Here is a 115343-nt window from a genome sequence, read left to right on the forward strand (position 1 = left end):
TCAGGTTATTAAAATAACTTTTCAACAGCTCTTGTTACTGCTAACTTAATGTGTTCATACGTTAAGCCGCCTTGTATATATGCTTCATATGGGGGTCTAATTGGACCATCCGCTGATAATTCAATTGAAGAACCTTGAATAAAAGTACCCGCAGCCATAATGACATCATCTTCATAACCTGGCATATAAGATGGTTCAGGACTAAAATGTGCGTTAATCGGGGAAGCTGCTTGAATACTTTGACAAAATTGAATCATCTGTTCCTTCGTATCAAAAGTGACCGTTTGAATCAAATCTGTTCTAGGCACATCAAATCTTGGTGAAGTGTGCATATTCATTTTTTCTAATAATAAACTCGTAAATAATGCACCTTTCAAACTTTGACTAACCACATGAGGCGCTAAGAAAAAGCCTTGATACATTTCTTGCAATGAATATAGAGAGGCACCGGCTTCTTTACCAATTCCTGGCGCGGTTAAACGGTATCCACATCTTTCTACCAATGTATCATTGCCTACGATATAACCACCAATTTTAGCTAAACCTCCACCTGGGTTTTTAATTAATGAACCTGCCATTAAATCAGCACCACATTCTATAGGTTCCCGTTCTTCAACAAATTCACCATAACAATTGTCTACAAAAATTATGATTTCAGGGTATTTGGCTTTTATTTTTTGAATCGCATTTTCTATGTTTGTTAAATCTATGGATGGTCGTTGATCATAACCTTTCGACCTCTGAATAGCAATAACCTTAGTTTGCGATGATATTTTAGACAATACCTTATCAATATCAATTTCACCATGCTTTAAGTCAACCTTATTATATAGTACCCCGTGTTCTTTTAAACTTTCTATACCATTACCATTAATACCTATCACTTCTAATAACGTATCGTAAGGATCTCCAGTGATATACAATAACTCATCCCCATATTTTAAAGTACTTTGTAATGCAATCGTAATCGCATGCGTGCCAGAAATAATTTGCGGACGTACTAATGCATCTTCTGCCTTAAATGCATGTGCATAAACCGCTTCTAAATGATCTCGACCTATATCATCATAACCATACCCCGTTGTACCCAGTAAGTCGCTTTCAGCTACTTTAACAGCATGGAATGCATCTAACACTTTTTCTTGATTGATATAAGCGATTTCTTCTATTTTTTTAAAATATGGTTCTAGCTTTGCTTCTGTTTCTGCTATTAATTGCTTCGTATTTTTCATCGTAATTCTTCTTCCTATTCTTTTTTAAAACCTTTTACAGTATATGTTGCATCTGTTTCATTAAATTTGATTTCAGTGACAAGTGTATGCTGTTTTAAAAAATATAATCTATCGGCATCAGCACTTGGAACATTTTCTTCATAAGTAGTCAAAGCAGATTTTACTTGCTCAATAAGTAATTGTTTCACTTTTTCTTCATCTGCTTCATTTTTACTTGAAACAAATATTGATGGTAAGTTAGTAGTTGGGACAGTACCTTCATGTAAATCTTTTTTATTAAAAATAATAGCTTGTGGAATATGCCCCATATCTAAATCACCTATGATTTGATTAACTGTATCATACTGAACACGATATTCAGGATGACTCGCATCTACGACATGTAACAATAAATCTGCACCTTTCGCTTCTTCTAATGTAGATTTAAACGCAGCGATAAGTGTAGTTGGTAGTTTTTGAATAAAACCAACCGTATCAGATATGATTAAATTAAATCCATCATTAATTTGAATTTGTCTTGTCTTAGGATCTAACGTAGCAAAAAGCAAATTCTTCTCATAGGTAGCTTCATTAGCTAATGCATTAAACCAAGATGATTTACCAGCGTTTGTATAACCAATTAGTGCTACTTGAAACACATTATTTTGTTCACGTTTATTACGATAACGCTCACGATGTTCAACCACTGTTTCTAATTGATGTTTTATTTCATTCATGCGTATTCTAATATGACGACGGTCCATTTCTAATTTAGTTTCCCCAGGACCTCTCGTTCCAATGCCTCCACCTAATCTTGATAAACTACGCCCATGACCTTGGAGTCTTGGTAATAAATAATCTAATTGCGCTAGTTCTACTTGTAACTTACCTTCTTTACTTCGTGCTCGAAGTGCAAAAATTTCTAAAATCAGTTGCGTTCTGTCGATAATTTTAACATTCAAATTACCATTTAATGTTTTTGACTGTGCTGTTGTCAATTCATCGTTAGCAACTACTACATCTATTTCGTTCATTTCTACATAGGCTTTAATTTCTTCTAATTTACCTTTTCCAACGTAATATTTATTATCAAAATGTTGTCTGTTCTGAGTAAATTCAGCTTGTACATTTAATTGGCATGTTTCAGACAATGAAGCTAATTCTTCCATTGTTGATTCAAAATCAAACACTTCATCGGTTTGAGCTTGTACGCCAACTAAAATTGCTGATTCTAATTCCTTTTTAGTCGTATGTGTTTGTTGGCTCATAACATGCACCTCTTTCAAAGTTTTCTTTGCTATTTTATCATAGTGTTTATATAAAGACTATCTTCTCAAATTATGTTAAATTATTAATAAGAGGTGACGCTATATGACTATATACGATATAGAAGTTCAAAAATCAAATGGTGAAACATACAAATTAGAAGAATATAAAAACAAAGTATTGCTAATTGTTAATACTGCTAGTGAATGTGGTTTCACACCACAATTTGAAGGATTACAACATTTATACGACAACTATAAAGACCAAGGATTTGTTGTACTAGGTTTTCCATGTAATCAATTTGGAGGTCAAGAGCCAGGCACTGGTGAAGAAGCTACTCAAAACTGTAAAATCAATTATGGCGTATCTTTTCCAATGCATGAAAAGATTGATGTCAAAGGAGAAAATCAACACCCATTATATCAATTCCTAACAGAACAACAAAATGGATTTTTCAATGAAAAAATCAAATGGAATTTCACTAAATTTTTAATTGATAGAGAAGGTAAAGTAACCAATCGTTACGCACCACAAAAAAAACCAAGTCAAATTGAAGCAGATATTGAAGCGCTATTATAAATAATAAGAAAGCTACACTTGATAATTTATATCAAAGTATAGCTTCAGAACGTAGACAAACCCTGCGCAAATTAATGCGTAGGGTTTGTCTATTTTTATTTATATAGTTGTTTTTGATAGCTATTTCAAATATTTTCTCAAGTATTTGTTCAAATAATTCTGTATCATGAAAACGACTTGTATAATTTTTACTAAAATAACTGAATCTATTGATGGTTTACCATTATCAAGACAATATTTGTCTTTGACAAGTTCATATACAAAATTCAAATCTAATATCGCATTAACTTTACGTAATCAATGATTATTAAGGACTCATTCAGAGATAGAAATCATTTCATATTGAGCTCTTATATCAATTGATTTATTCATCATCATAAACACCACCATTGCTTAATTTACATACATTATAATATTGGCAGTGATGTATGCCGACTCCTGCGGGAATAGCACTAGCCGAAGACTACAGGCTAAGGCAGTGCCCGCAGAAAGTGTGCATAAAAAACTGCCAACAAAGTCAGAAACTTTGTCGACAGTCTGAAGCTACCTGATAATTTATATCAAAGTGGTGCTTTTTCATTTAAAGTATGCAAAATAAATTGTTTTTTAATATTATACTTCTTCTACTGCATCATCAAGCGTGAATGTACTGATAGCATGTTTATAAATAAGATGTTGCTTTCCTTGTGTTAATAAACAAACTAAATTGTCATCATAATTTTCAATAATGCCCTTCATTTGAAAACCGTTTACTAAAAATACGATAACTTTTGTTTGATCAGCCTTAAATTGTCCTAGGAATTTATCTTGGATGTTTTCTGTTGTATTCATGTTATGTTCTCCTTTTCTTTATTTGGACTGAAACTTCATCTAACATCAATGAAAGTGACATTTTCTCTCTATCTAACCATACTACGTCGAGCTTGTTTTTGAACCAAGTCATTTGTCTTTTAGCATAATTTCTAGAATGCTTTTTCAATTTATTTGTTGCTTCGGCTAGACTAGCCTCATTTTTAATTACAGGTAACATCTCTTTATATCCGATAGCTTGCATACTTTGACAAGTTTCAAAACCATCTTCAACGAGTTGTTTCACTTCATTTAGTAATCCGCGTTCCAACATTATATCTACACGTTTATTAATTCTTTGATATAAAGTTTCGCGTGACATTTCTATCCCTATTAATAATGTATCATAATTTTCTGTATATTGTTGGTTTTTCTTGCGCGAACTTAAAAGTTTTTTTGTTTTTAAATAATATTCAATAGCTCTTCGAACTCTTTTTCGGTTATTTGGATGTATATTATCAGCTGAAACTTTGTCTATAGACGCTAAATAGTCATGCATTGCTTCATTTGTTAATGAATCTAGTTCTTTTAGCGCATGATCGACCTTAATTTGTTGTGCTTCAGATATCGTTTCATCCTCGAAGGCATAATTATAGATTAATGATTGGATGTACAAACCTGTGCCACCAACTATGATAGGCACATGATTTCTATCCGTGATTTCATTAATTAAATTTTGAGCTCTATTTTTAAAATCATATGCAGAAAAAGTTTCATCCGGTTCCAAAATATCTATCATATGATGAGGTATATCAGCCATCTCTTCTTGTTTTATTTTTGCTGTTCCAATATCCATATATTTATATACTTGCATGGAATCTCCACTAATTATTTCACCATTAAATTTTTTAGCCAATTCAATGCTTAATTCTGTTTTACCAACAGCTGTTGGACCAACTAATGCAATTATGAATGGTTTATCGCTCTGCACTTATATCAACTCTCTCTATGCCTTATCTGCTCTGTTATATTTTTTTAAAATTTGTCTTTCTATCCAATCGTACATATGTTGCCATGTAGTCGTCGCATCTTTTTCAAATAACACTTCATGTCTTTTACTTTTGTATAAATGTACTGTGATATGTTGAATATTACCTTTTTTATATAATTTCCCTAAATGTCTAATCCCTTTGCCATAATTACCTATCGCATCATCTTTTCCAGAAATAAGTAAAATGGGTAGGTCTGATTTCATTGTTTTTATATTTTTTAATTTACTTGTCTGTAACATATATTTTACTGTTTCAAAAATCAATTGATTTGAAACTAAAAATCCAGTATAAGGGTCTTTTTCAAATTTTTCTACTTTTTGTTCATCGCTGGATAACCAATCACTTTCCGATTTATTATTTTTTATATTTTTATTAAAGGTTTTATACATTATTTGGTTTAACCATTTTAAACGTCGTCTTTTTCCAGTTATTAAAGTGATAAGTTTTAAAATTAATTGTACGAGTTTACCTAGATATTTAGGGTACTGCATAGTTCCTGATAAAATCATACCTTGCGCAACATCAGGATATTTTTGTGTGAAAATTCTAGCGATAATAGAACCCATAGAATGCCCTAATATAATATATGGCGTATGCACAGAATCAGAATACAACGTCTGTGCAATTTCAAAAGTATCATCAGCTACTTGCTCCATACTATCAATGTGACCACGTTCGTATGATTCTATATCTATACCATGCCCTCTATGGTTGTGTCGCAGTACGTCATATCCTTGTTGATTTAATGATTCAACAAGCGCATCATATCTATCCATATGTTCCGCCATGCCATGAAGTAAGTGAATAACACCAATCGTATCTTTTTTCGCCTTATTCAATTTCACTTCTAAAGTTGTCCCATCTGCAACAGTGATTTTAAACTCATTTCCACTCATGTTTTACCCCCAAATCACGTTTCGTTTCATTCATCATACATTATACAATATACCTTCAAACTGCACTGTTTTCAAATACAATGCTATTAAGCTTTATTACATTTTACAACGCTATTATTAGTAAAATTAAATGCATTATATCTTTAAAAACTAACTAAGTAAAAAAACTGTGTCGCTTTATATATATCAGATATAAAAACCCCCTCCAAAGCCTACATTTTTTTAATGTCTACTTTGAAGGGGAGAAATTATTATTCATAGTTTGAATCTACTCATTCATATACATGAGCATTCAATGATAGATTCATACAATATTTAAATTTATTCTTTAACTGCAGGTTGATTATTACCCGTTTGTGCTTCATCAATTGCAGTTTGAAGTTCTTTTGTAAACAAGTCTTTTTGAACATCTGTGTAGCCAAGTAATTCAGCCATTACATCAATCACTTGATCTTTATAATTTAGAACATCATCTATTTTGAAATAAAGTTTACCAGTACGACGAATAAAGAAATCTGTTGGACGATGAACCATTTCGTTTTGAATAGAATAAATCAATTCTGTATAAATATCTAATGGTAAACCAGATTCTTGATATTGTGCTGTTTGAGCAATTTTGAATAATTCTTCTACATTCGAACCATATTTCGTTGCAAAATGACGTGCTGTTGCATCATCTATTTGATAAGCTTTAGCATCTTCAACTTTTTTATCAATAAAGTTATCAAAGTTTGCACTGCCACCAACATCTCCACCAGAAATTGGTAAGTGTTTTGTAGCACATTTATCAAATTTCAAACCGTACTCAGATTTTAAGCGTTTAGATAATAAGTCCACAATTTCTAATGCCATATGGCGATAACCAGTTAATTTACCACCAGCAATCGTGAGTAAACCAGACTTACCTTCCCACACTTCATCTTTACGAGAAATTTCTGAAGGATCTTTACCTTCTTCTAAAATCAATGGTCTCACGCCAGCCCATGATGATTCAATGTCTTCATCAGCTACATTTACATCTGGGAACATATAGTTGATTGCGTCGATTAAATAATCTCTATCTTCTTGTGTTGCTAATGGTGATGTTTTATCGTTATCGTAAAACGTATCTGTTGTACCTACATATGCTTTGCCTTCACGAGGAATCGCAAAAATCATACGTCCATCTTTTTCAGTATCAAAGTATACTGCTTGTCCTAATGGGAATTTCGATTGATCTATAACAATATGAACACCTTTTGTTAAGCGCAGTTGTTTGTTATTACGTGCATAATCGCCACTGCGCACTTCATCTACCCATGGGCCACTTGCATTGATTACTTTTTTAGCCTTAATTGGGTAAGTTTCACCAGTAATTTGGTCTTCGGCATGAATACCATTCACCTTTTCATTTGAATCATATGTGAAATGTACTGATTTCGTGTGGTTAATTACTGTTGCGCCTTTTTCAGCAGCACGTTTCATAACTTCAATTGTTAAACGCGCATCGTCAGTACGATATTCGACGTAAGATCCGCCGCCTTTTAAGCCTGATTTTTTAACAAGTGGCTCTTTCGCCAATGTTTCTTTAGCATTTAACATTGTTTTACGTTCTGATTTTTTTACGCCTGCTAGTCTGTCATACATTGTTAAACCAATAGCTGTGGTGAATTTACCCATTGAACCACCTTTATGCATTGGCAATAACATACGCTCTGGTGTCGTTACATGAGGGCCATTTTCATATACAATCGCACGTTCACGACCAGTTTCTGCTACAACGCCCACTTGCAATTGTTTCAAGTAACGTAAACCACCATGAACTAATTTTGTTGAACGTGAACTTGTACCTTGTGCAAAGTCTTGCATTTCTACTAACGCGACCTTCATACCTCTTTGTGTTGCATCTAATGCAATACCTGCACCAGTAATACCTCCACCGATAATGACAACGTCAAAAGTATCATTTTTTAAATCTTTCTTAATCTGTTCTCTTTTCAAAGTTGATAAACTCATAAAATCTAGCGCCTCCTAGTAGTAATAAAAAAAGAGAGACCTACCCCATACATATATAATTGTACGAACAGTGTCTCTCAATTCTCATCTCGATAATATTAACTTACCCTTATTATAGCATAAGAAACTTAGATAAGTCTAATTCTTTATTCATCGTCTAACTTAAAGACTTGCGTTGCTTCTACAGCTTTTTTCCAGCCTTTATATAATTTATTTCTTTCTTTTTCTTCCATATCTGGATTAAATTCTTTTTCTAGTTTCCAACGGTTAGCAATTTCATCTTTATTATCCCAGAAACCTACAGCTAAACCAGCTAAATAAGCAGCACCTAAAGCTGTTGTTTCATTAATTTCTGGACGTTCAACACTCACGTTTAATAAATCAGATTGGAATTGCATAATAAAGTTATTTTTAACAGCACCACCGTCAACACGCAGGTTATTCACTGTAATATCAGAATCTTTTTCCATTGCTTCAAGTACATCACGCGTTTGATAACACAGTGATTCTAATGTAGCACGGATAAAGTGTTCTTTTTCAGTACCACGCGTTAAACCAAAGATTGCTCCACGTGCATCTGCATCCCAATATGGTGTTCCTAAACCTACGAATGCAGGCACAACGTAAACACCTTCTGTAGATTCTACACGTTCTGCGTAATTTTCTGATTGTGGTGCAGAATTAATCATTCTTAATCCATCTCGTAACCATTGAATAGCTGAACCCGAAACAAAGATAGAACCTTCAAGTGCATAATTAACTTTTCCATCTAGTCCATAAGCGATTGTTGTTAACAAACCACTTTTAGATGCTACAGCTTCTTCACCTGTATTCATCAGCATAAAGCCACCTGTACCGTAAGTGTTTTTTACATCTCCACGTTCAAAACAAGCTTGACCAAATAATGCTGCTTGTTGATCACCTGCAATACCAGCAATTGGTATTTCTTGTCCAAAGAAATGATAATCAATGGTATTTGCATAAACTTCACTAGACTCTTTAACTTCAGGTAACATAGTGTTTGGAATTTCTAATATATCCAATAATTCTTGATCCCATTCTAAATCATGGATATTATAAATCAATGTACGGCTTGCATTTGTATAATCTGTAATATGTGCTTTGCCACCAGATAATTTCCACACTAGCCATGAATCAATTGTGCCGAATAATAAATCTCCATTATCAGCTTTTTCTCTTGCACCTTCTACATTATCAAGAATCCATTTAACTTTTGTACCTGCGAAATACGGATCTAATAAGAGACCTGTTTTTTCTCTGAATTTATCTTCTAAACCTTGTTCTTTTAATTCTTGACAGATGCCTTGTGTTTGACGTGATTGCCAAACAATTGCATGATATACCGGTCTAGATGTTTTCTTATCCCACACTACCGTAGTTTCACGTTGGTTTGTAATACCAATACCAGCAATTTGATCTGCACCAACATTTTCTTTATTTAAAACTTCAGCCATAACAGCTAAAACAGATGTCCAAATTTCATTAGCATCATGTTCTACCCAGCCTGATTTTGGAAAATATTGTTTGAATTCACGTTGTGCAACGCCTTTGATTTTTCCGTCTTGATCAAACAAAATTGCTCTAGAACTCGTAGTGCCTTGGTCGATTGACAAAATATATTTTTCCATAATTATTAGCTCCCTCTTCTAATGTTCATAACACGAATTACATATGTAATTCACATTGATATACATACTTTTCTGTACCCTTTTTTTATTAGTTCACTCAACTAATAATTTTATATTAATCCAATGATAATAATATCTAGTTATATTTTAACGTAAATACAAATAAATTAAACGTAATTAATATATCGATTCAATACCTTTAGCATTTTTCGCTTTATTTAATACGACACCTAAAATAAGTGTGATGATTAATAATACGATTGCAACCACTGACATTGTATCAAATGCACCTTTATAAAATAGTCTATAAATCACTGCACCAATCATACCACCAGTCACAGGTCCTAACACTGGTACAATTGCATAGGACCAATTAGAATCGCCTTTGCCAGAGATTGGTAGAATTGCATGTGCAATACGCGGACCTAAATCACGCGCTGGGTTAATTGCATAACCTGTTGGACCACCTAGACTCAAACCAATTGCAACGATTAAACTACCGACAATTAATGGATTTAGTCCATCAGCAATTTTATTCATACCGATGAATAAAAGACCCATTGTTAAAATAGCTGTGCCAATAATTTCACTCATAAAGTTTGCAAAATAGTTCTTAATGGCAGGAGCTGTAGAAAATACAGCTAATTTTGTACCTTGATCTTCTGTTGCTTTCCATTGAGCTAAATACATTAGCCAAACTAATGCACCACCGACAATACCACCAAGGATTTGACAGATGATATAACCGGGTACCATAGACCAATTAATCGCGCCATCCATTGCAAACGCTAAAGTCACTGCAGGATTTAAATGCGCACCCGATATATTCCCTACCGCGTACACTCCCATAGTAACTGCTAATCCCCAACCTGTAGCAATAACGATCCAATCTGCGCCATTCCCATTACTTCTTTTTAAGTTGACGTTTGCAACAACGCCTCCCCCAAATAGTACAAGTATTGCTGTTCCCAAAAATTCAGCAAAATATACACTCATAAAGACTCCTCCTAAAATAAGACAGGGAGATCCCTACAATTATATCCAGTTGTGAACCACCGGTTTAATTACTGTAGAAATCTCCCATCTCTGTTCTAAATATTAACTTGAGTTTACCTTACACCGTTGTTGTAAGCGTTGTCAAATGTTTTTGTAGAAAAGTTGTCACAACTTAAGTGGATACTACACTGTTTTCAGCGATACTAAACTGACCGGTTAATGGATCAATTTGTGCCATCAACCCATAAGGAATCGCATGTTTTGGTTCATTGTGACCAAATGATAAATTATAAAAAACAACCATTTTAGGATTATTGCATTTTTTTATTATTTTAAATATTTCTCTTTTATAATTTTCATAATATACATTGTTAAATGGCTTGCCAAAAATCATGCCATTCAGACGATTTAAAATACCATGCTTTAGCAATTGCTCTAAATATTCAGCAAACATTTCCGGTGTCGGTGTGTCTTCCGATGTTTCTAAAAATAATATTGCCCCATTAAAAGCCTCAATTTCAGGAAATATTGAAGTATGACGTAAGTCAACAAAAGTTTCTAGATTCCCGCCTAAAAGATGGCCGCTTACTTTGTTATTACCATTTAATATTTCGTATCCATTTTGGACTATTTCAGGTCTACACCTGTTTTTATTTTTTATATCCCACTTTAATCCGTATGGTCGTATATAAAATGCTGGTTCTATTGTTCCAATTTTATTTGTATTAAACCAACAGTTGTTAATATTCTCTACAGTATATGTATCCATTGCAATATTTTCTGCAAAATCAGTAAGTAATGCCTGCCCATAAAAACTAACTATCCCCATTTTATAAAACATCAAATGTACTGTAGTTGTATCTGAATAACCACTGAATATTTTAGGATTTGTTGCAATTGCTTGGAAATCTACATAAGGTAAAATACGTATCGCATCTTCTCCGCCAATACAACTAATAATAGCTTTAACTTCTTGATCTTTTACTGCTTCATTTAAATCTTTAGCTCTACATTCTGGATGATTGTGAATAAACGCTACACCTTTTAAGGCATTTGGCATTACTTTGACTTTTAAGCCAAATTCATTTTCCAAACGTTGAATGCCTTGTCGCGTTCGCCATAACATATTACTTTCACCTGCTAAACCAGAAGAAAGAGACACAATTGCTACTGTGTCTCCTACTTTCAATTGCTTTGGTTTTATCATTATCAACAACTCCCTATACTCGTTCATGGCGATCGTTCGCAAATATATTGATGATATCAAAATACTTAACTTTTATTGTTTTAGTTATATCATCTGATTAGATTACCATAACGATCGATCACTAGTTGTAATATATTTTGCACCATTTGAAACTGCAATGTCTACTTCTTCTTTACTGTTAATGAGTCCGCCAGCAATTACAGCAGTATTCGTTTCTTCGTTAATGATACGTATGGCTTTTGTAGCAATACCCGGTAAAACTTCCACAAAATCTGGTTCTACACGCTTAATCAATTCAATACTTCTAGATAATGCATGGCTATCTAATACAAATACTCTGAACACAGTTGTTGTATTTAATGATTTTGCTTTGTTAATTACTTTTGTCTTGGTTGAAACGATGCCTTTAGGATGATAATTTTGAATAATGTATTCACACGCGAATTCATCATGGCTCATACCTTTGATTAAATCGATATGCATGTATGTTTCAATATTATTCTTGTTTAATAGACCCATGATACTTTTAACATGACCAATATGCGCATCTAACATGACACATTCCTTATAATCTGTCATCGTTAATTTTTCTAAATCTTTCATTGAGCGAACTGCAGGTAAAATATGCGGTTTCAACATGAATTCCTCCTTAGACAATACGTTTAAATAGACGTTCTAATTCATAATTTGAAAAATTAATAATAATGGGTCTTCCATGCGGACAGGTGAATGGATCTTCAGTCTCTCTCAACTGATTGACTAAATCTGCCATTTCATTATTTTTTAGATAGTGGTTAGCCTTAATTGATTTTTTACAACTCATCATAATCGCAGCTTCTTCACGAATTTTTCTAACGTCGACTTTTTTATGTTCTAATACATATTCAATCATATCTTTGATGATTTCTTCTGCTTCTTCTTTCGGAAACCAAACAGGATAGCTATCTACAATATAATCATGTCCACCAAATGGTTCTAAATGCACGCCTACCTTATCTAATTCATCTTTATACTGATTAATAATCATTAATTCATCTTTTGAGAAATGGAAAGTTAACGGGATTAATAAATTTTGACTTTCATTTACAACATCACCAATTTTTTCTCTGAAATATTCATACTTTATTCTTTCTTGAGCTGCGTGTTGGTCAATCATAAACATACCATTTTCATTTTGAGCGATAATATAGGTACCGTGGACTTGTCCAACAATTTCCATGTAGGGTATTCGACGAGTTGGTGAAGCACTCACGCGACCTTTAATATCCTCATCACTATTATCTTCAACTGAGACTTCATTATCAGTAGAATCACTATTTGTTGTTTCAAAATCATAAAGTAGTTCATTTTGTATTTTCTTATAATCATTTTGTGATTCTTGAATACGATTTTGTTCACCATCGTGTTGATTTATATAAGATGCTTCATTTTCTACACTTGTGTCATTTTCATTATGCATGTTTGAATCAGCTGTTTGCTCAATATTTTGCTCAAAGTTATTTTGTTGTTGACGTTTTTCAAAATCCATTTTCTGTTGCTCAAATTGGTTTAATACCTTGTTTTTCTTCGTCATTTTATCCATATCATTTTGAGGAATTAAAATGCGATCTTTAAAAGCTTCACGAATTTTGTTAACGATTAATTCAAAAAGCTGGTCTTCTTTTGATAATCTTACCTCTAATTTAGTTGGATGGACATTGACATCTACCAATATCGGATCCATTTCAATATTGATATAACATATTGGGTAACGACCAACCATTAATAAAGTATGATAACCTTCTAAAATCGCTTTATTTAACAAGAAATTCTTAATATATCTCCCGTTAATAAAGATAGAAATATAATGCTTATTACTTCTAGAATGTTCAGGTTTCGCAAAATAAGCATCTAAATGATAATCACTTGTATCCCCTGTAACATGTACTAAGTCTTTAGCAACTTTCATACCATAAATTTCAGCCATCACTTCATTTGTTCTACCAGATCCATTTGTTTTTATAATTGTTTTACCATCAGACACAAGCGAAATACGTATATCAGGATGACTCATGGCCATACGATTTACTATATCTGTTATCTTACCTAGTTCGGTATATAGACTCTTAATATATTTTAATCGTGCTGGCGTATTATAAAATAGTGACTCCACTAAAATATCTGTGCCTCTTTTTGCTTTAGCTGGTTTTCGATTTAAAACCTCACCATTTTCCACATAAATTTCTTGGCCTTCTTGATTATCTGTGCATGTTTTCAATGTTACCTTAGAAACTGATGAAATACTAGCTAATGCCTCTCCACGAAAGCCTAATGTACGAATATGGAACAGATCATCATCTGCATCCAATTTGCTTGTTGCGTGACGATGGAATACTAAATCTAAATCATCGATTTCAATACCAGTACCGTTGTCAACAACACGTATAGAAGCGACGCCTGATTGTTCAACCTCTATATTTATTTCTGTTGCTTGTGCATCAATTGCATTTTCTAATAGTTCTTTCACAACTGATCCAGGTCTTTCCACTACTTCACCAGCTGCTATTTTATTTGCTAAAGATGTCTGTAATTCTTTTATTTTACCCATTGAATGACCTCACCTCTACTTTAACTGATTCTGTAATTCACTAAGTTTTACTAGGGCTTCTATCGGTGTCATATTCGATAAATTTAATTGCTTAATTTCATTCTCTATTTCACTTTGTGTTGCTGGATAATCAAACAAATCAAAAGCTGCTTGTTCAAATTGGTAGCTGTTATGTCCTTGTTTGTCATCGCTATAGTTGTAATCATTTTCTGCTACTATTGGTTTTTCTAAAGATTGTGCTTCCACACCTGTTTTAATAACATTGACTTTTTCATTTGTCGTTTGTTCTTGATTATTATTTTGTTCAAATGCATCTAGAATTACTTGTGCGCGTGAGATAACTGCTTCTGGTAAATGTGCTAACTTCGCTACTTGGATACCATAGCTATCATCGACAGCTCCATCTTTAACTTTATGTAAGAAGATAAGCTCACCATTGTATTCATTTGCTGCAACATGAACATTTTTCAACGAAGATAACGACTGATCTAAAGTTGTTAATTCGTGGTAATGTGTAGAGAATAATGTCTTGGCATGAGAAGTATGTGCAACGAATTCAATCATAGCTTGTGCCAAAGCCAATCCATCATAAGTAGAGGTACCTCTACCTATTTCATCAAAAATAATTAAACTATCTTCTGTAGCATTAGCAAGTGCTTTTTGTGCTTCCAACATCTCAACCATAAATGTACTTTTACCAGAAACTAAATCATCTGCAGCTCCAATTCTTGTAAATATTTGATCAAAAACTGGTAATACAGCTGCTTCACAAGGTACGTATGCGCCCATTTGTGCCATAATACTTATGATTGCAACTTGTCTCATATAAGTAGATTTCCCTGACATATTAGGTCCTGTGATTAAATAAATAAACGTATCTTGATCTAGTTTACAATCATTTGGCACATAGTCGTTGTGATCCATGACACGTTCTACAACTGGATGCCTTGAATTTGTTAATTTAAGTGTTTTGTCTTCACTAAATGCAGGTCTTGCATAATTGTATTTTTGAGCTATTTCTGCAAAACTTTGTAAACAATCCAATTCAGAAATAATTTTCGCTTGTTTTTGCAAGCGCTCTGTATACGTTTTTATTTGCTCTCTCAATTGCACAAATAATTGATATTCTAATTCAATCGCTTTATCTTCAGCACCTAAAATAATATCTTCTTTTTCTTTTAATTCATCCGTAATAAATCGTTCTGCATTTGATAAAGTTTGTTTACGATGATAACCATATGCAGAAGGATCAAAACCTTGCAAGTTGGCTCTTGTAATTTCGATAAAATATCCAAAGACTTTGTTAAAACTAATCTTCAGTGATTTAATACCAGTGCGTTGACGTTCCTTTGTCTGCAGTTCAGCTAACCAAGATTTACCATTCTTCGATGCTTCTAAATACTCATCAAGCTCCTGATTAAATCCTTTTTTGAATAATCCACCTTCTTTAACAGAGATGGGTGGTTCTTCTTTCAAACTATTTTCTAATAATGTTAACAATTCATCTAAAGGTTCAAGTGCTTTAAATTGTTCAGTGGTTTCTGTATCTAAACCATCTAATAATTGTTTAATATTGGGTATCTCAGAAATTGAATGTTTTAACTGAATTAAATCTCTAGCATTTACATTTCCATAACTTACACGGCCGACTAAACGCTCGATATCATATACTTGATTAAGATGTTCTCTCAAAGTGTCTCTCTCTATAAAAAAGTCAATAAATTGCTCAACTGTATCTAGTCGAGATTCAATTTGGTTTTTATGGATTAACGGTCTATCAATCCATTGTTTTAATCTTCTTGCCCCCATAGGCGTTTTAGTTTCATCCATCAACCATAGCAATGTTCCTTTTTTACTTTTTAGGCGTATGCTTTCTGTCAATTCTAAATTACGTTTTGCATAAAAGTCCATTTTCATAAAATCTACTGCTTCATATTTTACAACAGTTTCTATATGAGAAAGATCTCGTTTTTGCGTATGGAAAATATAATCAAGTAATAACTGAGTCGCATTATATAAAGATTGATCATTACTTGTATTAACTGCATATTCTGCATTTGATATTTCATTCAATACTGTAATTGTTTCAGTTGTCAAACTAATTTGACGTTTTAATTCCTCATCTATATGCGCATTTACCACGATTTCATTTGGATTAATTGTTGTTATTTCATTAATTAATGTAGCTTGATCGTTAAAAGATGTTACTTTAAGTTCTCCTGTAGACACATCACAATAACTTAGTGCATAACAATCATTTATTTGTACAAAGCTCAAAATATAATTGTTTTGTTTTTCATCTACGCCGCCTTGATCCATAACCGTACCTGGCGTAACGATTCTAACTACCTCACGTTTTACCATTCCTTTTGTTTGTCTAGGGTCTTCCATTTGCTCGCAAATAGCAACTTTATATCCATTATTAATTAATGTTTCGATATAGCCATCTGCTGAATGGTAAGGTACACCACACATAGGAATGGGATTTTCTTTTTTAGCATCTCGTTTCGTTAATGTTATTTCTAGAACTCTAGATGCTTCTTTCGCATCTTCAAAAAACATTTCATAAAAATCGCCTAATCTAAAAAATAGTAAACAATCTTGATATTGTGATTTTATTTTTAAATACTGCTGCATCATTGGCGTTTGGTTAGTCATTTAATCTTTCACAATCCTTCTATTAGTTTCTCACTATAATTTAAAATACATTAAATAAATCATTACTTATGTATGGTAAATCATTAAATCAGATGACTTCTCAATTGTTCATCTGATTGATATTTATGCTTTATATCAGGAATTTTACCACTATATCGTTTTGTACTCTCAAACCATTTTCCTGAGATTTTATTGTCCATTTAACTCTTAAATTTTAACATAACTTTAGTTTTTACGCTTATGCTTACAGGGTATGATTGATATAAAAACTTCATTAATTCGCTTATTGATAAATAATATTTATAAAATAAAAAAGATTAAGTTTCATTTGAACATACAAATAGTTAATTACAAACCTACATTATAATTAATTCTTTTATATGTTAAAAGTAATGAAACTTAACCTTTTCATATTTACATATTTATAAGAAGCGTTTTAAAATACCTTTTCTTTTCATAACCATTAAAATGATGTAACTAATCATTGCACCAATCACACTTGATGCAATAAAAGCTATCATTAAAGGCTTTACAGCAAAGTTAGTAAAGCCTAATAACCAAGCTAATGGTATGCACATGATACTACCAATGATACCTGTACCTATAACTTCACCTACTGCTGCCATAAAAATATGTTTTCGATAATAGTAAAAACCACTTGCTAATAATACGCCAACCATACTTCCAGGAAATGCAAAGAAACTACCGGTGCCAAATAGCATTCTTAACAACGAAGATATAAACGCTTGTGCCAAACCAAACCAAGGTCCCACAATTACCGCGCATATAACATTGATTAAATGTTGAATAGGTGCCGCTTTAATAGGCCCTAAAGGTATAACAACAATGCTACTTAACACTACATTAATAGCAATCAATATCGCAGTCAGTGTTAATTTTCTTGTTTTCATATTGTTCATTTCCTTTCTACAAGTGGATTACGTATTAATCTTTATCTTGTTGAATTTCATTTAAACGGTTTGACATCGTACTGACCATCATTTGCAATAAGTCATTCGCTTCTGCTTGTGATTCTCTAAATTCTTCAACAATAGGTATAACATTGATATTTTGCTCAATATCTTGAATTTTATCTTCAGATTGACGTAATGCCTGATGTTTACCATAATTTTGTAAATTAACAGACTGTTTCTGTGTTTTTTTCAAGTCTTTCATGCGTGTCTCAATATTTTTATTATGATGAATTTGCTGTTCAATCGCTTGATATTCTTTGACAGTGTCTAATGATTGAATACGTTGGCTGAGTTTATCTGCTTCAGCTAATATTTCATCTTTTTCATACATTATTGTGTCACCACTGCTTTTTCACTAGCTCCTAAAAATGTACCATTTAACGAAAATTGTTTTGCTTCATCAACTTTTACATCAACAATTTTTCCGATCATTTCTTTAGGCGCCTTAAAGTTAACAAGTTTATTTTTATTTGTATAACCCGCGAGTACAGTATCGTCTTTCTTACTAGCGCCTTCACATAGAACTTGAACCGTTTGTCCTTCATATTGTGTCATAGCTTGTTCAGAATAATAAGCTACTTTTTTATTTAACTGTTGTAGTCTAGCCTTTTTTTCCTCTAAAGGCACGTTATCTTTCATTTTAGCCGCTGGTGTGCCATCTCTTTGTGAATAGATATACGTATATGCATGTTCAAATGCTACTTCATCGTAAAGCGTTAATGTTTCTTCAAATTGTTCTGCTGTTTCGTTTGGATAACCAACAATAATATCTGTTGTTAAAGCAACGTCAGGTATTTTAGACTTAATACGATTTACTAAATCTAAATAACTTTCTCTTGTATATTTACGTCCCATAATTTTTAGTACAGCATTATTTCCTGATTGTACAGGCAAATGAACATGCGGCACTATGTTCCCACCATTAGCAATCACTTCTATCATACGATCAGTAAAATCCCATGGGTGACTCGTAGTGAAACGTACCCTCGGAATATCTATTTTCGAAATATCTTCAAGTAAATCACCAAGTCCATATTCCAATCCATCAATATCTTTGCCATATGAATTAACGTTTTGACCTAATAATGTAACTTCTTGATATCCTTGACGTGCTAAATCTCTAACTTCATCAATAATATCTTGTGGCCTTCTACTCCGCTCTTTTCCTCGTGTAAATGGCACAATACAGTATGTACAGAATTTGTCACAACCATACATGATATTTACCCATGCTTTTATATTGCCTTTTCTGACCTTAGGTAAATTTTCAATTACATCGCCTTCTTTAGACCAAACTTCCACTACCATTGCTTTCGATAGATAAGCTTCTTCAAGTATTTCAGGCAATCTGTGTATATTATGAGTACCGAAAATCATATCCACGTTTTGATAAGATTTTAATATTTTATTAACGACTGATTCTTCTTGCGACATACAACCACAAACACCAATGACCGTTTCAGGTTTTTCTTTTTTTAAGTGTTTTAAATTGCCAATCTCACTAAACACTTTATTTTCTGCATTTTCACGAATTGCACAAGTATTAATTAATATAACATCCGCTTCATTTATCTCTTCCGTTGCTTGATAACCTAAAGCACTTAAAATACCTGCCATGACTTCTGTATCATGCGCATTCATTTGACAACCATATGTTTTTATTAAAAATGTCTTCCCTTTACCCATATCACGATATTTTTCATCTATTTGAAAATCTCGATTATAATGTATTTCTTCTTTACCACGTTTACGTGCTTCTTTTAAACTTGGTGGTTGGTATACATGCTCAAAATACTTACTATAATCTTTTGTCTTCTTATCGCGTTCGGCCAACACATCTATAGAAGTTTGCTTTCTTTGTTCTTCATTCACGCTAACAAAACCCTTTCTATATCATAAAAACTAAGAACAAACGCTTTAAAATAGATTCTATCTCGCTGTTTAACAATCGAGTCGTTCAAAGTTCTATAACTTTATCTATAATCATTATTTCATTATATTAAATTTAGCACTAAAGTGCAAAAGTCATATACAATAATCAACTTTGATTTAAAAATTTATATAACAAAAACTCCTTTTACTTATATATATATTGGTCGATAACAGAAATATGTAGTTAAATCATCGTGAAAAATCGAATTATCTTTAAGTGTACCTCTTACTATTATAATATTTTCATATAAAACTATCCTTGGCTTTACCCACAAAAAATAAGGTACTTCCGTATTATTTAGTAAATTTAACTAAATTAACGATGTACCTTAAATAGTTAACAATTTAATTTTATCTTTATAACATCAATAGCCAGTATCTAACTAACATGACAATCACTTAGATTTCATCGTATTTTCCAGTTAATGTTTCAATAGTGATACCTTCAGGGACATGATAAAATTTCACTTGACTGATGGTACTCGGTATTTCTAGTTCTACCATTCGCTCATTAAGCTTTTGAATCAATATTAAGCATTCATTCATTTCACCTTGCACAGTTGTTTCTAGTGGTCCAACGCGATATTCTAAACCAGAATCATCTATCACTTTAATTGCTTCATCTACGTATGGTATAACGTCTTCACCATTAGTAGTTTTTGGAATAATTTGTACGCTCATTAAAGTATCATTCATACTTATTCAACCCCTTAAATTTTACTTATCTTCAGTTTACCAAAACATTAACCTAAGGTATAGAATTCTAAAGCTTTGTTTATCGATAGGTTTCATCTATAAGATCCATCATCATATTTTTAGCAACATTCCTTCCATTCGCAGCAGCATCAATTAATTGACTAACAAAGTTATCTTTAACCACTCTAGCTACATACAACCTATTAATATTGTTTATTCCATAAAATGTCGATTAGATTTTTCCTTGTTTATCCAGGTGTAGCTCTATATTATTTAAAGAAATCGAATTCGGTGTCAAACATCATTTGTGTAAATGCACTTCCTATTTGTATATCACTACTATCTTCAAATTCCATTCCTTTTATTTATACATATATTAAAGATTTTTAATATCTATAATAAATTTAAAATAATGTATAGAAATAGTTTATCATTTCCTATTTCTATACTATAAATTCATTTACTTGTTCTATTTTTATCTAAACTTGTTAATTTTTTTTGTTTCAATGTTGTTATCAATGTTGTTTCAGCATCTTCCATTATAGCTTCAATGGGGCAACCTTCATCGTGATTAAAGGAGTCTTCTAATAGACTTTGCTTCCCATCAATTGTAATTATAACATCATAAATAGATACTGAATCCCAACCATTTTTTAATTGATACCCACCTTTAGCACCACTACTAGCAGAAATGATATTGCTTTTTACTAAACGTGTCAGTACTTTTGATAAGTAAGTTGTAGAAACACTTAAAACTGATGCTAAATCTTGTACTGGAATCTTTTTTTGGTCCCCTTGGTTATTAATCATAAATAACAATGCGTGTAAAGCATAATCAGTCGCTTTTGAAAATTTCATAAATTCATCATCTTCCTATTATAGATATAATAAATCTATAATAACTTATTAGGTTTTCCTTTTCAATATTATGCAATGTTTTTAGTCGCATTAATGATTGCTTGTGCAAAATCATACATAAACTGAGTCCAATTACTGCTGTTTTCTCTACTTTTTTTATTATAGCGTCCATTTTCAAACAATTTTTTTCTTATTCCTGAGGTTAATTCGAGTTGTACACCTTTTTCAGTTTTACAACAATTAATAATATTGTCATCATGTGCACCAGACATATGTGATGGCGCTTGTCTGACATCTATCCCTAGTTTTTCAAATTCTTCTGTCATTGCATCCATTAATTGCTCGTCTTTACCACCCATATAAATAATTTCATCTTCACCTTTACAACCATGTATAGCGATGGCATATGGATTATTAGCAATCATTTTCATTAATTTAGGTTCATCATAGTTTCTGGAGGTCACATGTAATTCTGCGTTAGCTTTTGTTCTAATTGCTTTAAAAGTAAAGTAGTCAAAACCACCTTTCTCAGCTGTTAATTCCGCCAATTCGGTAGTAGCAGGTTCAATAGCTCCTCCGTGAATTGCAGTTATTATAACATTGCTATTTCGCTCAATAGTATTAATGATCCAATCCGTATTTTCCTCTGTAAGCTCCATTAATTCCGTCATAGACTTAAATCGATCAGACATATATCCCCCTCCTTTATAAATGTACTATTTTATTTACCACACTTTAGCGTCTACTATCTTAAATTACTGTTAAGTTTTTATTAGTTTATTAACAAAATTTTTACATTTGCTTCTGAGCAATTTGCAGTTTACTATTTATGGTATGTGATTGCCTTAATCATTGCTTCCGAAAATTCTTTTAAATAAGTTGACCAATTTGAACGATCTTCTCGATCTTTTAGATTAAATTTTTTATTAACAAAACATTGCTTCCTAAAGTTAACAGTCAATTCTAACTGTACTCCCATACCATTCTTGCCACAATTGACAAAGTTATCTTGTTGTTTACCAGAAATATGAGATGGTGCATCCTTTATAATGAATTCTGCTTCATTTAATACTTGTTTTATGCGCGTAATTAACGCTTCATCTCTACCACCGATATACACTTCATTTTTTTCACCCATACAACCATGAATAGATATAACTTGGGCATGTTCGCTCACAATCTTTTTTAATTTGGGTTCATCAAAATGAGTTGACGTAACATGAAGTTCATTATTTTTATTTTTTCTTACACCTTTAAAACTATAAAAACTGAAATTTCCTATTTCACTTAAATATTGTGCAATTTCAGTTGTACCTCTTTCTATAGCCCCTCCATGGACAGCAGTAACAAGCACAGGTGAATATCTTTCACGCGTTTGAATTTCCCAATCTTCACCTTCGTGTGTGTATGTTAGCAATTCCTTCATTGTCACAAAATGATCAACCATTTTTCTCTATGCCTCCACTTTTAATGTTTATATATAAAAATAGCTGATCAACAAATATAAAACAATGATTTTTCTATGAAAATCATCTTTTTGTGATCAGCTAGTTATTTTACGCTTTTGATTACTATTTAAGTAGATAAACTACTATACAAATTGTTTTGTTAAGTCTTTGAATTGTTGTTCATCAAGGTGAATATCTTTTTTGGCTAGTGCTGTGCCTTCTATTTCTTCAATTTGAGATTCATAGGAAGGTGTTTCTGTGTCTTGATATACGATGCCTTTAAGTAATGAATTATATTCTAAAACTTTTTGAGTCGCTTTTTGTTTGTCGGTCGTATCAAAATCTTCAATTTCATCAATATTGGTAAGATTTTCTTTAAACCAATCATAAGTGTTTACTTTATTGTATGTCACACATGGAGAGAATACGTTAACAAATGAAAAACCATCATGATTAATTGCATCTTCCAACATTTTAGTTAATCCTTTGATATCACTAGAAAAGCCTTGAGCAACAAATGTTGCACCTGAAGACAACGCAAGCTCTAATGGCGCAACATTTTTCTCAATATTGCCTTTTGGCGTAGATTTAGTCACAAAGCCCTGTGCTGAAGATGGTGATGTTTGTCCTTTTGTTAAACCATAGATTTGATTATCCATCACTATATATGTCATATTCATATTTCTACGTAGTGCATGAATCGTGTGTCCCATACCAATCGCATAACCGTCACCATCACCACCGGAAGCAATAACTGTTAAATCTTTATTAGCCATTTTCACGCCTTGTGCTAATGGTAATGAACGGCCGTGAATACCATGAACACCATATGAATTAACGTAACCAGATAAGCGACCTGAGCACCCGATACCTGTTATAATTGCAACTTCTTCAGGTTCTAATCCAACATTTGCAGCTGCTTTTTGAATCGCTGCTTGAACAGAAAAATCTCCACAACCAGGACACCAATTGGGCTTCACATTATTTCTAAAATCTTTAAATGTTGCCACTTATACCAACTCCTTTAAATTTTTGGCAATTTCTAATCCTTTGGATTCTATTTCATTTGGTAAGAATGGCGTACCATCATATTTCGTTTGATTAATTAACTTATCTCCAACGTTCACATTCATTTTTAATATATTTGAAAGTTGACCTTGATAATTATGCTCCACAACTACAACTTTTGAAGCTTTATCAACCGCTTCTTGTATCGTTTTGCTTGGGAATGGATGTAATTGTCGAATTTGTAAATGGTTAATCTTCAAACCTTGGTGCTCTAATCTATCTTTACCTTCTTGAATTGCGCCTTTAGTAGAGATGAAGCCTAAATAAAGAATATCTGCTGCTTCATGAAACGCATCATTTTCAACAGGATCATTAATCAATAGATGCTCTGTTTTTCGCATACGTTTATCCATTTGTTGTTGTCTGTTATCAGCTGCTTCACTTGTCTTACCTTCTTCATTATGTTCCACACCCGTAACATGATGTATGCCCCCTTTAACTCCAGGGATCGGTCTAGGAGAGACACCGCTTTCAGTCAACGCATAACGCTTGAAGTATGTTTTATCATCTTCATCTCTTTCTATATCTGATTGAATCGTTTCTCCACGATTTATTTCGATTTTATTATAGTCTAATGATTCTACAGTTTGTTTACCTAATGACAATTGTAAATCACTTAAAATGATTACAGGGCATTGATACATTTCAGCAAGATTGAAAGCTTCTATCGTAAGATAAAATGCATCTTCAGCATCAGTAGGTGCTACAACTATTTTAGGTATATCACCATGAGTACCGTAAATCATTTGCATAAGGTCTGATTGTTCCTGCTTGGTAGGTAATCCAGTGGATGGACCTCCACGTTGTGTATTAATAACAACAAATGGTGTTTCAGTCATACCAGATAGTCCAATGGCTTCCATCATGAGTGAAAGACCAGGTCCAGCGCTTGCTGTAAATGCACGTACGCCAGCATAATTGGAGCCAATTGCCATATTTGCTGCAGCGATTTCATCTTCAGTTTGTACAACAGTACCTCCAACTTTAGGTAAGTTTTCAATCATATATTCCATAATTTCAGATGCTGGTGTAATAGGATATGCTGCCATAAATCTTGAACCGGCTGACAGCGCACCTAAACCTATCGCATCATTGCCTATCATATATAGGTGTGGTGTGCCTTCTGTTGTTTCTAAAACAAAATCACCATCAACAGTACTTAATTGCTCGTTCATTAATCGATAACCTTCATTCAATGCTTCAATATTCATTTCTACAACTTTATCACCTTTTTTAGTAAACATATTGGTGATAAGTGTCTCGAAATCTGAGATATCTAAGTTCATTACGGCACATGTTGCACCAACAGCGACCATATTTTTCATTAAAGTCGTGCCTAATTCTTTCGCTGTAGCAGTAAAAGGTAGGGCAACCAATTGTGCTTCACAATGTTCAGGCTTTTCTGGTTTAACTTTACTATCAGCAATAATCACACTATCTTTACGCATTTCTTGGTGATTCAATTCGATTGTTTCTTGATCGAATGCGATTAATATATCTAAATCATCACTAATTGCATGTACTGGTGATGTTGATACTCTAATTTTGTTATTTGTATGACCGCCTTTGATTCTACTTGAAAAATGACGATATCCGTATAAATAGTATCCTTTACGGTTCATAGCAGTGGCAAAGATTTCACCTGTTGATTCAATACCTTCACCTTGTTGTCCGCCCACTTTCCATGATACTTGAGATTTCATATCATCTAGCCTCCTAGTGGTTATAATAATTCATATTTCATCATACCAAAACAAACCACGCTTTTACTATGAAAAGAGCGGTTTAATTAAAAATTCATACTAATGGACGATTATTTAAAAGGATGGTCATCATTAATAAGAATACGTTCTATATGTTTTGTTTTACCATCTTTATTTAAATCTATAATTACACCTGATAATACACTGCGACCTTCATCAGGAACGACATGTCTTTGTGGTAAACTCGTGATAAAGCGAGTAATCACCTCTTCACGATTAATACCAAGTATACCATCGTAGTAACCAGTCATGCCTACATCTGTAATATATCCTGTGCCTCCAGGTAATATCCTTTCATCTGAAGTTTGGATATGTGTGTGTGTACCAACAACAGCACTAACTCTATTATCTAAATACCATCCCATTGCATTTTTTTCTGAAGTAGTCTCAGCATGAAAGTCAACAAAAATATAATCTGTTTCTTTTTGTGCTTCAGCTATTAATGCATCTGCCTTTTTAAAAGGATCATCAATATCTTGCATAAATGCTCGTCCTTGTAAATTAATGATAGCCAATTTGATTTCATTAATTTGAATGAAGCGCATACCAACACCAGGTGCTTCATCTGGAAAATTGGCTGGACGAACCATCCGATTGGCATTCTCTATAAAATCATATATTTGACGTTGACCATATGTATGATTTCCCATTGTCATAAAATCAACGCCTTCTCTTAGTAAAGATTTATATATTTTTTCGGTCAAACCTTTACCATGAGCTGCATTTTCTGCGTTTACTATTGTAACGGTAGGTTTATAAGTTTGTTTCAACTTGGGTAAATAGTTTGAAATAGCTTCTCTACCTATTTTACCAACAATATCCCCAATAAATAAAATTCTCATTTACGTGTCATCCTCTCTTACTGTTAGTTTAATTGAAATTATCTATGATGAAAAGGCTCTTTAATAAATATTCATAAACATTACTTTGTTTTAAATTTCAGATTAGTGGTAATATTTATATTATAGTTAAGTATCATTTCAAAAAATAGGAGTTGTATGTAAGAAATGTCAATTAATATTGATCCACAACATTTTGCTGATTTAGTTGTTTCTGCAAACCCTGCAAATAGTGACAATCCGGAAGATATTGCTAAGGATAGCTTAGAGTTATATATCAATGCTTATAGGCTTGCTGAAAGATATGCCAATATCTCCACTAGTTGTTATGACACTGCTGAAGTAATCAAAGAATTGCAGAAAGTAGACTTAGAGTTAAAATAACTAAACGTAAGCATAGCAATAAAAAATACTAAGATATAATACTTAGTTTCAAAACGATGAGTCTGGAACATCAATGATGTTCCAGACTCATTTATATTGTCAAAAAATGACTTCCCCACTCACTTAGTTAATTTAAGCATTTACAATTTTGATTGTGCTTTACTTGGCTGACGATATGATTTACATAATCCAAGTTTGTAGCCTCTCACGCACATCATTTTTCAGCTATTACAAAATCATTACTAATAAGGTATGTTAATTCAAAAAGAGAGGGATTTCCACAATATATTGATACTTTCTCAATGTGTTAAAAATTACATTATTTTTTTACACAAACTAAAAATAACTGCCAACAAAGTTTTACTTCTCTGCTAGCAGTTATTTCATAAGTTAATTATGTTTTTATTTATTATTTTGCGTATTCAATTGCTCTAGTCTCACGAACAACTGTCACTTTTATATGACCAGGATATTGAAGTTCGTCTTCAATCTGGCTCTTAATATCTCTTGCTAAGCGATGTGACTTTAAGTCGTCGATAGTTTCTGGTGATACAATAACCCGAATTTCTCTACCAGCTTGGATTGCAAATGCTTTTTCAACACCATCATAGCTTTCTGAAAGTGTTTCTAGTCTTTCCAATCTTCTAATATAATTTTCTAACGTCTCTTTACGAGCACCTGGTCTAGCAGCTGATAAAGCATCTGCTGCTGCAACCAATATAGAAATAATAGAAGTTGGTTCTACATCACCGTGATGTGAGTGTATAGCATTTAATACTGTTTCACTTTCAGCGTATTTTTTAGCTAATTCCACACCAATTTCAACGTGACTTCCTTCAACTTCATGGTCAATAGCTTTACCAACATCATGAAGTAGTCCAGCACGTTTGGCTAAAGTAACATCTTCTCCTAATTCAGCTGCTAACATGCCACTTAAGTGGGAAACCTCTATAGAATGTTTTAACACATTTTGACCATAGCTAGTACGATATTGTAAACGACCTAGAATTTTAACTAAATCTGGATGCATGTTATGTACATTAATTTCAAATGTTGCTTGTTCACCAGCATCCCTTATAATATCGTCCACTTCTTTTCGAGCTTTTTCAACCATATCTTCAATTCTTCCAGGATGGATGCGTCCATCTGAAACAAGATTTACTAATGCAGTTCTTGCAATTTCACGTCTAATTGGGTCAAAACCTGATAGAATAACTGCTTCTGGTGTATCATCTATAATTAAATCAATACCAGTTAACGTTTCTAACGTTCTTATATTTCTACCTTCTCTACCAATGATTCGACCTTTCATTTCGTCATTTGGTAAATTAACAACTGATACTGTAGATTCTGAAGTATGCTCTGCAGCTAACCGTTGTACAGTAGTTGCTAATAATTCTTTTGCATTTTTATCGACTGCTTCTTTTGCTTCTTTCTCTTTTTCCTTAACAAGTATTGCAATATCATGTGACAATTCTTCCTCAACTCTTTGAAGTTGTTCATTGGCAGCTTCTTCTTGAGTGAGACCAGAGATGCGTTCTAATTCTTGTTTATGCTTATTTATTAATGACTGAACACTACTCTCTTTTGCATCTACTTGTTGTTGTCGTTCTTCAAGTTTAGACTCTTTTTGCTCTAAAATCTCATCCTTTTTATCTAAAAGATCAGATTTTCGCTCTAAGTTTTCTTCTTTTTGAAGAAGTCGTGCTTCTTGCCTTTGAAGATCACCACGTCTTTCACGAAGTTCATTTTCACTTTGCTCTTTTAAGATTTGATTCTCTTCTTTAGCTTCAAGGAGCTTTTCCTTCTTGATATTCTCTGCTTCTTTATTACCATGTTCGATAATATCTTCAGCAGTCTGTCTTGCTTGTAATTGCTTTTGATGCAATATATTTCGGGCAATAATATACCCTACAACAACTCCGAGAATAATACCTAGCAAAATGAGTAGGAGGTTTAATAAATTCACACAAACACCCCCTTTTTCTAGGATTTTGCTCTGTATATCAAATTCAATATGATTATATGAAGTTATATAAGAATCATACAATGTAATTGTACGGTTTCAAACTAAGAAGTGTCAAGGTGTGCAACTACATTAATTCATTATTTGAATAGCTCATTTTACATTAAATTAGTTATAGTTACTGCTATTGTCTATTTCTTGTTGTATTTTCATCATAAAATATTCTTATTTAATAATTTTAAACCTGTATGTTATAACAAAAAAATAAGCCTATATTTTAAAATATAAGCTTATTTTATAAGGAAAAATTTTTATTTTACGTTAAAATATAATTTATTCATCTTTTTCATCAAAAAGTGTAGCTGTTGCTTCTTCTTCCTCTTTTTCTTCTACGTCACCATCGAAAATACCAAGTTTTTCTCGCAATTTTTGGTCGATTTCTTGTTTAACTTTTGGATTTTCTTTTAAATATAGTTTAACGTTTTCTTTACCTTGACCCATACGTTCACCATTGTAAGAATACCATGCACCCGATTTATTGACGATTTCATTTTCTACACCGAGATCAATGAGTTCGCCTTCTTTCGAGATACCTTTACCGTACATCATATCAACTTCTGCCACTCTAAATGGAGGCGCTACTTTATTTTTTACCACTTTAATTTTTGTTCTGTTACCAACAATTTCTTGACCTTGTTTCAACTGTTCAGCACGACGAACTTCTAAACGCACTGAGCTATAGAATTTCAATGCACGTCCACCTGGTGTCGTTTCAGGATTACCAAACATAACGCCAACTTTTTCACGAATTTGATTTATAAATACAGCAGTTGTATTTGATTTAGAAATAGCGCCAGACAATTTACGTAGTGCTTGTGACATTAAACGCGCTTGTAAACCGACGTGTGTATCGCCCATTTCACCTTCAATTTCAGCTTTCGGCGTTAACGCAGCTACTGAGTCGACAACAACGATATCTACCGCACCACTTCTAACAAATGCTTCAGCAATTTCTAAGCCTTGTTCACCATGATCTGGTTGAGACAAGTATAAATTTTGAATATCAACACCTAATGCTTCAGCATAAACTGGGTCTAAAGCATGTTCAGCATCAATAAATGCGGCAATACCACCATTTTTTTGTACTTCAGCTATGGCATGTAATGCAACTGTTGTTTTACCGGAACTTTCTGGTCCGTATATTTCTATAATTCTACCTTTAGGGTAGCCACCAACTCCTAATGCGTTATCTAGAGTTACTGAACCACTTGATACACTAGAAACTTTACGTGCTTCATTATCACCAAGTTTCATTACTGCACCTTTACCAAATGATTTTTCCATATTTTTTATTACTGTATCTAAAGCTTTTTGACGATCATTATCCAAAACGCTGGACCTCCTAAATGAGATTTATCTCTGAAAAATATCTTAACCATACTATACATTGATTTAAAGTATTCTGCAAGCATTTTGCGAATATTTGTTCGCTAGTAGTAGAACATTTTTTACAAAAAGGGAACGTACGTACTAATTATTACTTGTTTTGGTTTAATCATTTATGCTTTAAAATAATTTAATAATCGGATCAATGTATAGTTTTGTGCTCTTTTTTTAATTAAATTTCTATTTTTCGTCATTTTAAATGATTTAATTGTTAGATATTCATTTTCTAAAATACCTAAGTATACTGTACCATTTTCATGTAATAATGAAATACCTATCTCCGCATTGTATAAATCTTTAACGATACGACATGATATTGACAGTTGACGCTCAATACCTTCTTTTAGATTTATAAATTGTTGATGATGCGGTAACATACCCAAGAGTTTATTTGAATCATCATTATTTTTCATTCTCGAGTATAATTCACCATCTGTAACACCATCATAGATTGCAAATGATTGCTTCATATGTTTTAAAAACGCTGCTTCAATGGAAACGTCATCCGATCCATAATAATAATCACCAATACGTGACAGTATTTCTTTTTTTACTGGTGCTATTAAAGCTTCACATTCTTGTTTTGAATCACCATTCGCCGTCAATCTTATATTCACTTCATGCGTACCTGCTAAAGGGGCAATCGTAGGGTTCGTTTGATTATCTATTAAGTCCATTAAAATAGTTTCAATTTTGGATTCACCTATACCTGCAAAACGCAATAATTCTGAAAAAATAATGCTTTCTCCATTTAAAAAATATGGCAATAAGCCATGTTTTGCCATCGGTTGCATTTCTTTAGGTGGACCAGGTAATAAAGCAATATGTTTATCGTTATGTTCAATCAACATGCCTGGTGCCATACCTACTTTATTATCTAAAACTATTGCACCTTCAATGACTAATGCTTGTTGTTTATTGTTCGGTGTCATCTCAACATTTTGATCTTTAAAATATTGCTCAATATACTTCAATGATTTTTCATCCGTCACCAAATTGCGATCTAATATCTGAGCTATCGTATGCTTCGTTAAATCATCTTTAGTAGGTCCTAGTCCACCAGTAAGAATAACAGCATCATACTGCTCTAAAGATGAATGTATAGCTCGTTCAAGTCTTTTAGGATTATCTCCTACTACAATATGTTCTACAACACTGTGTCCTATATCATTAAATAATTTTGACAGATATTGACCATTGGTATTTGCAATTTGACCCAGTAATAATTCAGATCCAACCGCTATAATTGATATATTCACGCTTTTTCCTCCTCGTTCGCAAATAACCATTTCGCTATTTAACATGTTAAATTACTTATTTTTATTATAAATCTAACTCTATTTAAAAACTAAAATTTCGTTTGTAAATTGTTCTGTTTTGATGAATCAGCATTCTGTTACAAAACGTACTATTTCAACAAAAAAACTGGAAATGTGCTTTAAAAAACACTTTCCAGTTGAATTCATGATTGTCAGAATTAAACTCATATTATTTGGCTTTGAATACATCTCTACCCTTATAGAAATATTCAATACCAGAAAGAATAGTAAAGAATACCCCAATGTATAAAAGCACCTGACCTATTGGAAAACCAATCCACGTTGCTAATGGGTCACCAAGTAAAATCCATACTAGCGCTATCATCGTAACGGCCGTTTTAATTTTACCTAATTGCCCAGCCGCACTTACAAAACCTTGTTCGATTTGTAATAATCGCAACCCTGTGACCGCAAATTCACGTGCAATGATGATAATCGCTACCCAGGAGTTTGTTAATCCAATTTCAACTAATGCTATCAAAGCACTTGAAACAAGTAGTTTATCTGCTAATGGGTCTAAAAATTTTCCCATATTTGTAACGAGTTGCCATTTTCTTGCTAAATAACCATCTACAAAATCACTTAACGAGGCAATAATAAAGATAACACCACTAATCAATAATTCGATCCTAATTTCATATCCACCAATAAAAGTTACATTACCAAAACCAAAATCTACTAAAGCGAATAATAGAAATACTGGAATTAATATAACTCTAAAAACAGTTATCCAATTCGGAATATTCATTTCAAATCCTCATTTCTATATATATAACTTACTACAAATGCACGAAAATATTTTTATAAAAATAATACTGCTAATATCCACAGTATGGCAGTGATAATAATCACCAAACTTATTACTACTGCTAACTGCAAAGGTTCTTTGTTTTTACTACGATAACTAGGTTGATGATCAGAAGAAAAAGCGTCAATTGTATCTTTCAAGTTATTATCATGATTAGGAATTTCATCTCTATGTGCATGAATAAGTTGTTCAGCATCAATATTTACAGCCTTTGCATATTTACGGATAAAACCTTCTACATAATCTGCATTTTTAAGTGACTCAAAATCATTTTTTTCAATGAGTGTCAAAGTTTGACGTTTAATTTCTGTTCGATTTTCTAATTCTGTTAATGTCATACCTAATCTTTCGCGACGTCCTTTTAAAGTTTGACCAACTAAACTCACGATGTTAGTCCTCCTCATCCATTATCTTTTGCTATTCAAAAAATCCAAAACCTCCACCGAAAACATCGTCACCGAAATCAAGATTATTTTTACTTTTTACGGTGTGTTTTTTCATTTCTTCATAATGAATTTCTTGATTTTTATTTTCTCTTAGTTCAATGATGTAATCAAAATCACTCATCTCATAATCACTGGTTTCTACAAATAAATCAGGATGCTCTACAACTTTAATTGCTGGTAAGCTCATAACCTCTTTTACTAATTCTTGATGTTTTTGGTTGGATTCTCTTGCCGTAACCGCACCATCAATAATATAGACGTGATCAGAATCATACTCACCTTTTATGAGTGAACTACGAACAGTTTGCTTAATTAAAGTAGAACTAATAAATAACCAACGTTTGTGTGCACAGACACTACCGGCTACAATTGATTCAGTTTTACCCACTCTTGGCATACCTCTAATACCGATTAATTTATGACCTTTTTCTTTAAATAATTCGGCCATAAAATCTACTAATAAACCCAAATCTTCTCTTTCAAAACGAAATGTTTTTTTATCAGCAGCATCTTGTTCTATGTATCTGCCATGTCGTACTGCCAATCGGTCTCGCAATTCTGGTTTACGCAATTTAGTAATAGAGATATCATCAATTTCACTAACGATATTTTCAAATCTACTCACTTTTTCAAGGTTATCAGATTTAATTAATAGACCTCTTCTACCTTCATCAATACCATTTATTGTAACAATACTTATACCCATCATACCTAACAAACTGGAAACATCACCTAGCAGTCCGGCTCTGTTCATTGTTATTTCATATTCTAAATACCATTCTTTTTTTGCAGCAACTGTCATGGCATATACACCCCTTAGTTTATAAATCACAGCAATTAGCTTTGACTAAAATCTATCACATTTCTAGTTATCTATTAAATGAAAAAAGCATAGTACAGCATAAATAATTTTAAAATGTAATGAATGAATGATATTGATATTATATCATTGAATGTTTCACAAGTGGTTTATTTTTTCAATTATATCAAAAATTATAAATACCAAGCGCCATTCACTTTTTGTATTGTACCAGTCACACTTTTAGCTAACGGATTGCAAAGGTAACTACAGGTATGCGCAACTTCTTCAGGCTCAATAAACCTTTGTTGTGGTAAATCTTGAGTCAAAGTTTCAAGCTCACTTTCTCCCCAAGCTTTTAACATATTCCCGCTCACAAAACCAGGTGCGATGGCATTCACAGTGACTGAAGTCATTGATAGTTCTTGACTCAATGCTTTTACGAAACCAATTTGAGCTGATTTCATCGCCGAATAGATCGTTTCCATACTTGCACCTGTTTCTCCCCAAATTGATGAAATAACTATAATTCGACCATTATGACTTTGTCGTAACTGGTCTACAAAATATCTACATATTCTAATTAATTGGCGCACATGAATTTGATAATGCTCATCAATCATTGCATCTGTCATATCTTGCAACTGACCATACAACGCGGTTCCACTGGCATAAATAAGACAATCTAAATTTTTTATAAAATGAAAATATTGGTTAAAATCATTTACATTGCGCAAATCGCATTGTATAAATTGCACTGAACTATGGTTGAACTGAACGTTTAGTTGATTGATATCAGCATTATTGTAATGGACGATGACTTCATATCCATCAGACAACAAACGATTAACGATTGCAGAACCAATAGATCCTGAACCACCTATAACCAAAGCTTTCATTGTTTATTTCATCTCCAAACGACTATCAACAATTTGGGATAAATTCAAACACGTTTGCGCTGTTTCATTTACGCTTTCTAACGTAATACTTTCTACAATATCTAATAAATCAAATAAACTTACACCCTCAAAATAAAGTTTTGTATATTGATTTGCTATATATTCAGGGGAATTCAAACCGGATATAAATTCTCCAATAAATTGTTTTTTCAATAAATTAAACGCTTCTGTATCAGTTAAATTACCCTGTTTTGCTTCTAGTTCATCTAATAATAATTTTTTTAATTTATCTGGATGTTGTGTTGCACTGGTAATCATGGAAAAGCTATATGTAGGTTCTAATACAAATTGATAACCAAATGTTTCATCTATCAACTCTTCATTAAGTAACATTTGATAAAAATCAGTTTCTTCACCAAATAATAATTCAAAAAACAAAGTCATTTCTAAATCTTTTTTTACTAATAATTTATCTGGCACATCAACTAATGGTGTATTTTTAAAGCCAAGCATAATTCTAGGTGATTGTAACTTCATCTTTTCAGTTACTATGTTTTCTCTTACGCTGTCTTGTTCTGTTAACGGATCTCTTACTATTTGAGATTGATTTGTTTTATCTCTTTGATTTTCATGTTCTGCAACAACATTGTAAATATGGTCTACATCTACATCTCCAACAACAAATAAAACCATGTTAGAAGGATGATAAAATGTTTCATAGCAAAGATATAAATCTTCTTTAGTTATTTCATAAATACTTTCTACACTACCAGCTATATCAACTCGAATTGGATGTGATTCATACATAGCTCTCAAAGTATTAAACATCAATTTATAGCCAGGCTGCTCTTGATACATTTTAATTTCTTCAGCAATAATACCTTTTTCTTTATTTACAGATGCTTCAGTAAAGTACGGTGTTTCAACCATCGTTAACAAGCGTTTTATATTGCTTTCAACATTATCTGTTGCACTAAACAAATAACTTGTTCGGTCAAAACTAGTGAATGCATTTACTTGTGCATTATCTTCTGCAAATGCCGTGAATAAGTCTTCTTCTTCATTTTCAAATAGTTTATGTTCTAAAAAGTGTGCAACACCATCTGGTACAGTAACATAATCTTCACTACCATGCGGTTTGAATTTACTGTCTAAAGAACCAAATTGAGTTGTATATGTAACAAATGTTTTCTGGAAGCCTGTTTTAGGTATCACAAATAGTTTCAACCCATTATTCAACTCAGTTTCATAAACAGTTTCATCTATTTGCTCATAATATGTGTTTTTCATTAATGTTGGCCTCCTTTCGTTAGTATATAAATTGTATTGAGTTCTATGTTTTTCACTAATTCTATGATTTCAGATTTATTAACATCTTGAATATGTTTAATGTAATCTTCCTCTGATATATCATGCTCTAATAAAATATTATTATTTAATATCTCTATGATACGTTTGGGACGATCATACGACTCTTGACGTTGAGAAATGATAATTTTCTTAGCAAGTTCCAGTTTTTCTTCGCTAAATTGACCTTGCTGGAACTTTTCAAACTCCGCAATAATTGTATCTTTTGCTACGCTATATTTATCAGATGAAACACCACTAAGCACAAACATAAAACCATTTTTTGCATCTATTTGCGAATGAATTGAATACGCTAAACTTTGTTTTTCTCGAACTTCGTTAAACAAAACGGAAGAAGGATCTCCGCCAAACATGGTATTAAAAACAACACTAGCAAAATATTGTTTATCTCCAAATTTTACTGGCAGTTTAAATCCAATATTTAATTTAGCTTGGTCCACTTCATCTGTCTCAACGATCTCTTGTGGAACTTTATCTGCTTGTGGTACTGGCGTCGCATGAGATTGTTTGAATTGGAATGGTTTTATATCAAAATAAGTTTTGATTTGAGCTTTTACTTCTTGTTCATCTACATTACCTACGACATAAACAGCACAATAGTCGTTCTGTAGCATAGATTGATATGTATGATATAAAGTTTCGGGTGTTATATTTGCTATGTAATCTACTTGCCCAGATGCTAGGTGACGATACGGCTGTTCACCAAACATATACTTCAATAAATTTAAAAAAGATATTTGAGATTTATTATCAACCATTGCTTCTAATTTTTTAGTTAGTAAAGCTTTTTCTTGTGAAACAAAGTTTTCATCAAAACTATCATTAGAAACTAAAGGGTGCCAAATCATTTCTGTTAACAAATCTAAACCCTTTTCAAATAATGGTGTTTGATCAGTAAGATAGCGTTCGTTGACTAACTCCAATGATATCGTTATGACATGCTTGTCTTTAAATTTTGAGACAAAACTATTAACATACGCGCCATACAATTCGGAAAGATGACGGTTAAACGCCTTGTCTGTCGGCCATTTTTTAGTGGCACGCACGAGTAATTTACTGAGTATTGATCGAGCTGTCATGGTTTCACTATCTAACGGGGCCATAAATTTTAAAGTAATTGTGGTTGTTTTGAACTTTGTTGTTGGTAACACATTAATATGCAAATCATTTTGCTGGTCATTTATTTTCAAATTGTCAAACCTCACTTTCATAATTTTGTTATTATATACTATTTCTAACCGTTTTAAATTTTACTAAACTACTTTTGAAATAATTAAAAGAATAAAGTATTGGTTGATCATTTTTATCATAATGAATTAATTTCAACAACATAAGCCCTTCATGTGGTGAGGCATCCAATATGTCTGATATATGTGGTTCATAACCAATAGCCTCTATCTCAGTTTCTGCATATGCTACTTTTTTCGAAGCATAATATTCAATTGCGTTTAACAACGATTCATCACTATTTTGATACTGCGCACATGTTAAATCTTCTGCTGGTAGCTTATCTAAGCAATAAACAACTGGCATACGGTCAGCCATTCTCACGCGTTCAATAATTGTTACTAACGCTTTTTCAGGAAGATTTAATCTCTGGGCATCTAAAGATGTCGCAGGTTTTTCGTCTAAGCTTATATACTCCGTACTCGCATGATAACCTTGATTTTCAATCATTTTACTGATACTAACCAATTCATCTAATGGATAGAAGAACGGGTGCAGCGTTTTAACACTTGCACCTTCTTCTAAATTATTAGATAACACTTGTTCAGTAATTAGTTCATCAACTGCATCGTATACGTCATCTGTTTTAACATTTAATTTTCTAGCAACTGCAAGGTTACTAGGTAAAGCATCTCCTGGTTTCAATGCTCTCGTATTTATCTCTTGTATCAGCCATTCTTTTACTTTATAAACAGAAGTCAATTCCATATTTACACCTCATCACTATCTAAATCCACAAGTATTTGTCTAGGTTTACTGCCTTTTTGTGGTCCAATCACTTGATTACGTTCTAAATCATCCATCAATCTAGAAGCACGGTTGTAACCAATTCTAAATTGTCTTTGTAATAACGATGTACTTGCTTTTTGTTGTTCAATTACAAATAAATACGCTTCTTCATACAAGGCATCTTCACTCTTCATTTCTGATTTTTCAACGGGGGCATCTGGTTCCATTTCTTTTACATAATTCGCTTTTTGTTGTTCTACGACATAATTTACAATGTCTTGAACCTCTTGGTCACTTAAGAACGCACCTTGAACTCTAGTTCTAGTAGATCCACCATTAGCAACATAAAGCATGTCACCTTTACCAAGTAATTTATCTGCACCACCGCTATCAATAATCGTTCTAGAATCTGTTTGTGAACTTACAGCAAAAGCAATTCTAGAAGGTATATTATTTTTTATTAAACCAGTAATTACATCTACGGAAGGACGTTGTGTTGCGATTATTAAGTGAATACCTGCTGCACGTGCCATTTGTGTGATTCTTTGTATTGCGTTTTCTACTTCTTTACCAGCAACCATCATTAAATCTGCTAACTCATCTACAATAACAACAATATATGGTAACTCAGATTGTTTTTCATCTAACTCTTCATTTTGTTTTCTAATTGCTTCATTATATCCTTCAATATTTCTAGTAGAAGAATGTTGAAACAAGTCATACCGTCTTTCCATTTCTGCTACTACTTTTTCTAAAGCTTGTGATGCCTTATGCGGATTGGTTACAACAGGTATGAGTAAATGAGGGATACCATTGTATATATTTAATTCTACCATTTTCGGATCAATTAACATAAGTTTAACTTCGTGTGGCTTTGCATTTAATAGGATACTTGTAATAATACCATTGATACAAACAGATTTCCCGCTTCCTGTAGAACCAGCTACAAGTAAATGAGGCATTTTGTTAAGTTCTACTGTAATTGGGTCACCTGAAATATCCCTACCCAGTCCTACTTCTAACTTATTAGAAGCAGGAAATTTTTCATCTAATACTTCTTTTAAAGAAACAAGCGAAATCTTATCATTCGGTACTTCTATACCTACAGCAGATCGTCCAGGTATTGGTGCTTCGATACGTATGTCCTTAGCTGCTAAGGCTAACGCAATATCGTTATGCAGATTAACAATCTTACTCACTTTAACCCCTTGAGCGGGTTGTATTTCATATTGTGTCACTGCTGGGCCTATTTTAATCTGAGTCACTTTTGCATCTACACCAAAGTTTTTCAATGTGTTTTCTAACAACTGCCCCTTTTTCTGCACCTCTGCTTTAGAAGTCGATTTCTGTTTAGTTGGTTGTTTCAATAATGTTAATGGTGGTATTTTATATGCTTCGTTTTCTACTTCTCCAGCTTCAGATATGGAATTTGAAGCCGCATCTTCATCTTGTGCTTCACCTTCTTCTAATTCATTAACTGGGCGATCAATGATTGCGTTATCTTCTGGATTTGATTCTTGGATTGTACTTTGATTATTTTGATCAAATACGCGTTTCGCTCTCTTGTTTTGAGTTTGTGTTTGTTTATTATCTTCATCTTTATAATCGTTATGTCCATAAATTGGAATTGATTGTTGTTCAGGAGTGTTGTTACTTATCTCTGGTAGATCAGTTACATCCTTAACATTATTTTGAGTTTGTGCTTGTTCAGTTGCTTTTTCGGCTTTTTTTTCAGCTTTTATACGTGCTTTAGCATCTTTTTTAATTTTACTTTCTTTACGGCGCTCTTTAAGATTTGCAGAAGCATCTTGACTTTTTACTTTCATCTTTTCAAAAGCAACTTTAGACACATCTCTATGTCTTTGTTTTGTCAACAAGATAAAACTAGAAGCTATTAATAATAGCGTTACAATAATTACACCGACAATTGAAATGAGTGGTATAAATAATGCCAATAAGTAATGTCCAAATAATCCTCCACCAAAATTTGGAAATGTATTATGTTCATAAGATTTATAAACATATGCTAACACGGGTTCTCTTAATGATTGAGCTCTATGCATGAAATAGTACACTGTTTGAGTCACAAGTAATAACGCAATTTGTAAAACAAATGCACCTGTTGTTCGTCTTGTCTTCGGCAATGCCTTATAGTAAGTAATAAATACAGTACTTATCAAAATTAAGATATAAGTTAAGTATCTGCTTGTGCCAAATAAGTAATTAAAAAAACTATCTATCATTGTGCCTATAATGCCTAATTGAAAAACACCAAGAATGATAGCAATAAAAATTACTATCGCAATAATATATCTTAATGGACTATCACTTTTCTTTTTTTTATTATTTGCAGTTTTCTTTCTCGTATTCGATGTTTTTTTCTTTGTTGTTGAGCTCTTTCTCGTTTGTGCCAACATTCACACCTTCTTTTCAACTCTGTTTTTTCGATATGTATATGAATCATATTTGTATATTTTAATATCAAGTGATAATACAAATTATAAATATGATTTTTAATTCTATAAAAATCATTTTATTATATACTTATAATAACATAAAAGAGGTAAGACATTATTCGCTCCAGTATATTCAAAGGTTGTATATATCTTGTTTAGATATAACATATATACAATTTACTTTTAAATAACCTTACCAAAGCGTCTGTCTTAACCTCTTTATTTTAGAATAGAAATTATTAAATTTCAGATATTACCGGAATAATCATTGGACGGCGTTTTGTATTTTCAAAAAGCAATTTGCTTACTTGATCACGCATATTTTGTTTAATTTCTGACCATTCAATACGTTTTTCTTGTAAACCTAATTCAACGATTTCACGCACTTTTTCTTCAGCTTCATTTAATAAAGCTTCACTTTCCCTTACATAAACAAAACCACGTGATTGAATTTCTGGACCAGCGGCAATTCTACGATTCTTTGGATCTAGCGTTACGACTGCGATAAAGATGCCATCTTCAGCAAGTAAATGACGATCACGTAACACGATGTTACCAACATCACCTACACCAATACCATCAATGAGCACATTGCCGGAATTGACCTTCTCATTTAAAATCATTTCTTCACCATCATAGTTTACTACATCGCCTTTTTCTACTAGGAATATTTTCTCAGGTTGGACGCCAGCTTCATTAGCTAACTTAGCATGCGCAATTTGCATTTTAAATTCACCATTTACCGGAATGAAATACTCAGGCTTCATGATATTAATCATCATTTTTAATTCTTCCATGCAACCATGACTTGAAGTATGAATTTTTTTACTGTTGGGAATGATTTCTGCCCCTGCACGAACGAGTTCATTAAGCGTATTTCCAACAATCACTTCCATATTAGCAGACGCAGTAATTGCTAAGAAGACCGAATCTCCTTCTTCAATATTCATTATCTTATGTTTCTTTTGTGCCATTTGGCTTAATGCTTCAACTGGTTCTCCTTGCATACCAGTTGCAATAATTATCACTTCATTTTTTGGATAATTTTCAACCTCATTAATTGGTATTAGCAAATCCTTAGAAATATCAAAATAACCAAGTTTTCTAGCGATATTAAATGAACTTTCTAACGAACGCCCTAGAAAAGATACTTTTCTATTTAATCTTTGCGCAATGTTTAAAACCTGTTGAATACGAATAAAATTAGATGCATAGCATGAAACAATCAATCTACCTTTCACCTTTGTAAACGCATCATACATATGAGATTCTATTACGTTTTCTGGCGTGTTATAACCTGGCTTTTCTGCTTCAGTCGAGTCACTGATCAAAGCAAATACACCATCTTGTCCAACTTCAGTCATTTTTTTCAAATCTGGAGCATAATGTCCTTGTAAACTTTGATCGAACTTGAATTCCCCAGTGTATACAATCGCGCCATAAGAAGTGTGTATACAAACACCTAAACTATCTGGAATACTATGTGTAGTGTTAAAGAATGTGACATTAACACCTTTAAAGCGCATAATTGATTCATTATTAACAGTATAATATCTAACTTTCTTATTTACATTGCGCGCCTTCATATTTTCTTTGATTAATGCAATTGTTAATTTAGAACCATAAACAGGCGCATCAACTTGCTCAAGCACATAAGTAACAGCACCTATCGCGTGTTCATGGCCGTGCGTTAGGAATATACCTTTTAATCTGTCTTTATTTTCTATCACATATTGAATATCAGGAATAACAATATCTACACCCAACATTTCATCTTCTGGAAACATCAGTCCCGCATCTAACATAAACATTTCATCGTCTACTTCAACGATATACATATTTTTCGCAATTTCCCCAACGCCTCCGAGAGGGATAATACGAATATTTTTATTTTTTTTCTTAATTAAACTCAAAATGTTACCTCCTATTTAAATTACCCGTCCATATATAAATTCATAGTTTATTATAAGTTAAAATAGGCCTTATGTACACTATTAAAGTAGCTACTTTAGTTGTTTTAAAATATATAATTGGATGATTTATTTTTATGTAAAAGCGATTTTAACTTATGTATGATGTATTTGTCGCACTTCTTATGTATATATTCACATTTATTTTTAGCTTTTGGCTTACTCTTATTTAATTATCAATGCTGAAATATTAAAAAAAGAAACCAGTGATATGACTTGAACTTTTCTACAATAGAATTAAAATAATTCTATTGTAGGCAGTTCTCATCATTTTACCAGTCTCTAGTAATAAACATTATTTCGTATTATTTGATAACAATGCTTTGTGTGAAGCATTTACTCTGCCTTGTTTATCAATTTCTGTAACTTTAATTTTAAATGTGTCTCCTACTTTCAACACATCTTCTACTTTATCAATGCGCTCATTAGCAATTTGAGAAATGTGTACGAGTGCGTCTTTACCTGGGAATAATTCAACAAATGCACCATATTTTTCAATACGTTTAACTGTACCGTTGTATACTTCTCCAACTACTGCTTCTCTTGTAATTTCGTCAATGATGCTACGCGCTTTTTCAATCGCATCTTTATCTACTGCACCAATAAATATCGTTCCATCTTGTTCGATATCTAATTTAACGCCCGTTTCATCAATGATTTCATTGATTTTTTTACCACCCGGACCAATTACATCTCTAATTTTTTCAGGTTTTATAGACATCGTAACAACCTTAGGTGCAAAGGCACTTAGTTCACCACGTGGTGTATCAATTGTTTGTAGCATATGATCTAATATGGCCAAACGACCTTCTCGAGCTTGGTCTAATGCTTCTTTAATAATTTCTTTAGTTAAACCATCAATTTTGATATCCATTTGTATAGCTGTAATACCTTCAGATGTACCAGCTACTTTAAAGTCCATATCACCAAGTGCATCTTCCATACCTTGTATGTCAGTTAATATGGTATAACTATCGTCACGTGTAACTAATCCCATAGCGATACCAGCTACTGGGGCTTTGATTGGAACACCCGCATCCATCAACGCTAACGTTGAGCCACAAATAGAAGCTTGTGATGATGAACCGTTTGATTCTAATACTTCACTCACTATTCTCACAGTATATGGGAAATCTTTAACATCTGGAATGATGTGGCTAAGTGCGCGTTCTCCCAATGCACCATGTCCAATTTCACGTCGACCAGGTGAACGAACCGGTCCAGTTTCACCAACTGAATAATTTGGGAAGTTATAGTGATGCATAAAACGTTTTTGTTCTTCTTCACCAAGACCATCTAGGATTTGATATTCACTCATCGAACCTAATGTTAATACTGAAAGCGCCTGTGTTTGTCCTCTTGTAAATAAACCTGAACCATGGGCTCTTGGTAAAATACCAACTTCAGATTCTAATGGGCGAATTTCATCTGTTTTACGACCATCTGGTCTGATTTTTTCTTCAGCTATGAGACGTCTTACTTCTTCTTTAACCAAGTCATCTAATATACTGTAAACTTCTTTGATTAAATCTTCATTCTCATCATCATTTTCATCAACAAATTCTGATGCAACCTTTTCTTTAAGTTCATCTAAATTAATATCTCGTTGTTGCTTATCAAATGTTAACACGGCATCTTTTAAACCATATGATGCAGTTAATGATTTTACTTTTTCAACGAGTGTTTCATCTTTTTCAACAGGAACAAATGCTTTTTTCTCTGGTTGAATATGATCGATGATTTCTTCTTGGAAGCTAACTAGACGCTGAATTTCTTGGTGTCCAAAGAAAATAGCTTCAAGCATTTCATTTTCTGTAATTTCACTTGCGCCTGCTTCTACCATATTTACAGCATCTTTATGACCAGCTACTTCTAAATCAAGTCTAGATACTTCTTTTTGTGCAACGGTAGGATTAATCACATATTCTCCATCTATATAACCAACGTTCACGCCTGCTATCGGACCTTGAAAAGGTATATCAGAAACACTTAATGCCATTGACGAACCTATCATTGCTGCCATTTCAGGAGAGCAATCAGGATCAGCACTTAAGACTGTATTCATAATTTGTACGTCATATCTATAACCTTTAGGGAACAAAGGTCGAATGGGTCTATCAATTAATCGTGCAGTTAACGTAGCTTCATCACTCGGACGGCCTTCACGTTTTTTAAAGCCACCAGGTATTTTACCTGCAGCATACATTTTTTCTTCGTAGTTAACCATTAATGGGAAAAAGTCACCATCACGTGGTTCTTTTGACGCTACTGCAGTAGATAAAACGACTGTATCACCATATCTAACAAGTACTGCGCCGTTAGCTTGTTTAGCTAATTGTCCGGTTTCAATCGTTAAAGATCTATTTGCCCACTCAGTTTTGAAAACTTTTTTTTCTTGAGACATTACGAATCTCCTCTCATTTATCTGTTAATCCTATCATATCATTTATTAATAATGATTTATATTAGTATATAGTTTAATGAATAATTATAAATGCTAAAATTATAAAAAAGGGAAAGACCCCAAAGGTTCTTTCCCGATAAATATACGTCTAAAGATTAACGACGGATACCTAATGATTTAATTAATTCACGGTAACGTTGAATATCTTTGCTACGTAAGTAGTTTAATAAGTGTCTACGACGACCTACCATTTTTAATAATCCACGACGTGAATGGTGATCTTTCGTATGTTCACGTAAGTGAGTGTTTAATGCAGTGATTTCTGCAGTTAACACAGCGATTTGTACTTCTGGAGAACCAGTGTCCGCTTCGTGTGTACGATATTCTTTAATTAATTCATTTTTACGTTCTTGTGAAATTGCCATAGTCAATTTCCTCCTTTTATTTTTATGCGCCTTTATCCGAGCAATCGTCGGAGTCTCGAACTGCCAAGATAAAGGTGCCTTGTATGTGTGTGTAACACATCAGACTTAAATATTATATGATATTTCGTCACCAAAATCAACAGAAAGTAAATATTTCGCTTTTTCTTTATCCTTATTCATTTGTTCAACTAAAGGATCTATACCATCAAATTTAACTTCTGGTCTTAAATAATGATGCCAATAAACGATAACACGTTCACCGTATATGTTTTCGTGGAAGTCAAACAGATTCACTTCTATGACAACTTGTGCTTTAGAAGGATCATGAAATGTTGGTTTGACACCAACGTTGGCAGCTCCACGATAAATCTTATCATTTGCACCTATTTTCATACTCACGGCATAAACACCATTTTTAGGCAATACGTAATCTCCACTTGGCTCTACATTCGCTGTAGGAAAACCAATTGTTCTTCCACGTTTTTCCCCTTGTACAACCATGCCTTTTATACGATATCGATATCCAAGCTCATCGTTTGCCTTTTGTAAGTCACCTGTTTTCAGTGATTTTCTAATATCTGTTGTAGATATTTTCTCCGATTCAATTTCTTGTTTACTTACGATAGTCGTATTAAAATCCGACATTTCGTCTAAAATCATCATGTTACCTTTACCAAATTTGCCAAACGTAAAATCAAAACCTGCAATTACTTCTTTTACATGGTTATTAATGATGTATTCCTGTATAAATTCTTCTGCACTTACATTCGCAAATTTAGAAGAAAAATTAATGACAATGCAATAGTCAATCCCGTAAGATTCTAATATTTCTATTTTATCTTGAATCGGTGTTAAGTAATCCGTACGTTTAAGTTCAGGATTTAAAACAACAGAAGGATGCGGATCAAATGTCATCACAGCTTTCTTTAAATTCGATGCCTCTGCCTTTTTTTCTAAAGTATCAAATACCTCTGCATGACCTTTATGCATGCCATCAAAAAAACCAAAAGCCATTGCTACATCTTCTGATATATACTGATCTTCTTGAATCGGATGAGTTACTTCAATTACTTTCATGGCTATTTCTCCTTTAGTTAAATACCTTCTTCGGTTTTATTTCATAAGGCTTCTCAGGATGTGGTGTATAAATTGCTAATGCCTTATTATTTAGTGTATCAAACATCACAACCAACGTATCTATGGATTGGTCAAAATCATTCGTATTAAATTTTTGACCATTCAATATTTTAAATCTTTGACTTTCATTTGAAATGCTGATTTTTTTCAAACCTCTCAGACCATATTCTATCGGAAAAAGTTTTTCCTGTAATGTTTCGTGCTCATGTAATGATTGTATATCTTCGATTGTAAGACTATTTTCAATATCAAAACCACCACTTTGTATCCTTGTTAATTTGGACATATGTGCTGGTAATTCAAGTGCTTTTCCTATATCTGTTGCCAACGTTCTAATATAAGTACCTTTACCACATTTTACTCTGATATCAAACTGGCAACCTTGATTTTCAAATCGTAGTTCAGACGCCCGCTTAATGTCGAAAATCTCGACTTCTCTTGAAGGCCTATCGACTGTTTCATTTTTCCTTGCATATTCATAAAGCTTTTTACCGTTAACCTTCACTGATGAATACATCGGTGGGATTTGCGTAATTACACCTTCAAAACGTGCTAAAGTGCTATCTATTTGTTCCTCATTAAGTGCGTCTTTATCAATAGCCTTTTTTTCTAAAACTTCACCTGTCTGATCTTCTGTAGTGGTACTAAAACCTAAATATACAGTTGCAAAATAGGTCTTTCCCATTTCCATAATATAATCGCTCACCTTAGTCGCTGGACCTATACATATGGGTAATACACCTGAAACTTCAGGATCTAATGTACCAGTATGCCCCACCTTTTTGGTTTTTAAAATTTTCCTTAATTTAAATACAACGTCATGGCTAGTTAAGCCACGTTCTTTGTACACAGGTAAAATACCGTTATACATTTTAATGTCACCTTCAATCGTCCTTTTATTGTCATTCCTTACTTATATTAACACGTCTCAATAAAGAAATGGTTATAAAAAAGCTGAAACAAACATCTCAGTGAATGTTTGCTTCAGCTTTTAAAATTAATCATTTTTGTGTAAATCTTGTATCATTTTTTCAATTTTATTTCCGTAGTCAATAGACTCATCGTATTCAAATTTTAAATCTGGTACAATTCTTAAACGCATTCTTGAACCAATTTCAGATTTGATAAAACCTTTTGCTTTCTCTAAACCTTTAAACGTATCATCAATTTGTTTATCATTACCAAGTACAGTTAAATAAATTGTTGCAATAGATAAATCATTCGTTAATTGGACTTCTGTTATTGTTAGGAAACCAATTCTAGGGTCTTTTACTTTATTGTTAACAATGTCCATGATTTCTTGTTTCATTTGTTCGCCAACACGTTCAGCTCTCATATTCATATATTTCACCTCACAAATATCATTCATACATGTATATTTATCTTACTTAAAGATTATATGACAGTTCATTTCACAAGGTCAAACAAACTTCATTCTTTATTTACTCAAAAAAATTTAATTGCTAAATCAATTATAAATCAAAAAGGTAATTGTTATAAAACGATAAAACATTATTTTCATTACAGTTAGGCACAATTATATTTCCTAAGTGTTATAGACTGAAACTTTATTACATTTTTATTTTTAAATGCTGCGGTAGTTTATAAAATTTACATTGAATTTTATAAATGATTACTATTTAAGAAACAACTAAGTTTTTAATTTATTTTATATTGTTTTACACATTATAGAAAATATCATGCTATAATTCAAACTAATAAAATATGAATTTTTCTATTGAAATTGTTAGGAGCGTGTATACTTGGATAAATCAGAAAGACTACTTTATATTTTCACTCGTCTATTTAATGGGAAAAAATTAAGCAAAGAAGAACTCGCACAACAATTAAATGTTAATGTAAGATCAATACAGCGAGACTTTAGTGATATAAACAATTTTTTATATGAAGACCATGAATGGGAAGGACTAAATGCAAGAATTGTTTATGAAAACAATATAGGCCGACATCGCATAAGAATAGATCGCTATAAATTTAAAAATAATCGGTTACTTAATCTGCTATTTAGAATGAAAAATTTCACGCCCAACATTCATATCGATACATATAATTTAATTAGAGGCCTAAACAGTAATTCGAATCTAGCTGAAAAATTTTTATCTAATACATTACTCAATCAATTTACAATCAATCACGAATTAACAGAATCAACACTTATTTATAAAATACAACTTGCCATACAAAATAAACAGATTATTTCGCTAAATGATGTTGATCATCAAACATATAAAGTTGTACCAGTATATACAAGACATTTCAAAAATAAATATTGGATTACTTATATATATCAGAACAAAATTTATACGCAAGATTTAAATTCAATACTTGATATTCATCAATTTGATGAAGCTTTTGACGAAAATATTTTTCTACAAGTCCCGACTGTCACTATGAAATTCCGTTCATCTATATGGGAACAAATTCAACGTCAATTTATAGTACTGAATGCTCAAAATAACGAAGCATTCATTGAAGCTGAACTTATTATTTCAAAAAGCGAATGCCTACATTTAGCATATGAATATCCTCAAGAAATCATTTTATTAAAGCCAGATCATTATGTGGAAGATTTCAAAAATAAAATCAAATCGTTATTTAAGCATTATCATATTTAACGACATACTAAAAAGGCCGGGACATAAATCCCATTCTCAAAATAAGAGGGCAAATCCTTAACAATGGATTTGTCCTCTTTATATTTAAAATATTATAATTTTGATCGTGCATGCTTGCCTGGGGATATGGTTCGAGCCTGTAGTCTCTCGCTCATATCATTTCTCCGGGCGTCAGCACAATGCAAAATCGTTTGGAATATTTATCAAGATACAAAAGCAAAGGCTCATTTGAAACAATTCATTAACTCTAATATATGGATGAAGTTCTTATTTTATAAAATTAATAACATGAATTAGCCAGAAATCATAAGTAATAAAGAATTGGACCTTTTGATATGAGAATAATACGCGATTTTGACCGTGCATACTTGCCTGGGCTATGGCTCGAGCCTGTAGTCTCTCACTCATATCATTTCACCGGGCGTCAGCACAATGCAAAATCAGTACAATTTGCATTTTTTATTCAAAAAAGAAGGGCCTTTCGTATAATTTAATAAACACTACTAAACCAAATTAACGAGGTGCCTTATGTATAAAGATTATAACATCAATCATATTATACGAATGTGATGATTGTTTAAAATGTCCACTTAAAAATTTGTGTATGAAAAACAATTCAAAAACGAATAAGAAGATAATGAAGTATTTTAATTGGGAGTATTTTAAATCTCAAATTAATCAACAGCTTTCATAACCAGAGATTAAAAATCTACAGTCAAAGAAAAATTGATGTAGAACCAGTTTTTGGATTCATGAAGGCTATTTTAGGTTTCACTCGAATGTCAGTTCGAGAGATAGACAAAGTCAAAAGAGAATTAGGGTATGTCCTAATGGCATTGAATGTAAGGAAAATAGTAGCTCAACGAGCTACACTATTTGATAAAAATAAAGAAAACGATAATTTCTACATTATTTCAATAGAAATTATCGTTTTCTTTTTAGTCAGAGACATTTATGTCCCGAACCTTTTCAGTCATTTCAATTTTACTAACGTGATAATGCTTCTTTATATTGGATAGCTTTAAGTTTTCTTATAAAATCCGAATTGCCTAACTCTCGCTCTTTTTTTTGTTGTTGATTCCACTTATAATAATCTATTTTATTTAATGACTCTTTCTTTTTTAAACGCTTAACATGTTCTTTATAACTCAATACATTACATGCAGTGATGTGTCTATTCTGTTTAGATGAAAGCACAAACAAATTGTCAACAAGGTATTGATGTAATGCACTATTAGTAAAATTTTTAAAAATTGAAATAAAGAGTTCTTCTTCACTTACAATATAAATCCGTCTCTTATCATCATTTATAATTTTTAATAATAGTTCAAAATTCATAACTTGTGATGGTAGATAATGATTAAATGTTAAAAAATCTTTTGGTATACCTGCTGTATGCCCAGTTTGATATGGAAAGAAATTCATAACCATCACTCTATTTGGATTAATATTAAATTGCTTTAATATAGACCCATTGCTATAGATATATTTCTTAAACCAACAATGATGATCTATATAAGGAAGAAATACTTTTTGACCGTTTAAATTCAACTCACCTTGGATATCTTGCAATATTCTATTACGATAATGTACTACCATTTCTTCTGGTAATGAAGGGTCATTAATTATAAAATCATTCTCAGCCTTTTTTTTCAAAATCACTATATCTGCTATTTCAGGATTTCCAAAATATGGTCTTGCTATGGCTGGACTTAATACTGCATCATTTTGTACAATTCGTTGTCTATGCTTATTAATTTTCACTTTCCCATTTGCAAAATCAATCAACTTTTTAAATCTTGGGATATTGCTAAAATCTTCACCAAAATTTCTTTTGAAGTATGCTAAATCTTGTGGGTGTAGGAAAGCGGTTGTGTCATGTCTTTTTATTATTTCATTTAAAGTATCTAAGTCATAAATAGAGTTATATTGATCCAAGTATTCTTGCCAAAATTCATTTATTTCTTTTAAGTATTCACTCATCACTTATAACCTCGTATTTATGCTAAGTTTAATTAAGTACATAGACAGTTAGTGTCCAGATTAAGGTAACAAGCAATTTTACTTAAACTTTTTTAACTCGTTCACAACGCTTAATAAAAGGCTAAATTTTCAAATAACTATGCACTTAAAGCTAAACATTAAAATAAATTATAAAAATAAACAATTATTTTAAATGATTCAAAGTTACACATGCTCTTACCCAAAAGATAACATATTTAAAAGAAAAAAACCGTAAGCTAACACTATAAGTTAGCCTACGGTTTTATTTTTCTTATTTATTTAAAATAACTATCTTTATCTTTTAATTTCAACCATTTCGAAAGCTTCTATAATGTCGCCTTCTTTTAAATCGTTATATTTTTCAATTGTGATACCACATTCATAGCCTTGGGCTACTTCTTTAGCATCGTCTTTATAACGTTTTAACGTGTCCAGTTCACCTTCAAATTGAACAATACCATCTCTGATAACACGGACACCCGCATTTCTCGTAATCTTACCATCTGTAACATAACTACCAGCAATTGTACCTACTTTTGAAACTTTAAATGTTTGACGTACTTCTGCTTGGCCAATCACTTGTTCTTCGTACTCTGGATCTAGCAAGCCTTTCATTGCAGCTTCTATTTCTTCAATAACGCTATAAATGACGCGGTGTAATCTCATGTCTACACCTTCTGTTTCAGCTGCACGTTTGGCACCTGTATCAGGTCTTACATTGAAACCAATGATAATACCATTTGATGCATTCGCTAAGGTCACATCGGATTCGTTTATCGCACCTACTGCAGTGTGAATAATACGAACATTAACACCTTCTACTTCAATTTTCATTAATGAAGCTGCAAGTGCTTCTACAGATCCTTGGACATCACCTTTAATGATGACATTTAAATCTTTCATTTCACCTTGTTTCATTTGTTCAAATAAATTATCTAGTGAAACGCTCTTACTTTCTTGACGTTGTTGTAAAACATTGGCTTCATGACGTGCTTCTCCAATACGTCTTGCTTGTTTCTCATCTTTAAACACAACAAAACGGTCCCCAGCTTGTGGTACATCATGAATACCTGTAATTTCAACAGGAGTAGATGGCTCTGCAGATTTAATTCTTTGACCTAAATCGTTAACCATCGCACGAATTCTACCATACGTATTACCAACAACCAATGCATCTCCGACATGTAGCGTACCATTTTGTACTAGAAGTGATGCAGATGGACCACGTGATTTATCTAATTCTGCTTCTATCACTGTACCCACTGCTTTTTTATCAGGATTAGCTTTTAGTTCTTGTATTTCAGATGTAAGTACAATCATTTCTATTAAATCTTCAATACCATCACCGCTTAAAGCAGAAAGTGGTACGAAAATTGTATCGCCACCCCAGGCTTCAGGAATCAAACCATATTCAGTCAATTCTTGCATTACTCGGTCTGGGTTAGCAGTTGGTTTATCAACTTTATTAACAGCTACAATTGTTGGTACATTTGCCTCTTTGGCATGATTAATAGCTTCTATCGTTTGAGGCATTACACCATCATCTGCTGCTACTACCAAAATTGTAATATCAGTTACTTGTGCACCACGTGCACGCATCGTTGTGAATGCAGCATGTCCTGGTGTATCAAGGAAAGTGATTTTTTTTCCGTCATTTTCAATTTGATAAGCACCAATATGTTGTGTGATACCACCAGCTTCACCTGCTGTTACTTGTGTGTGACGGATAGAATCCAATAATGTTGTTTTACCATGGTCAACATGTCCCATAATAGTAACGACTGCTGGTCTTTCTACTGCATCTTCATCTTCAGATTCATCATTAAAATAAATTGATAAATCTTCTTCATCAATAACAACTTCTTTTTCCACTTCTACACCATAATCATCAGCAATCAATTCTAATGTTTCATCATCTAATGCTTGATTAATGTTAGCCATTATTCCTAATAAGAATAACTTTTTAATAATTTCTGAAGAATCAACATTAATTTTCTCAGCAAGTTCTCCAACCGTTATACCTTCTTGATAAGTGATGTTTGAAGGTATTTCTTTTGGTTCTTCCTGTTTAGTTTGTTTGTTTTTATTGTTATTTTTATTGTTCTTGTTGTTCTTCTTATTTTTGTTATTATTTTTATTATTTTGCTTGTGATTTTGATTACTATTATCTTTTTTATTAGCATTAGACTTGCTATTTGATGATTTCTGTTGATTTTGACCTTGTTGTTTTTGTTCTGATTGATTGGATTTCTCTGGTTTATAAACTTTATCTAATGCTTTTATTTGGTCGTCTTCTAACGTTTGCATATGGCTCGTTACCTCAACGTCCATCTTCTTTAATTCATCTATAATATCTTTACTTTTTAATTTTAAATCTTTGGCGTATTCGTAAATTCTTATTTTACTCATATAGTCACTCCTTACGATATTCATCTATCATTGACACTAACTTTTTAGCAAAGCCTTGATCAGTGATTCCAATGTTAACTCGTTCTGCTTTACCTAAAGCTTGTCCTAATTCAGCTCTCGTTCCAAATATACGAAATGATATATGGTAACTTTCACACTTGTTCTGAAACATTGTCATTGTATTTTCAGAAGCATCAGTTGCAATAATTACGAGCTTCAATCTATTTTTCTTAATGTCATTTAAAATGACTGATTCACCTGTTTTAACTTTTCCAGCACGCATTGCTAACCCTAAAAAATTCACGATTTTCTCTATAGTCATTTAGGTATCTCTTCACGATAAATAAGACGTATAATTTCCTTATATACAGGATTTAGAGTTTCTGCATCAACCTTAAAGTATTTTTCTAATACACCTTTTTTTTGTGCATCTTCTACTAATTTAACATCTTTTGATACATATGCACCACGACCTTGTTGTTTTCCAGTCGCATCAGCAAAAATTTCGCCTTCTTTATTAATAACAACTCGAATCATATCTTTTTTAGGGTGCATGTCGTTTGAAAGTATACATTTACGCATTGGAATTTTTTTCTTTTTCATAAAGCTCACTCCAATTTATTTTTCAGCGTCTTCTTCATCCAAGCTATCTGTTTCATCATCTTTTTTGAAGTCATTAATTTCTGTATTAACGTCTTCTAAATCAATGTCTGTGTTTTGTTCAATATTTTCAACATCCTCAGTTTCAATCGCTTCATCTGTAGGATAAACGCCTTCAGCTCTAGCATCACTTTCTGATTTTATATCAATTTTCCAACCAGTTAATTTGGCAGCTAAACGTGCGTTTTGTCCACGCTTACCGATTGCTAAAGATAATTGATAGTCAGGCACAACAACAACCGTTGATTGGTTTTCTTCATCAACAATAACTTGTAGTACTTGAGAAGGGCTTAAAGCATTTTTAACAAATACCTTCGGATCTTCATTCCATTGAACAATGTCAATTTTTTCGCCGCCTAATTCTTCTACAACCGCTTCAACACGGGAACCTTTAGCACCTACACATGCACCTACTGCATCGATATCTGGATTATCTGAATGAACGCTGATTTTTGAGCGATCTCCAGCTTCACGAGCAACTGATTTTACAATTACTGTACCGTCAAAAATTTCTGGTACTTCTTGTTCAAACAAGCGTTTTAATAATCCTGGATGGCTACGTGAAACGTAAATTTGAGGCCCTTTTGTAGTTTGCTCTACTTTATTGACATATACTCTAATTCTCTCATTAGGAATGTAGCTATCATTAGGGCTTCTTTCAGCTTCAGATAAAACAGCTTCTGTGCGTCCTAAATTAACGTATACATAACGATGATCGACTCTATCAATGAGACCATTAACAATATCGTCTTCTTTATCGATAAACTCATCATATAATATTTCACGCTCAGCATCGCGTAAACGTTGCATTACAGCTTGTTTCGCAGCTTGTGCACCTACACGTCCAAAATCACTTGGCGTTACATCTTCTTCGTAGATATCACCAACTTCATATGCTGGATTTTTAACTAGTGCTGTACTTAAGTCGATTTCTTCTCTATTATCCATTACTTCTTCTACGACTTGTTTACGAGCAATCACATGAAATGTACCTTCATCCATGTTTAACTCAACGCGTACACTTCTTGCACTGTCATAGTTCTTTTTATATGCAGTAATCAGCGCTGCTTCAATTGCATCAATTAAAACTTCTCTTGGAATCTTTTTTTCTTTTTCTAAATATTCAGTTGCTAATAATAATTCATTACTTGACACGATTTATCATCCTCCTCATCACATTAAAGCATTACAGCATGACGTGCTTTAGCGATTTTATTTCTTGGAATTTCAACTTGTTTCTTCTTTGATTTTTCTTTTACTTCCATAATAATCGTTTCACTTGTTACTTCTTTTAAGATACCTAACCATTCTTTTCCACCTTCAATAGGAGCATATAAAGAAACGTATATCGGTTTTGAAACAGCATTTTGGAAATCTTTTTCTTTTTTTATAGGTCTTTCAGCACCTGGAGAAGCTACATCTAAATAATACATTTCTTGAATAGGATCTTCTTCATCCATAACTTCACTAATCTTTTCAGAAGCTAGGGCGCAATCGTTTAAATCGACGCCACCTTCTTTATCAATGGATACTCTTAAGAAGTAATCTTTTCCTTCTTTTGTGTATTCGACTTCAACTAATTCGAAATTTAAGTCGTCAAGGACGGGTTGAATAATTGATTCAACTTGCTCAGTTACTTTACTCATACTGACCTCCTTTTTTGGCAAATAGAAAAGAGCGGGTATAACGCCCACTCTTCCTGCCTGAGTCTAATTTTTTAAGCAATATTATTATACCATATGTTTATTTCCTATACAAACAACTATATCTTTTCATATAGTATGACAATAACTAATATCAAATTTTTATACATTTAACATTTTGATATTCAATTTCAATCACTATATTGCACGATTACATATCAAATATTGATAATTGTGCTTTATCTGGCAAGTCAGGTAATGAACCAAGTTCGTCTAAATACTCAATGACTTTTTGTGACAAGCCAGCTTTTTTATTTAAATCTTCTTTAGATAAAAACGGTCCCTCTTCACGTGCTTCAACTATGCGTTGCGCAACGTTTTCTCCTAATCCAGGAACAGCAATAAACGGTGGAATTAAACTATCATCTTCAATGATAAAATCAAATGCTTTGCTTTTCTCTAAACTTATCGGTTGCATACGATAACCACGTTGCGCCATTTCATTCATGATTTCTAATACAGTTAATGTATCTTTTTCTTTTTTGGCTAAATCCATGTAGCGTGAATACATATCGTTTACTGTATTTCGAATACCTTCTTTATCTTTAATCATTGAGATTAAATCAAAATCAGATGCACGCACCGTAAAGTAGCTTGCATAGTAGTAAAGTGGGTAATGGACTTTGAAATATGCAATACGTACCGCCATCAACACATATGCTGCAGCATGCGCTTTGGGGAACATGTATTTAATTTTTCTACATGAATCTAAATACCAATCAGGCACTTCATTGTCTACCATTGCTTCAACCATATCATCCGTAAGCCCTTTACCTTTACGCACAAATTCCATTGTCTTGAAGGCTAGTGAAGGTTCTAAACCGTTATACATTAGATAAACCATAATATCATCACGACAACAAATGACACTTGATAAATCGCAAGTTCCTGAGCGTATTAAATCTTGTGCGTTACCTAGCCAAACATCCGTACCATGTGATAATCCAGATATTCTAACTAATTCTGAAAATGTAGTTGGTTTGGTATCTTCTAACATTTGACGAACAAATCCTGTACCAAATTCAGGCACACCAAATGTACCAGTTTTACATAAAATTTGCTCTGATGTTACACCTAATGGTTCTGGTGAACTAAAAATCCCCATGGTTTCCTTATCATCAACAGGTATCGTTTTAGGATCAATACCTGATAAATCCTGTAACATACGGATCATGGTCGGGTCATCGTGTCCTAATATATCCAGTTTCAATACGTTATCATGTATTGAGTGGAAATCAAAATGTGTTGTCATCCAAGCTGATGATTGATCATCTGCCGGAAATTGAACAGGTGTAAAATCGTAGATATCCATATAATCTGGGACAACGATGATGCCACCTGGATGTTGTCCTGTTGTACGTTTAACACCCGTGCAACCTTTCACGAGTCTGTCAACTTCAGCTCCTCTTTTATGAATGCCTTGATCGTTTAAAAATCCTTTCACAAAACCGAAAGCTGTTTTTTCTGCCACCGTACCAATAGTACCGGCACGAAAGACTTTGTCTTCACCAAACAATTCTTTTGTGTAATTATGAGCTTGAGGTTGATACTCACCACTAAAGTTCAAGTCGATATCAGGCACTTTATCACCTTTGAAGCCTAAGAAAGTTTCAAAAGGAATATCTTGCCCTTCTTTAATCAATTCACAACCACATGTGCCACATTTTTTATCTGGTAAATCAAAACCAGAGCCAATGGATCCATCGTTAAAGAACTCACTTTCTTTACATTGTGGGCAAATATAATGCGGTGGTAATGGATTAACTTCTGTAATTTCAGTCATTGTCGCTACAAAACTCGAACCTACAGAGCCACGTGAACCTACTAAGTAACCGTCATCCAGTGATTTTTTAACAAGTCTTTGCGAAATCAAATATATAACAGAGAATCCATTCCCAATGATACTTTCAAGTTCTTTCTCTAATCGGTCGATTACAATTTGTGGTAAATCTTCGCCATATAATGCTCTGGCATTGGCATAGCTCATATCTCGTATTTCATCATTAGCACCTTCCATACGCGGCGTATACAATTCATCTTTTATCGGAACTACACGTTCGATACGGTCTGCTAATTCATTCGTGTTTTTAACAACTAGTTCATGTGCTTTTGCTTCACCTAAGAAATGCAATTCATCTAACATTTCATCTGTTGTTCTAAAGTGTGCCTCAGGTAAAGTACTACGATTTAACGGGTTACCTGGCTGTGATGCAATTAAAATTTTTCGTGCAATACCATCATGTTCGTTTAGATAATGCGCGTTCCCTGTAGCAATGACAGGAATATCATTTACATCTCCAGCTCGAATAAGGCGTTGATAAATTTCATGCAACGTTTCATTATCTCTCACCAGTTCTCTATCTATTAAATCTTGATATAATGCAGGTGGCTGAACTTCGATGAAATCATAGTATTTTGCTATTCTTTCCACTTGAGATTGATCTTTTTGCATTACTGCAGTAAATACTTCACCTTCATCACATGCAGAACCAACAAGAATACCTTCTCGATATTCATCTAATAGTGATCGTGGAATTCTAGGTGTTCTATAATAATATTTAACTAAAGATGCACTTACTATTTTAAATAAATTTTTCAAGCCTTGTTGATTTTGCACAATAAGCGTTACGTGATTTGGACGTGCACGTTTATACGCATCTTCATTAGATAACGATTTATTAATATCTTGATGATTATAAACTTCCGCTTCTTCTAATTGTTTTAACATTTTTATAAAAATATAAGCTGTTGCTTCAGTATCATAAATCGCTCTGTGATGCTGTGTTAAATCTACACCATATTTTTTAGCTAAGAAATTCAGACCATGCTTACCATATTCTGTGTTGATAGTTCTGGAAAGTTCAAGTGTATCTATCACACCATTCGTTGATGCACCTAGACCAGTTTTTTCATAACCGGTATCTATGAATCCCATATCAAATGATGCATTATGTGCTACAAATATCGCATCACCGACCCACTCTTTAAACTCTGTTAATACTGTTTCAATTTCAGGCGCATTGACGAGCATATCGTCTGTGATATGCGTTAAATTCTTGATTGTTTCAGATAAACGTTCATGTGGATTACTAAAACGTTCAAACTTATCAATGATTTCTCCTTCTTTTACTTTTACAGCTGCGAGTTCAATAATTTTATCATACTGATTAGATAAACCTGTTGTTTCAACGTCAAAAACAACGTATGTTGCAGTTTTTAAATCAATATCTTGTGGCTTGTAAGCTATAGGCACACCATCATCAACCAACATGCCTTCCATACCATATATCATTTTAATATTATTTTTTTCAGCTGCAGCATGCGCATCTGGAAATGCTTGAACCACATTATGATCAGTAATTGCAATCGCTTTATGGCCCCATTTGGCTGCTTGGTCTACATATGCACTTATATTCGGAATGCCGTCCATCTGACTCATGGATGAATGCAAATGAAATTCTACGCGTTTCTCATCTGCTTTGTCTTGTTTAACTGCTTTTTTTATTTCTTCAATATCTGACATCATCATTACTAAGTCACGTACAAATGTGTCTTCTTCTATTCGACCTTGTGCTCGTACCCATTTACCAACACTAAGCGCTTTAAAATGAGCTAAATCATCTTTATTTTTTCTAGTGAACATTTTCAACACTAATGAATCGGTGTAATCTGTAACTTTTAATTCAACTATATGACGTCCGCTTTTCAATTCTTTTAAATTAATATCAAAGATAACACCTTCTACCGCAACTTTAAATTCTTCTTCGATAATTGATTCAATAGGTTTTACATTTTCTATTTGAATCGGTTTACCAATTTGACATTTAGCTACAGCACTTTCGTTATTATCTTGTTGTTTGGCTTTTTCAGCGCGCATCTTTTCTAACTTTTCAGTGGCTTCACGAGCACTTTTCTCATCTTCTTGTTGTATATGTGCCTCTAATGATGCTAAATCGTCTCCATTTGAAGTATGATCAGTTTCAAAAATGATACTACTGATTGCAAATCCACATTGTTGAAATGCTTTAATCAAACTCCCATTGCAAGCTTTATCAAAATGATCCCGTTCTATATCATTCTGACACATGACTTTGAGAACATCACCTGACATAATTAAGCGCTTTTGCTTAAGCTGACCTTTTACTTTTGGTGATAATTGCGTTTGATCAATACAATAACTAAAGTATTTCAAGGCATATTCGTCTTGATTCACTTTATTCGTAACTGTAAAATTACAATCAACTTTGGCAATTGTTTTAAATTCTTCAGTGATTGCATTCATAAATAACAGATAATCTTCTATTGGTAAAAAATATGGAAATGTTATCTGAAATACCCAAATACGATCAGTTGTTTTAACATCTACACGCGTTAATTCACTTTGTGCTAAAATTTCTGGATCCAAATGATCTGCAATTTTAATTTGATCAGCTAAGACTTTAAATTTTTCTTGATTTGTCATTGACATGACGATAACCACCTTACTATTAATTACACTACGTTACTATTTCCAATCATTTCTTTAACTGTCGCGTATGTATTTTTTACATTATCTATCTTATAACGGAAAATCATTAATTTCTAATACTTAAACTCTACTACTTTTACAATATGGTTACTAATAATAAATAAGAGCGGAAATGAAATCAAATATGACTCATTCGATTTCGCTTTCCCGCTCCCCTAAATAAGGCGACTATTTACCAAATTACAGGTTAATCTTAAAAATTCAACTTACCCATATACAAATATATTCATTGATAAAAATGATATTTGCTCTTAATTGTTTAACATACATATCATTTGTCATAGCAATTACTTTTTAAAAGTAAATTGCTGACTTATATACTTAGGTATAAGTCATTAATATAACGATTTAAGTTATCAATTTGAACATCTTCACTTTCACCTGTATCACGTCGTTTAACTTCTACGATACCTTCTGCAGCATTTTTGCCAACTACTACTCTAATTGGTAACCCAATTAAATCAGCATCATTAAATTTAACACCTGCACGTTCTTTACGGTCATCATATAGTACATCGTATGTTTCTTTTAATTGTGTATATAGTTGATCGGCCAATTCACGTTGTTCTTCTTTTTTAGGATTGATTGTAATTAAATGTAAATCAAATGGCGTCACTGATTTAGGCCATATAATACCATTTTCATCATTATTTTGCTCAACAATCGCACTTAAAGTTCTTGAAATACCTATACCATAACATCCCATTAATAAAGGTTTGGCTTTGCCTTGATTATCTAAGAATGTTGCATTCATTGCTTCAGAATATTTTGTACCAAGTTTAAATACTTGCCCGACTTCAATTCCTTCAGCAAATTTAGCAACACCTGATCCATCAGCTAAGGCTTCACCTTCTAAAATAAATCTAAAGTCGCCATACGCTTCTATTTCAAAGTCACGCCCTACATTTGCATTCAATAAATGGTAACCATCTTCGTTAGCACCTACAACAATATTATTTAAATCTTTTATAAAGTTATCAGCATATACTTTGATATTTTTATCAAAAATTGGTCCAAGTGAACCAGGAGATGCGCCTAATAAATTTTTAATTTCATCTTCTGTTGCTAATTCGATGTGATCAGTACCAAAGAATGCTTTTAATTTCACATCATTAATTTCATGGTGACCACGTACAAGTACCATAATAAATTCACCATCGACATTAAATACCATAGATTTTGTAATTTCATCCAATGGCTTTTCTAAAAATGTTGCTAATGCTTGTGCTGTATGTACTTGAGGTGTTTCTATTTTTGTTAATGGTGCTGCATCATCATGTTTTTCATCAGGATGATATACAACCTCAGCTTTTTCAATATTGGCAGCATAATCACTATTTTCACTATAAACAATTGTGTCTTCACCAATTTCACTTAAAGCCATAAATTCGTGTGTATGGCTTCCACCAATAGCACCTGAATCTGCAACTACTGGTCGTGCATTAATTCCCACACGTTTAAATATGCGATCATATGCGTGATACATATCTTGGTAGGTTTCATCTAAAGAAGTTTCATCCGCATGAAACGAATATGCGTCTTTCATAATAAATTCACGACCACGTAACAGCCCAAAACGAGGACGTTTTTCATCTCTAAATTTAGATTGTATTTGGAATAAAGTAAGTGGTAATTGTTTATATGATTTAAGCTCATCTCTTATCACAGACGTTATAAGCTCTTCATGTGTTGGCCCAAGTGCAAACTCACGACCATGTCTATCTTTTAAACGCATCAGTTCTGGACCATACGCATTCCACCGACCTGATTCTTCCCATAGTTCTGCTTTTTGTAACGCAGGCATTAAAATTTCCACAGCATCAATACGTTCCATTTCTTGTCTTACAATTGTTTCAATGTTATTCAAAACTTTTGCAGCTAACGGTAAATAGCTGTATATGCCACTCGTACTTTGTTTAATTAATCCTGCTTTTAGCAAAAGTCTATGACTTAAAGCTTCAGCTGCAGCCGGTACTTCTTTCATCGTTGGTATAAAAACTTTAGATTGTTTCATTTACATGCTCTCTCCTTTTATAAGAAATAACGTTGAATGTCATTCCATGTCACTAAGACCATAACAATTAATACAAATACTGCACCAATCGCAATAATGGTAGTTTCTGCTTTTTTGTTTAATGGCTTTCTGAAAATCGCTTCATATATTACGAATAAGATACGTCCGCCATCAAGTGCTGGGACTGGTAATAAATTCATCAACCCTAAATTGACACTGAGCAATGCTGTCCAAGAAATTAAATTGATAATGCCTGTTTTAACAACAGAATCAACAGTATGGTAAATACCGACAGGACCATTTAACATATCAAATGAAAATTGACCTGTAAAAATGCTCGCAATCATACTTAAAATCGCAGTAAATATCAGTTTCCCAGCTACAATTGTTTGTTTTACACCTTCAGCAATAGGTTTAAATACTGTATGTTCAGTAGAAGCAGTATAGCCTAATAAATATTTTGTTTCTGAATGTGTTTTAGTTACTTTTTGTTCGTATTTTTTCGGTTTTACTTGTAAATTTTCTGTTTTGCCATCTCGTTCTACTTTAATTTGTGTCTTTTTGTCTTTAACCTGTGACATTGCTTGATCTATATCAGATTTACTATCGATAGATTTGTCATCAATTTTCACGATAGTGTCACCTGTTTTTAAGCCAGCGTGCGCTGCTGGACTATCTTGTGCAACTTTATCAACTGTATTTGTTGGTGTACCTTGATAATAAGCTAAGCCTATAAATAATACTAATGTAAGTAAGAAGTTAAATAAAGGACCCGCAAACAGTGTTAAGAATTTTTGATAAGGTTTCTTGTGTGTAAATTGTCGGTTTTTAGGAGCAATTTGAATTAAACTACCATTTTCAACAAAGTAAGCTTTGTCAGCAATATGATAATGATGTCTTTGCTGATCATAAGCAGTTACACCTTCTATATATAAATCCTCTTTAAAATCACATTGCTTAACTTCCATTGCTTCAATTTGTTGGAATTTGTGTTGATCATCTAAAATGATGTGTGTGATTTCATCTTTATTATTTAATTTTATCTTTACATGCATACCTGGTTGAACGGGCGGTTCTTCCAACCCGTCACCTGCCATTCTTACATATCCTCCAACTGGCAATAAACGAATGGTATATAAAGTTTCATTTTTTCTAAAACTGAAAATTTTTGGCCCCATTCCAATTGCAAATTCTGGGCACATAATGCCAGCTCTTTTTGCAAAAAACATATGACCGTATTCATGAACCGTTACAAGAACACCAAATACGATTATAAAAGAAATAATTGTCACTAGAAAACTCAAATTGATACACCTCATATTTTCCGTAAGATTGTTCCATTATTTTATATTATTATAATATACAAAAAATTTAATGCTTTTGATTATAAAATTATAACATAACACTACCGACTGATACACGTAACTTTATACAGTATAATAAATTTTCACGACTTACCTTTTAAAATATATGCGCTTCATTTTATAAACTTATGAAAAGGAGTTAAAAATTTAAATGTCTCATATGATCAAACATCAACATTTAAATTAATAACTCCTTTTATTTTTCAATTATACAATTTTAAAAGCAAATCATTTCTTTCAAAATCACTTAAATTAAGAATATATTTAATAACGGTAAAACAAACATAAAACTATCGAATCGGTCTAATATTCCGCCATGACCAGGTAAAATACGTCCAGAATCCTTCACACCAAAATGGCGTTTAAAACCTGACTCCACTAAATCTCCTAGCTGACCAAACATACTCAAAATAACTGTACATAATAGCAATAACCATATTGCTATGTTAAAGTCTATAAACATCACCATTATAAGTGGAACAATCAGACTACAAATAATACCACCTATAAATCCTTCAATTGTTTTATTAGGACTAATTACAGGCCATAATTTATGTTTGCCCATTAATCTACCAAAAATGTATGCACCAGTATCAGTAGACCACACAATTAAGAAAGCTAACAGTATGTAATGTAATCCCTCTGATCTTGTTTCATAAAGATACATAAAACCTATGCTTACGTAAGCTATAGACATTAAACAAAAAGCAGCATCCATAAAACTAAATCTATTTTTAGATAGCACAGTATAACTTAATAAAATAAAACTCATTGCTATCAAAGATTTTAATTGTAAATCATTTACCCATGTACCTGCTTCTTGCGGTATCATAATAATTAAAATTCCTAATGCACTTATAATTCCTGGGATGGATAAGAACTTTATCATATTCATATTTAACAATTCTTTGAGACCTATAAACGCTAATAAATATGAAAAAAGCATTAGTACAAGCCCACCCTTTAACAATACAGGTAGAAAAACAATAAGTGCTATTATTGCTGTTAAAGTTCTAACTTTCATACTATTCTCCTAACTATCTATAATCCCCCAAAACGTCTTTGACGAGATTGATAAATTTTAATACAGTTTATTAATTCTTCTTTGTCAAAATCTGGCCAAAATTTTTCATTGAATATAAATTCACTGTAAGATACTTGCCAGATAAGAAAGTTACTAATTCGTTGTTCACCTGAGGTTCTAATTAAAAGGTCTGGATCAGGATAATGGTGGGTCATTAAATGTTCGTTAATCAATTGTTCTGTAATATGTTCACTGGATAAGCCTTCTGAAGATAATTTTTCATAAATTGATTTTACACTATGGACAATTTCAGCACGTCCGCCATAGTTAATTGCAAAAATCAGTTTTAAACCTGTATTATCTTTGGTTTGGTCTTTTGCTTTATTTATAGCTTCAAGTGTTGCTGTTGGTAAATCATTTAAAAAACCAATGGTTTCTACTTTAACATTATTTTCTATTAATTCTGGTAAAAAGGTTTTTAAGAAATTAACTGGTAGGTTCATTATATAATTAACTTCATTTTTAGGTCTAGTCCAATTTTCAGTTGAAAATGCATACAACGTTAAATATTTAATACCTAAATCACTAGCTTCTTTAGTTATTTTTTTGATTGTTTGCATACCTTGGTAATGGCCTTTTATTCTAGGCAGCTTTCTTTGTTTAGCCCAGCGTCCATTGCCATCCATAATAATTGCTATATGATTAGGTACATTATGTAAATCCAAGTCAATGTTGGATTCGTTAGGCTGGTTTTTTTTCTTGTTTAGCTTTTTAAACATGGTATTTCCTCCGAGCGTTATCATCTCTGCTTTTTATATTAGCTTCTAAATGCAATTATCTATCATTTTATCATACTAGATAAGCGCAATGAATAAACAAATAAAAAAACTGTACCAAAGTCTGATTTGATACAGTTCAGATAAATTTATAATATGCTTTATTTTCAATATCAAACAACTAAAAGATAGATATTTACTCACAGAAATTCATATCATAATTACCATGTTTATACTGACATAATATCTTGTTCTTTTTCTTCTAATAATTTATCAATGTCATTTATAGAATCGTCAGTTATTTTTTGAACTTCATTTGTTTGAGTTCTTAGGTCATCTTCAGTGATGTCACCATTTTTCTCTTGTTTTTTAAGCTCGTCATTCGAATCACGACGCACATTTCTAACTGCAACTTTAGAATCTTCGCCAATTTTTTTAACTTCTTTTACAAGCTCTTTACGACGTTCTTCTGTTAATGCAGGTACACTTATACGGATTACTTCACCATCACTAGATGGATTCACACCTAAGTTTGCTGCATTAATTGCTTTTTCAACATTAGCCACTGATGATTTATCGTATGGTGAAATGACTAAAAGACGTGCTTCTGGCACACTGATACTAGCAAGTTGCTGTATAGGTGTTGGTGCTCCATAATAATCAACAGTAACACCATTTAAAAGGTTTGAATTTGCTCTACCAGCACTAATGTTGGCTAATTCTCTTGAAAGACTATCAATTGATTTTTTCATCTTTGTTTTCGTGTCATTAATTATGTCACTCATATTATACACCTCTAAATTATTTTGTAATTAATGTTCCTATTTTTTCACCCATCACAGCACGTTTAATATTTCCTTCTTCTGTAATAGAGAACACATTCAATGGAATATTGTTATCCATACAGAAAGAAGATGCTGTTGAGTCCATGACTTGTAATCCTTCTTGTAACATTTGAATATGCGTTAAATGTTCATATTTAACTGCATTTTCATCTTTTTTAGGATCTGCAGAGTAAACACCATCAACATTATTTTTGCCCATTAAGATAACATCTGCTTCTACTTCAGCAGCACGCAGAGCTGCAGTTGTGTCAGTTGAGAAGTATGGATTACCTATGCCAGCTGCAAATATCACAACTCGTTTTTTCTCTAAGTGTCTAATTGCACGACGACGAATATAAGGTTCTGCAACTTGTTTCATCTCTATAGAAGTTAACACACGTGTATCACACTCTAATTGTTCTAGACTATCTTGAAGTGCTAAAGCATTCATAACAGTAGCCAACATGCCCATATAATCAGCTGTGCCACGATCCATACCAAGGTCACTACCAGTTTTACCTCTCCAGATATTTCCTCCACCAACAATCACTGCAATCTCACAATCCATTTTTGCTACCTCAGCTACTTGTTGAGCAACACTTTTAATAATTATCGGATTAATCCCGAATCCATCTTCACCTGCTAGTGCTTCACCACTTAATTTTAAAACGACACGTTTATATTTAGAAGTTTGAGCCATTGTCTTATCCTCTCTATTGTGAAAATATGTATTTGATACAAGTAAAGAAGACACAGTAGAACTTCCAATATAAAAGTAAGTCTTTCATACGGAGCACAAAAAGGTGTCTTCTTTCTTGTTCAAACTATGAAAAATTATTTCATTTGTCCTTTTACTTCGTCAGCAAAGTTTTCTTCACGTTTTTCCATACCTTCGCCTACTTCATAACGTACGAAGTCAACTAGTTTTCCACCTTTTGATTTTAAGAAAGCTTCAACTGTTTGATCAGGATCTTTAACAAAGTTTTGGTCAACTGCACAAATTTCTTGTAAATATTTACGTAAACGACCTTCAACCATTTTCTCAACGATTTTTTCTGGTTTTCCTTCGTTTAAAGCTTGTTGTTTCAACACTTCTTTTTCATGAGCAATTTCATCTTCACTTACTTGTTCAGATGAAACATATTTAGGGTTAATCGCAGCAATATGCATAGCTACATCTTTAGCAGCATCGCTATCAGTAGTACCTTCAACAACTGTTAATACACCGATACGTCCACCCATGTGTAAATATGAACCAAATGCATCACTATCTGATTTTGTTCTAACTGCAAAACGACGGATACTTAATTTTTCACCGATTGTAGAGATTGCTTCTTTCATGCGTTGATCTACAGATTTACCGTCAGCTAATTCAGATTCTAATAAAGCTTCAACAGTATCTACTTTACTATCTAACACTTGGATAGCAATTTCTTTTACTAATTCTTGGAAACCTTCGTTACGTGCTACGAAGTCAGTTTCTGAATTAATTTCTACGATTGCTGCTTCATTTCCTCTTTCTTCTACATGTACTAGTCCTTCTGCAGCGATACGGTCAGCTTTTTTAGCTGCTTTTGCAATACCTTTTTCACGTAGGTAATCAATAGCTTTATCAATATCACCATCAGTTTCTGTCAACGCTTTTTTACAATCCATCATACCAGCGCCAGTTTTTTCACGTAATTCTTTTACAAGTTTAGCTGAAATTGCCATTTCATATTCCTCCATTATTTAATGAATTTTAATATATTTATTTTAAAAAAAGGTGATAAGCTTATATATCTTATCACCCATTTTACATTATTCTTAGTTTGATTCAACAGAAGTGTTTTCTTCAGTTGTTTCTGCTTCAGTAGCTTCTTCTTTTGATTCATTTAAATCAATGTTTTGTTCAGCTGCTACTTCTTCATTTGATACACCTTGTTGACCTTCTAAGATTGCATCTGCCATTTTACCAGTTAATAATTTAACGGCACGGATAGCATCATCGTTTGCAGGGATAACATAATCGATCTCATCTGGATCACAGTTAGTATCCACAATACCAACGATTGGGATGTGTAATTTACGTGCTTCAGCAATTGCGTTGCGCTCTTTACGAGGGTCAACTACAAATAATGCTTGAGGCATAGATTTCATATCACGAATTCCGCCTAAGAATTTAATTAAACGGTCATATTCTTTTCTAAGTTCTACTACTTCTTTTTTAGGTAATACTTCGAATAAGCCATCTTCTTCCATTTTTTCAATTTCAGAAATACGCTTGATACGTTTTGAAATTGTTTTATAGTTAGTTAAAATTCCACCTAACCATCTTTGGTTAACGTAGAATTGACCAGCACGTTCTGCTTCAGCTTTTACTGATTCTTGTGCTTGTTTTTTTGTACCAACAAATAAAACTTTTCCGCCATCTTCTGAAATTTGTTTGATAAAGTTGTACGCTTCTTCTACTTTCTTCACTGTTTTTTGTAAGTCGATAATGTAGATACCGTTTCTTTCAGTGAAGATGTATCTTTTCATTTTTGGGTTCCAACGGCGTGTTTGGTGACCGAAGTGAACACCTGCTTCTAGTAATTGTTTCATTGAAATTACTGCCATAAATAAAATCCTCCTATTGGTTTTTTACCTCCATAAAAAGCTCATATAAACACGATAATAAGTTATCGCACCCTTTATACTTCCGCTCTTTATGTGCGTATTGGCTTAATAGCCGTGAATAAATATATCATATTCATACATATAAAGCAATAGTTCAGCTTATAATTTCTCATTCATAATGGCATGCTCTCAAGTTGTATTTTTACAAATTCAGATAACACGATTCCACCCATGTATGAGATGCTTAATATGAAATGCTTAAGTTTAAAAATAACATTGTATTTATTTTTTACATATTTATCAAATCAACGCATTACGCATGGATCTACAAAATGATGTGAATAGTGTAAATACCAAATGCATGAATTAACTATTATACGTTTTATTTTATTCTATCTAATTCATCTAAGAATTTTTCTTTTTTAACTTTAATAAACGTACCTTTCATACCTAATGAACGTGATTCAATAACTCCTGCACTTTCTAATTTACGTAATGCATTAACAATCACAGAACGTGTAATACCAACTCTGTCAGCTACTTTAGACGCAATTAGCAAGCCTTCTTTACCACCTAGCTCTTCAAAAATATGTTCAATGGCTTCACTTTCTGAGTATGATAACGAATTGATTGCCATATTGATTGCAGCTTTATCTCTTGCTTCTTGTTCAACTTCATTATGTTTTTCACGCAGTATTTCCATACCAATAACTGTAGCCGCGTACTCACCTAAAACGAGGTCATTTTCAGAAAAATCGTCTTGTACACGCCCAAGTACTAACGTACCTAGTCTTTCTCCACCACCTAGTATTGGAAAAATAGTTGACTTACTATCTTTAAATACATCTTCATTTTCAGGTGGGAAGACAGAAAGAACACTTTCAATACCAATATTAGATTTCGTTTCTTTTACATCCATTAACTTGTCTGTATATTCTACAGGTATATGTCTATTTTCCAACATTTGAGTAATACGTTCATTTTTTAACAATTCATTTAAGCTTGATCCTAAAATTTTACCTTTTCTTGATACAATAAAAACATTTGTCACTGTTACACTGCTTATTGTTTGTGCGACGTCTTTAAAGTCTACAGCGATTCCTTTATGCTTTTGTAAAAGTGTATTTAATTCTCTTGTTTTTGATAATAAGCTCATATTACTTCTCCTTTTTGTTTATATTATAAAATAAATGCACTTAAATCTTTATTTGTTGAAATTGATTTCAACTTATCATCAACATATTGAGGTGTGATATCTACAACGGCATGTGGCATGCTCGGTGCTTCAAACGATAAATCTTCCAACATTTTTTCAAGTATTGTATGCAATCTACGTGCGCCAATATTATCTGTATCTTGATTAACTTGAAAAGCAATTTCTGCCAGACGTTTAATCGCTTCTTCAGTGAAATTAACTGTTACTTGTTCTGTTTGAAGTAGCGCTTCATACTGTTTAATTAATGATAATTTAGGTTCAGTTAAAATGCTTACAAAGTCTTCCACAGATAGGCTTTCTAATTCAACACGAATTGGGAAACGACCTTGTAATTCAGGTATTAAATCACTTGGTTTTGAAACATGAAAAGCTCCTGCGCCAATGAATAGCATATGTTCAGTATTAACAGTACCATATTTAGTTTGAACCATGCTACCTTCAAGTATAGGTAAAATATCTCTTTGAACACCTTGTCGTGAAACGTCTTGACCTGAATTTTGATTGTTCGTAGCCACTTTATCTATTTCATCTATAAAAATAATTCCCATTTGTTCAGCTAGCTCAATCGCTTCTTGGTTGGCAGTTTCTTGATCAATCAGTTCATCAGCATATTCATCTGTCAAAATATTCCGAGCTGTTTTGACCGGCACTTCTCTTTCTACTTTTTTCTTTGGCATAAGTTGGTTCATCATATCTTGCATTTGTTGATTTTGATTTGTTCCTAACATACCTAAGGCCCCTGGGTCTTGCTCGACTTTTAATCTCACTTTTTCTTCTTCAAGTTCACCATTTAATAATTGTTGTTTGATTTCAGAACGCTTTGTTTTGATTTCTTCTGTTGGTGTATCTTCTTCATCATCTTCATTATTTTGACCAAAATTAGGTATTGCTCCACCAAAAAGAGACTCTAAGGGGTTATTACTATTAGCGCTATTCGCTTTCTTCTTCATACTTGGTACTAATAGTTTAACTAATTTTTCGTTTGCTTTATTTCTCGCTTCATCTTTAACTAACGCTTTCTTTTGATCTTTAACTAGTCTAACAGCAATATCAACTAAGTCTCTAACCATACTCTCAACGTCACGACCAACGTAACCTACTTCTGTAAATTTCGTGGCTTCTACTTTAATAAAAGGTGCACCAACCACTTTAGCCATACGTCGCGCAATTTCCGTTTTCCCTACACCAGTTGGTCCAATCATTAAAATATTTTTAGGTGCAATTTCTTGTTTCTCTTCATCAGAAAGCAAGCTCCGTCTATATCTATTTCTTAATGCTACTGCTACCTTGCGTTTAGCGTCATCTTGACCGACTATATATTCGTTAAGTTTTGAAACGATATCTTTTGGCGTTAATTTAATACCATTCGACTCCATAAGATAAATACCTCCGTTACTATATTTTCTTCAAAAACTCGTCATTTATTTCATATATTTTTAGTTTTTGTTATTTCTACTTATTTTAAAATATGAATTTTTAAAGTTCTTCTACAACGATTTGGTCATTCGTGAATACGCAAATATCTGATGCAACTTTCAAACTTTCATAAGCCATTTCACGTGCGCTTAAATCAGTCGCATGACGTTTTAATGCTCTACCTGCACTTAGGGCATAGTTACCACCTGATCCAATTGCAATCAAATCATCATCTGGTGCAATCACTTCCCCTGTACCACTCACCACAAGGATGGAATCTTTATCCATAACAATAAGCATTGCTTCCAGTTGTCTTAGCTGTTTATCGCCTCTCCATTCTTGCGCTAATTCGACAGCGGCTCTTTCCAAATTACCACTAAACTGTTGTAATTTTGTCTCGAACTTTTCAAACAATGTAAATGCATCTGCCACACTACCTGCGAATCCAGCTAACACTTTATCATTATATAAGCGTCGAACTTTTCTAGCAGTTTTCTTCATAATCACTTGTTCTCCAAGTGTTACTTGACCATCACCAGCCATTGCCGAATGTCCATTATGTTGTACTGCGAAAATAGTTGTCGCATGAATAGATGTACTCATATATTAATTCTCCTTCTTTGCACGAGGATGTGCATTTAAATATACTTTTTTAAGCTGTTCATTCGTAACATGTGTATAACGACCTGTCGTCGATAAATTAACATGTCCTAATAACGATTGCACTGTTCTTAAGTCAGCGCCTTGATTTAACATATGTGTAGCAAACGTATGTCTTAATTTATGTGGATGTATATCTGTCACACCTGCAGTTCGTTTCACTACATCATTCAACACATAACGAACGCCACGCTCAGTGATAGGCGCACCGTTCATATTAACTAACAAATAATCGTGTTCGGTACTTTTTTTGGATCTAAATGCTTCTAAGTAATGTTCAATGCTCTGTTTACAAAATTCGCCGAAAGGGATAAACCTTTCTTTACCACCCTTACCTAAAACCTTAACACCTGGCAAATTCATGTCCAAATCTTGTTCTTTGATATTCACTAATTCTGAAACCCTAATCCCAGTTGCATATAAAAGTTCCAAAATAACACGATCTCTTAAACCTTTTTTTAAATCTTGCTCTACTGTTTTAAATAATGCTTCCATTTCTTCTTCATAAAAGAAATGCGGCAAATACTGTTCTTTTTTCGGATGAACTAATTGTATAAATGGATTTATAACACTTTCATCTTGTACCATCCAATACTCATAAAAACTTCTCAGCGTAGAAATTTTACGAGAAACCGATGTTCTTTTCAAGTTTTTTGAATATAAAAAGCTTAAGTAATTTCTTGCATCTTTATATTCAAAATTAGCTAAGCTTAAATGCTCTTGATTTAAAAAATCATTAAATTGTTCTAAATCATCATGATATGATTTTAATGTATGATCTGAAAAATGCCGTTCTACTTTAAGCATATATAAATAAGCTTGTTGGATTTCTTCCAATAAAAACCCCTCCATCGATATAAATTGTAGCATATCGATGGAGGGAACTGCGAAAAATAACTATTAAATTGAGAAAAACTTTTTTAATTTTCTGAATCACTTTTCATTCTATTAAAATCATAATGTTTCTTTAAAGTTGTCCAAATATGATAAAGCTCTATGAGCGAGTTGTTCATATCTTATTTTTTTATCTTTAATTTTTTCATCTAAAACTGGTAGCAAACCAAAATTAGCATTCATCGGCTGGAAGTTTTTTTCATTTTTTGCATGAGCAATATAATAAGCCATACTACCTAACATCGTTTCTCTAGGGAAAATAACCTTTCCTCTATTTTTAATTTTATGTGCTACGTTAATACCAGCAATCAAACCACTTGCCGCACTTTCTACATAACCTTCTACACCAGTCATTTGGCCAGCAAAGTGAAGTGTTTCTTTTCCTTTTAATTCATAAGTCTCCGTAAGTACATCAGGAGAATTAATAAATGTGTTTCTATGCATTACACCATATCTAACGATTTCAACATTTTCTAAACCCGGTATCAATCTAAGCACTTCTTTTTGTGCACCCCATTTTAGATGTGTTTGAAACCCTACTAAATTATACAAAGTACCAGCAGCATCGTCTTGACGTAATTGTACAACAGCATATGGTATTTCACCAGTCTTAGGGTCTTCCAAACCAACTGGTTTCATTGGACCAAACAATAATGTTTTACGTCCACGTGCTGCCATTACTTCAAATGGCATACAACCTTCGAAATATTTTTCTTTTTCGAATTCATTTACAGGTGCTACCTCTGCTGCTAATAAAGCATCATAAAATTTATTAAATTCTTCTTCGGTCATAGGACAATTTAAATAAGCCGCTTCACCTTTATCATAACGTGATTTTAAATAAACCTTATTCATGTCAATACTGTCTTTTTCAACAATCGGTGCTGCAGCATCATAAAAATATAGCTGATCTTCACCTGTTACATCAACAATTTCTTGTGCTAATTGATCTGTCGTTAGAGGACCAGTAGCAATAATGGTATATCCTTCAGGTATAGTATTAATTTCTTTATTCATTACAGTTACATTCGGGTGATTTTTCAACGTTTCAGTAATATAACCTGCAAAATCATGTCTATCTACAGCAAGCGCTCCACCAGCAGGTACACGTGCTCTATCTGCTGCGGTTATAACGAGAGAATCCATTCGGCGCATTTCTTCTTTCAATACACCCACGGCATTAGTTAGCGCATTGCCACGTAATGAATTGGAACATACTAATTCAGCAAACTTATCTGTATGATGTGCTGGAGTTTGTTTAACCGGCCTCATTTCAATTAAATTTACTTTTATGCCTCTTTGCGCTAATTGATAAGCGGCTTCTGAGCCAGCTAAACCAGCTCCTACAACATTGACAATTTGAGTCATATATTAATCCTCCTATACAAAAAAATAGCAACTACGATACTAATTTATAAGTTTAATAACATATCTCTACATTATAAATATGAATCGTAAGTTGCTAAATATTATTAAAAAAATGCTTTCTTTTCCTAATAATCAATTTATATATAATTGTTATTTTTGTTCTTCTTCTTTGTAATCACAGTTTGAGCAAATAACCTGGCTTTTACGTCCTTGTTTTTTCTCAACTAAATAGTGTTCACATTTTGGACAATCACGTCCGATTGGTTTATCCCAAGTCACAAAATCACATTCAGGATATTTAGAACAACCATAGAAGATACGATTTTTCTTAGACTTACGTTCAACGACATCGCCCTCTTTACATTTAGGACAAGTCACACCAATTGTTTTGACGATTGCTTTTGTATTTCTACAATCAGGGAAGTTTGAACATGCCATAAATTTACCATATCGACCCATTTTTATAACCATAGGTGCACCGCAAACTTCACAATCTTCCCCAGCAGGTTCGTCCTTAATTTCTACTTTTTCCATTTCTTCTTCTGCACGTTCAACATCTTGTTTAAAGCTATTATAGAAATCTGAAATCACTTTTTTCCATGCTATCTCACCTTCTGCAACTTTATCGAGTAATGTCTCCATATTAACTGTAAAGTCTACATCAATAATTTCAGGGAAGTATTCTTTAACTTGTTCATGAACAATTTCACCTAATTCGGTAGGAACAAAACGCTTACTCTCATTTTTAACGTAGTTCCTTTTTTGAATTGTATCAATTGTAGGTGCATAAGTTGATGGACGTCCTATTTTCATTTCTTCCAAGGTTTTTACTAATCTTGCTTCGGTATAACGTGGTGGAGGTTGTGTAAAATGTTGTGAAGGTTCAATATTTGTTGCTGTAACCATTTCACCTTCATTTATATTAGGTAATTTATTTTCTTTACCTTCATCTCCATCATCTTTTGTTTCTACATATAAAGTCATAAAACCTTTGAATTTGATTGTTTGTCCATTAGCTCTAAATTTCAAATCATTCTGCGTTAAATCTAATGCTACCGTATCTAAAATAGCTGGTGCCATTTGACTTGCAACAAAACGCTCCCAAATTAATTTATATAATCTATATTGATCCCTAGTTAAATAATTTTTCATTTCGCTAGGTGTACGCAAAGTACTAGATGGTCTAATAGCTTCGTGGGCATCTTGGTCTCCTTGACCTTTAGATTTACGATTTGAAGTATATTCATTACCATAAGTATCTTGAATATAACCTTTAGCTTCACTCTTGGCTTGTTCAGAAATTCTAGTAGAATCTGTACGCATATAAGTGATCAAACCAACTGTACCTTGTTTTTTCAAGTCGATACCTTCATATAATTGTTGAGCAAGCATCATTGTTTTACGCGCTTTGAAATTCAATTTTCTTGCAGCTTCTTGTTGTAGTGTTGAAGTCGTAAATGGATTTGCAGGATAACGCGTCTTCTCTTTTTTTGTTACTTTTGTAACTTCAAATTGATCTCCATCAAGCTGTGATGTAATCGTCTCAACTTCATTTTTATTAGTTAATTTGTATGGTTTGTTTTTATAATGTAAGAATTTAGCACTAAATTTTGATTTTTTATATCTAAATTCCCCTTCTATTTTCCAATACTCTTCTGGCTTGAAATTTCTGATTTCATTTTCACGATCTATGACTAATCTTAAAGCGACTGATTGTACGCGACCCGCAGAAAGTCCTTTTTTAACTTTCTTCCATAAAACAGGTGAAATATTATAACCTACTAAACGGTCTAAAATTCTTCTAGCCTGTTGTGCATCCACGAGTTCCATTTCTATACCTCTAGGATGTTTAAAACTTTGTTTTACTGCATCTTTTGTTATTTCATTAAATACTACTCTATTTTCAGTTGAGTCTTCTAAATTTAATATATTCGCTAAATGCCAAGCAATTGCCTCACCTTCACGATCGGGGTCACTTGCTAAGAATATATTTTTTGCTTTCTTAGCATGTTTTTTTAATTCCTTAACAACAGGACCCTTGCCGCGTATAGTAATATATTTGGGTTCATAGTCATTTTCTACATCTACGCCCATTTGGCTTCTTGGCAAATCTCTTACATGCCCCATAGATGCGATAACTTTATATTTTTTACCTAAATATTTTTCAATGGTTTTAGCTTTTGCAGGCGATTCAACTATGACTAAATTTTCTGCCAAAGTAGTTACCCCCTTGCATTTCTAATTACAAAGATAAATGATAAACGGTCTATTTTGTTTTTGTCAATGTTTTTAATTTTAAATTCATTTAAACAAAGATATATTTAGCTATAATTATTTGAAAAGACACCGATTATTCACATCTTTTTTACAAATCAAAAAGTATTCTCGTACAATTTTATTTATATCAATTTTAGTCAAAATCATCTACGATATCTTTCGGTGATATTACAATTTTTGCACCTTCTTGTGCACTCATTAGGTTACCCATTGTCATATCATTAAACATTGAACCTGGTAAAACATATACTTCTCTATTTTGTTCTAATGCGCAATTTGTTGTAATTGAAGTGCCACTTTTAATTGTAGATTCTGTTATCAATACACCTTTCGAAAGACCACTAATCAATCTATTTCTTTCTGGAAAATGGTGTTTAAGCGGTTTTTGATAAGGCAGATATTCACTGATGACTAATCCTGTTTGTTCTAACTGTTCCCTAAGTTTTTGCGTCGATTTTGGATAATGATTAAGGTGGCCAAAGGCTAACACTGCAATAGCTGACATATGATTTTCTATAGCGTATTGATGTGCTATTTGGTCTGCACCTTCTGCTAATCCAGAAACGATAGTTAAATTCTTCTTTTTAAATGAAGGAAAAAGAAATTTCAGAGCATCCCTTGTATAATCAGTAGCATGCCTAGAGCCAACAATTGCAAGGGTTTGATCACGTGCAGTTAACGCGATATCTCCTTTATAAAAAAGTATAAACGGGGGATCATGTATTTCACGAAGTAAATTTGGATAAGATGGATGATTAATTCCAATAAAATTAATATTCCATTTATATAATTGCATCAGTATAGCATCAATATGATAGTTAACAAAATCATGATATATTTGATATTTCTTTTGAGATTTAGTAGTTGATAAATATAGTTTTAATATTGTATGTTGTTCACGCTTAGTGTATGACAGAAAATTGCTTTTAAATTTAAGTAACCAATGTATTTGCTGTGTGGACAGTCCTGAGAAACGTAATTTTAAAAATAGATAATCTGGGTTCATATATCGTGCTCCTTTATAAAATCATTATAAAGTAAATCGATATAAAATCAGTTTACAAATTAAATTCATTCACACTACATTTGTAATCTATTTTTAAAAAGAAATTTAAATGAGTACAGTACATAATCTTCATATCATACAAAATTCATAGACTTAAAATAGCACAAACTCCGACATATTTTGGGAGTTTGTGCTCATTTTTAATACTATTTTATTGTTAATTTATACTATTTAACAGTAAGTAACTGTTCATAGATACCTGCTTCTTTTGCAGCATCAATTAACGTTGTACCAATTTCTGATGGTGTATCTGCAGTCTTCACACCACAACTATTTAATGTTTTGATTTTCTCATCTGCAGTACCTTTACCACCAGAAACAATTGCGCCAGCATGACCCATACGTTTTCCTGGAGGTGCTGTTTGACCACCAACGAAACCTACAACAGGTTTGTTCATATTAGCTTTAATCCACTCAGCAGCTTCTTCTTCTGCTGTACCGCCAATTTCACCAATCATAACAACTGCTTTCGTTTCATCATCTTCATTAAATTGTTTTAATACATCGATGAAGTTAGTACCGTTAACTGGGTCTCCTCCGATGCCTACTGCAGTAGTTTGACCAATGCCTTCTTCAGTCAACTGATGCACAGCTTCATAAGTCAATGTACCTGAACGTGAAACTACGCCCACATGACCTTTTTTGTGTATATAACCAGGCATGATACCAATCTTACATTCGTCTGCAGTAATAACACCTGGACAGTTTGGTCCAATAACACGTGTTTTCTTACCTTCTGAATAACGTTTCACTTTAACCATGTCGATAACTGGAATATGCTCTGTGATACATATAGCTAAATCTAACTCAGCTTCAATACATTCTAAAATAGCATCTGCTGCAAATGGAGCAGGTACATAGATTACTGAAACGGTTGCACCCGTTTCTTTTTTAGCTTCTTCAACAGTATTGAAAACTGGTACGCCTTCAACCACTTGACCACCTTTACCTGGAGTTACCCCTGCAACAATTTGCGTACCATATTCAAGCATTTGTTTTGTATGGAAAAGTGCAGTAGACCCTGTGATACCTTGTACAATTACTTTTGTATTTTTATCTATCATTACGCTCATCTTAGCGTTCCCATCCTTTCCTTACGCTTCTTTTACAAGTTTTACGATTTTTTGTGCGCCTTCTGCCATTGTTGCAGCCGGTTCAATAGCTAATCCTGATTCTTTCAGAATTTCTTTACCTCTTTCAACATTTGTACCTTCTAAACGTACAACTAACGGTAAAGTTAATTCAACTTCTTTAACTGCAGCAACAATACCTTCAGCAATAATGTCACATTTCATAATGCCACCAAAGATATTAACAAAGATACCTTTTACGTTTTCATCACCCAATATGATTTTAAACGCTTCAGTAACTTTTTCTTTCGTTGCGCCGCCCCCTACGTCAAGGAAGTTCGCCGGATTACCACCAAAGTGATTGATTGTATCCATTGTCGCCATTGCAAGACCAGCACCATTTACCATACAGCCAATGTCGCCATCTAATGCAATGTATGATAAATCATATTTAGAAGCTTCGATTTCTTTTGGATCTTCTTCTTCTAAATCGCGTAATTCTTGGATATCTTTATGTTTAAATAACGCATTGTCATCAAAGTTGAGTTTTGCATCTAATGCAAGTACTTGTCCATCACCTGTAGTTACAAGTGGGTTAATCTCTACAATTGAACAATCTTTTTCAATAAATACATTATAAAGTGATACTAAAAACTTAGCTGCTTTATTAATAGATTCTTTAGGAATATTAATATTGAAAGCAATTCTTCTTGCTTGATAAGGTGCTAATCCAACAACTGGATCAATTGTTTCTTTGAAGATTTTTTCAGGTGTTTCAGCAGCAACCTTTTCAATTTCAGTACCGCCTTCTTCTGATGCCATCAAAGTTACTCTATCAGTTGCGCGATCAATTACGAATCCAACATAATATTCTTTTTGAATATCGCAGCCTTCTTCTATGTAAAGGCGCTTAATCTCTTTACCTTCTGGTCCAGTTTGATGTGTTACTAATGTTTTTCCTAACAATTCTTTTGCATATGTTTCCACTTCAGATAGTGATTTTGCAATTTTAACACCGCCTGCATTACCTCTACCCCCGGCGTGAATTTGCGCTTTTACAACATATACATTTGAATCTAATTCTTTTGCCTTTTCAACTGCTTCTTCAACAGTAAATGCTACACGTCCTTCTGGGACAGCAACGCCCATTGAACGAAATATTGCTTTACCTTGATACTCGTGGATATTCATTCTCCATCCTCCTGTTTCTTAGGTTAAGTTCATATTTAATTATAGGAAATGAAAGCGCTATTGTAAACTGATTTAAACTACTTATTTCAATTCTTTTAATTTTTAGATTATTTATAAAGTGATTTAATTGGTTGAAATGTTTTTCTGTGGACATTTAAAATGCCGTGATTTTTAATTGCATCTAAGTGTTGCTGAGTCCCATAGCCAACGTTTTTTTCAAACCCATACTCTGGAAATTTTTGGGCAAGCTGAGTCATATACCTGTCTCTATTTTCTTTGGCTAAGACACTTGCTGCAGCAATAGATACACTTTTAGCATCGCCTTTCACAAGAGATGTTTGATCGATATCTGTTTCTAAAGTCATCGCATCAATGAGTAAATGTGTTGGCTGAACTGACAGCCCATTAATAGCACGTTTCATAGCTAATTTTGTCGCTTCATAAATATTGATTTCATCAATTTCCTCTACAGTAGCATAGCCGAATGCATAAGCATGTAATTCCTCTAATAACTGATGTTCTAATACTTTTCTTTTTTTGGCAGTAAGTTGTTTCGAATCATTAAGACCTGTAAAGTGATGATCATGATTTAATATCACCGCACAAGCGACAACTGGTCCTGCAAGTGGGCCTCTCCCCACTTCATCAATACCACAAATTATCGCACTTTCATCATTTGCTAATATTTGATTTTCATAAAATGTCATTGCTTGATATTGATTTATTAATTGTTGTTCTTTATCTAGTTGTTTTATTCTTGCTGCTATTGCTTTTTGAACTCCAATACGTTCATCCTTATAAAATGGTTGAAGTTGAATATCGCTTGTGTTGTGTAACGTTGCTAATTGGTCTTTAATTTCTTTTATCGTTTGTTTCATAAATTTACGTTACACATCCATTTCTTTAATAACATCAAACGTATATGTTCCGATTTTCGCATTTCTAATTTCATGGATGATTAATTCAATGACCGCTTCATAGTCAACCTCATTACCGCTACGCAACAATCCTCTACGACGTCCTATAGCATCAAACCATTCTAAATTTTCAGCTTCTATTGGCACATCGACCTTATAGTGATTTTTCAATCCTTCATAATCATAGGTTTTTAAAAATTCAAGACCATAAATCGCAACTTCATCCAAATGTACAATACTATCTTTAATCGCTCCGGTAATACTTAATTTTTTTCCTACAAGTTGATCTTCAAATTTAGGCCAAAGTATACCTGGCGTATCTAATAATTGAAGCGAATTTCCAACTTTGATCCATTGTTGTTGCTTTGTAACACCAGGTGTATTTCCAGTTTTAGCAATGGATTTGTGTGCTAACTTATTAATAAGTGTAGATTTCCCAACATTAGGAATGCCGACGATCATTGCACGAATCGCACGTGGTTTTAGTCCTTTTTTCTTTTCACGGTCAAATTTTTCTTGTGTTGCTTTAATAGCTGTTTGCTCTACTAATTTTAGTCCTTTTCCATGTTTAGCATCGATTGCCACTGGATAATAGCCTTTTTCTTTAAAATAAGACTCCCATTTTTCTAATTCTTTTAAATTCGCCATGTCTTTTTTATTCAAAATAACTACTCTTGGTTTCTGTTGTATCACGTCATCAATCATTGGGTTTCTTGAACTATAAGGAATACGGGCGTCAACAAGTTCAAAAACAACATCTACTTTCTTTAATTGTTCAGCAACTTCGCGTTTTGCTTTTGCCATATGTCCTGGATACCATTGGATTACCATTTACTTCACCTTTCTTTTTACGTTTATTCGTTTGTTTTTCAAAATTTTATATTTTATTCATACCATTCATTGACCTTAAAATCATAACACGAGCGGTGAATAGAGATAAATAAAAACTTGTATTTACTTTATTTAAAAAACTAATTTACACTATTTTCCTATAATAAATGCCCAATTGTCTAGAACAGACCTTAAACTAAGCAAATTTGTGCCCTTCAATACTAAATACCAAAATTAATATAATCTTGTGATTAATTTTTTGAAATAAAATAATAGTAATTTTTATCAATAAATCTAAAAAATCGTTACAATAGAATTAAAATAATTCAATTACAGGAGACTACTCATGAAAAGGATGCTTTTTTACATATTATTATGCTTTATATTAGCAATCATTGGTCATGGATACGTCATCTATAGATTTATAAATGATGGTGTTTTATTTACAGGGCCCAACGATGGCATGGAACAAATGATTCCAATGCAAATGTACTTGTATGATAAATGGAGTCATGGACAATGGTTTTACGCCACTGATTTTGGATTAGGCGGAGATTTTTTTACTGACTTAAGTTATTATTTTTCAACTAATATTTTATTTATGATTAATGTGCTGTTTATCTTTATAATAAAATTAGTTGTCAATTTAAATACGCAAGACATCATGTTTTGGATGACAAATGCTATTGTAATTTCAGTATTTAAATCAACATTAGCGATGTTAGCAACTTTTGGTTTTGTACGTTACATTACACATAGCAGAAGCATTGCACTACTATCGTCATATCTTTTTGTAATATCACCACTCTATTTTAGGTTTACTGTATATTGGCCTTTTTTCAGTGATATTTTTATATTATTACCGCTACTCTTATGGTCTATTGAATTATTTTTACAAAAAGAAAAAAAAGCTATGTTTATTATAGTAGTCACAGTTTCATTAATTAATAACTTTTATTTTGCATATTATCAACTAATTGTAGGCCTAATCTATTTCACAGTTAGGTTAATATATAAGCATAAACATGATATCGTTCCTAGATTTAAAGCAATATACACAATCCTCATTGCTGCAATTTTAGCACTTGGTTGTAGTCTTTTCTTTTTTTATCATGGCTTACGTGCTTATACCAATAATAGACGTATACCTTTTAATGGAGACGTAGATGCTTTTGAACCCTTCAACCAAAATACGAATTTATTTTATGACAATTACTTAATAGTGATTTTATTTATAGTGATACAAGCACTGTTATCATTTAAACTGTACAAACATTTTTATTTTAAGTTATTCGCTATCTTTATGATCCTTACGATAGGTGCTAATTATTTACCATTTGTCGATCAGCTCTTTAACGGTTTTTCCGCTCCACAAAAAAGATGGCATTACTTAATAGCTTTTAACGCTGCATTGCTCATTGGACTATATGCAAAATACTTTAGCACTTTAACGGTTAAAAACTATCTTTTTTCATCAATCATAAGTTTAAGTTTTATCTTTATAAGCGCTTGGGTTTATGATGATTTCGTTTCTTGGCTTTGGTTTACACCTATTGTTAGTTTAATTGGCTTATTAGTATTGTGTATTCATGTTCCAACTTATCGTAAACGTTTAGCTTATTTTTACTATACTGCCATATTGATATTAGCAACACTCGTTGTAGCTGTTTTTATACGCAATCAAATTTATTTTGAAGATCATGTTGAACGAGCAAATCGTTATTATGTCAATGCAAGTCTTTTTAACACACCGTTACAAAGACAGTTAGTCTCTGAAATGAAACATTCTAAGACCGAAGACAAACGTATCGATTGGCGTGTTAATGAACAAGATAACACACCTATGTATCAATTTTTTAAAGGTTCAAGTATATACTCAAGTATCTTTCACCATAATATTTTAGACTATTACTACGATGATTTAAAAATTAACCTGCAGTCTGAATCAGTGAGTAGATACCAAAGTACTAATGGGCGACAAAATATTAGCAGTTTATTTTCAATGAAATATTTAATGTTAAAAGATTACGAAAACAATGTTCCTAGTTATTTTAAAAAAGTAAAAAGTGAAGGACAATATCACATTTATGAGAATACTTTAAACTTACCTTCCGTAAAAGTGACTGATCAAATCTATAATGCCGACGCTTTAAAAACTCCTATCGATCGAGAGCATGCGATGTTAGATGGTGTTGTTATAAAAAATAAAGGTGAGACTTATACGGATAATGCACAAAACCTTATCAATTCAACTAAAATAGTTTATAAAAATATAAAAGTGAAAAATCATAATCAAATCTATCTGCCCAAAAACCAAGGTCAGATTAAAATTCATGTTCCAAATCACTTAAGAAAACGTTATTCAGACTTTTATTTAAGTTTAAAAGTTCAACGTGGCCAACCCGATAGTAACTACACAATTAATATCAATAATTATGCTAACCACCGTTTATATAACAATTCAACCTATAAAACTGGCGTTGAAAACCAATTATATAGGACACAACCAGATAAAGATGGTAATATTAACATAGCTATTAATCTTAGAGGTAATTATTATTTTGAAATTCAAAGTCTTCATGGAGAAAACTATAATAAACTTAAAAAAGCCTATAACACAAAACAAAATCATTATTATAATGATATTAACAATGGAGTTAAAGTGAAGTTAGCGCCACACTCTAAGGGTATCGCAACGATTAACATTCCTTATCGTGACGGTATGATGGCCTACATAGATCATAAAAAAGTAAAACCTAAAAAAGTAAATTATATGATGACTGGTGTGCCAGTCTCAGAACAAGATCGTGAAATTGTCATTAAATATCGACCGAAATATTGGTTTACGATGATTATAATTTCAGGTATAAGTATCTTAATAAGTGCTTTTTGGTGTCTAAAACAAAAATCTAAATTTAAATAAAGGAGTTTATCTGAGATGAGGTATGACCGTGTTTCATAGAATTTGGTCCCACAAACTAACAAGATTTTTTACGATCCTTTTAATGGGCGTTGGCGTAGCTTTATTAACGTTCACACCATATATTTATCGCTATTTAACTGACGGTGTCGTATTCAGTGGTCATGGTGATGGATTTAGGCAAATGATGCCTTTCCAAATGTATCTTTACGAACACTTTAGCCAATTCAAAAGTTTTTATGATCATTCTTTTGGTTTAGGTGGAGATTATGTTAAAGATTTATCCTATTACTATGCAACCTCACCTTTTGTAATAATTAATTTTTTATTCGTGTGGTTATCTGAAGTAATATTTCATAGCAACCCTAGCAATATCACATATTGGGCAAGTAACCAATTGATTGTAGCTTTTGTCAAAGGTATTGCTACATTTATCCTTGCGTTCTATTTCTTTAATTATATCAAGCTCAAAAACTACATAGTATTTTTGGCTTCAATGTTATATGCAGCTTCAACAACCGTCATTTATTTTAATTTTACTTGGTCATATTATGGAGATTTATTAATTTTTCTCCCACTATCTTTGCTTGGTATTGAACGGTTTTATAAAGAAAGAAAAATTGGATTATTTATTTTTGCTATTGCTTTAACATTATTTTCTAATTTTTATTTTAGTTATTACGAAGCTATTGTCATTTTGAGTTACTTTATCTACAGATGCATCTTCCCACATGCAAAAGATAGCGTCACAAGGAAACAACAACTTTGGATGATACCTATAGCAGTTATATTAAGTACCTTAATTGCTATATGGGGTTTTTATACTGGAGTTTCTTCTTTTTTAAATAACGATAGAGTAAGTAATCCTTACTTTAATTTTGGTATCATTACAGATTTCGCACGACAAAAACATTTTTTCACAAATGGTTTTTATATCACTGTTACTATCATTGCACTCATTGCCTTACTATCTTTTAAATTATATCGACATTATTATTATAGACTTTTCGCTATCGCAACTTGGGTGATGCTAATAGGATCTCTAACTCCCCTTTTCGATAGTATGTTCAATGGGTTCTCAACACCTGAGCGCCGCTGGGTTTATATATTTGCGCTAACTACTGCTGGATTAATTGCATTATTTATTCAGCATTTATCTGAATTATCATTGAAGGCGTATATATTCGCTTGCTTACCCGTATTAATGATTATGGGTATTATGCAAATTATAGTTAAAGAGCAAAGAATGTCATGGATGGGCGTCTGCCTTGTAATTATGATTTTTATCGGTATATTGCTTTATAAAAAATCACTATTCAAATTAAAATGGCCATCTGTTGTACTTGTAATATTATTCATTATTCAACAAGCAATTATTTTAGAGAACGATCATGTAAATAATGTTCAAAAATACGAATCGACAGTTTCGTCAATGCATGATTCAAAATATAAAAGTCCTGCATTAGCCAAAAAAATTGATAAGATTAAACAGAGTCAAGATAATCCATTCAGTAGAATCGATTACATGTCACAATATGGTTTGAATTCACCAATGATATATCATTTCAACGGCATTGCATTATATTCAAGTATTTTTTATCATAATATTTTAAAATATTATGATAAAACATTACAAATCAATATGCATACGGATAAAAACAGCACTTACCGTTTACTTTCAAATAGAGCTAATTTGATGGCACTTTGGGATGTCAATGATCGTATACGACGTCCAGAAGACAAAAATATGCCTTATGGTTTTTCTAAGCATAGTACAATCAAACATTCTGATGATGAATCCTTTGTACACTCAACAAATAAAATCAACTATCCAAGTGCACATATTACAAATAAAGTATTTAATAAAAAAGATCTTAAATCACCTTTGGATAAAGAACAAGCAATGTTACAAGGGGTCGTTTTTGACCAGACAGACGCATACCCTACCAATCAACAGTTCAAACCGAATAAAAACTTACTTGCAGAAACTTCAACTCATTTAGTTAATGCAAAACGTACACAAAAAAATAAATTATCCGTTTCTAAGGACGGCGGTGGTATCCAGTATAAGTTACCAACATCTATTGCCGATCAATATGAAGACCTCTATGTAGAGATGGATGTTGAATTGTTGGGCCCAGATAAAGTACACAATGTTGGCGTAAATGAATATAATCAACATCGTAATAACTTATCTTATAAGTACAGACGTTTCGTCACTCCTGTAACAATGCGCATAAAATCTGCTCAAGATTTGAATATAAAATTATCTAAAGGGACTTATCGTTTTAATATTAAAGGAATTTACGGAGAAAACTACGACGTATTAAATAAAGCGCATAAACAACTACACTCAGTGAAAGTTTCACAAAATGCGCGTAATTATACAATTGAAAAAAATAAAAATGATGAAGGTTATCTTGTGTTGCCAATGCCTTATAGAGATGGGATGAAAGCTTATACAGACAAAGGCAAAACGTTACCAGTTAAACAAGGAAATGGCATCATGACAATTATCCCTGTAGAACAAGGACAAAAGACAATTACGCTTAAATATACACCACCCTATACATGGTTATTGATCATAATTAGTGTTATTGGCGTCGTTTTAAGTTTCATATACACAAAATGGATTTATGCTAAAAAATAATATCATTATTACCTTCGTCGAATTGATTACGAAGCAAAAAAAAAGAAGCAGTTCCTAATAGGAACTGCTTCTTTTTTATGACTTTTATGCTGATTAACGAATTTCTTTGATTCTAGCAGCTTTACCACGTAATTCACGTAAGTAATATAATTTAGCACGACGTACTTTACCGCGACGTTTAACTTCGATTTTTTCGATTTTTGGCGTGTGTAATGGGAATGTACGTTCCACACCTACACCTGAAGAAATCTTACGTACTGTGAAAGTTTCTGAAATGCCTCCACCACGACGTTTGATTACAACACCTTCGAATACTTGGATACGTTCGCGAGTACCTTCAATAATACGTACGTGAACTCTTAAAGTGTCACCTGGACGGAATGAAGGTAAATCTGTGCGTAATTGTGATTGTGTTACTGCTTCGATTAATTTGTGATTACTCATTATTTTTTCTCTCCTTCAACCTATGTTCTTGCCTTGACAAATATATAGCAGCGGATCATAGTGATTTTCGTGTGTCGCACACTTAAATTATGTTAGCACACTGTCATTCATTTTTCAATTGCTTTTTATATCTTTCTAAAATATCTTTATCTTTATCCGTAAGTGGATAATTTTCTAATAAATCTGGACGCTTTTCCCACGTACGTATCAGTTTTTGCTCATGACGCCATTGATCAATATGCGCATGATTACCTGACAATAATACATCTGGCACGTTCATATCTTGGTATGAACGTGGTCTTGTATATTGTGGAAATTCTAATAAACCATCCTGAAAGGAATCATCCTCATGTGACTGTTGATTGCCTAAAACACCTGGTATTAACCTTACAATTGCATCAGTCATTACCATTGCAGGCAATTCTCCACCTGTTAAAACATAATCTCCCATAGAAATTTCATCAGTAACTAGATGTTGTCGAATTCGTTCATCATATCCTTCATAATGTCCACAAATAAAAACCAAATGTTCTGAATGACTGAGTTCCTGTGCAATTTCCTGATTAAATGGCCGACCTTGTGGACACATTAAAATCACTCGTGTATTTTCTGTTTTTTCAATGTACTTCATTGCATTAAATATAGGTTCTGGTTTGAGCACCATACCTTGTCCACCGCCAAAAGGATAATCATCTACTTGATTATGTTTATTTTCAGCGAAACTTCTAAAATCGACAGTATTGACTTGTAGCATTTCCTTATCTAGTGCTCTTTTTAAAATCGATTGGTTTAATACGCCATCAAACATTTGAGGAAACAAAGTTAAATAATCTATCTTCATTACTCCAACAGTCCTTCCATAGGCGTAATATCAATACGTCTACCTTCAACATCTATATGTTTAACAACATCTTCTATATATGGTATAAGATATTCTTTTTCACCTTTGACAACCCATACATCATTCGCACCCGTTTCAAAAATTTCTATCACGCGTCCAATAGGCGTTTCTTTATCATCGAATACGGTACAACCAATAATATCTGAGTAATAATATTCATGTTCACCTAATTCAATTTCTTCATGGTCGCGTTCTTGTAAAAGTATCTCCCCTTTTAAATGCTCAATATCATTAATATTATTGATACCTTCAAAAGTCAACATGTGCAGCCCTTTATGCATACGATATGTCGCAACTTTCAATTCTATTGTTGGTTCATTTTGACGTTCTATCATCACAATTTCACCTGGTTGAAAGCGGATATCTGTAAAATCTGAGTGAGATTGAACTTTGATTTCGCCTTTTATACCATGTGTATTGATAATTTTACCTATTTCTACTTTCATTTAAGCTCCTCCGATAATGTATGTATCATTGAAATTCGTTTTTTTCATTTTTTGACTAAAATAATTATAACATGAATTGTTATAATTATAATAAGCCTTCTCTATCGTTACGTGGTAAAATGTTGTATTGATTATTTTATTTATTCCTTTAAACAATCTTATTAATTAGTGAATCTGCACTAAAATGTTTGTGATAATTTAAAAGGCTGGGACAAATGTATTGTCTCAGCCTCTTATCATTATATTGGCATGCGCTATGGTAAAAATTTTACCTTAGTCATTCATGCGGAGATGAGACGATGAAATCATTTTAAATCACTGAGATTTCTACGCCTCTCCTTTTATAAATTTAATATGTGTAAATGATGACAATTATTTTTGATCGTCAAATTTTTTCAAGATACCTTCTCTTGATAAGATATTGTGTACAGTATCTGTTGGTTTAGCACCATTTTTTAACCATTTTAATGCTAACTCTTCGTCAATTTTAACTTCTGGAGCATTTACATTATTTGGATTATAAGTTCCGATTTGTTCGATGTTACGACCATCACGTGGCGCACGAGCATCTGCTGCTACGATACGATAGAATGGATTTCTTTTTGAGCCTAAACGTGTTAAACGTAATTTAACTGCCATTTATATTCTCTCCTTTGATTGTTCTAATTTTTATTTTCTACAAGAAATAATATTAACAGTTATTTAGAAATTTGTAAAGAGTTTCTTCTTTACCATTTTATATTTTTACTTTTAAACAATTAATTGTATCAATATAGCTTCCGATTTCGACGTAAACTTGACATTAATCATTAAACACTATAAATTGAGAATAAATTAAATATGAAATGCACTAGGGGTGTTTTTTAACTGAGATGAGTTTACTCAAACCCTTTGAACCTGATCTAGTCCATACTAGCGGAGGGAAGTGTTACAAAAATGACAAAGCTATTTTAATATCTTAATTATAGATTTTAGATTTTTAGTACACAACTTCTCTCACAGAGGTTGTGTATTTTTTATTTAATAAATAATTCTAGGAGTGAAATGATGACTAAAACAATACTTATAACTGGTAGCAGTAGAGGATTAGGTGCATCAATAGCAAAAACTTTAGGTAAGCAAGGACATAATGTAATTATCAATTATTTTCAAAATAAAGCATTAGCAGAAAAAGTTGTGGACGAAATTGGTCACGAGCATGCAATTGCAATACGTGCTGATGTCACAGACAGAACACAAGTTGATCAATTAATCACGGAAGCTACTAATTATTTTGGAAAAATAGATGCTGTTGTGAATAATGCGCTTATAGGATTTAAATTTGATCCTTCTAGTCAAAAATCATTTAAAGACTTAAGCTGGTCAGATTATCAACAACAAATTGACGGTACGCTCAAAGGTGCTTTCAATGTAACGCAAAGCGTTATTGATCAATTTATTAAGCACAAATCAGGTACCATTATATCTATCGGAACGAATTTATACCAAAATCCTGTCGTACCCTACCACGAATATACTACCGCTAAGTCAAGTTTAATCGGTTTCACTAGAAATATCGCTGCCGAACTAGGACAATATGGCATCAAAGCTAATGTCGTTTCTGGTGGTTTATTAAAGACAACAGACGCTAGTGCTGTCACTACGGATGAAGTGTTTGATTTAATCGAACAAACTACGCCATTACATAAAGTTACAACACCACAAGATGTAGCTAACATGGTGACATTTTTAGTTTCCGATCAGGCTAATGGTATCACTGGTCAAAATATTACCGTAGATGGTGGCTTAACAATGAATTAAAATATGGAGGATATCAATTATGACACATACCCAATATCTCAATATAGGTGTATTACTTTACGGTTGTGGCCATCACCAAGCTGCATGGCGTATGCATGATTCTAGCATTGACCAAATTGGAGATACCGCTTATTACAAATCGTTAGCTAGATTAGCAGAGCGGGGATTATTGGACGCTATATTTTTTGCAGATAATCAATCTTTTCCTGCTAAAACGTATAATGATATGCCAGCTTTTTGGTTTGATCCATTAATGGATTTAGCAGCAATAGCACAAGTAACACAAAATATAGGTCTTGTTGCAACTATCTCAAGTACATTTTCAAATCCTTTTACTGCTGCAAGGCAATTATTGAGTCTCGATCATATGAGTCAAGGACGTGCAGGCTGGAATTTAGTAACGTCTATGACGGATTTAGAAGCAGCAAATCATAGCATGTCGAGTTTACCTGCACATCATGAACGTTATAAAAAAGCAGATGAATTTGCATGTGTCATGAATCAATTATTAACATCTTGGAGCTCAGATGATTTTATACATGACAAGGTGCATGATATTCTAATCAATGCGGATCATATCCATGAGATCAATCATGTAGGAGAGCATTTCAAAGTACAGGGACCTTTAACAACCCCAAGTAGCCTACAAGGCAAACCTGTTGCTATGCAAGCTGGTGCATCAGATCCTGGCATTGCATTAGCTACTAAATACGCAGATGCTGTTTATGCAGTAGCTTGGAACATACAGCAAGCCACTGCATTTAAAAAAAGATTAAATCATCAACTAAAATTAGCAGGCAAATCAGAAAACAGTTTAAAAGTCTTTCCGGGGTTAGTCACATATGTCGGCCCAACATACGAAGAAGCTTATGCTAAAAAGCAAAAACTAGATGCAAACTTAGCAATTGAAACAGCATTAAATCAATTAGAATTTTTCATCCATCAAGATTGTCATAATTGGGATTTGGATGAACAGGTGCCACCTTTACCACCATTAGAATCTTTTAAAGGTCCCAAAGGTCGTTATCAAACTGTGTTGGAAATTATAAAAGACAAAAACCCAACTTTACGACAATTGTTAGGATATCTTAGTGCAGGTGGTGGACATTTAACGCTCATTGGAACACCAGAACAAATTGTTGATGAAATGGAACATTGGTTTAATGAGGGTGTAGTTGACGGATTTAATTTAATGCCACCAACTTTTCCTAATAGCTTGGAAAATTTTGTAGATTACATCATTCCAGAATTACAAAAAAGAAATCTTTTTAGAACAGAATATGAAGGTACGACATTTAGGGAAAATATTAATATACCTAAGTTAAATTAAATACCATTCACAAATGAAAATTTATAATTTTATATTTTCTACGATTTTACATCGTGATGACGCCTGGGGAAATGATATGGACGAGAGACTATAGGCTCGAGCCATATCCCCAGGCAAGCATGCACGATCAAAATCGCAAGTTATTCTCATATAAAAAGGACCGATTCTTTATTACTTATTATTTCACACTAATTCATGTTATTAACTTTTTAAAATAAGAACATCCTTAATTTATTAGGATTAATGAATTGTTTTAAATGAACCTTTTCTTTTGTATCTTGAGAAATATTCCTAACGATTTTGCATCGTGATGACGCCCGGGGAAATGATATGGACGAGAGACTATAGGCTCGAGCCATATCCCCAGGCAAGCATGCACGATCAAAATCGCAAGTTATCCATATAAAAAGGACCAATCCATTTTTTCATATGGATTAGTCCTTTATTTTGTTAATGATAATTATGCCCCGTTCACTTCTTTAAAAAATTATTTTATAGACAATTGTTAAAATGGTAAATTCATACCATTTAACATATTCTCCATTTGTTTACGTTTACCTTTTTTGCCTTTGCCGCCACCAGAAAATTGTTTCATCATTTTCTTCATTTCATTAAATTGTTTCATCAATCTGTTAACTTCTTGAACAGTACGTCCTGAACCTTTAGCGATACGTTTTTTACGTGATACATTTAATGTTTCGGGGTTATTACGTTCATTAGGTGTCATAGATTGAATAATAGCTTTAATATGGTCGATTTGTTTATCATCCATATTAAGATTATTCATCCCTTTCATTTTGTTCATTCCAGGTATCATTTTCATAATGTCATCTAATGGACCAAGGTTCTTGACTTGATCTAATTGTTCTAAGAAATCTTCCAAAGTAAATGATGACGTACGCATTTTCTTTTCTAAATCTTTAGCTTTATCTTCATCTACATCTTGTTGCGCTTTTTCTATTAAACTTAACACATCACCCATACCTAATATTCGAGAAGCCATACGTTCTGGATGAAATGGTTCTAAACCATCTAACTTTTCACTCATACCAACAAATTTAATTGGCTTTTGTGTCACTGCTCTAATTGATAAAGCAGCACCACCACGTGTATCACCATCTAGTTTAGTCAAGGTAACACCTGAAACTTCTAATTGCTCATCAAACGATTGAGCCACATTCACTGCATCTTGACCAGTCATGGCATCAACAACAAGCATAATTTCATCAGGTTTAGTGATTTCTTTTACATCACTTAATTCTTCCATTAATGCTTCATCAACATGTAAACGACCTGCCGTATCAATAATGACAAAATCTAAATGTTCTTCTTTTGCATGTTTAATTGCATTTTCTACAATTTGTTGTGGCTTAACTTGATCCCCTTCACTATATACAGGAATATCAATTTGCTTACCTACAGTTTGTAATTGATCAATCGCGGCTGGTCTATAAATATCGGCTGCAACTAATAATGGTTTTTTGTTGTATTTTTTACGCATAAGCAATGCTAACTTACCTGCAGTTGTAGTTTTACCTGCACCTTGTAAACCAACCATCATCACAACTGTTGGGGGTTTGTTGGCCATCTGGATGGTTGCATTTTCGCCACCCATGAGTTGTGTAAGTTCTTCTTGTACTATCTTAATGACTTGTTGTCCAGGTGTTAAAGACTTCATTACATCTGAACCTAAAGCTCGTTCTGATACGGTTTTGACAAAATCCTTTACGACTTTAAAGTTAACGTCTGCTTCAAGTAATGCTAGTCGGACCTCTCGCATCATTAATTTAATATCTGCTTCAGTAACTTTCCCTTTGCCACGGATTTTTTGCATCGTCCCTTGGAGACGATCGGATAACCCTTCAAATGCCATATCAATACCCTCCTTTATACTCTCAATTATTCTAAATCTTCAAGTGCTTGAAGATACTGTTTAATTTTTTCTGGCTCCTCAATATGCTTTTTTATTGCTTCATATATATTTTGTCGTTTTTCAAAATTTTGATAAAGACCTAGTTTTTCTTCATAATCTTCTACTAAATCACCAGTTCTTCTTATGTTATCATACACTGCTTGGCGGCTCACATCAAACGTATCTGCAATCTCACTTAAAGAATAATCTTGTAGGTAAAATAGTTCTAGATAGTTTCGTTGTTTTTCCGTTAGTAATGATTGATAAAAATCAAATAAATAATTCATACGTATTGTCTTAATTAAATCATTTTGACTCATCTTTATTGCCTTCATTCTGTACATCCATGCTATCTGTACTATCGTCAGATGCCTCTGTATCATCAACATTTTGTTCAATCATATCAGCAAATAGTCCATATACATAACTTTCTGGATTAAATGGTTGTAAATCATCTAATTTTTCACCTAAGCCAACATATTTAACTGGTATTTTTAATTCATTACGTATCGCTAAAACGATACCGCCTTTTGCAGTTCCATCCAGCTTAGTTAATACAATACCAGTCACATTCGTAACCTCTTTGAATGATTTAGCTTGGGACAATGCATTTTGTCCGGTAGTAGCATCTAAACAAAGAAGTACTTCATGGGGTGCTTCTGGTACGGCTCTGCCTATCACACGTTTTACCTTTTCTAATTCATTCATTAAATTAGATTTATTTTGTAAGCGACCTGCAGTATCACAAATTAAAATATCAACACCCTTACTTTTAGCTGCATTGATAGCATCATACATAACTGCAGCTGGGTCTGAACCTTCTTTTTGGCTCATTACTTCCACACCAACACGTTCTCCCCATACTTTGAGTTGTTCAATAGCGCCAGCTCTAAAAGTATCACCAGCTGCTAGCATCACTTTCTTACCTTCAGCTTGATAACGATGTGCTAATTTACCGATTGTTGTCGTTTTGCCAACACCATTCACACCTACCATTAAAATGACATTTAATCCTTCATTTTCAATGTTCATTACTTCTGAATGTTCATCGTCTTGATGATAGATATCTACAATTTTTTCTACGATAACTTCACGTAAATCTTCAGTTTCTGAAATATTACGTCGCTGTGCTTCGTTACGTAATTCTTCTACGAGTTCCATTACTGTATTAAAGCCAACATCTGCAGTTATTAACATTTCTTCCAATGCTTCAAAGAAATCTTCATCAACTTTACGATAACGTGCAATTAAGTTATTTAACTGTTCTTGGAAATTTTCGCGAGATTTTTCTAAACCTGCTCTAAATTTTGCACCTAATTGCTGTGCTTCAATTTCTTCAAAGTCCTCAATTGAAATTAATCCGTCATCATCAAAATCAGCTTCTTTTAATTTTTTTGGCTGCTTTGTTTTTTCTTGTGGTTCTTCAGATGTTTGAGATTGTTCTACATCTAATTCAGATTGTTGTTCTTGCTCTATTTCGTCTGGTTTTTGATTTTCTGTAGACGTTGTGAATTTATCTTTTAGTCGTTTGAAAAAGCTCATACTTGTTCCTCCTTAATGACTTCATCAATCGTATTTAAATTGACACTTACTAATTTTGATACACCTGATTCTTGCATCGTTACACCGTATAAGCGATCTGAAAATTCCATCGTACCTTTACGATGTGTTATGACAATAAACTGAGTTTGACTTGATAATGCTTTTAAATACTGCGCATAACGTATAACATTGGCTTCATCTAAAGCGGCTTCTACTTCATCTAAAATCACAAATGGCGCTGATCTCACTTTTAAAATAGCGAATAACAAAGCAATTGCACTTAAAGCACGTTCTCCACCACTTAATAATGATAAATTTTGTAGTTTTTTACCTGGTGGTTGGACGATAATATCTACCCCTGCTGATAAATAATCATCATCAGTCAAGCGCAGCTCTGCTTGTCCTCCACCAAATAATGATTTAAACACTTCAGAAAAATGACCTTGTACGGAATGAAAAGTCTCTTTAAACCTTTCTTTAACTTCTTTATCCATTTCTTCAATTAATTGTTCTAATGTCGCTTTGGCTGCTCTTAAATCTGCACGTTGCTCATTTAAGAAAGTATAACGTTCATTGATTTCTTCAAATTGTTCAATCGCATTTAAGTTTACAGGTCCTAATTCTTCTATAGACATCTTCGTTAATTTTACTTTTTTACGCAAACTATCAATATCTTCTTCTAATGTATATAATTCACTTGCTCGTTCAAAGGTAAGATGATACTGCTCACTTAAATGATCTATCGCATGGTTAATGAGTACATCTAAACGAGATTGTTCTGCTTTAATATCTTGGTAACGATTTTCAATTGATAAAATATCTTGATTTGCTTCTTCCAATTTACGTTCTGTTGTCTCAATTGTATCATTCAAAGCTTGACGTTGTGATTTAATAGTAGCTAAATCTTCAGTTAATTTTACTTTATTATTTTTACTTTGTTCAATATTATTTTGAATCGTTTCGAAAGCTTTTTCGCCAGTTATTTCATCTGAATTAAATAATTCAATTTGTTCACTCAATTTTTGCTTTTGCTCTTTTAATTGTTTAAGTTGATGATTTAATCTTGATTCAGTTTGCTTTTGAGTATTTAGTCTTTCTTTAATTACTGCTAAATCAGATTGTTTTTGATGTAATTTTTGTTGTATTAACGTTGTACTCTCTTTACCTTCTTTTGATAATTTTGTATAGATATTAATATCTTCTTCTAATTTTTGCAATTGCGCTTGAATTGTTGCTAATTGTTCCTTTTTGTCGTTTAAGGTTTGCTTACTTGTTTCACTTTGGTAACCATCATTTTTCTCAAATTCAAATTCCTCATGCTCATTTTTTAAATGTGTTTCTTGCTTTCGTAGCCTATCCAATTCTAAGTCAAATTCATGTACGTTTTGTTTTATCGCATTATAGTTTTGACTCGTATCAAAATAAGTATTACTTAACGCATCAGCCTCTTCTTTAATAGCTTGGAACTGTTTTTCGAATGAAACAGTTTGTTGTTGATAATCTTCTAATTGTGCACGCATTGTTGAAAGCTCATCTTTTTGAGATAAAATACTTTTAGTTTTACGATCACCACCACCAGTCATGGAACCACCTGGGTTTACAATATCTCCTTCTAGCGTTACGATACGTGTTCTATAACGAATTTTTCTAGCTAATTCGTTAGCATTTTTCAAATTGTCTACAATTATTGTATTACCTAATAAATTTTGAATCACATGTTTATAATCATTTTCAACTTGTATCGCATTTGAAGCAACGTTTACAAAGCCAGTTGAGCTATCTGCTATATTCAAAATATCGCTTGCAACATTACGAGGTTGAATGACATTTAATGGTAAAAATGTAGCTCTTCCAAGACCATTTTGTTTTAAATATTGTATTGCTTGACGACCATCTTTTTCAGAATCCACAATGATATGTTGCAGTGAAGCACCTAATGCCGTTTCAATTGCTTTCGTTAAATTCGAAGGCACATGGATGACTTCTGCGACTGCGCCACGGATGCCAGAAAGTTTATTATCTTTCATTTTCAGTATGTGTTTGACACCATTGAAAAAATAACTATATTCTTCTTGCTGTGTCGCTAAACTGTCGATACGTGATTTTAATTTTTCATTAAATCTGTATGCTTGGTGTAATTTCTCTTCGTATTCATTTTGTTGATTTTTAAGTTGTGTTAGTTTTTTCTCATAAGATGCTAAATCACTTTCCGCTTTTTTCAACTCTTTTTTCGCGATGGTACTTTGTTTCTCAGTTTCAGTAATTTGATTTTGAATATTTTTCAAATCTTTATAAGCATCTAATAAGCGCGAATCTAATCGTGATTGTTTCGTTTCATTTTCTTGAATCGTATGCTCTAAAAAGCGAATATCATTATTAACATCTGATTGTTCTGACATAAGTTGATAGTATTTATCTTTTATTGATTCTAACTTTTCATCATGTTGTTCATCGGACACATAAAGCTGTGATTCATATTGTTGTATCTCTTCATTTAAATTTGTTTGTTTGGATTTTAAATGTTTTATTTGGTCTTTCACTTCTGCTTGCTCTTGTTTTATATTTGTGACTTGTGTCTCTAGACTTTCTTGTTCTTCTTCAAATCGTGCATTGGTTTGTGATTGATTTTTCTTACGTTCCTCTAACACATTTAACTGTCCAGCAAATTTTTCAACTTCTTCAGTTGCTTTAACCAGTTTAAAATTTAAAGATTCGATGGTTTCGTCTAATTGTTGACGTTCAGATTTATATTGATTTAATGATTGTGTGTGTTGTACCTTTTCTGCATCTTTTGAAGCTTGTTGACTTTTTAAGCGATTGAGATTTTCGTCTAGTTCATAAATATTTTGATTATATTGCTCAATATCATAAACAGTGACTAGCACATCACTTTTTTCCATCTCATTAGATAAGTGTTTATATTCTTTTGCTATTGCAGCCTCTTCTCGTAATGGTTCGACACGACCTTCTAAATCAAATAAAATATCTTCTACACGCGTCAGGTTGTCTTCTGTTTGATCTAATTTTTGCACAGAAGTTGCCTTTCTTTTTTTATATTTTAATACACCGGCAGATTCTTCCAATATTTGTCTTCTATCAATTGGCTTTGCATTAAGAATTTCATCAACGCGACCTTGAGATATTATACTGAATGCTTCTTTTCCTAATCCCGAATCTAAAAATAATTCTATAATATCTTTAAGTCGTGACCGGTCATTATTTAAATAATATTCACTTTCCCCACTCCTATATAAGCGGCGAGTGACTACTAATTCTTCTGTATCAACATTTAATTTACCCGTACTATTATCTAATTTTAATTTTACTTCAGCAAAATTTTGAGCTTTTCTATGCTCTGCACCAGAAAAAATAATATCTTCCATTTTAGCGCCACGCAATGATTTCGCGGATTGTTCGCCCAATACCCACTTTATTGCATCTGTAATATTACTCTTACCACTACCATTAGGTCCAACTATTGCCGTGACACCTTCATCAAACTGTACATTTGTATGTTCAGCAAATGATTTAAATCCAAAGGCATCAATAGATTTCAAATATACCATGCTATTCTCCTTTAAAGTGTTTCTCAGATGCGAGATAAAAACTACGCAATACAGTTATGTTCATGCTCTCGCTTCTATATGATTAGTGCATCAATAAATTTGGCACAACGACTTGCAGTTATTACATTTCCACCAAATAATATCCTCAATTAAAGACATGTAATAAATGCATTATAGACTAATCTCTTAGAAATACTTTTACATCAGTGCTTAACTCATGCTACATTAATTACAATTTTGTACAATATGCGATAAATCGCGTGTGAGCTATATCACACTATACAATTGCACTGTTATTAAACTTCTTTATTTTTCAAAAGTTTGTATGCACTTTCTGCTGCTTGCTGTTCCGATTCTTTTTTCGTTTTGCCTTTGCCAATCGCAACTGGCTTATTTTCTAAGATGACTTCCGACGTAAATAAACGATGATGTGCAGGTCCCTCTTCATTTATTAAACGATACGTAACGTCACCTTTGTTTTGCTGATGCACATATTCTTGAAACTGTGTTTTAAAATCAACGACGCCATCAAGTTTATCTCCTTCAACAAATGGAAAAATCACATTTTCAGCAAACTTCCAAACAGCGGCAAGTCCTTGGTCTAAATATAATGCACCTACAAAAGCTTCAAATGCATCTGATACGAGTGAAGGTCTTGTTCTACCACCTGTTTTTTCTTCTCCTTTACCTAATAAGATAAGGTCGTGTAATGCAATTTTATTCGCGAATATTACAAGTGAAGGCTCACAAACAATTGTCGCACGCATTTTCGTTAAATTACCTTCAGGTAACTCTGGATATTTATCAAACAAATAGCGTGAAACCGTCAATTCTAATACCGCATCTCCTAAAAACTCTAAACGTTCATTATGATCTAATCTGTCCATGTTAAAGTCATTAATGAAGCTCGAATGCGAAAATGCTTGTTGGTATAAATTTACTTGATTAAAATTCAAATTTAATTCTTGCATTTTTTTTGAAAACTTTTCTTGGAATGCATTAACCATTTCTTTCTTTTTATGATTCGTCAATACTTTTCCACCTCAGTCTAAAGTAATTTTGTATATACTTATGCCTTTATATTTTACGTGAATTTATTATAAAACAAAAGGGAAAACTACTAATAATACGTTCATTTTATCATATATCGTACACTTAACATTTTTAACGAATACTAATAATATTATTGCTAAAATTAATCATTTTTAATAGAAAAAAATCTGAGCCGTAAAATCCACGACTCAGATATTGGTTTATTATTTTTCCATACTATTGATAAAGTTAACTGCGTCACCAACTGTGTTGATTTTTTCAGCTTCTTCATCTGGAATTTCAGTACCAAATTCGTCTTCTAATTCCATAACTAATTCAGCAATATCAAGTGAGTCAGCGCCTAAATCATCTTTGAAAGATGCATCTTGAGTTACTTTTTCAGCGTCAACACCTAAACGGTCAACGATGATATCTTTTACTTTGTCGAAGTTTTCCACGTCGATTCACCTCCTTTTAAAAGTCTATGATAGACTTTTATATTTTCCCATTTTATCCATTGAAATACAAGTAGTATTTCGACGAATTACATACTTAAAGCATGACATACATATATAAGACACATCAAGTAATGTTAAAATGGTATTTTTTTCAGTTAACACTATTCCATGAACATGCCACCATTAACATGTAATGTTTGACCAGTAATATATTTTGCTTTGTCTGAAGCTAAAAACGCTACTGTATTTGCAATATCAGTGTCTTCACCGAATCTTGATAATGGAATTTGTTGAAGCATTTGGTCTTTTAAATCATCTGTCAACGCATCTGTCATGTCAGAAACAATAAATCCTGGTGCAACAGCGTTAACTGTAATATTTCTTGAAGCTAATTCCTTCGCAGCAGATTTAGTCAAACCAATAACGCCTGCTTTTGTCGCCACATAATTAGCTTGACCAGGATTACCGACTGCACCAACTACGCTAGATAAATTGATGATTGAACCACTTCTTTGTCGTAACATTTGTGGTGTTACTTTTTGAATACAGTTAAATACACCTTTTAAATTAGTGTCGATAACGTCATCCCATTCGCTTTCTTTCATACGCATCAATAAATTATCTCTAGTTATACCTGCATTGTTGACTAATACATCGACTGTACCAAATTGGCTTACCACTTCTTTAATCATTGCTTTTACTTCATCACCATTGGCAACATTAGCTTGAATTGCAAAACTTTCTACACCTTTAGCTTTGATTTCTGCTACTACAGCTTCTGCTTTTTCTTTATTACCTGCAAAATTTACTGCTACGTTATAACCTTCTTCAGCTAATTGAATTGCTATACTACGACCAATACCTCTAGATGCTCCAGTTACTAATGCATTTTTAGTCATTTTCATTCCACCCTTTTACGTCTTCTAATGTTTGAATTGAAGTGAGTTTAACATCTCTATTTATTTTTTTAATTAATCCTGAAAGTACTTTACCTGGTCCAATTTCTATAAAATGATCTACACCTTGGTCGAGTAACCATTTTGTAGAATCTATAAATTGAACCGGAGAATATAATTGTTTAATCATATTTGCTTTAATTATTTTAGCGTCTGTTTCACCTTTAGCATTTACATTTTGGACAACTGGGTAATGCGCATCGTTCCACTCAAATTGCTCGATATAATTTGCAAAATCTGATTCAATGACTTGCATCATTGATGAATGGAATGGTCCAGAAACGGCTAAAGGCATGACACGTTTTGCACCCATAGATTTCCCTTCAGCAACGAGTTGATCTATCAACGTTTTATGCCCTGAAACCACAATTTGTCCAGGTGCATTTATATTAGCAGGTTCTATGATTTCGTCTTCTGTTGAAAGTTGTTTACAAATATCATCAACTTCACTGTAATTTAAACCTAGTACAGCCGCCATACTACCAACACCATCAGGAAAAGCTGCTGACATTAATTGCCCACGTTTACGTACTATTTTTACCGCATCTTCAAACTTTAGTACACCGCTCGCTACTAAACTTGCGTATTCACCTAAGCTATGCCCCATCGTATAATCTGCATTGATCTGATTTAACGCCTTTAATAATGCAGTGCTATGCGTTAGTAATGCTGGTTGTGTATTTTCAGTTTGGCCTAACTTATCTTCGGCATCTTCAAACATTGTTTCTAAAATATCAAAATCCAATTGTGTTTGCGCTTCATTTAGAATTGATGTTGCTGCATCATTTTCATTAAACAAATCACTAGCCATGCCTACTTTTTGTGACCCTTGTCCAGGAAAGATAATCGCTGTTTTACCCATTTTTTGACCCCACCGTTTCTCTCATTGTATCTACTATATTTAATTCTCCGGCAACCTTAGCTTGACGAATTGCTGAATAAAATGCCTTGGCATTAGAACTACCATGCGCTTTAACAACGATACCATTCAATCCCAGTAAAACTGAGCCACCGTATTCTGCATAGTCCATTTTTGTAGTTATCTCATTTAAATCTTTACGCAAGACTAATGCTGCCAACTTATTTTTGAAATTACTTAAAAGTGTCGTTTTCAACATTTTTCCTATAGATTTTGCTACACCTTCTAGATTTTTTAGAATCATGTTACCAGTATAGCCATCCGTAACAACGACATCTGCAGCATCATCCATTAATACTTTAGCTTCCACATTACCAGCAAAATGAAATTCTTGCTGTTCTTCCATTAAATTGAATGCTTTTTTAGTTAATGTATTCCCTTTAGCAGCTTCAGTTCCTATATTAAGTAATGCTACAGAAGGTTGTTCAATATTACGTATTTTTTGTGCATAAATATTGCCTAATTGCGCATATTGCAATAAATGTTCGGCTTTAGCATCCGCATTTGCACCAACATCCATAAATACAAAACCTTTGCCTGAGACAGTTGGTAAAGTGAGCACTAATGCTGGTCTTTCAACACCTTTAATCCTACCAACTATAAACAATCCTGCTGACATTAAAGCACCCGTATTCCCAGCTGATACACAACCATCTGCTTCTCCAGATTTTACTGCTTCAGCCATGCGCACCATGGAACTATTTTTTTTTCGTTTAATTGCTCTTACAGGTTCATCTTCCATCGTTATTGCTTCTGTACAGTGACGCACTTCCACTCGACTGTGGTTAATATTACATTTATTTTGATCACCAAATAATATAATTTCTAAATCTTTAAAATCATTGACCGCTTTTTCAACAGCTTCTAAAACGATGCCAGGTGCATCATCGCCACCCATCATGTCGATAGCTATTTTAACCATTTTGTTCATCCTCACTTGTATAATACATTTTGAAGGTACCTCTAAATACTAAAGTATCTTTGACATACGAACTTACTTTTATCTTAAAATATTTATTAGTTATTTCAACAGCTTGTGCTTCAGCACGTACCGTATCATTTAATTTAACTTGTTTTAAAAATGAAACGTTACTTTCTTTAGTTAAAACGATTGGTTTATGTATAAGTGCCACACATAATGAATTGGCCTGTGCAAACAACACATGACCTCTGGCAATTTTATTTCTTGTAAATACTGAATCTTCATCAATATTAATCAGAGATGTTGCTTCATGATCAGGTTCTACGTTAATCACATCACCTATGATTTCACTTCCGTCAATAGACCGAATACTTTCGTAATTTTTTCGAGCAACGGATTTTATTCTTTTTCTCAACTCAGGAATATTTAAGTGTGTACGGTCCAATCTTATTGTTTGGATACTGACTGAAAAAAGACTGCTTAAATCAAGATCAGTAATAAAGGGATTTTTTTCTATTTCTTTTTTAATTGCTTCACGACGTTCTTGTTTTTTTAATTTCATAGTTTACTACTCCCCAATTTTAGTACCAAGTCTTAAACATTCCTCACATATCATAACACTTTCTATTTCAATTGCTCAACTAAAAACATAAGACTTTCTACAATATATCAGTTAAAACTGAACACCCTTATTGCCAAAATAAAAAAGTTTTTTGTAGTTAATATATAATTCGAAATAATAGTATGTTAAATTATATAAAAATAATATGTATAATTTTAAAAATTCTTAACTATCAAGAAATAAATAGATTATACTTTCCAATTCAAAGGGGTTAAAAACAATGAAAAAAGTAGTAACCAGTGCATTACTTTCAGCAACATTTTTTGCAACTATCTCTACTCAGTCCAACGCAAAAGAAATAAATAGTATCATTCCTGAACGCTTAGAAAGTTCAACTGAAACAAAAATTTCCAATAAAACTGATGTAGAAAATTACCTTCAAAACAATGCTACGTCTATGCTTAACAATAATAATAAAACTAAAACGGAATCAATTAATAAAAATGCGTTTAAACAATATAAAGTAATCAATAGCAATACTGATTCAACTGGCGTTTCGCATTATGAATTAAAGCCAAAAATCAATAATGTATTAGCAGACGATAGTACGATAAAAGTCCATGTCAACCGAGATGGTAAGGTATCACTCATTAATGGGCATATACGCAGACAACATATCGACGTTAAAAACAAAGTAAACATTTCATCTTCTCAAGCATAAAAATTAGCCTTTAAAGCGATTGGTAAAAAAAGTAATGATGTTGCAAACATAGATGGTTTTAAAATAGTGTCTAAAAACAAATTAGATATTAATAGTGAAAAGGAAAGATTTATACATAATATTGAATTAAATTACGTATCTCCAAAACTTGCGCATTGGCAAATACAAGTGGATGCTAGTACTGGGGAAATATTAAAAAAACAAAATGTGATTGAACATGCTTCGGAAGAAGGTTCTGGTATCGGAGTGAACGGGGATAAAAAATCACCACTTAACGTTTCTAGTAACGGTGGACAATATACTTTAAATGATACAACTACAGATGCGCATATTAATACTAAAAGTGCCGATGAAACCATTGATCGATTTTCTCCTATCACTCACGATTCAAAACATTTTGATGAAAAACAACAACGTCCGGGTGTCGATGCACACTATTACGCAAAAGCAGTTTATGATTATTATTTAAATACGCACGGCAGAAATAGTTACGACGGTAATGCTGCTGACATTAATTCTGTCGTACACTTTGATAAGAACTATAATAATGCTGCATGGACTGGACAATATATGGTTTATGGTGATGGTGATGGTCAAATATTTAATCCTTTATCAGGCGCTAAAGATATTGTCGCTCATGAATTAACGCATGCAGTGACAGAAAGAACTGCTAATTTAGAATATGCAAACCAATCTGGTGCGCTCAACGAATCTTTTTCAGATGTTTTTGGATATTTTATAGATCCTGATAACTGGTTAATGGGAGAAGATGTATATACACCCAAACAAGATGGTGATGCGTTAAGAAGCTTAAAAAATCCAGAAAAATATGATCAACCAGCACATATGGACCAATTTTATACTGGCTCTGAAGATAATGGTGGTGTTCATATTAATAGTGGTATTCCAAACAAAGCAGCATATCTTACTATACAATCTATTGGTAAAGATAAGGCTGAACAAATATACTATCTAGCATTAACGCAATATTTGACATCCAACGCTGAATTTTCTGATGCTAAAATTGCTTTAAAACAAGCTTCAGATGAATTATATGGTCATGATAGTACCGAATCAAAGTCCATAGAGCAAGCGTGGACTGATGTAGGGGTTGATTAGTAAATATTAAAAAACAGCAGTTTAGCGAAACCTGTACTAAATTGCTGTTTTTTTATATTATTTGGTTAATCGAAGCTTGTATATAGTAAATTATCTTCTACAAAAGTTCTTAACCTTTGATACTCATCTTCAAAAAATGCACCAGATTGTATTAATTCTGCTGCCTCATCTCTTGCTACTTCTAACATTTTGTAATCTTCAACTACATTGGCTACTAAGAAATCAGGTAATCCACTTTGTTTTACACCAAAGAAATCACCAGGTCCTCTCATTTCTAAGTCGCGTTCACTTAATTCAAAGCCATCTGTTGTTTGGGTCATTACATTCATACGTTCTATTCCTGTTTCTGTTTTAGGAGAAGCGATTAATACACAATAGCTTTGATGTTCACTTCTACCAACACGCCCTCTTAATTGGTGCAAAGTCGATAATCCAAAACGATCTGCATCGTAAATCATCATAAATGTTGCATTTGGTACATTAACGCCCACTTCTACAACAGTTGTAGACACTAATATATCAATTTCATGCTTACTAAATTGTTGCATCACTTGATCTTTTTCTTCAGAAGTTAATTTACCATGAAGTAATCCAACTTTTTCAGTACCATAATAAACTTGTAAAGACTCGAATAATTCAACAACATTTTGTACATCTTCTAAATGCTCTGAACTTTCTATCAATGGACAAATCACATATGCTTGTCTACCTTTTTTTAATTCAGCAGACATTTGTTTTAATACACTTTCATATGCTTCATGCTTAGACCAAGAAGTTATAATAGGTTTCCTACCTTTTGGTAACTGTTTGATTGAGGATACATCCATCTCTCCAAAAACTGAAATCGCTAATGTACGTGGAATAGGTGTCGCTGTCATAAACAAAACATTTGTCATAGCACCCTTTTCTCTCAACAATTGTCGTTGATTGACACCAAAACGATGCTGTTCATCTGTAATTACAAGACCGACATTATTAAACACAACATCATCTTGAATAAGCGCATGTGTTCCAATAATACAATCTATCTCATTTTGCTCAAGTTGTTCCAACAAAATTCTGCGCTTTTTCCCTTTAACAGAACCTGTAAGTAAAGCAATATTCATTCTGTCACCAAATATCTCCGCAAGACTTTCAGCGTGCTGTTCGGCAAGTATTTCTGTAGGTACCATTAAAGCAGATTGATAACCTGCCGTTTTTAATGCATACATACAAATTGCAGCTACTACTGTTTTCCCTGAGCCAACATCACCTTGTAATAATCTATGCATACGGATGGGTGCTTTTAAATCTCTAAATATCTCATTGACACTTTCTTTTTGTGCGTCGGTTAATTCAAATGGCAAACTTGCTATAAAATTTCTAACTAATTGAATATCATAATCAATTTCGATTGCCTCATCTGATATTTTTTCCAATCTATTTAGCCATTGCATTCTTAGTTCAAACATAAATAATTCAATAAAGGCGTATGTTCTTCTAGCTTTGAGTAATGAGGTTTTATCAGGCGCAAGGTGCAATGTTTTAATTGTATCTTCTAGCGTTTCTAATTTATATTTTGCTCTTAACGAATCTGATATCCATTCATGAATCGTGATATGTCCTAATACTTGCCTAATCATATCACGTAGTGGTTTTTGCTTTATCCCCTCTTTAATTCGATAAATAGGTTCAAATTGTACATCATCCATCGCTGATTGATTAAAAAACATTCGATTTCCGTTAATTTCTTGCTTGTTTCTATTCCATTTACCTTTAATCGTAATCGTTTGGTGTAATTCTAATTTATTTTTCAGATAAGGTTGGTTAAAAAATACGCATTTTACAGCAATATTATTAACCATTAGATGAACTTTAAGTTTAGATTTATTCCTACCAAAAAAAGCGACAGTGGGTGTTGAGTATACTTCCCCAACAACAGTCACCATCGCTTGATCTTCTGCTTCATTCAAGTCAATTACAGTATTGTCTTCATAACGCGTTGGTAGATATAAAATTAAATCCTCTACTGTATAAATGTTCAATTCATTTAATACCGCTAATCTTTTCGGACCTAAACCTTTGATTTGAGATAAAGGAAATGGACTTTCTATTAAATTGACTTTTGACATTTTAATCACCAAATATTTCTTGTTTTAAACGCTGTCCTGTCGGTGTGCCTGCTAAACCTCCACGACCAGTTTCACGCAATGCTGAAGGCATCGTTTGCCCTATTTTATACATCGCTTCTATAACTTCATCTGTCGGTATTCTAGAAGTTACACCTGCTAATGCCATATCTGCTGATACGATTGCATTAGATGCTCCAGCTGCATTTCTTTTTACACAAGGTACTTCTACTAAACCAGCTACTGGGTCACATACTAAACCTAGCATATTTTTCAAACAAATTGCAAAAGCTTCAGAAGATTGTTGAGGTGTACCACCTGCAAGCTCAACTGTTGCACCTGCTGCCATAGCCGCAGCAGAGCCAACTTCAGCCTGGCAACCTCCTGCCGCACCAGATATCGATGCATTATTTGCTACAACAAATCCAAATGCACCTGAAGTAAGTAAGAAATTCAACATATCTTTACGCGTTGGCTCTAGTCGTGGTTTCAAACCAAATAGAACGCCGGGAACTACCCCAGCTGAACCAGCTGTTGGTGTAGCACAAATTTTCCCCATTGCAGCGTTTACTTCATTTGTTGCTACTGCTTTACTCACAGCGTCTAATAATGTTGCACCAGATAAAGATTTACCTGTTTTTAAGTATTCTTTGATTAAAACAGCATCTCCACCCGTTAAACCAGTCGTTGAAGTAACACCTTCTAAGCCTTCATCTAAAGCATTTTCCATAGTTTGTAAATTCTTATCCATATGTGCATATACTTCTTCTTCTGATAGACCCGTAACTTCCATTTCTTGCTCGAGCATCACTTCATATATTTTTTTATTTTCTGTCTCACATTTTTCAATGAGTTCTTTCACACTTTTAAACATTGATAACCCTCCATTAGGCGTCGCCCATGAGTGAGACTGTCACTACACCATCGACGTTTTTTATTTTTTCTATTATTTCATCATTGATAGCATCATCTAATTCACAAGTCATTAATGCTTGGTCACCTTTTTCTTTTCTTGAAACTTGCATGCTTCCAACATTAATACTGGAATCACCTAAAATATTAGCTACGCGTCCAATCGTACCGAACGTATCTTTATGGAATACTAAAAGTGCTGGATAATTGCCACTAATTGCAATACTAAAACCATTGATTGCAACAACCTCTATTTTACCACCACCGATAGATACACCTTCAACAGAAATTTCTTTTTCTCCGTCTCTCATATTAATAATTGCAGTATTTGGATGAGAGCGTTCTTCTGCCATTTCAATAAAATTTACTTTCATCCCAATTTCTTCAGCAGTTTCCAAACTTTTTTGGATTCGATCATCGTCTGTATCATATCCTAATAAACCACCTACAAGTGCAACATCAGTACCATGACCCTTATATGTTTCCATAAATGAGCCATACAAATATATATCAACTTGTTTTGGTATTTCATTAAATAAATCTTTAGCTACTAACCCAATTCTGACTGCACCTGCTGTATGTGAAGATGATGGACCAACCATTGTTGGACCAATTATATCGAAAACTGTTTTATATTTCATAATGGATACCCCACCCTTATTTTTAATCATTCTAAAGTGTTGCGCTTACATTTCATTTGCACCTTTATCATTATAACAATTTAAGTTAACATTATAAACTAATTTTGGTTGTACTGCTTTTAATTTAAAATTGTTACAAATTGCACACTATTGTGAATTGAGTATACATATAAAATTGGTGTAAATAATTAATTTTTCACATTAAATGTTAATAAATTAAAGACAACAATTTTATAAATACTTTTCAAAAATTTTAAATCTACCAAATGTTTTATTTTACTTCAAAATAAATATACGTAACTAGATATGAAACATACCTAATTACGTATATTGATAGAACTTTTTTGTCGTTATCAACAAACTAAAATTATTCAACGGAGAACAGATATTGATATACTGGCTGATCACCTTGATGTTGATCTAGTTCAATATCTGGATATGTTGCTTCAATCCAAGATTCAACATTAGATGTTATATCACTATTGGCATCTTCACCGATAATCATAGTGATGATTTCACTTTCGTCAGTAATCATTTGAGACAACAGTTGTTTCACTGTCTCAAATTCGTCTTCATTACTTGTGATAATTTTATCTTCGATTAACCCCATAAATGCATCTTTTTTAATTTCCACACCATCAACTTTAGTATCTCTCACCGCGTAAGTAACAGAACCAGATGCTACCACTTCTAATGATTCAACCATACGTGCTTTATTGTCAGTTAGCTCGTCGGATTCATCAAAGTTAAATAATGCAGCTATTCCCTGTGGTATAGATTTCGTAGGAATGACAACAGCTTCAGCATCTACAATTGTTGCAGCCTGTTCACTCGCCATCATAATATTTTTATTATTTGGCAAGATGATTGCACGTTTACATTGTGATTGTTCAATCACTTTTACAATATCTTCTGTAGACGGATTCATTGTCTGGCCACCACTTATTAAATGTGTCGCACCCATGGATTTAAACAATTCAGATATGCCTTCTCCCATAGAAATAGCGATGACTGCAGTGTCTACTGTTGAAGTTTCTTGATTAGATTGCTGTGCATTTGTACCTTTTTGTTCTTTTTTTACAACTTCACGATGTTGTTCACGCATATTCTCAACTTTTAGTTTAATTAATTCACCATATTGCTGACCGTAATTAAAAACATCGCCGGGTTTTTCAGTATGTACATGAACTTTTACAATTTCATCATCATTAATAACTAATAATGAATCACCAAATTGGCTCATCTCTTCTCTAAAAGTATTTTCATCGAATACTTTTTTATTAACTCCAAAACGAACCATCATTTCGGTACAGTACCCATAAACAATATCTTCAGTATTAATCACACCGTGGAAGTCATGTTCTTCATTTACTAAAGTTTCTGTATCTAATTTTGGAGTTTCTGCAGTTACAGTTTCACCCTTTAACGCTTTTAGAAAACCTTCATAAACGATGACTAATCCTTTACCGCCACTGTCAACTACACCAACTTCTTTTAATACAGGTAATAAATTAGGCGTATTTTCTAAAGAAATATGAGCTTGTTCTATAATGTATGTCACAAGTTCAATGCAATCTTCTGTTTCCTGTGCCTTTTGTATACCTGCATCCGCAGCATCTCTAGCAACAGTTAAAATTGTACCTTCTACTGGTTTCATAATTGCTTTATATGCAGTGTCAACACCAGCTTTAAAACTGTCTGCTAATTGTTGTGCATTAATTTCACTAAAATCTTCTAAATTTTTACTAAAGCCTCTAAAAAGTTGTGATAAAATAACACCAGAATTACCTCGTGCACCCATTAATAAACCTTTTGAAAAGGTTTTACCTAACTCACCTATATGCTGAGATAAATTCTCTTCTACGGCTTCTCTACCTGATGTCATAGTTAAGTTCATATTTGTCCCTGTATCACCATCTGGAACCGGGTATACATTTAATGAATCTACTAAATCTGAATGATTAGATAAATTTTGTGCCCCTTGAATTATCATTTCGGCAAATAATTTACCATTTATTTTACTAACCATCTCGTTATGTCCTCCTAGTTTTTCTTGCCATTATCCACTCGTACGCCTTGTACAAATATATTAATTGAATTTACTTTAACTTTTAATGTTTGTTCTAATGTATATTTGACAGTTGATTGAACATTGCTTGCAACTTCTGATATCTTCGTACCATAACTTACAATAATGTACATATCAACATCCAACACACTATTTTCTTCTCTCACAACAATGCCTTTTGCATAATTTTCATAGCCTAATATTTCAGCAATTCCATCTCTTACTTGTTGTCTAGAAGCCATTCCTACAATGCCATAACATTCTACTGCTTTACTACCCACAACTGAAGCTATTACTTCGTTTGAAATGTCTATGCTACCATAATCATTTGTAATTTCTAATGTCATTTTATTGGGCCTCCTAGTTTATGGTTCTTACTTTATTTTTGATACTTTAAAACTTTTTATTAAGATTAAAAAATACAATATTATCCATAGTTTACAATTATATCATAAAATGAGTGTAACAAAAGTAGAAGCTATGTAAAGAAATTTTTTTTCATTTTATTGCCATTATTTTTTTTATGTGGTACATTATTCAAGTATGTAGTAGATATGTGTATTTATATTTATTAAAGGAGGTACTTTCATGGGCAAACAATGTTTCGTAACAGGTCGCAAAGCTTCAACTGGAAACAATCGTTCACACGCTTTAAATTCTTCTAAAAGAAGATGGAATGCTAACCTTCAAAAAGTTAGAATTCTTGTAGACGGAAAACCTAAAAAAGTTTGGGTTTCTGCACGTGCTTTAAAATCTGGTAAAGTAACTAGAGTTTAATAAATATAATGCACGAAAAAGACCAATCCTTATGTGGAGGATTGGTCTTTTTTTGTTTGAAATTAAATTTACTACGATGTATCAATCTTTACTTTTAATCATTAACACGCTACCTGAATGAATAGAAACAATGCCCTGTGGTTTTATTAATTCATTAGATATTGTCAATGTAGAACCTAGCTGTAAAGATGCTTGTTTCAATTCATATTTAAAATTGATTAATGAAATAACTGAGGGATATGCAATAGGAATAAATGATATATATGGGTAATTTAAATCTCTATCGATATTATAGTCTTTAGCAGATAGATATGAAATTTCATTTTGTTGATCAATGATTTTAATATTAATTTGTTTTTTTGTATATTCTGGCTTTTCTAATATTTGCAAAGCACCCATAAAGTGGTCTAAACGCCCTCCTGTTGCACCATAAACACATATTTCACTATAACCCGAACTTATCGCTTGTTCGATACCTAATGCTAAATCAGTGTCATCTTTTTCGGAATTATATGGATTAATTGCTAATTTTTCAGTCAAATAATCCTTTTCTTCTTTAGTTATTGAATCAAAATCACCGACTGCAAATTGTGGCATAATCCCTGATTCAATCAAGATTAATGCACCTCGATCAATCCCTATCCATGCCTCATTTGTTTTATTTTGTAAAATGTTTTCTGGTAAATTTCTTGCACCGCATAATAAATTGACTTTCATTGACTTCAACCTTTCAATGTTTGCGTCACTTGTTTATAATCCTTTTGTTTAAAGAAATATGAACCAGCTACTAACATAGTAGCACCGTGTTCGATTACAGTTGCAACTGTTTCGTCGTTAATACCACCATCAACTTCGATTTCAAATGATAAATTTAATTCTTTCTTCATCTTGTCAAGTTGATCTAGTTTATCAATACTTTCTTGAATGAAAGTTTGACCACCAAATCCAGGATTGACTGTCATGACAAGTACATAATCCACCATTTTCAACACTGGAATAATCGCATCAACCGATGTACCTGGGTTAATGACTACACCAGCTTTTACATTTGTCTTTTTAATTTGTTGTATCACTCTGTGAATATGTGGCGTTGCTTCTACATGTACTGAAATCATATCTGCTCCTTGCGTTGCAAAAAGCTCTACATATTTTTCAGGTTCTTCTATCATTAAATGTACATCTATTGGTAAATCAGTACCCTTCCTAACTGCTTCTAATATAGGTAATCCAATTGAAATGTTTGGAACAAATTGACCGTCCATCACATCAAAGTGCACACCATCAACACCTGCATCTTCCAAAGCCTTTAATTCCTTTTGTAATTGTAAAAAATCAGCTGATAATAATGATGGATATAATTTTGCCACTTAATATCTTTCCTTTCTGTTTGCAATTTCTTTAAATAATTGTAAATAATGTTCATATCTAAAATGAGCTATATTTCCTTTTTCTATTTCATTTTTAACGTTACATTTGGGTTCATTTATATGGTTGCAGTCTCTAAATTTACATTGTTCGCCGTATTCATTGATTTCCATGAAATAATGTTTCACTTCATCTTTTTGAATATGATTAAAATCTAGTGCGCTAAATCCAGGCGTATCAGCTATAAAGCCATTTTCTCGTTCAAATAACTCTACATGTCTTGTAGTATGTCTTCCTCTATTTAAGGCTTTAGATATATGTTGCGTTTCAATATCCAATTCAGGAAAATATTTATTTAATAACGTAGATTTCCCTACACCTGACTGACCGCTTAATACTACTAGTCCTTCACCCCATTGTGTGAAAACCTCACCGATATGGTCTTCAACACTTATAAATTGTGTATTATATCCCATCTTTTCATAAACTTTTAGTGTCTGCAATATTGTATTTTGCATGTTAGGTGAAGTAATATCCCGTTTTGTTACTAATATGCGAGGTCTCATATGATAAGAATGTGCGATTACTAAAAATCTATCCAATAACTGAGTTGAAAATTCAGGCTCTACTGCACTCATCACTAATACAAGATGATCAACATTGCTAACTGGTGGTCTTTTTAATTCATTTTTTCGTTCATGAACATGGTGAATATAACCCTCTGTAATATTTTCAACTTCAAAATCTACAACATCACCAACTATAGGCGAAAATTTATTTTTTCTAAATAATCCTCGTGGTTTTGTGTCATACATTTCTCCATTTACATCTACACGATATACACCACTTAATGATTTTATGATGCGTCCTGTTTTCACTTAGGCACCTCTCTTTTTAAAGCTTTACATACTATATTATAGCAAAGGCTTTTTAATTTAAATATGATTTGAGACTATTTCAGTTAAAAATAAATAACAGAGCATTATAACTACGAGCAACCGTAGAAATAATACTCTGTTATAAACTTTTTTTAAAAGCAGTACGCTGTGCATAAGCGCAACTAAACTCTCTTCACTTTGTTTCATTCGCCTTTCGGTTCGCTGAAGCCTTTGGCTTCTGCATAAGCGCAACTAAACTCTCTTCACTTTGTTACATTCGTTAAGTTGCGCTAAAAATCGTAAGGTATATCTTTATCAGCTACAACCTTACCATCAACTCGAATGGTATAACCAGCCGTCTCTCCTTTTTCAATAGTCATCGGAATGGTTACAGTCTTGTCATCTTTAATTTTAAAGCTTTGTGCAGCTGACGATCCTTTGTCATCTTTATCTCTCACATATACCTTCACTTCTTGACTTTCATCATCATCACCCGTATACGGAACTTGATAGGTTTCTGTATATGTTTTAGTTTGTGATTTTTCATCTTCTTTAGATGGCTTATCTTTTTGATTATCAGATTCTTTATCATCTTTTTTCTCTGATGATTTCGGTTCACCTGTGGATACCACAAATTCTATAGTTGAACCTTCATCTACTTCTTCGCCTTTAGGTGATTGACTAATGACATTATCCTTTTTA

At 32.8% G+C, this 115343-nt stretch carries 96 protein-coding genes, 4 pseudogenes and 1 riboswitch (1 of these 101 only partly in view); of the genes and pseudogenes, 10 read left to right on the forward strand and 90 right to left on the reverse strand.

Annotated elements, in window-relative coordinates:
- Positions 1-8: 8 nt before the first annotated feature.
- Together KA926_RS03725 and hflX are read right to left on the reverse strand one after the other, a co-directional pair.
- Positions 9-1232 carry a methionine gamma-lyase family protein gene (locus KA926_RS03725; RefSeq protein ID WP_192946693.1) on the reverse strand — a complete coding sequence of 408 codons (1224 nt, stop codon included), beginning with the start codon at positions 1230-1232 and terminating at the stop codon, positions 9-11.
- A gap of 14 nt (positions 1233-1246) precedes the next feature.
- Positions 1247-2479 carry a GTPase HflX gene (gene hflX / locus KA926_RS03730; RefSeq protein WP_210143630.1) on the reverse strand — a complete coding sequence of 411 codons (1233 nt, stop codon included), beginning with the start codon at positions 2477-2479 and terminating at the stop codon, positions 1247-1249.
- A gap of 103 nt (positions 2480-2582) precedes the next feature.
- Here hflX and KA926_RS03735 point away from each other — a divergent pair, with 103 nt between their 5' ends.
- Positions 2583-3056: a glutathione peroxidase gene (locus KA926_RS03735; RefSeq protein WP_019468733.1), complete on the forward strand. Its 474-nt coding sequence runs from the start codon at positions 2583-2585 to the stop codon at positions 3054-3056.
- A gap of 120 nt (positions 3057-3176) precedes the next feature.
- Here the strand turns inward: KA926_RS03735 and KA926_RS14160 are convergent, their stop codons facing one another.
- From KA926_RS14160 to KA926_RS03835, 21 genes are all read right to left on the reverse strand, one after another.
- Positions 3177-3326: a hypothetical protein gene (locus tag KA926_RS14160; protein ID WP_472926462.1), complete on the reverse strand. Its 150-nt coding sequence runs from the start codon at positions 3324-3326 to the stop codon at positions 3177-3179.
- A gap of 342 nt (positions 3327-3668) precedes the next feature.
- The gene (gene hfq / locus KA926_RS03740) at positions 3669-3887 is read right to left on the reverse strand and encodes an RNA chaperone Hfq (protein WP_192946695.1); all 219 of its coding nucleotides are present in this window, start codon (positions 3885-3887) and stop codon (positions 3669-3671) included.
- A 1-nt stretch (position 3888) separates the two neighbouring features.
- The gene (gene miaA, locus KA926_RS03745) at positions 3889-4836 is read right to left on the reverse strand and encodes a tRNA (adenosine(37)-N6)-dimethylallyltransferase MiaA (RefSeq protein ID WP_192946696.1); all 948 of its coding nucleotides are present in this window, start codon (positions 4834-4836) and stop codon (positions 3889-3891) included.
- Between the two features lie 15 nt (positions 4837-4851).
- The gene (locus KA926_RS03750) at positions 4852-5793 is read right to left on the reverse strand and encodes an alpha/beta hydrolase (RefSeq protein WP_210143631.1); all 942 of its coding nucleotides are present in this window, start codon (positions 5791-5793) and stop codon (positions 4852-4854) included.
- Between the two features lie 321 nt (positions 5794-6114).
- On the reverse strand, positions 6115-7788 hold the full coding sequence (locus KA926_RS03755; protein WP_192946698.1) for a glycerol-3-phosphate dehydrogenase/oxidase: 1674 nt from the start codon (positions 7786-7788) through the stop codon (positions 6115-6117).
- 146 nt (positions 7789-7934) lie between these two features.
- Positions 7935-9437 (reverse strand): glycerol kinase GlpK, encoded by a 1503-nt coding sequence (gene glpK, locus KA926_RS03760; RefSeq protein ID WP_210143632.1) that lies wholly within the window; start codon positions 9435-9437, stop codon positions 7935-7937.
- A 177-nt stretch (positions 9438-9614) separates the two neighbouring features.
- Positions 9615-10433: an MIP/aquaporin family protein gene (locus tag KA926_RS03765; protein WP_192946700.1), complete on the reverse strand. Its 819-nt coding sequence runs from the start codon at positions 10431-10433 to the stop codon at positions 9615-9617.
- Positions 10434-10605: 172 nt separating this feature from the next.
- On the reverse strand, positions 10606-11640 hold the full coding sequence (locus KA926_RS03770) for a S66 family peptidase (protein ID WP_192946701.1): 1035 nt from the start codon (positions 11638-11640) through the stop codon (positions 10606-10608).
- A 102-nt stretch (positions 11641-11742) separates the two neighbouring features.
- Positions 11743-12276: a glycerol-3-phosphate responsive antiterminator gene (locus KA926_RS03775; RefSeq protein WP_107383981.1), complete on the reverse strand. Its 534-nt coding sequence runs from the start codon at positions 12274-12276 to the stop codon at positions 11743-11745.
- A 13-nt stretch (positions 12277-12289) separates the two neighbouring features.
- Positions 12290-14227: a DNA mismatch repair endonuclease MutL gene (gene mutL / locus KA926_RS03780; RefSeq protein WP_107383968.1), complete on the reverse strand. Its 1938-nt coding sequence runs from the start codon at positions 14225-14227 to the stop codon at positions 12290-12292.
- Between the two features lie 15 nt (positions 14228-14242).
- The gene (gene mutS / locus KA926_RS03785; RefSeq protein ID WP_192946702.1) at positions 14243-16885 is read right to left on the reverse strand and encodes a DNA mismatch repair protein MutS; all 2643 of its coding nucleotides are present in this window, start codon (positions 16883-16885) and stop codon (positions 14243-14245) included.
- A gap of 422 nt (positions 16886-17307) precedes the next feature.
- Complete coding sequence (gene thiW, locus KA926_RS03790; protein ID WP_192946703.1) at positions 17308-17796, reverse strand: energy coupling factor transporter S component ThiW; 489 nt, start codon at positions 17794-17796, stop codon at positions 17308-17310.
- A gap of 34 nt (positions 17797-17830) precedes the next feature.
- Positions 17831-18190 carry a YlbF/YmcA family competence regulator gene (locus tag KA926_RS03795; protein WP_192946704.1) on the reverse strand — a complete coding sequence of 120 codons (360 nt, stop codon included), beginning with the start codon at positions 18188-18190 and terminating at the stop codon, positions 17831-17833.
- The gene (gene miaB, locus KA926_RS03800; RefSeq protein ID WP_192946705.1) at positions 18190-19731 is read right to left on the reverse strand and encodes a tRNA (N6-isopentenyl adenosine(37)-C2)-methylthiotransferase MiaB; all 1542 of its coding nucleotides are present in this window, start codon (positions 19729-19731) and stop codon (positions 18190-18192) included. Before miaB ends, KA926_RS03795 begins: the two co-directional genes overlap by 1 nt.
- A 459-nt stretch (positions 19732-20190) precedes the next feature.
- Entirely contained in the window at positions 20191-20487 is a 297-nt protein-coding gene (locus KA926_RS03805) for a thiamine-binding protein (RefSeq protein ID WP_019468719.1), read from the reverse strand.
- A 456-nt stretch (positions 20488-20943) separates the two neighbouring features.
- A complete protein-coding gene (locus KA926_RS03810) occupies positions 20944-21345 on the reverse strand; it encodes an RrF2 family transcriptional regulator (RefSeq protein WP_210143633.1) in 402 nt (133 codons plus the stop codon).
- A gap of 68 nt (positions 21346-21413) precedes the next feature.
- Positions 21414-22037, reverse strand: coding sequence for a poly-gamma-glutamate hydrolase family protein (locus KA926_RS03815; RefSeq protein WP_107505260.1), 624 nt, complete (start codon positions 22035-22037; stop codon positions 21414-21416).
- Between the two features lie 131 nt (positions 22038-22168).
- The gene (locus tag KA926_RS03820; protein WP_192946707.1) at positions 22169-22792 is read right to left on the reverse strand and encodes a poly-gamma-glutamate hydrolase family protein; all 624 of its coding nucleotides are present in this window, start codon (positions 22790-22792) and stop codon (positions 22169-22171) included.
- A 144-nt stretch (positions 22793-22936) separates the two neighbouring features.
- Entirely contained in the window at positions 22937-23803 is an 867-nt protein-coding gene (locus KA926_RS03825) for a 2-oxoacid:ferredoxin oxidoreductase subunit beta (RefSeq protein ID WP_019468715.1), read from the reverse strand.
- The gene (locus tag KA926_RS03830) at positions 23804-25564 is read right to left on the reverse strand and encodes a 2-oxoacid:acceptor oxidoreductase subunit alpha (protein ID WP_192946708.1); all 1761 of its coding nucleotides are present in this window, start codon (positions 25562-25564) and stop codon (positions 23804-23806) included. It abuts the gene before it with no gap.
- Positions 25565-25674: 110 nt separating this feature from the next.
- On the reverse strand, positions 25675-26466 hold the full coding sequence (locus KA926_RS03835; RefSeq protein ID WP_192946709.1) for a TIGR00282 family metallophosphoesterase: 792 nt from the start codon (positions 26464-26466) through the stop codon (positions 25675-25677).
- Positions 26467-26631: 165 nt separating this feature from the next.
- On the opposite strand from KA926_RS03835, the gene KA926_RS03840 reads away from it, so the two are divergent.
- Positions 26632-26847 (forward strand): hypothetical protein, encoded by a 216-nt coding sequence (locus KA926_RS03840; protein WP_019468712.1) that lies wholly within the window; start codon positions 26632-26634, stop codon positions 26845-26847.
- A 409-nt stretch (positions 26848-27256) separates the two neighbouring features.
- On the opposite strand, the gene rny is transcribed toward KA926_RS03840, so the two are convergent.
- The 18 genes and pseudogenes from rny to rbfA all read right to left on the reverse strand — a co-directional run bounded on the left by rny (position 27257) and on the right by rbfA (position 47588).
- Complete coding sequence (gene rny / locus KA926_RS03845) at positions 27257-28816, reverse strand: ribonuclease Y (RefSeq protein WP_210143634.1); 1560 nt, start codon at positions 28814-28816, stop codon at positions 27257-27259.
- A 330-nt stretch (positions 28817-29146) separates the two neighbouring features.
- Entirely contained in the window at positions 29147-30202 is a 1056-nt protein-coding gene (gene recA / locus KA926_RS03850; RefSeq protein WP_192946710.1) for a recombinase RecA, read from the reverse strand.
- Between the two features lie 170 nt (positions 30203-30372).
- Positions 30373-31518 carry a CinA family nicotinamide mononucleotide deamidase-related protein gene (locus KA926_RS03855; RefSeq protein WP_107386238.1) on the reverse strand — a complete coding sequence of 382 codons (1146 nt, stop codon included), beginning with the start codon at positions 31516-31518 and terminating at the stop codon, positions 30373-30375.
- A 229-nt stretch (positions 31519-31747) separates the two neighbouring features.
- Positions 31748-32326, reverse strand: coding sequence for a CDP-diacylglycerol--glycerol-3-phosphate 3-phosphatidyltransferase (gene pgsA / locus KA926_RS03860; RefSeq protein ID WP_192946711.1), 579 nt, complete (start codon positions 32324-32326; stop codon positions 31748-31750).
- Between the two features lie 53 nt (positions 32327-32379).
- Positions 32380-32772 (reverse strand): helix-turn-helix domain-containing protein, encoded by a 393-nt coding sequence (locus KA926_RS03865; protein ID WP_107384814.1) that lies wholly within the window; start codon positions 32770-32772, stop codon positions 32380-32382.
- A 31-nt stretch (positions 32773-32803) separates the two neighbouring features.
- Entirely contained in the window at positions 32804-33634 is an 831-nt protein-coding gene (locus KA926_RS03870; protein ID WP_019468706.1) for a DUF3388 domain-containing protein, read from the reverse strand.
- A 191-nt stretch (positions 33635-33825) separates the two neighbouring features.
- A complete protein-coding gene (ymfI, locus tag KA926_RS03875) occupies positions 33826-34530 on the reverse strand; it encodes an elongation factor P 5-aminopentanone reductase (protein ID WP_192946712.1) in 705 nt (234 codons plus the stop codon).
- A 3-nt stretch (positions 34531-34533) separates the two neighbouring features.
- On the reverse strand, positions 34534-35820 hold the full coding sequence (gene yfmH / locus KA926_RS03880; RefSeq protein WP_192946713.1) for an EF-P 5-aminopentanol modification-associated protein YfmH: 1287 nt from the start codon (positions 35818-35820) through the stop codon (positions 34534-34536).
- The gene (gene yfmF / locus KA926_RS03885) at positions 35820-37109 is read right to left on the reverse strand and encodes an EF-P 5-aminopentanol modification-associated protein YfmF (protein ID WP_192946714.1); all 1290 of its coding nucleotides are present in this window, start codon (positions 37107-37109) and stop codon (positions 35820-35822) included. Before yfmF ends, yfmH begins: the two co-directional genes overlap by 1 nt.
- A gap of 10 nt (positions 37110-37119) precedes the next feature.
- On the reverse strand, positions 37120-37833 hold the full coding sequence (locus KA926_RS03890) for a GntR family transcriptional regulator (RefSeq protein WP_107384818.1): 714 nt from the start codon (positions 37831-37833) through the stop codon (positions 37120-37122).
- Positions 37834-37835: 2 nt separating this feature from the next.
- A pseudogene (locus KA926_RS14165) lies at positions 37836-39290 on the reverse strand (DNA translocase FtsK); the annotation flags it as partial.
- Positions 39291-39395: 105 nt separating this feature from the next.
- Positions 39396-40271: pseudogene (locus KA926_RS14170) on the reverse strand (cell division protein FtsK); the annotation flags it as partial.
- A 278-nt stretch (positions 40272-40549) separates the two neighbouring features.
- On the reverse strand, positions 40550-42223 hold the full coding sequence (gene rnjB / locus KA926_RS03900) for a ribonuclease J2 (RefSeq protein ID WP_019468700.1): 1674 nt from the start codon (positions 42221-42223) through the stop codon (positions 40550-40552).
- A 352-nt stretch (positions 42224-42575) separates the two neighbouring features.
- Positions 42576-44684 (reverse strand): polyribonucleotide nucleotidyltransferase, encoded by a 2109-nt coding sequence (pnp, locus tag KA926_RS03905; protein WP_192946716.1) that lies wholly within the window; start codon positions 44682-44684, stop codon positions 42576-42578.
- A gap of 155 nt (positions 44685-44839) precedes the next feature.
- On the reverse strand, positions 44840-45109 hold the full coding sequence (rpsO, locus tag KA926_RS03910) for a 30S ribosomal protein S15 (RefSeq protein ID WP_019468698.1): 270 nt from the start codon (positions 45107-45109) through the stop codon (positions 44840-44842).
- Positions 45110-45214: 105 nt separating this feature from the next.
- Complete coding sequence (locus tag KA926_RS03915) at positions 45215-46186, reverse strand: bifunctional riboflavin kinase/FAD synthetase (protein WP_107384820.1); 972 nt, start codon at positions 46184-46186, stop codon at positions 45215-45217.
- A 13-nt stretch (positions 46187-46199) separates the two neighbouring features.
- The gene (gene truB, locus KA926_RS03920) at positions 46200-47117 is read right to left on the reverse strand and encodes a tRNA pseudouridine(55) synthase TruB (protein ID WP_192946717.1); all 918 of its coding nucleotides are present in this window, start codon (positions 47115-47117) and stop codon (positions 46200-46202) included.
- Between the two features lie 126 nt (positions 47118-47243).
- Positions 47244-47588: a 30S ribosome-binding factor RbfA gene (gene rbfA, locus KA926_RS03925; RefSeq protein ID WP_019468695.1), complete on the reverse strand. Its 345-nt coding sequence runs from the start codon at positions 47586-47588 to the stop codon at positions 47244-47246.
- A 421-nt stretch (positions 47589-48009) separates the two neighbouring features.
- On the opposite strand from rbfA, the gene KA926_RS03930 reads away from it, so the two are divergent.
- Complete coding sequence (locus KA926_RS03930) at positions 48010-48882, forward strand: HTH domain-containing protein (protein ID WP_107521388.1); 873 nt, start codon at positions 48010-48012, stop codon at positions 48880-48882.
- Positions 48883-49438: 556 nt separating this feature from the next.
- A pseudogene (locus KA926_RS03935) lies at positions 49439-49878 on the forward strand (transposase); the annotation flags it as partial.
- Here the strand turns inward: KA926_RS03935 and KA926_RS03940 are convergent.
- From KA926_RS03940 to ylqF, 26 genes are all read right to left on the reverse strand, one after another.
- Entirely contained in the window at positions 49870-50865 is a 996-nt protein-coding gene (locus tag KA926_RS03940) for a hypothetical protein (protein ID WP_226957014.1), read from the reverse strand. The pseudogene KA926_RS03935 and the gene KA926_RS03940 overlap by 9 nt on opposite strands.
- A 315-nt stretch (positions 50866-51180) precedes the next feature.
- Positions 51181-53295 (reverse strand): translation initiation factor IF-2, encoded by a 2115-nt coding sequence (infB, locus tag KA926_RS03945; protein ID WP_192946719.1) that lies wholly within the window; start codon positions 53293-53295, stop codon positions 51181-51183.
- A 4-nt stretch (positions 53296-53299) separates the two neighbouring features.
- Positions 53300-53617, reverse strand: a complete 318-nt coding sequence (locus tag KA926_RS03950; protein ID WP_019468439.1) for a L7Ae/L30e/S12e/Gadd45 family ribosomal protein — start codon at positions 53615-53617, stop codon at positions 53300-53302.
- Positions 53614-53898, reverse strand: a complete 285-nt coding sequence (rnpM, locus tag KA926_RS03955) for an RNase P modulator RnpM (RefSeq protein WP_019468440.1) — start codon at positions 53896-53898, stop codon at positions 53614-53616. The genes KA926_RS03950 and rnpM overlap by 4 nt, the downstream gene beginning before the upstream one ends.
- A 15-nt stretch (positions 53899-53913) precedes the next feature.
- A complete protein-coding gene (gene nusA / locus KA926_RS03960; RefSeq protein ID WP_107384967.1) occupies positions 53914-55110 on the reverse strand; it encodes a transcription termination factor NusA in 1197 nt (398 codons plus the stop codon).
- A 23-nt stretch (positions 55111-55133) separates the two neighbouring features.
- Complete coding sequence (gene rimP, locus KA926_RS03965) at positions 55134-55601, reverse strand: ribosome maturation factor RimP (RefSeq protein WP_019468442.1); 468 nt, start codon at positions 55599-55601, stop codon at positions 55134-55136.
- A gap of 208 nt (positions 55602-55809) precedes the next feature.
- The gene (locus tag KA926_RS03970) at positions 55810-60126 is read right to left on the reverse strand and encodes a PolC-type DNA polymerase III (RefSeq protein WP_210143636.1); all 4317 of its coding nucleotides are present in this window, start codon (positions 60124-60126) and stop codon (positions 55810-55812) included.
- A gap of 373 nt (positions 60127-60499) precedes the next feature.
- Positions 60500-62200, reverse strand: coding sequence for a proline--tRNA ligase (locus KA926_RS03975; RefSeq protein ID WP_210143637.1), 1701 nt, complete (start codon positions 62198-62200; stop codon positions 60500-60502).
- 17 nt (positions 62201-62217) lie between these two features.
- Entirely contained in the window at positions 62218-63504 is a 1287-nt protein-coding gene (gene rseP, locus KA926_RS03980) for an RIP metalloprotease RseP (RefSeq protein ID WP_192946722.1), read from the reverse strand.
- Between the two features lie 307 nt (positions 63505-63811).
- On the reverse strand, positions 63812-64588 hold the full coding sequence (locus KA926_RS03985) for a phosphatidate cytidylyltransferase (protein ID WP_192946723.1): 777 nt from the start codon (positions 64586-64588) through the stop codon (positions 63812-63814).
- Between the two features lie 17 nt (positions 64589-64605).
- Positions 64606-65367 carry an isoprenyl transferase gene (locus KA926_RS03990; protein WP_192946724.1) on the reverse strand — a complete coding sequence of 254 codons (762 nt, stop codon included), beginning with the start codon at positions 65365-65367 and terminating at the stop codon, positions 64606-64608.
- Positions 65368-65594: 227 nt separating this feature from the next.
- Positions 65595-66149, reverse strand: a complete 555-nt coding sequence (frr, locus tag KA926_RS03995) for a ribosome recycling factor (RefSeq protein ID WP_107384729.1) — start codon at positions 66147-66149, stop codon at positions 65595-65597.
- Positions 66150-66165: 16 nt separating this feature from the next.
- On the reverse strand, positions 66166-66888 hold the full coding sequence (pyrH, locus tag KA926_RS04000; RefSeq protein WP_019468449.1) for a UMP kinase: 723 nt from the start codon (positions 66886-66888) through the stop codon (positions 66166-66168).
- A gap of 134 nt (positions 66889-67022) precedes the next feature.
- The gene (tsf, locus tag KA926_RS04005) at positions 67023-67901 is read right to left on the reverse strand and encodes a translation elongation factor Ts (protein ID WP_107384728.1); all 879 of its coding nucleotides are present in this window, start codon (positions 67899-67901) and stop codon (positions 67023-67025) included.
- A gap of 93 nt (positions 67902-67994) precedes the next feature.
- Entirely contained in the window at positions 67995-68786 is a 792-nt protein-coding gene (gene rpsB, locus KA926_RS04010; RefSeq protein WP_040030607.1) for a 30S ribosomal protein S2, read from the reverse strand.
- Between the two features lie 382 nt (positions 68787-69168).
- The gene (gene codY, locus KA926_RS04015; RefSeq protein ID WP_192946725.1) at positions 69169-69942 is read right to left on the reverse strand and encodes a GTP-sensing pleiotropic transcriptional regulator CodY; all 774 of its coding nucleotides are present in this window, start codon (positions 69940-69942) and stop codon (positions 69169-69171) included.
- Positions 69943-69965: 23 nt separating this feature from the next.
- Positions 69966-71378 (reverse strand): ATP-dependent protease ATPase subunit HslU, encoded by a 1413-nt coding sequence (hslU, locus tag KA926_RS04020; RefSeq protein WP_192946726.1) that lies wholly within the window; start codon positions 71376-71378, stop codon positions 69966-69968.
- A gap of 100 nt (positions 71379-71478) precedes the next feature.
- Positions 71479-72021, reverse strand: a complete 543-nt coding sequence (gene hslV, locus KA926_RS04025; protein ID WP_107384725.1) for an ATP-dependent protease subunit HslV — start codon at positions 72019-72021, stop codon at positions 71479-71481.
- A 3-nt stretch (positions 72022-72024) separates the two neighbouring features.
- Entirely contained in the window at positions 72025-72915 is an 891-nt protein-coding gene (gene xerC / locus KA926_RS04030; RefSeq protein WP_192946727.1) for a tyrosine recombinase XerC, read from the reverse strand.
- A gap of 117 nt (positions 72916-73032) precedes the next feature.
- Complete coding sequence (trmFO, locus tag KA926_RS04035) at positions 73033-74340, reverse strand: FADH(2)-oxidizing methylenetetrahydrofolate--tRNA-(uracil(54)-C(5))-methyltransferase TrmFO (protein ID WP_192946728.1); 1308 nt, start codon at positions 74338-74340, stop codon at positions 73033-73035.
- Positions 74341-74490: 150 nt separating this feature from the next.
- On the reverse strand, positions 74491-76557 hold the full coding sequence (gene topA, locus KA926_RS04040) for a type I DNA topoisomerase (protein WP_192946729.1): 2067 nt from the start codon (positions 76555-76557) through the stop codon (positions 74491-74493).
- A gap of 193 nt (positions 76558-76750) precedes the next feature.
- Positions 76751-77623, reverse strand: coding sequence for a DNA-processing protein DprA (gene dprA, locus KA926_RS04045; RefSeq protein WP_210143638.1), 873 nt, complete (start codon positions 77621-77623; stop codon positions 76751-76753).
- 227 nt (positions 77624-77850) lie between these two features.
- The gene (sucD, locus tag KA926_RS04050) at positions 77851-78756 is read right to left on the reverse strand and encodes a succinate--CoA ligase subunit alpha (protein ID WP_019468459.1); all 906 of its coding nucleotides are present in this window, start codon (positions 78754-78756) and stop codon (positions 77851-77853) included.
- Positions 78757-78777: 21 nt separating this feature from the next.
- A complete protein-coding gene (sucC, locus tag KA926_RS04055; protein WP_019468460.1) occupies positions 78778-79944 on the reverse strand; it encodes an ADP-forming succinate--CoA ligase subunit beta in 1167 nt (388 codons plus the stop codon).
- Between the two features lie 107 nt (positions 79945-80051).
- The gene (locus KA926_RS04060) at positions 80052-80822 is read right to left on the reverse strand and encodes a ribonuclease HII (protein WP_192946731.1); all 771 of its coding nucleotides are present in this window, start codon (positions 80820-80822) and stop codon (positions 80052-80054) included.
- 9 nt (positions 80823-80831) lie between these two features.
- Positions 80832-81692, reverse strand: coding sequence for a ribosome biogenesis GTPase YlqF (gene ylqF, locus KA926_RS04065; protein ID WP_107384719.1), 861 nt, complete (start codon positions 81690-81692; stop codon positions 80832-80834).
- A gap of 346 nt (positions 81693-82038) precedes the next feature.
- Here ylqF and KA926_RS04070 point away from each other — a divergent pair, with 346 nt between their 5' ends.
- Positions 82039-84615 carry a YfhO family protein gene (locus KA926_RS04070; protein WP_210143639.1) on the forward strand — a complete coding sequence of 859 codons (2577 nt, stop codon included), beginning with the start codon at positions 82039-82041 and terminating at the stop codon, positions 84613-84615.
- A gap of 28 nt (positions 84616-84643) precedes the next feature.
- Positions 84644-87262: a YfhO family protein gene (locus KA926_RS04075; RefSeq protein WP_348634174.1), complete on the forward strand. Its 2619-nt coding sequence runs from the start codon at positions 84644-84646 to the stop codon at positions 87260-87262.
- A gap of 93 nt (positions 87263-87355) precedes the next feature.
- Here KA926_RS04075 and rplS read toward each other — a convergent pair whose 3' ends face one another.
- From rplS to rpsP, 4 genes are all read right to left on the reverse strand, one after another.
- Positions 87356-87706 carry a 50S ribosomal protein L19 gene (gene rplS, locus KA926_RS04080; RefSeq protein ID WP_019468465.1) on the reverse strand — a complete coding sequence of 117 codons (351 nt, stop codon included), beginning with the start codon at positions 87704-87706 and terminating at the stop codon, positions 87356-87358.
- 103 nt (positions 87707-87809) lie between these two features.
- A complete protein-coding gene (gene trmD, locus KA926_RS04085; RefSeq protein ID WP_210143641.1) occupies positions 87810-88547 on the reverse strand; it encodes a tRNA (guanosine(37)-N1)-methyltransferase TrmD in 738 nt (245 codons plus the stop codon).
- Positions 88547-89053 carry a ribosome maturation factor RimM gene (gene rimM / locus KA926_RS04090; protein ID WP_192946735.1) on the reverse strand — a complete coding sequence of 169 codons (507 nt, stop codon included), beginning with the start codon at positions 89051-89053 and terminating at the stop codon, positions 88547-88549. Before rimM ends, trmD begins: the two co-directional genes overlap by 1 nt.
- Positions 89054-89425: 372 nt before the next feature.
- A complete protein-coding gene (rpsP, locus tag KA926_RS04095) occupies positions 89426-89692 on the reverse strand; it encodes a 30S ribosomal protein S16 (RefSeq protein ID WP_019468468.1) in 267 nt (88 codons plus the stop codon).
- A gap of 203 nt (positions 89693-89895) precedes the next feature.
- Positions 89896-89994: riboswitch (TPP riboswitch) on the forward strand.
- Between the two features lie 106 nt (positions 89995-90100).
- On the opposite strand from rpsP, the gene KA926_RS04100 reads away from it, so the two are divergent.
- Positions 90101-90853, forward strand: a complete 753-nt coding sequence (locus KA926_RS04100) for a 3-oxoacyl-ACP reductase (protein ID WP_107384514.1) — start codon at positions 90101-90103, stop codon at positions 90851-90853.
- A 19-nt stretch (positions 90854-90872) separates the two neighbouring features.
- Complete coding sequence (locus tag KA926_RS04105) at positions 90873-92183, forward strand: LLM class flavin-dependent oxidoreductase (protein WP_210143642.1); 1311 nt, start codon at positions 90873-90875, stop codon at positions 92181-92183.
- A gap of 505 nt (positions 92184-92688) precedes the next feature.
- Here the strand turns inward: KA926_RS04105 and ffh are convergent.
- The 10 genes from ffh to fapR all read right to left on the reverse strand — a co-directional run bounded on the left by ffh (position 92689) and on the right by fapR (position 104052).
- Entirely contained in the window at positions 92689-94056 is a 1368-nt protein-coding gene (ffh, locus tag KA926_RS04110; protein ID WP_107384512.1) for a signal recognition particle protein, read from the reverse strand.
- Positions 94057-94082: 26 nt separating this feature from the next.
- Positions 94083-94415, reverse strand: a complete 333-nt coding sequence (locus KA926_RS04115) for a putative DNA-binding protein (protein ID WP_040030561.1) — start codon at positions 94413-94415, stop codon at positions 94083-94085.
- Positions 94402-95637: a signal recognition particle-docking protein FtsY gene (gene ftsY, locus KA926_RS04120; protein WP_192946737.1), complete on the reverse strand. Its 1236-nt coding sequence runs from the start codon at positions 95635-95637 to the stop codon at positions 94402-94404. Before ftsY ends, KA926_RS04115 begins: the two co-directional genes overlap by 14 nt.
- Positions 95634-99203: a chromosome segregation protein SMC gene (smc, locus tag KA926_RS04125; protein WP_192946738.1), complete on the reverse strand. Its 3570-nt coding sequence runs from the start codon at positions 99201-99203 to the stop codon at positions 95634-95636. Before smc ends, ftsY begins: the two co-directional genes overlap by 4 nt.
- A gap of 296 nt (positions 99204-99499) precedes the next feature.
- Positions 99500-100210: a ribonuclease III gene (gene rnc / locus KA926_RS04130; protein ID WP_419109911.1), complete on the reverse strand. Its 711-nt coding sequence runs from the start codon at positions 100208-100210 to the stop codon at positions 99500-99502.
- A gap of 249 nt (positions 100211-100459) precedes the next feature.
- A complete protein-coding gene (locus tag KA926_RS04135; RefSeq protein ID WP_019467939.1) occupies positions 100460-100693 on the reverse strand; it encodes an acyl carrier protein in 234 nt (77 codons plus the stop codon).
- 161 nt (positions 100694-100854) lie between these two features.
- Positions 100855-101592: a 3-oxoacyl-[acyl-carrier-protein] reductase gene (gene fabG / locus KA926_RS04140; protein WP_192946740.1), complete on the reverse strand. Its 738-nt coding sequence runs from the start codon at positions 101590-101592 to the stop codon at positions 100855-100857.
- Positions 101585-102511 (reverse strand): ACP S-malonyltransferase, encoded by a 927-nt coding sequence (gene fabD / locus KA926_RS04145; RefSeq protein WP_192946741.1) that lies wholly within the window; start codon positions 102509-102511, stop codon positions 101585-101587. The genes fabG and fabD overlap by 8 nt, the downstream gene beginning before the upstream one ends.
- Positions 102504-103490: a phosphate acyltransferase PlsX gene (gene plsX, locus KA926_RS04150; protein WP_192946742.1), complete on the reverse strand. Its 987-nt coding sequence runs from the start codon at positions 103488-103490 to the stop codon at positions 102504-102506. Before plsX ends, fabD begins: the two co-directional genes overlap by 8 nt.
- The gene (gene fapR / locus KA926_RS04155; RefSeq protein ID WP_192946743.1) at positions 103483-104052 is read right to left on the reverse strand and encodes a transcription factor FapR; all 570 of its coding nucleotides are present in this window, start codon (positions 104050-104052) and stop codon (positions 103483-103485) included. Before fapR ends, plsX begins: the two co-directional genes overlap by 8 nt.
- A 280-nt stretch (positions 104053-104332) precedes the next feature.
- On the opposite strand from fapR, the pseudogene KA926_RS13900 reads away from it, so the two are divergent.
- Positions 104333-105892 (forward strand): annotated as a pseudogene (locus tag KA926_RS13900) (M4 family metallopeptidase).
- 65 nt (positions 105893-105957) lie between these two features.
- Here KA926_RS13900 and recG read toward each other — a convergent pair.
- From recG to KA926_RS04185, 5 genes are all read right to left on the reverse strand, one after another.
- The gene (gene recG, locus KA926_RS04165; protein ID WP_210143643.1) at positions 105958-108003 is read right to left on the reverse strand and encodes an ATP-dependent DNA helicase RecG; all 2046 of its coding nucleotides are present in this window, start codon (positions 108001-108003) and stop codon (positions 105958-105960) included.
- Between the two features lies 1 nt (position 108004).
- A complete protein-coding gene (sdaAA, locus tag KA926_RS04170) occupies positions 108005-108874 on the reverse strand; it encodes an L-serine ammonia-lyase, iron-sulfur-dependent, subunit alpha (RefSeq protein ID WP_019467946.1) in 870 nt (289 codons plus the stop codon).
- Positions 108875-108887: 13 nt separating this feature from the next.
- Complete coding sequence (gene sdaAB / locus KA926_RS04175; protein ID WP_040030555.1) at positions 108888-109553, reverse strand: L-serine ammonia-lyase, iron-sulfur-dependent subunit beta; 666 nt, start codon at positions 109551-109553, stop codon at positions 108888-108890.
- Positions 109554-109920: 367 nt separating this feature from the next.
- Entirely contained in the window at positions 109921-111582 is a 1662-nt protein-coding gene (gene fakA / locus KA926_RS04180; protein WP_192946746.1) for a fatty acid kinase catalytic subunit FakA, read from the reverse strand.
- 14 nt (positions 111583-111596) lie between these two features.
- Positions 111597-111968 carry an Asp23/Gls24 family envelope stress response protein gene (locus tag KA926_RS04185; protein ID WP_019467949.1) on the reverse strand — a complete coding sequence of 124 codons (372 nt, stop codon included), beginning with the start codon at positions 111966-111968 and terminating at the stop codon, positions 111597-111599.
- Positions 111969-112209: 241 nt separating this feature from the next.
- On the opposite strand from KA926_RS04185, the gene rpmB reads away from it, so the two are divergent.
- Positions 112210-112398 (forward strand): 50S ribosomal protein L28, encoded by a 189-nt coding sequence (gene rpmB / locus KA926_RS04190; protein WP_002483503.1) that lies wholly within the window; start codon positions 112210-112212, stop codon positions 112396-112398.
- A gap of 81 nt (positions 112399-112479) precedes the next feature.
- Here rpmB and KA926_RS04195 read toward each other — a convergent pair whose 3' ends face one another.
- From KA926_RS04195 to pknB, 4 genes are all read right to left on the reverse strand, one after another.
- A complete protein-coding gene (locus KA926_RS04195) occupies positions 112480-113115 on the reverse strand; it encodes a thiamine diphosphokinase (RefSeq protein WP_192946747.1) in 636 nt (211 codons plus the stop codon).
- A gap of 5 nt (positions 113116-113120) precedes the next feature.
- Positions 113121-113765 (reverse strand): ribulose-phosphate 3-epimerase, encoded by a 645-nt coding sequence (gene rpe / locus KA926_RS04200; RefSeq protein WP_192946748.1) that lies wholly within the window; start codon positions 113763-113765, stop codon positions 113121-113123.
- Positions 113766-114641, reverse strand: a complete 876-nt coding sequence (gene rsgA, locus KA926_RS04205) for a ribosome small subunit-dependent GTPase A (protein ID WP_107505142.1) — start codon at positions 114639-114641, stop codon at positions 113766-113768. It lies immediately after the preceding gene.
- 290 nt (positions 114642-114931) lie between these two features.
- Positions 114932-115343, reverse strand: partial view of a Stk1 family PASTA domain-containing Ser/Thr kinase gene (pknB, locus tag KA926_RS04210; RefSeq protein ID WP_210143644.1) — the 3' portion only. 1634 nt of this gene lie beyond the right edge of the window; 412 of the gene's 2046 nt are visible here — the last part of the coding sequence; its start codon lies beyond the right edge, outside the window; the stop codon is at positions 114932-114934.

Source organism: Staphylococcus sp. GDY8P94P (assembly GCF_017892255.1).
GTDB classification, from domain to species: Bacteria; Bacillota; Bacilli; order Staphylococcales; family Staphylococcaceae; genus Staphylococcus; species Staphylococcus cohnii.

Bases quoted from the DNA above. Each gene is read 5' to 3' on its own strand.
- KA926_RS03725 (WP_192946693.1), bottom strand. From the start codon at position 1,232: ATGAAAAATACGAAGCAATTAATAGCAGAAACAGAAGCAAAGCTAGAA.
- hflX (WP_210143630.1), bottom strand. From the start codon at position 2,479: ATGAGCCAACAAACACATACGACTAAAAAGGAATTAGAATCAGCAATT.
- KA926_RS03735 (WP_019468733.1), top strand. From the start codon at position 2,583: ATGACTATATACGATATAGAAGTTCAAAAATCAAATGGTGAAACATAC.
- hfq (WP_192946695.1), bottom strand. From the start codon at position 3,887: ATGAATACAACAGAAAACATCCAAGATAAATTCCTAGGACAATTTAAG.
- KA926_RS03750 (WP_210143631.1), bottom strand. From the start codon at position 5,793: ATGAGTGGAAATGAGTTTAAAATCACTGTTGCAGATGGGACAACTTTA.
- KA926_RS03755 (WP_192946698.1), bottom strand. From the start codon at position 7,788: ATGAGTTTATCAACTTTGAAAAGAGAACAGATTAAGAAAGATTTAAAA.
- glpK (WP_210143632.1), bottom strand. From the start codon at position 9,437: ATGGAAAAATATATTTTGTCAATCGACCAAGGCACTACGAGTTCTAGA.
- KA926_RS03765 (WP_192946700.1), bottom strand. From the start codon at position 10,433: ATGAGTGTATATTTTGCTGAATTTTTGGGAACAGCAATACTTGTACTA.
- KA926_RS03770 (WP_192946701.1), bottom strand. From the start codon at position 11,640: ATGATAAAACCAAAGCAATTGAAAGTAGGAGACACAGTAGCAATTGTG.
- mutL (WP_107383968.1), bottom strand. From the start codon at position 14,227: ATGGGTAAAATAAAAGAATTACAGACATCTTTAGCAAATAAAATAGCA.
- mutS (WP_192946702.1), bottom strand. From the start codon at position 16,885: ATGACTAACCAAACGCCAATGATGCAGCAGTATTTAAAAATAAAATCA.
- thiW (WP_192946703.1), bottom strand. From the start codon at position 17,796: ATGAAAACAAGAAAATTAACACTGACTGCGATATTGATTGCTATTAAT.
- KA926_RS03795 (WP_192946704.1), bottom strand. From the start codon at position 18,190: ATGTATGAAAAAGATGAAATATTAGCTGAAGCAGATAAACTCAGCCAA.
- KA926_RS03805 (WP_019468719.1), bottom strand. From the start codon at position 20,487: ATGAATGATACTTTAATGAGCGTACAAATTATTCCAAAAACTACTAAT.
- KA926_RS03810 (WP_210143633.1), bottom strand. From the start codon at position 21,345: ATGAAATTTTCAAAAGCGACTGATTATGCTTTACACGCATTGTTATTT.
- KA926_RS03815 (WP_107505260.1), bottom strand. From the start codon at position 22,037: ATGTCTGATCGATTTAAGTCTATGACGGAATTAATGGAGCTTACAGAG.
- KA926_RS03820 (WP_192946707.1), bottom strand. From the start codon at position 22,792: ATGGTTGATCATTTTGTGACAATGAAGGAATTGCTAACATACACACAC.
- KA926_RS03830 (WP_192946708.1), bottom strand. From the start codon at position 25,564: ATGAAATCTCAAGTATCATGGAAAGTGGGCGGACAACAAGGTGAAGGT.
- KA926_RS03835 (WP_192946709.1), bottom strand. From the start codon at position 26,466: ATGAGAATTTTATTTATTGGGGATATTGTTGGTAAAATAGGTAGAGAA.
- KA926_RS03840 (WP_019468712.1), top strand. From the start codon at position 26,632: ATGTCAATTAATATTGATCCACAACATTTTGCTGATTTAGTTGTTTCT.
- pgsA (WP_192946711.1), bottom strand. From the start codon at position 32,326: ATGAATATTCCGAATTGGATAACTGTTTTTAGAGTTATATTAATTCCA.
- KA926_RS03870 (WP_019468706.1), bottom strand. From the start codon at position 33,634: ATGACAGTTGCTGCAAAAAAAGAATGGTATTTAGAATATGAAATAACA.
- ymfI (WP_192946712.1), bottom strand. From the start codon at position 34,530: ATGAAAGCTTTGGTTATAGGTGGTTCAGGATCTATTGGTTCTGCAATC.
- yfmH (WP_192946713.1), bottom strand. From the start codon at position 35,820: ATGAAAAACACATATTATGAGCAAATAGATGAAACTGTTTATGAAACT.
- yfmF (WP_192946714.1), bottom strand. From the start codon at position 37,109: ATGAAAGTGAGGTTTGACAATTTGAAAATAAATGACCAGCAAAATGAT.
- KA926_RS03890 (WP_107384818.1), bottom strand. From the start codon at position 37,833: ATGGAATTGACTTCTGTTTATAAAGTAAAAGAATGGCTGATACAAGAG.
- pnp (WP_192946716.1), bottom strand. From the start codon at position 44,684: ATGTCTCAAGAAAAAAAAGTTTTCAAAACTGAGTGGGCAAATAGATCT.
- rpsO (WP_019468698.1), bottom strand. From the start codon at position 45,109: ATGGCAATTTCACAAGAACGTAAAAATGAATTAATTAAAGAATATCGT.
- KA926_RS03915 (WP_107384820.1), bottom strand. From the start codon at position 46,186: ATGAAAGTAATTGAAGTAACTCATCCGATTCAAGAAGATCAGTATATA.
- truB (WP_192946717.1), bottom strand. From the start codon at position 47,117: ATGTATAACGGTATTTTACCTGTGTACAAAGAACGTGGCTTAACTAGC.
- rbfA (WP_019468695.1), bottom strand. From the start codon at position 47,588: ATGAATATGAGAGCTGAACGTGTTGGCGAACAAATGAAACAAGAAATC.
- KA926_RS03940 (WP_226957014.1), bottom strand. From the start codon at position 50,865: ATGAGTGAATACTTAAAAGAAATAAATGAATTTTGGCAAGAATACTTG.
- infB (WP_192946719.1), bottom strand. From the start codon at position 53,295: ATGAGTAAAATAAGAATTTACGAATACGCCAAAGATTTAAAATTAAAA.
- KA926_RS03950 (WP_019468439.1), bottom strand. From the start codon at position 53,617: ATGACTATAGAGAAAATCGTGAATTTTTTAGGGTTAGCAATGCGTGCT.
- rnpM (WP_019468440.1), bottom strand. From the start codon at position 53,898: ATGAAAAAGAAAAAAATTCCAATGCGTAAATGTATACTTTCAAACGAC.
- rimP (WP_019468442.1), bottom strand. From the start codon at position 55,601: ATGAGTAAAGTAACTGAGCAAGTTGAATCAATTATTCAACCCGTCCTT.
- KA926_RS03970 (WP_210143636.1), bottom strand. From the start codon at position 60,126: ATGTCAATGACAAATCAAGAAAAATTTAAAGTCTTAGCTGATCAAATT.
- KA926_RS03975 (WP_210143637.1), bottom strand. From the start codon at position 62,200: ATGAAACAATCTAAAGTTTTTATACCAACGATGAAAGAAGTACCGGCT.
- KA926_RS03985 (WP_192946723.1), bottom strand. From the start codon at position 64,588: ATGAAAGTTAGAACTTTAACAGCAATAATAGCACTTATTGTTTTTCTA.
- KA926_RS03990 (WP_192946724.1), bottom strand. From the start codon at position 65,367: ATGTTTAAAAAGCTAAACAAGAAAAAAAACCAGCCTAACGAATCCAAC.
- frr (WP_107384729.1), bottom strand. From the start codon at position 66,149: ATGAGTGACATAATTAATGACACGAAAACAAAGATGAAAAAATCAATT.
- pyrH (WP_019468449.1), bottom strand. From the start codon at position 66,888: ATGGCTCAAACTTCTAAATATAAACGTGTCGTTTTAAAATTAAGTGGT.
- tsf (WP_107384728.1), bottom strand. From the start codon at position 67,901: ATGGCAATTTCAGCTAAACTTGTAAAAGAATTACGTGAAAAAACTGGC.
- rpsB (WP_040030607.1), bottom strand. From the start codon at position 68,786: ATGGCAGTAATTTCAATGAAACAATTACTAGAAGCAGGTGTTCACTTC.
- codY (WP_192946725.1), bottom strand. From the start codon at position 69,942: ATGAGCTTATTATCAAAAACAAGAGAATTAAATACACTTTTACAAAAG.
- hslU (WP_192946726.1), bottom strand. From the start codon at position 71,378: ATGGAGTCGAATGGTATTAAATTAACGCCAAAAGATATCGTTTCAAAA.
- hslV (WP_107384725.1), bottom strand. From the start codon at position 72,021: ATGAGTACATCTATTCATGCGACAACTATTTTCGCAGTACAACATAAT.
- trmFO (WP_192946728.1), bottom strand. From the start codon at position 74,340: ATGACTCAAATTGTCAATGTTGTAGGAGCTGGTTTAGCTGGCTCAGAA.
- dprA (WP_210143638.1), bottom strand. From the start codon at position 77,623: ATGAACCCAGATTATCTATTTTTAAAATTACGTTTCTCAGGACTGTCC.
- sucD (WP_019468459.1), bottom strand. From the start codon at position 78,756: ATGAGCGTAATGATAGATAAAAATACAAAAGTAATTGTACAAGGTATC.
- sucC (WP_019468460.1), bottom strand. From the start codon at position 79,944: ATGAATATCCACGAGTATCAAGGTAAAGCAATATTTCGTTCAATGGGC.
- KA926_RS04060 (WP_192946731.1), bottom strand. From the start codon at position 80,822: ATGAAACAAACGATAAAAGAAATTAAAGACCAATTAGCAACGTTACAC.
- ylqF (WP_107384719.1), bottom strand. From the start codon at position 81,692: ATGGTAATCCAATGGTATCCAGGACATATGGCAAAAGCAAAACGCGAA.
- KA926_RS04070 (WP_210143639.1), top strand. From the start codon at position 82,039: ATGAAAAGGATGCTTTTTTACATATTATTATGCTTTATATTAGCAATC.
- rplS (WP_019468465.1), bottom strand. From the start codon at position 87,706: ATGAGTAATCACAAATTAATCGAAGCAGTAACACAATCACAATTACGC.
- trmD (WP_210143641.1), bottom strand. From the start codon at position 88,547: ATGAAGATAGATTATTTAACTTTGTTTCCTCAAATGTTTGATGGCGTA.
- rimM (WP_192946735.1), bottom strand. From the start codon at position 89,053: ATGAAAGTAGAAATAGGTAAAATTATCAATACACATGGTATAAAAGGC.
- rpsP (WP_019468468.1), bottom strand. From the start codon at position 89,692: ATGGCAGTTAAATTACGTTTAACACGTTTAGGCTCAAAAAGAAATCCA.
- KA926_RS04100 (WP_107384514.1), top strand. From the start codon at position 90,101: ATGACTAAAACAATACTTATAACTGGTAGCAGTAGAGGATTAGGTGCA.
- KA926_RS04105 (WP_210143642.1), top strand. From the start codon at position 90,873: ATGACACATACCCAATATCTCAATATAGGTGTATTACTTTACGGTTGT.
- ffh (WP_107384512.1), bottom strand. From the start codon at position 94,056: ATGGCATTTGAAGGGTTATCCGATCGTCTCCAAGGGACGATGCAAAAA.
- KA926_RS04115 (WP_040030561.1), bottom strand. From the start codon at position 94,415: ATGAGTCAAAATGATTTAATTAAGACAATACGTATGAATTATTTATTT.
- ftsY (WP_192946737.1), bottom strand. From the start codon at position 95,637: ATGAGCTTTTTCAAACGACTAAAAGATAAATTCACAACGTCTACAGAA.
- smc (WP_192946738.1), bottom strand. From the start codon at position 99,203: ATGGTATATTTGAAATCTATTGATGCCTTTGGATTTAAATCATTTGCT.
- rnc (WP_419109911.1), bottom strand. From the start codon at position 100,210: ATGGTTAATGCATTCCAAGAAAAGTTTTCAAAAAAAATGCAAGAATTA.
- fabG (WP_192946740.1), bottom strand. From the start codon at position 101,592: ATGACTAAAAATGCATTAGTAACTGGAGCATCTAGAGGTATTGGTCGT.
- fabD (WP_192946741.1), bottom strand. From the start codon at position 102,511: ATGGGTAAAACAGCGATTATCTTTCCTGGACAAGGGTCACAAAAAGTA.
- plsX (WP_192946742.1), bottom strand. From the start codon at position 103,490: ATGGTTAAAATAGCTATCGACATGATGGGTGGCGATGATGCACCTGGC.
- fapR (WP_192946743.1), bottom strand. From the start codon at position 104,052: ATGAAATTAAAAAAACAAGAACGTCGTGAAGCAATTAAAAAAGAAATA.
- recG (WP_210143643.1), bottom strand. From the start codon at position 108,003: ATGTCAAAAGTCAATTTAATAGAAAGTCCATTTCCTTTATCTCAAATC.
- sdaAA (WP_019467946.1), bottom strand. From the start codon at position 108,874: ATGTTTAAAAGTGTGAAAGAACTCATTGAAAAATGTGAGACAGAAAAT.
- sdaAB (WP_040030555.1), bottom strand. From the start codon at position 109,553: ATGAAATATAAAACAGTTTTCGATATAATTGGTCCAACAATGGTTGGT.
- fakA (WP_192946746.1), bottom strand. From the start codon at position 111,582: ATGGTTAGTAAAATAAATGGTAAATTATTTGCCGAAATGATAATTCAA.
- KA926_RS04185 (WP_019467949.1), bottom strand. From the start codon at position 111,968: ATGACATTAGAAATTACAAATGATTATGGTAGCATAGACATTTCAAAC.
- rpmB (WP_002483503.1), top strand. From the start codon at position 112,210: ATGGGCAAACAATGTTTCGTAACAGGTCGCAAAGCTTCAACTGGAAAC.
- KA926_RS04195 (WP_192946747.1), bottom strand. From the start codon at position 113,115: ATGAAAGTCAATTTATTATGCGGTGCAAGAAATTTACCAGAAAACATT.